At 62.2% G+C, this 115,343-nt stretch carries 91 protein-coding genes (2 of these 91 only partly in view); 44 read left to right on the top strand and 47 right to left on the bottom strand.

Going from position 1 to position 115,343, the window contains the following annotated elements; genetic code table 11:
- Together ACZYTC_RS11645 and ACZYTC_RS11640 are read left to right on the top strand one after the other, a co-directional pair.
- Positions 1-1,032, top strand: the 3' portion of a protein-coding gene (locus ACZYTC_RS11645) for a UxaA family hydrolase (RefSeq protein ID WP_488989659.1). It extends 498 nt beyond the left edge of the window; the window shows 1,032 of its 1,530 coding nt (coding positions 499-1,530); the start codon falls outside the window, past its left edge; the stop codon is at positions 1,030-1,032.
- A 155-nt stretch (positions 1,033-1,187) separates the two neighbouring features.
- Positions 1,188-1,931, top strand: a complete 744-nt coding sequence (locus ACZYTC_RS11640) for an alpha/beta fold hydrolase (RefSeq protein WP_488989658.1) — start codon at positions 1,188-1,190, stop codon at positions 1,929-1,931.
- A gap of 11 nt (positions 1,932-1,942) precedes the next feature.
- Here ACZYTC_RS11640 and ACZYTC_RS11635 read toward each other — a convergent pair whose 3' ends face one another.
- Positions 1,943-3,166 (bottom strand): TCR/Tet family MFS transporter, encoded by a 1,224-nt coding sequence (locus ACZYTC_RS11635; protein WP_454813549.1) that lies wholly within the window; start codon positions 3,164-3,166, stop codon positions 1,943-1,945.
- A 345-nt stretch (positions 3,167-3,511) separates the two neighbouring features.
- Here ACZYTC_RS11635 and aroA point away from each other — a divergent pair, with 345 nt between their 5' ends.
- The 4 genes from aroA to ACZYTC_RS11615 all read left to right on the top strand — a co-directional run bounded on the left by aroA (position 3,512) and on the right by ACZYTC_RS11615 (position 9,292).
- Positions 3,512-4,798: a 3-phosphoshikimate 1-carboxyvinyltransferase gene (aroA, locus tag ACZYTC_RS11630; protein ID WP_488989657.1), complete on the top strand. Its 1,287-nt coding sequence runs from the start codon at positions 3,512-3,514 to the stop codon at positions 4,796-4,798.
- 25 nt (positions 4,799-4,823) lie between these two features.
- Entirely contained in the window at positions 4,824-6,296 is a 1,473-nt protein-coding gene (locus tag ACZYTC_RS11625; protein ID WP_488989656.1) for a cryptochrome/photolyase family protein, read from the top strand.
- A gap of 378 nt (positions 6,297-6,674) precedes the next feature.
- Positions 6,675-8,072 carry an amidase gene (locus tag ACZYTC_RS11620; protein WP_488989655.1) on the top strand — a complete coding sequence of 466 codons (1,398 nt, stop codon included), beginning with the start codon at positions 6,675-6,677 and terminating at the stop codon, positions 8,070-8,072.
- A 44-nt stretch (positions 8,073-8,116) separates the two neighbouring features.
- On the top strand, positions 8,117-9,292 hold the full coding sequence (locus ACZYTC_RS11615) for a CaiB/BaiF CoA transferase family protein (protein WP_488989654.1): 1,176 nt from the start codon (positions 8,117-8,119) through the stop codon (positions 9,290-9,292).
- 236 nt (positions 9,293-9,528) lie between these two features.
- Here ACZYTC_RS11615 and ACZYTC_RS11610 read toward each other — a convergent pair whose 3' ends face one another.
- From ACZYTC_RS11610 to ACZYTC_RS11600, 3 genes are all read right to left on the bottom strand, one after another.
- Positions 9,529-10,128: a nitroreductase family protein gene (locus tag ACZYTC_RS11610; protein ID WP_434955931.1), complete on the bottom strand. Its 600-nt coding sequence runs from the start codon at positions 10,126-10,128 to the stop codon at positions 9,529-9,531.
- Positions 10,129-10,376: 248 nt separating this feature from the next.
- The gene (locus ACZYTC_RS11605) at positions 10,377-10,790 is read right to left on the bottom strand and encodes a DoxX family protein (RefSeq protein WP_434955932.1); all 414 of its coding nucleotides are present in this window, start codon (positions 10,788-10,790) and stop codon (positions 10,377-10,379) included.
- 41 nt (positions 10,791-10,831) lie between these two features.
- Entirely contained in the window at positions 10,832-11,011 is a 180-nt protein-coding gene (locus tag ACZYTC_RS11600) for a hypothetical protein (protein ID WP_488989653.1), read from the bottom strand.
- 95 nt (positions 11,012-11,106) lie between these two features.
- Here ACZYTC_RS11600 and ACZYTC_RS11595 point away from each other — a divergent pair, with 95 nt between their 5' ends.
- Both ACZYTC_RS11595 and ACZYTC_RS11590 read left to right on the top strand, forming a co-directional pair.
- Positions 11,107-12,042 (top strand): LysR family transcriptional regulator, encoded by a 936-nt coding sequence (locus ACZYTC_RS11595; RefSeq protein ID WP_434955934.1) that lies wholly within the window; start codon positions 11,107-11,109, stop codon positions 12,040-12,042.
- A 293-nt stretch (positions 12,043-12,335) separates the two neighbouring features.
- Positions 12,336-13,043 (top strand): outer membrane protein, encoded by a 708-nt coding sequence (locus ACZYTC_RS11590; protein ID WP_488989652.1) that lies wholly within the window; start codon positions 12,336-12,338, stop codon positions 13,041-13,043.
- A 407-nt stretch (positions 13,044-13,450) separates the two neighbouring features.
- Here ACZYTC_RS11590 and ACZYTC_RS11585 read toward each other — a convergent pair whose 3' ends face one another.
- Together ACZYTC_RS11585 and ACZYTC_RS11580 are read right to left on the bottom strand one after the other, a co-directional pair.
- The gene (locus tag ACZYTC_RS11585; RefSeq protein WP_488989651.1) at positions 13,451-14,272 is read right to left on the bottom strand and encodes a DeoR/GlpR family DNA-binding transcription regulator; all 822 of its coding nucleotides are present in this window, start codon (positions 14,270-14,272) and stop codon (positions 13,451-13,453) included.
- 290 nt (positions 14,273-14,562) lie between these two features.
- The gene (locus tag ACZYTC_RS11580) at positions 14,563-15,618 is read right to left on the bottom strand and encodes a hypothetical protein (RefSeq protein ID WP_488989650.1); all 1,056 of its coding nucleotides are present in this window, start codon (positions 15,616-15,618) and stop codon (positions 14,563-14,565) included.
- Between the two features lie 262 nt (positions 15,619-15,880).
- Between ACZYTC_RS11580 and ACZYTC_RS11575 the strand changes: the two genes are divergently transcribed.
- Positions 15,881-16,420: a GNAT family N-acetyltransferase gene (locus ACZYTC_RS11575; RefSeq protein WP_441772573.1), complete on the top strand. Its 540-nt coding sequence runs from the start codon at positions 15,881-15,883 to the stop codon at positions 16,418-16,420.
- Positions 16,421-16,504: 84 nt separating this feature from the next.
- Here the strand turns inward: ACZYTC_RS11575 and ACZYTC_RS11570 are convergent, their stop codons facing one another.
- Positions 16,505-17,032, bottom strand: coding sequence for a DUF1269 domain-containing protein (locus ACZYTC_RS11570; protein WP_434955938.1), 528 nt, complete (start codon positions 17,030-17,032; stop codon positions 16,505-16,507).
- 157 nt (positions 17,033-17,189) lie between these two features.
- Positions 17,190-17,618, bottom strand: coding sequence for a VOC family protein (locus ACZYTC_RS11565; protein WP_488989999.1), 429 nt, complete (start codon positions 17,616-17,618; stop codon positions 17,190-17,192).
- A gap of 68 nt (positions 17,619-17,686) precedes the next feature.
- Here ACZYTC_RS11565 and ACZYTC_RS11560 point away from each other — a divergent pair, with 68 nt between their 5' ends.
- The 4 genes from ACZYTC_RS11560 to ACZYTC_RS11545 all read left to right on the top strand — a co-directional run bounded on the left by ACZYTC_RS11560 (position 17,687) and on the right by ACZYTC_RS11545 (position 21,791).
- On the top strand, positions 17,687-18,283 hold the full coding sequence (locus ACZYTC_RS11560; protein ID WP_488989649.1) for a TetR/AcrR family transcriptional regulator: 597 nt from the start codon (positions 17,687-17,689) through the stop codon (positions 18,281-18,283).
- Positions 18,284-18,290: 7 nt separating this feature from the next.
- A complete protein-coding gene (locus ACZYTC_RS11555) occupies positions 18,291-19,307 on the top strand; it encodes a phosphotransferase family protein (RefSeq protein WP_488989648.1) in 1,017 nt (338 codons plus the stop codon).
- Positions 19,304-20,605: a phosphopyruvate hydratase gene (gene eno / locus ACZYTC_RS11550; RefSeq protein WP_488989647.1), complete on the top strand. Its 1,302-nt coding sequence runs from the start codon at positions 19,304-19,306 to the stop codon at positions 20,603-20,605. Before ACZYTC_RS11555 ends, eno begins: the two co-directional genes overlap by 4 nt.
- A 685-nt stretch (positions 20,606-21,290) precedes the next feature.
- Positions 21,291-21,791 (top strand): 2-thiouracil desulfurase family protein, encoded by a 501-nt coding sequence (locus ACZYTC_RS11545; RefSeq protein WP_488989998.1) that lies wholly within the window; start codon positions 21,291-21,293, stop codon positions 21,789-21,791.
- A gap of 17 nt (positions 21,792-21,808) precedes the next feature.
- Here ACZYTC_RS11545 and ACZYTC_RS11540 read toward each other — a convergent pair whose 3' ends face one another.
- Together ACZYTC_RS11540 and ACZYTC_RS11535 are read right to left on the bottom strand one after the other, a co-directional pair.
- On the bottom strand, positions 21,809-22,261 hold the full coding sequence (locus tag ACZYTC_RS11540) for a GNAT family N-acetyltransferase (protein ID WP_488989646.1): 453 nt from the start codon (positions 22,259-22,261) through the stop codon (positions 21,809-21,811).
- 71 nt (positions 22,262-22,332) lie between these two features.
- Positions 22,333-23,148, bottom strand: a complete 816-nt coding sequence (locus tag ACZYTC_RS11535; protein ID WP_441772570.1) for a phytanoyl-CoA dioxygenase family protein — start codon at positions 23,146-23,148, stop codon at positions 22,333-22,335.
- Between the two features lie 307 nt (positions 23,149-23,455).
- Between ACZYTC_RS11535 and ACZYTC_RS11530 the strand changes: the two genes are divergently transcribed.
- Positions 23,456-24,721, top strand: a complete 1,266-nt coding sequence (locus tag ACZYTC_RS11530; RefSeq protein ID WP_488989645.1) for an AGE family epimerase/isomerase — start codon at positions 23,456-23,458, stop codon at positions 24,719-24,721.
- A gap of 26 nt (positions 24,722-24,747) precedes the next feature.
- Here ACZYTC_RS11530 and maiA read toward each other — a convergent pair whose 3' ends face one another.
- From maiA to ACZYTC_RS11510, 4 genes are all read right to left on the bottom strand, one after another.
- Positions 24,748-25,383 (bottom strand): maleylacetoacetate isomerase, encoded by a 636-nt coding sequence (gene maiA / locus ACZYTC_RS11525; RefSeq protein ID WP_488989644.1) that lies wholly within the window; start codon positions 25,381-25,383, stop codon positions 24,748-24,750.
- 139 nt (positions 25,384-25,522) lie between these two features.
- Positions 25,523-26,830, bottom strand: coding sequence for a fumarylacetoacetase (gene fahA / locus ACZYTC_RS11520; RefSeq protein ID WP_488989643.1), 1,308 nt, complete (start codon positions 26,828-26,830; stop codon positions 25,523-25,525).
- The gene (hmgA, locus tag ACZYTC_RS11515) at positions 26,830-28,188 is read right to left on the bottom strand and encodes a homogentisate 1,2-dioxygenase (protein ID WP_488989642.1); all 1,359 of its coding nucleotides are present in this window, start codon (positions 28,186-28,188) and stop codon (positions 26,830-26,832) included. The genes fahA and hmgA overlap by 1 nt, the downstream gene beginning before the upstream one ends.
- 52 nt (positions 28,189-28,240) lie before the next feature.
- A complete protein-coding gene (locus tag ACZYTC_RS11510; RefSeq protein WP_488989641.1) occupies positions 28,241-29,584 on the bottom strand; it encodes an MFS transporter in 1,344 nt (447 codons plus the stop codon).
- 107 nt (positions 29,585-29,691) lie between these two features.
- Here ACZYTC_RS11510 and ACZYTC_RS11505 point away from each other — a divergent pair, with 107 nt between their 5' ends.
- Positions 29,692-30,126, top strand: coding sequence for a MarR family winged helix-turn-helix transcriptional regulator (locus tag ACZYTC_RS11505; protein ID WP_488989640.1), 435 nt, complete (start codon positions 29,692-29,694; stop codon positions 30,124-30,126).
- 28 nt (positions 30,127-30,154) lie between these two features.
- On the opposite strand, the gene ACZYTC_RS11500 is transcribed toward ACZYTC_RS11505, so the two are convergent.
- From ACZYTC_RS11500 to ACZYTC_RS11470, 7 genes are all read right to left on the bottom strand, one after another.
- A complete protein-coding gene (locus ACZYTC_RS11500; protein WP_488989639.1) occupies positions 30,155-33,328 on the bottom strand; it encodes an efflux RND transporter permease subunit in 3,174 nt (1,057 codons plus the stop codon).
- A complete protein-coding gene (locus tag ACZYTC_RS11495) occupies positions 33,325-34,764 on the bottom strand; it encodes an efflux RND transporter periplasmic adaptor subunit (RefSeq protein ID WP_434955952.1) in 1,440 nt (479 codons plus the stop codon). The genes ACZYTC_RS11500 and ACZYTC_RS11495 overlap by 4 nt, the downstream gene beginning before the upstream one ends.
- Complete coding sequence (locus tag ACZYTC_RS11490) at positions 34,761-35,165, bottom strand: FixH family protein (protein ID WP_434955953.1); 405 nt, start codon at positions 35,163-35,165, stop codon at positions 34,761-34,763. The genes ACZYTC_RS11495 and ACZYTC_RS11490 overlap by 4 nt, the downstream gene beginning before the upstream one ends.
- A gap of 222 nt (positions 35,166-35,387) precedes the next feature.
- Entirely contained in the window at positions 35,388-35,717 is a 330-nt protein-coding gene (locus tag ACZYTC_RS11485) for a hypothetical protein (protein ID WP_434955954.1), read from the bottom strand.
- A gap of 133 nt (positions 35,718-35,850) precedes the next feature.
- Complete coding sequence (locus ACZYTC_RS11480) at positions 35,851-36,594, bottom strand: ATP-binding cassette domain-containing protein (protein WP_434955955.1); 744 nt, start codon at positions 36,592-36,594, stop codon at positions 35,851-35,853.
- On the bottom strand, positions 36,591-37,628 hold the full coding sequence (locus ACZYTC_RS11475; protein WP_434955956.1) for an ABC transporter permease subunit: 1,038 nt from the start codon (positions 37,626-37,628) through the stop codon (positions 36,591-36,593). The genes ACZYTC_RS11480 and ACZYTC_RS11475 overlap by 4 nt, the downstream gene beginning before the upstream one ends.
- A 190-nt stretch (positions 37,629-37,818) precedes the next feature.
- A complete protein-coding gene (locus tag ACZYTC_RS11470) occupies positions 37,819-38,796 on the bottom strand; it encodes an ABC transporter substrate-binding protein (RefSeq protein WP_488989638.1) in 978 nt (325 codons plus the stop codon).
- Between the two features lie 463 nt (positions 38,797-39,259).
- Here ACZYTC_RS11470 and ACZYTC_RS11465 point away from each other — a divergent pair, with 463 nt between their 5' ends.
- The 4 genes from ACZYTC_RS11465 to ACZYTC_RS11450 all read left to right on the top strand — a co-directional run bounded on the left by ACZYTC_RS11465 (position 39,260) and on the right by ACZYTC_RS11450 (position 42,806).
- On the top strand, positions 39,260-40,264 hold the full coding sequence (locus ACZYTC_RS11465) for a LacI family DNA-binding transcriptional regulator (protein WP_434959621.1): 1,005 nt from the start codon (positions 39,260-39,262) through the stop codon (positions 40,262-40,264).
- A gap of 30 nt (positions 40,265-40,294) precedes the next feature.
- Positions 40,295-41,560 (top strand): D-tagatose-bisphosphate aldolase, class II, non-catalytic subunit, encoded by a 1,266-nt coding sequence (locus tag ACZYTC_RS11460; protein ID WP_488989637.1) that lies wholly within the window; start codon positions 40,295-40,297, stop codon positions 41,558-41,560.
- Positions 41,561-41,628: 68 nt separating this feature from the next.
- A complete protein-coding gene (locus ACZYTC_RS11455) occupies positions 41,629-42,174 on the top strand; it encodes a sigma-70 family RNA polymerase sigma factor (RefSeq protein ID WP_488989997.1) in 546 nt (181 codons plus the stop codon).
- On the top strand, positions 42,171-42,806 hold the full coding sequence (locus ACZYTC_RS11450) for an NrsF family protein (RefSeq protein ID WP_488989636.1): 636 nt from the start codon (positions 42,171-42,173) through the stop codon (positions 42,804-42,806). The genes ACZYTC_RS11455 and ACZYTC_RS11450 overlap by 4 nt, the downstream gene beginning before the upstream one ends.
- Positions 42,807-43,039: 233 nt before the next feature.
- Here ACZYTC_RS11450 and ACZYTC_RS11445 read toward each other — a convergent pair whose 3' ends face one another.
- From ACZYTC_RS11445 to ACZYTC_RS11400, 10 genes are all read right to left on the bottom strand, one after another.
- Positions 43,040-44,092 carry a helix-turn-helix transcriptional regulator gene (locus ACZYTC_RS11445; protein WP_488989635.1) on the bottom strand — a complete coding sequence of 351 codons (1,053 nt, stop codon included), beginning with the start codon at positions 44,090-44,092 and terminating at the stop codon, positions 43,040-43,042.
- Between the two features lie 235 nt (positions 44,093-44,327).
- Positions 44,328-45,152, bottom strand: a complete 825-nt coding sequence (locus ACZYTC_RS11440; RefSeq protein WP_488989634.1) for an SDR family NAD(P)-dependent oxidoreductase — start codon at positions 45,150-45,152, stop codon at positions 44,328-44,330.
- A gap of 9 nt (positions 45,153-45,161) precedes the next feature.
- Entirely contained in the window at positions 45,162-46,673 is a 1,512-nt protein-coding gene (gene betC / locus ACZYTC_RS11435; protein WP_488989633.1) for a choline-sulfatase, read from the bottom strand.
- Positions 46,670-47,176: an acetone carboxylase subunit gamma gene (locus ACZYTC_RS11430; protein WP_488989632.1), complete on the bottom strand. Its 507-nt coding sequence runs from the start codon at positions 47,174-47,176 to the stop codon at positions 46,670-46,672. The genes betC and ACZYTC_RS11430 overlap by 4 nt, the downstream gene beginning before the upstream one ends.
- 7 nt (positions 47,177-47,183) lie before the next feature.
- Positions 47,184-49,379 carry a hydantoinase B/oxoprolinase family protein gene (locus tag ACZYTC_RS11425; RefSeq protein WP_441772557.1) on the bottom strand — a complete coding sequence of 732 codons (2,196 nt, stop codon included), beginning with the start codon at positions 49,377-49,379 and terminating at the stop codon, positions 47,184-47,186.
- 18 nt (positions 49,380-49,397) lie between these two features.
- Positions 49,398-51,551, bottom strand: coding sequence for a hydantoinase/oxoprolinase family protein (locus ACZYTC_RS11420; RefSeq protein ID WP_488989631.1), 2,154 nt, complete (start codon positions 51,549-51,551; stop codon positions 49,398-49,400).
- A 134-nt stretch (positions 51,552-51,685) separates the two neighbouring features.
- The gene (gene panE / locus ACZYTC_RS11415; RefSeq protein ID WP_488989630.1) at positions 51,686-52,597 is read right to left on the bottom strand and encodes a 2-dehydropantoate 2-reductase; all 912 of its coding nucleotides are present in this window, start codon (positions 52,595-52,597) and stop codon (positions 51,686-51,688) included.
- Between the two features lie 82 nt (positions 52,598-52,679).
- Positions 52,680-53,153 carry a DUF2269 family protein gene (locus tag ACZYTC_RS11410; protein WP_434955967.1) on the bottom strand — a complete coding sequence of 158 codons (474 nt, stop codon included), beginning with the start codon at positions 53,151-53,153 and terminating at the stop codon, positions 52,680-52,682.
- Positions 53,150-54,442, bottom strand: coding sequence for an SDR family oxidoreductase (locus ACZYTC_RS11405; protein WP_488989629.1), 1,293 nt, complete (start codon positions 54,440-54,442; stop codon positions 53,150-53,152). Before ACZYTC_RS11405 ends, ACZYTC_RS11410 begins: the two co-directional genes overlap by 4 nt.
- A 66-nt stretch (positions 54,443-54,508) precedes the next feature.
- Positions 54,509-55,204 (bottom strand): helix-turn-helix transcriptional regulator, encoded by a 696-nt coding sequence (locus ACZYTC_RS11400; RefSeq protein WP_488989628.1) that lies wholly within the window; start codon positions 55,202-55,204, stop codon positions 54,509-54,511.
- 135 nt (positions 55,205-55,339) lie between these two features.
- On the opposite strand from ACZYTC_RS11400, the gene ACZYTC_RS11395 reads away from it, so the two are divergent.
- The 5 genes from ACZYTC_RS11395 to ACZYTC_RS11375 all read left to right on the top strand — a co-directional run bounded on the left by ACZYTC_RS11395 (position 55,340) and on the right by ACZYTC_RS11375 (position 59,755).
- Positions 55,340-55,795 carry a MarR family winged helix-turn-helix transcriptional regulator gene (locus ACZYTC_RS11395; protein WP_488989627.1) on the top strand — a complete coding sequence of 152 codons (456 nt, stop codon included), beginning with the start codon at positions 55,340-55,342 and terminating at the stop codon, positions 55,793-55,795.
- Positions 55,792-57,900, top strand: coding sequence for an FUSC family protein (locus tag ACZYTC_RS11390; RefSeq protein WP_488989626.1), 2,109 nt, complete (start codon positions 55,792-55,794; stop codon positions 57,898-57,900). The genes ACZYTC_RS11395 and ACZYTC_RS11390 overlap by 4 nt, the downstream gene beginning before the upstream one ends.
- The gene (locus ACZYTC_RS11385; protein WP_441772551.1) at positions 57,897-58,106 is read left to right on the top strand and encodes a DUF1656 domain-containing protein; all 210 of its coding nucleotides are present in this window, start codon (positions 57,897-57,899) and stop codon (positions 58,104-58,106) included. Before ACZYTC_RS11390 ends, ACZYTC_RS11385 begins: the two co-directional genes overlap by 4 nt.
- Complete coding sequence (locus ACZYTC_RS11380; RefSeq protein WP_434955972.1) at positions 58,103-59,017, top strand: efflux RND transporter periplasmic adaptor subunit; 915 nt, start codon at positions 58,103-58,105, stop codon at positions 59,015-59,017. The genes ACZYTC_RS11385 and ACZYTC_RS11380 overlap by 4 nt, the downstream gene beginning before the upstream one ends.
- Before the next feature lie 144 nt (positions 59,018-59,161).
- Positions 59,162-59,755 carry a hypothetical protein gene (locus tag ACZYTC_RS11375; protein ID WP_488989625.1) on the top strand — a complete coding sequence of 198 codons (594 nt, stop codon included), beginning with the start codon at positions 59,162-59,164 and terminating at the stop codon, positions 59,753-59,755.
- A gap of 60 nt (positions 59,756-59,815) precedes the next feature.
- Here the strand turns inward: ACZYTC_RS11375 and ACZYTC_RS11370 are convergent, their stop codons facing one another.
- From ACZYTC_RS11370 to ACZYTC_RS11355, 4 genes are all read right to left on the bottom strand, one after another.
- Positions 59,816-60,724, bottom strand: coding sequence for a homocysteine S-methyltransferase family protein (locus tag ACZYTC_RS11370; protein WP_488989624.1), 909 nt, complete (start codon positions 60,722-60,724; stop codon positions 59,816-59,818).
- A 176-nt stretch (positions 60,725-60,900) separates the two neighbouring features.
- Positions 60,901-61,575, bottom strand: coding sequence for a LuxR C-terminal-related transcriptional regulator (locus ACZYTC_RS11365; protein ID WP_434955974.1), 675 nt, complete (start codon positions 61,573-61,575; stop codon positions 60,901-60,903).
- Positions 61,576-61,606: 31 nt separating this feature from the next.
- Positions 61,607-61,921, bottom strand: a complete 315-nt coding sequence (locus ACZYTC_RS11360) for a hypothetical protein (RefSeq protein ID WP_441772548.1) — start codon at positions 61,919-61,921, stop codon at positions 61,607-61,609.
- A gap of 535 nt (positions 61,922-62,456) precedes the next feature.
- Positions 62,457-62,624, bottom strand: a complete 168-nt coding sequence (locus ACZYTC_RS11355; RefSeq protein WP_434955975.1) for a hypothetical protein — start codon at positions 62,622-62,624, stop codon at positions 62,457-62,459.
- A 346-nt stretch (positions 62,625-62,970) separates the two neighbouring features.
- On the opposite strand from ACZYTC_RS11355, the gene ACZYTC_RS11350 reads away from it, so the two are divergent.
- Together ACZYTC_RS11350 and ACZYTC_RS11345 are read left to right on the top strand one after the other, a co-directional pair.
- Positions 62,971-63,705: a LuxR family transcriptional regulator gene (locus ACZYTC_RS11350; protein ID WP_434955976.1), complete on the top strand. Its 735-nt coding sequence runs from the start codon at positions 62,971-62,973 to the stop codon at positions 63,703-63,705.
- A 76-nt stretch (positions 63,706-63,781) separates the two neighbouring features.
- On the top strand, positions 63,782-64,420 hold the full coding sequence (locus ACZYTC_RS11345; protein ID WP_434955977.1) for an acyl-homoserine-lactone synthase: 639 nt from the start codon (positions 63,782-63,784) through the stop codon (positions 64,418-64,420).
- A gap of 242 nt (positions 64,421-64,662) precedes the next feature.
- Here the strand turns inward: ACZYTC_RS11345 and ACZYTC_RS11340 are convergent, their stop codons facing one another.
- On the bottom strand, positions 64,663-65,373 hold the full coding sequence (locus ACZYTC_RS11340) for a 4'-phosphopantetheinyl transferase family protein (protein WP_441772546.1): 711 nt from the start codon (positions 65,371-65,373) through the stop codon (positions 64,663-64,665).
- Between the two features lie 809 nt (positions 65,374-66,182).
- On the opposite strand from ACZYTC_RS11340, the gene ACZYTC_RS11335 reads away from it, so the two are divergent.
- The 5 genes from ACZYTC_RS11335 to ACZYTC_RS11315 all read left to right on the top strand — a co-directional run bounded on the left by ACZYTC_RS11335 (position 66,183) and on the right by ACZYTC_RS11315 (position 81,286).
- Entirely contained in the window at positions 66,183-68,081 is a 1,899-nt protein-coding gene (locus ACZYTC_RS11335) for an amino acid adenylation domain-containing protein (protein WP_441772545.1), read from the top strand.
- On the top strand, positions 68,078-76,138 hold the full coding sequence (locus ACZYTC_RS11330; RefSeq protein WP_488989623.1) for an amino acid adenylation domain-containing protein: 8,061 nt from the start codon (positions 68,078-68,080) through the stop codon (positions 76,136-76,138). Before ACZYTC_RS11335 ends, ACZYTC_RS11330 begins: the two co-directional genes overlap by 4 nt.
- Positions 76,139-76,143: 5 nt before the next feature.
- Positions 76,144-78,600, top strand: a complete 2,457-nt coding sequence (locus ACZYTC_RS11325) for a condensation domain-containing protein (protein WP_488989622.1) — start codon at positions 76,144-76,146, stop codon at positions 78,598-78,600.
- A gap of 8 nt (positions 78,601-78,608) precedes the next feature.
- The gene (locus ACZYTC_RS11320; RefSeq protein WP_488989621.1) at positions 78,609-79,709 is read left to right on the top strand and encodes an alpha/beta hydrolase; all 1,101 of its coding nucleotides are present in this window, start codon (positions 78,609-78,611) and stop codon (positions 79,707-79,709) included.
- Positions 79,710-80,581: 872 nt separating this feature from the next.
- Positions 80,582-81,286 carry a LuxR C-terminal-related transcriptional regulator gene (locus ACZYTC_RS11315; protein WP_434955983.1) on the top strand — a complete coding sequence of 235 codons (705 nt, stop codon included), beginning with the start codon at positions 80,582-80,584 and terminating at the stop codon, positions 81,284-81,286.
- 375 nt (positions 81,287-81,661) lie between these two features.
- Here the strand turns inward: ACZYTC_RS11315 and ACZYTC_RS11310 are convergent, their stop codons facing one another.
- Both ACZYTC_RS11310 and ACZYTC_RS11305 read right to left on the bottom strand, forming a co-directional pair.
- On the bottom strand, positions 81,662-83,887 hold the full coding sequence (locus tag ACZYTC_RS11310; RefSeq protein ID WP_488989620.1) for an EAL domain-containing protein: 2,226 nt from the start codon (positions 83,885-83,887) through the stop codon (positions 81,662-81,664).
- 232 nt (positions 83,888-84,119) lie between these two features.
- Positions 84,120-84,908, bottom strand: coding sequence for a LuxR C-terminal-related transcriptional regulator (locus ACZYTC_RS11305; protein ID WP_488989619.1), 789 nt, complete (start codon positions 84,906-84,908; stop codon positions 84,120-84,122).
- Positions 84,909-85,504: 596 nt separating this feature from the next.
- Here ACZYTC_RS11305 and ACZYTC_RS11300 point away from each other — a divergent pair.
- Positions 85,505-86,662 (top strand): helix-turn-helix domain-containing protein, encoded by a 1,158-nt coding sequence (locus tag ACZYTC_RS11300; RefSeq protein WP_441772539.1) that lies wholly within the window; start codon positions 85,505-85,507, stop codon positions 86,660-86,662.
- Between the two features lie 168 nt (positions 86,663-86,830).
- Here ACZYTC_RS11300 and ACZYTC_RS11295 read toward each other — a convergent pair whose 3' ends face one another.
- On the bottom strand, positions 86,831-87,508 hold the full coding sequence (locus ACZYTC_RS11295; RefSeq protein ID WP_488989618.1) for a hypothetical protein: 678 nt from the start codon (positions 87,506-87,508) through the stop codon (positions 86,831-86,833).
- Between ACZYTC_RS11295 and ACZYTC_RS11290 the strand changes: the two genes are divergently transcribed.
- Both ACZYTC_RS11290 and ACZYTC_RS11285 read left to right on the top strand, forming a co-directional pair.
- Positions 87,452-92,017 (top strand): PAS domain S-box protein, encoded by a 4,566-nt coding sequence (locus tag ACZYTC_RS11290; protein ID WP_488989617.1) that lies wholly within the window; start codon positions 87,452-87,454, stop codon positions 92,015-92,017. The two genes, ACZYTC_RS11295 and ACZYTC_RS11290, sit on opposite strands and share 57 nt — an antisense overlap.
- On the top strand, positions 92,014-92,988 hold the full coding sequence (locus tag ACZYTC_RS11285) for a diguanylate cyclase domain-containing protein (protein ID WP_488989616.1): 975 nt from the start codon (positions 92,014-92,016) through the stop codon (positions 92,986-92,988). Before ACZYTC_RS11290 ends, ACZYTC_RS11285 begins: the two co-directional genes overlap by 4 nt.
- A 68-nt stretch (positions 92,989-93,056) precedes the next feature.
- Here ACZYTC_RS11285 and ACZYTC_RS11280 read toward each other — a convergent pair whose 3' ends face one another.
- From ACZYTC_RS11280 to ACZYTC_RS11265, 4 genes are all read right to left on the bottom strand, one after another.
- Positions 93,057-93,845, bottom strand: coding sequence for a LuxR C-terminal-related transcriptional regulator (locus tag ACZYTC_RS11280; RefSeq protein ID WP_441772535.1), 789 nt, complete (start codon positions 93,843-93,845; stop codon positions 93,057-93,059).
- A gap of 609 nt (positions 93,846-94,454) precedes the next feature.
- Positions 94,455-96,149, bottom strand: coding sequence for a CpsD/CapB family tyrosine-protein kinase (locus ACZYTC_RS11275; protein ID WP_488989615.1), 1,695 nt, complete (start codon positions 96,147-96,149; stop codon positions 94,455-94,457).
- Positions 96,150-96,425: 276 nt separating this feature from the next.
- Positions 96,426-97,583, bottom strand: coding sequence for a glycosyltransferase family 4 protein (locus ACZYTC_RS11270; RefSeq protein WP_488989614.1), 1,158 nt, complete (start codon positions 97,581-97,583; stop codon positions 96,426-96,428).
- A gap of 163 nt (positions 97,584-97,746) precedes the next feature.
- The gene (locus ACZYTC_RS11265) at positions 97,747-98,460 is read right to left on the bottom strand and encodes a sugar transferase (protein ID WP_434955993.1); all 714 of its coding nucleotides are present in this window, start codon (positions 98,458-98,460) and stop codon (positions 97,747-97,749) included.
- An 842-nt stretch (positions 98,461-99,302) separates the two neighbouring features.
- Between ACZYTC_RS11265 and ACZYTC_RS11260 the strand changes: the two genes are divergently transcribed.
- Complete coding sequence (locus ACZYTC_RS11260) at positions 99,303-100,406, top strand: glycosyltransferase (RefSeq protein ID WP_434959624.1); 1,104 nt, start codon at positions 99,303-99,305, stop codon at positions 100,404-100,406.
- A gap of 167 nt (positions 100,407-100,573) precedes the next feature.
- On the top strand, positions 100,574-101,842 hold the full coding sequence (locus tag ACZYTC_RS11255; RefSeq protein WP_434955994.1) for a polysaccharide biosynthesis/export family protein: 1,269 nt from the start codon (positions 100,574-100,576) through the stop codon (positions 101,840-101,842).
- A gap of 46 nt (positions 101,843-101,888) precedes the next feature.
- Here ACZYTC_RS11255 and ACZYTC_RS11250 read toward each other — a convergent pair whose 3' ends face one another.
- Both ACZYTC_RS11250 and ACZYTC_RS11245 read right to left on the bottom strand, forming a co-directional pair.
- Positions 101,889-102,644 carry a 2OG-Fe(II) oxygenase gene (locus tag ACZYTC_RS11250; protein WP_488989613.1) on the bottom strand — a complete coding sequence of 252 codons (756 nt, stop codon included), beginning with the start codon at positions 102,642-102,644 and terminating at the stop codon, positions 101,889-101,891.
- Positions 102,645-102,818: 174 nt separating this feature from the next.
- The gene (locus ACZYTC_RS11245; RefSeq protein WP_441772532.1) at positions 102,819-103,325 is read right to left on the bottom strand and encodes a hypothetical protein; all 507 of its coding nucleotides are present in this window, start codon (positions 103,323-103,325) and stop codon (positions 102,819-102,821) included.
- A gap of 319 nt (positions 103,326-103,644) precedes the next feature.
- Here ACZYTC_RS11245 and ACZYTC_RS11240 point away from each other — a divergent pair, with 319 nt between their 5' ends.
- Positions 103,645-104,481: an aldo/keto reductase gene (locus ACZYTC_RS11240; RefSeq protein WP_488989612.1), complete on the top strand. Its 837-nt coding sequence runs from the start codon at positions 103,645-103,647 to the stop codon at positions 104,479-104,481.
- Positions 104,482-104,559: 78 nt separating this feature from the next.
- Here the strand turns inward: ACZYTC_RS11240 and ACZYTC_RS11235 are convergent, their stop codons facing one another.
- Positions 104,560-105,477 carry a carbon-nitrogen hydrolase family protein gene (locus ACZYTC_RS11235; protein WP_488989611.1) on the bottom strand — a complete coding sequence of 306 codons (918 nt, stop codon included), beginning with the start codon at positions 105,475-105,477 and terminating at the stop codon, positions 104,560-104,562.
- Positions 105,478-105,498: 21 nt separating this feature from the next.
- Positions 105,499-106,056: an Lrp/AsnC family transcriptional regulator gene (locus ACZYTC_RS11230; RefSeq protein WP_434955999.1), complete on the bottom strand. Its 558-nt coding sequence runs from the start codon at positions 106,054-106,056 to the stop codon at positions 105,499-105,501.
- 261 nt (positions 106,057-106,317) lie between these two features.
- On the opposite strand from ACZYTC_RS11230, the gene ACZYTC_RS11225 reads away from it, so the two are divergent.
- The 7 genes from ACZYTC_RS11225 to ACZYTC_RS11195 form a co-directional block, all read left to right on the top strand.
- A complete protein-coding gene (locus ACZYTC_RS11225) occupies positions 106,318-107,814 on the top strand; it encodes an APC family permease (RefSeq protein ID WP_434956000.1) in 1,497 nt (498 codons plus the stop codon).
- Entirely contained in the window at positions 107,811-108,692 is an 882-nt protein-coding gene (locus tag ACZYTC_RS11220) for a universal stress protein (protein WP_481274299.1), read from the top strand. Before ACZYTC_RS11225 ends, ACZYTC_RS11220 begins: the two co-directional genes overlap by 4 nt.
- A 105-nt stretch (positions 108,693-108,797) precedes the next feature.
- The gene (gene speB / locus ACZYTC_RS11215) at positions 108,798-109,751 is read left to right on the top strand and encodes an agmatinase (RefSeq protein WP_434956002.1); all 954 of its coding nucleotides are present in this window, start codon (positions 108,798-108,800) and stop codon (positions 109,749-109,751) included.
- A gap of 21 nt (positions 109,752-109,772) precedes the next feature.
- Entirely contained in the window at positions 109,773-111,395 is a 1,623-nt protein-coding gene (locus ACZYTC_RS11210; RefSeq protein WP_441772527.1) for a 5-guanidino-2-oxopentanoate decarboxylase, read from the top strand.
- Between the two features lie 8 nt (positions 111,396-111,403).
- The gene (locus ACZYTC_RS11205; protein WP_434956004.1) at positions 111,404-112,849 is read left to right on the top strand and encodes an aldehyde dehydrogenase family protein; all 1,446 of its coding nucleotides are present in this window, start codon (positions 111,404-111,406) and stop codon (positions 112,847-112,849) included.
- A gap of 193 nt (positions 112,850-113,042) precedes the next feature.
- Entirely contained in the window at positions 113,043-114,497 is a 1,455-nt protein-coding gene (locus ACZYTC_RS11200) for a biotin carboxylase (RefSeq protein WP_434956005.1), read from the top strand.
- Between the two features lie 8 nt (positions 114,498-114,505).
- Positions 114,506-115,343 carry the 5' portion of a C45 family autoproteolytic acyltransferase/hydrolase gene (locus ACZYTC_RS11195; protein WP_441772526.1) on the top strand. The gene runs 179 nt beyond the window's last position, so the window shows 838 of its 1,017 coding nt (coding positions 1-838); it begins with the start codon at positions 114,506-114,508; its stop codon lies off the right edge, out of view.

The raw sequence follows: 115,343 nt of genomic DNA, 5'->3' as shown, positions 1-115,343 counted from the left end.
GTGCATGGCACCGGCTGCGGCATGGCCGACAGGGGCGAAGGCTTCGAGATCATGAAGCGCACGCAATGGGGCTACGCTTCCAATCCCAACATATCAGCCGTGCTGCTGGTGGGCCTGGGCTGCGAGGTGTTCCAGATCGGTCGCATGAAGACCGAGTATGGCATCGTCGAGGGCGACCATTTCCAGACGATGACGATCCAGGACACTGGCGGTACGCGCAAGACCATCGAGCAGGGCATGGAGCGCATCAAGGCGATGCTGCCGCTGGCCAACCAGGCCAGGCGCGAGACGATCCCGGCCTCCGAGCTGATCCTGGCGCTGCAATGCGGCGGCTCGGACGGCTATTCCGGCATCTCCGCCAATCCTGCCCTCGGTGCCGCCGCCGATATGCTGGTGCATCATGGCGGCACGGCCATCCTCTCCGAAACGCCGGAAATCTATGGCGCCGAGCACCTACTCACCCGCCGCGCCGCGAGCCGCGAGGTCGGCGAGAAGCTGGTCGAGCGCATCAAGTGGTGGGAAGAGTATACAGCCAAGAACAACGGCTCGATGGACAACAACCCATCGCCCGGCAACAAGGCCGGCGGCCTGACCACCATTCTGGAAAAGTCTCTCGGCGCCGCGGCCAAGGGTGGTACGACCACGCTCACCGCCGTCTATGAATATGCCGAACCGGTGAAAGAGAAGGGCTTCGTCTTCATGGACACCCCCGGCTATGATCCCGTCTCGGCCACCGGGCAGGTCGCAGGTGGCGCCAACGTCCTTTGCTTCACCACCGGCCGCGGCTCGGCCTATGGCTGCAAGCCGACGCCCTCGATCAAGCTCGCCACCAATTCCGACATCTATCGCCGCATGCAGGACGACATGGACATCAATTGCGGCGACGTGCTGGAGGGCGTCTCGATCGAGGAGAAGGGCAAGGAGATCTTCGACAAGATCCTGGCTGTCGCCTCGGGCGAGAAGTCGAAGTCGGAAGAACTCGGCTACGGTTCCAACGAGTTCGTGCCCTGGCAGGTCGGCGCGACGATGTAACTTTCCGGATCGGGTCGGATTGTACGTTGCTTGTCATTGCCGGGCTTGACCCGGCAATCCAGTGCCTCAGGCCGGCATCTGGCGGCCCCTGGATACCTGGGGCAAGCCCGGGTATGACAAATTCTGTGCCATTCTCTCCTTAAAGACCATCTGCCATGCCCTTTATCTCCCATAACGGTCATCGTACCCACTATCAGACAGTCGGCGCGGGACCGCCCGTCATTCTGTTGCATGGGCATTTGCTGAGCTCGCAATGCTGGCTCGAAGGCGGCTTCGCTGAAGCGTTCCTGACCGATCACACGGTGGTGCTGGTGGATGCGCTCGGCCATGGCCAGAGCGACGGGCCGGCGGATCCGGCCGTTTATCGCCTGGAGGACCAGGCCGGCAGGGTCGCGACCGTGATGGATGCCCTCGAAATCGAGAGCGCGGACGTCATCGGTCACTCGATGGGGGCGTGGACCGCGGCCGGCATGGCCAGGCACTGTCCCGATCGCCTGCAATCCCTGACGCTCGGCGGCTGGGACCCGGTGAAGGGCGTGTCGGCCGCCTTTCCTCCGGGCTTCGACGGACCGTTGCATTTCGAACAGGCCCTCGAACTGGCGCGGGCCTTCGTGCCGCATCTGGTCTCGTGGGTGACGCCTGCGGACGAGCCGGGCCTGCGCGCGAGCTGGAATGCGCTCGCCGAAATGGACGGCCTGGCGGAGGCCTTGCTGTCCGGCGGAGCGCCGGTGCTGATGTGGTGCGGCCGCGACGATATTCGAGGGCGCCATATGAAGGTCTTCGCCGAGCGCCACGGCCTCGAGATGATCTGGACCGCGGGAAACCACAACAGCGTCGTCTACGAACACGCGCCGGAAGGGGCGCGAGCCGTCAGGGCCTGGCTCAGGCCAGGTAGCTAGAGCGTTTTGCTCTAGGACGCCCGCCGCTTCTCCGGCACGGCGAGAAAGGCTAGCAACGCGAGCGCCGCGATGATGGCGGCAGCAAAAAAGGGCGCGCCGGGCAATTCGATCACCGCCTGCTTGCCGGCGAACAGGCCGAAAAGCTGGGTCGCCATGGCCGGGCTCAGAATGGCGGTGATGCCCATCAGGCCGGAGATCGCGCCCTGCAATTCGCCCTGTGCATCGTCGTCGACCTGATGGGACATCATGGCGTTGATGGCGGGCATGGCGATGCCGGCAAGGCTCGAGAAGCCCAGCAGCGCGTAGATCATCCAGCCCTTGCTGGCCAGGCCGTAGGCGACCAGCACGACCGCCTCGAGCGCCAGACAGATCGCGGCGGTGTGCCATTCACCGAGGCGCCGGATGATGACGCCGACTAGACCACCCTGCACGATGCCGGTGATCACGCCGAAGGCCGCCAGCGACAGGCCGACATCGAACTCGCTCCAGCCATAGCGATAGATCGTGTAATAGGCCCAGATGGCCGGGTAGACGTTGTTGGCCAGGAAATGCAGGAACAGCACCAGGCCGGCGCCGAGCAGGAAGGGGTGGTGGCGAAAGGCGATCAGGGTGCCGAGCGGGTTGGCGCGGGAAAGCGCGAAGGGGCGGCGCTTTTCGGGCGCCAACGTCTCCGGCAGCACGAAATAGCCATAGACGAGGTTGGCGAGCGACAGGGCCGCCGCGGCGAAGAAAGGCGCGCGCGGGCCGAACCCGGCGAGCAGGCCGCCCAGTGCCGGGCCCAGCGCGAAACCGACGCCGAAGGCGGCACCGACCATGCCGAAGGCCTTGGCGCGCTCCTCCGGCCTGGTGATGTCGGCGATGAAGGCATTCGCTGCGCTGTAGGAGGCGCCACAGATGCCGGCGATCAGCCGCCCGAGGAAGAGCCAGGCGATGGTCGGGGCGAAGGCGGTCAGCAGATAGTCGATGCCGAGGCCCCCGATGGAAAGCAGCAGCACCGGCCGCCGCCCATGTGCATCGGAGAGATTGCCGAGGATCGGGCCGAACAGGAACTGCATGGCCGAATAGGCCACGAACAACCAGCCGCCAATCACCGAAGCCTCCGCGATGTCGACATGCGCGACCCCCTCGATCAGGCGTGGCAGCACGGGAATGATGATGCCAAGGCCGATCATGTCGATCAGCACGGTGATAAGCACGAAGGTGAGGGCGTGGGGGCTGGTCTTCGATTCCGTCATGGGGCACCCTATCTGAAAAACCAGATCCTCCGCAGGTTGCTCTTCCAAGCAAATTCCTGCTGATCGAGCCACGGGAACTATCAGCAGGAATTCTGCTTAGCTGGCCGCAGCCGCGGCGTGCAATCCACGAGGCCGGAGACGGCGGGATTGGTTCTCACTTGGCGCAACCGCGCAACAATCGTAGAGAGGGCGCGATTGCGTCATTCTGCCCGCTGCGGCGGGGCCAGAGCGTTTTGTGATTTGGCGGAATCGCCAAGAATCGCAAAGACGCGTTGAAACAAAGATTTAGAGCAAAAAGACGTTTCCGTTTAAACGCGCTTTGCTCTTGGAATGAAGGAATAGAGGATGTCGACGGATTGGAGCGGAGATCTGACCACGGTGATCCCGCCGGATCACCCGCTGCGCGGACGCGTGGTGCCGCCGGGCTCCAAGTCGATCACCAACCGGGCCTTGCTGGTGGCGGCGCTGGCCAAGGGAACCAGCCGCCTGACCGGCGCGCTCAAGAGCGACGACACCCGTTACATGGCGCTGGCGCTACAGGCCATGGGCGTCACCATCGAGGAGCCCGATGCGACCAGCTTCACCGTCACCAGTTCGGGCCGGCTGATGAAGCCGGCTGCGCCCCTCTTCCTCGGCAATGCCGGCACGGCCACCCGCTTCCTGGCCGCCGCGGCGGCCCTGGTCGAGGGCGATGTCGTGGTTGACGGCGATGCCCATATGCGCAAGCGCCCAATCGCGCCGTTGGTTGCTGCACTCGGCACCCTCGGTATCGCGGCCGAGGCGCCGACCGGCTGCCCGCCCGTCACCGTGCACGGCAAGGGCAGCTTCGGGGCAGGGCGGGTCGAGATCGATGCGGGGCTATCAAGCCAATATGTCTCCGCTTTGCTGATGGTGGCCGCCTGCGGCCAGGACCCTGTCGATATCGTGTTGGCAGGTGGGCGGGAAGGCGAGGGGATCGGTGCGCGCGGCTATATCGACCTGACCCTCGCCACCATGCGTGCTTTTGGTGCCGAGATCGATCGGCCCGACGCCCGGACCTGGCGGGTGTCGCCGACGGGCTATCGGGCCACCGACTATCTGATCGAGCCGGATGCCTCCGCCGCGACCTATCTATGGGCCGCCGAGGTGCTGACATCGGGCGCCATCGATCTTGGCGTGCCGGCTGAAGCCTTCACCCAGCCGGACGCCAAGGCCCATGCGCTGATCGCGGCCTTTCCGCATCTGCCGCCGGTGATCGATGGCTCTCAGATGCAGGACGCGGTGCCGACGCTTGCTGTGCTCGCCGCCTTCAACCAGACGCCCGTGCGCTTCACCGGCATCGCCAATCTGCGCGTCAAGGAATGCGACCGGGTGGCCGCGCTCGCCGACGGCCTGACCCGCATTCGTCCCGATCTCGCCAGAGAGGAGGGCGATGACCTCATCGTTGCTTCCGATCCCGGGCTTATAGGCCAGACCCTGCCGGCTTCGATTGACAGCTACGCCGATCATCGCATCGCCATGAGTTTCGCGCTGGCAGGGCTGAAGATCCACGGCATCTCCATCCAGGATCCAGGTTGCGTCGCCAAGACCTATCCCGGCTACTGGCAGGCGTTGGCCTCGCTCGGGGTAAAGCTGGAGGAAAGCCACGCGTGAAGGCGCGCTGACCGGGGGCAGAGGCATGGCGACAACGGTTTCCCCCGCGGCCAAGCCCGGTATCGTCTGGTTTCGCGATGATTTGCGCCTGCGCGACAATCCCGCCTTGCATGCCGCCTGCCAGAGTGGGGCGCCGATCCTCTGCCTCTATATCCACGAACCCGCAGGGACGGGCCGGCGCCGGCCGGAGGGCGCGGCGCTCTGGTGGCTGCACGGGTCGCTCGTGGCGCTCGATGCGGCCCTGCGCGAAAAAGGCGGGCGATTGCATGTCCTCGCCGGCGCAGCCGAGGAGATCCTGAATACAATTGTAGACAAGGTCTCTGCCGGCGCCGTCTACTGGAACAGGCGCTATGATCCGGCTGGCCGGGATATCGATACGGGCATCAAGGCGGGGCTGCGGTCTCGCAGTGTCGAAGCCCACAGCTTCAACGGCTCCCTCTTGCGGGAGCCCTGGACGATCTCCTCCCAATCGGGTGGACCCTATCGCGTCTTCGGGGCCTTCTGGCGGGCCTTCCGACAGGGCACCGTCGAGCCGCCCTTGCCGGCACCGGCCGAGCCCACCTTTGCGCCGCTTGCCGAAGAAGTGGTTCAACGCTTCGGCTACCCAACCGCCCTCGAGCCCGATCCCCAGCGTCCCGATTGGGCCGTAGCGATGCGTGCGGACTGGACGCGCGGGGAAGCGGCAGGGCTCAGCTGCCTGCAGGACTTCCTCGACGAGGATCTCGCCGGTTATGCCAACGATCGTGATCGTCTCGACGACAGGACGACGTCGCGGCTTTCGCCCTTTCTGCGCTTCGGCAATGTATCCGCGCGGCAACTTTGGCATGCGCTCTCGGCGCGCCAGCATGGCGGCATGACGGCCGGCGATCGCGACGTCGACAAGTTCAGGTCGGAACTCGGCTGGCGCGAGTTTTCCTATTCTCTGCTCTATCATTGCCCGTCCTTGCATGAGCGCAATCTTCAGCCGGATTTCGATGCGATGCCCTGGCGCCAGGACAGCGGAGATCTCGCCGCCTGGAAGCAGGGCATGACCGGCTATCCCGTCGTTGACGCGGCCATGCGCCAGCTGTGGGCGACCGGGTGGATGCACAATCGCGCCCGCATGATCGTCGCCTCCTTCCTGGTCAAGCATCTGCTGATCGATTGGCGGGAAGGGGAGCGCCGGTTCTGGGAGACCTTGGTCGACGCCGATCCGGCCAATAATCCGGCGAGCTGGCAATGGGTGGCCGGATCGGGCGCTGACGCCGCACCCTATTTCCGTATCTTCAATCCGGTGACCCAGGGCGAGAAGTTCGATCCGGATGGAGTTTTCGTGAAGAGGTGGTTGCCGGAACTCGAGCGCCTGCCCGCTCCCTTCGTTCATCGGCCCTGGACCGCCTCGTCCGCGCAACTCGATGCGGCTGGCATCCGCCTCGGTAGGACCTATCCTCTTCCGATCGTCGATCACAAGGTTGCTCGCGAAAGGGCATTGGCGGCTTGGCGCTCGCTACGTGGATGATGTGCTGCGACGAAGAATAGGTGTTTTGTTTGATAGGCGGCACTGCCCCTCACCCTTACCCTCTTCCCGTAAAAACGGGGCGAGGGGGACTTCGATGGCACGTTTGAATGGAAATGGTCTTATCTCGCCCAGCCGAAGAGCCAGATGAGATCCTTGGTGATAAAATCGCAACGCTTGTGCCCCCCTCGCCCCGTTTTTACGGGAAGAGGGTAAGGGTGAGGGGCTGCGCTGTGATATCGAAGGAATCATTCAATCCGCGGCCATCTTTGAGATGTCATGGCGAAGGCCGGAACCGCGGCCTGCAGTGACGTCGCAGCCCCTACCGCGATAGCGTTCTTGCCGCTAGGTTGAGGCCCGCTGAGTCTGAAGGGGGGATCCATGGCGGAGTTCAACAGCGCGGTCGCACTGGCCGAAGCGATCAGGAACGGCCGGGCATCCGCCCTCGAAGCGACCGAGGCCAGCCTTGCCCGATCGACTCTGGCGCAGCCAAGGATCAATTGCTTCACCGAGATCTATGCCGAAGAAGCACGCGAGCAGGCCGCCCGCATCGATGCCTTGCCTCTTGCCGAGCGCGCAGGCCAGGCCCTGTGCGGCGTGCCTGTTGGCATCAAGGATTTCACGCCTATCGCAGGCAAGCTGACGACCTTCGGCTCCAAGGTCTTCCGCGATCATGTCGCCGAGCATGATCCGGTGATCGTGCGTCGCCTGAAGGAGGCTGGTGCCGTCATCGTCGGTCACACCACCACACCCGAATTCGCCTATTCCGGCAACACCCAGAGCCCCCTCTGGGGCATCACCCGCAATCCGTGGAATACCGAGCTCAGCGCGGGCGGCTCTTCCGGCGGCTCGGGGGCAGCGGTCGCGGCAGGCTGCGTGATGCTGGCCGAAGGCACCGACATGGGTGGTTCGGTGCGCATTCCCGCTTCGCTCTGCGGGGTAGTCGGATTGAAGCCGAGTTTCGGCCGCATCCCGATGGACATCCTGCGCACGCAATATGACACGCTCGCCCATTTCGGGCCGCTGGCGCGCTGCGTCGACGACGCGGCCCTGTTCCTGGCTGTCAGTGAGGGGCCTGACGATGCGGATGCCCTGTCGCTGCCGGCCTTGCCGCCGGCTTTTCCCGTCGCATCGTCGCCGACCCGGCCGCGCCTCGCCGTCTCGCTCGATCTCGACACCCATGCGATCTCGGACGAAGTCGCCGAGTTGTTCCATCGCCTGATCGACGATCTCGCTCGGTCCGGTGCCGAGATCACCTGGGTGAAGACACCGTTCAGCGTGCAGTCGGTGCTCGATTGGGAGGATCTGTGGGCCTACTGCTTTGCGGGCGATGTCGGCCATCTCCTGGAAGGGCATCGCGGCGATCTCGATCCGAACGTGGTCGCGCTGATCGAGGCGGGCCGCAAGCTCGATGCCGTCAAGCTGCGCGCCATCGAGCATCGGCGCACCGCTCTGTGGCGAGCCTTTGCCGAAGTGCTCAAGGGCTACGATGCCCTTCTGTGCCCGACGACCTGCACGACTGCGCCCTTCGCCGATCCTGCCCGGCGCGAGCGCGACGAGATCCTGCCCGACGGTCGCTTCAAATCGGTCGACATGACCGGCCATTTCAACCTGACCAGTTCCTGCCCCGTCATTTCCGTGCCGATGGGCCTCGGGGCCAGCGGCATGCCGGCCGGCGTGCAGATCGTTGGCCATCGGCATGATGATCGCGGCGTGCTGGCCTTGGCCAAATGGATCGAAGGCCTGCGGCCTCCCGCCTTCCCCCCGGCCGCCGTCTGACGCATCTCCGAAACGTTTTTCCTAAGAAAGCCCTTGAAGCCATCATGTGGACACCTCTGCCGGACCTTCCCACCCACAATCCGCCTAAGCCGCTGCATGGCGTGCGCGTGCTCGAACTCGCCCGCATCCTGGCGGGGCCCTGGGCCGGGCAGTTGCTTGCCGATCTTGGCGCCGAGGTCATCAAGGTGGAGCGGCCGGGGCAGGGCGACGACACCCGCACCTGGGGACCGCCCTTCATCACCACGGAGGATGGCGAGAATCTCGGCGCGGCCTATTTCCACTCCTGCAATCGTGGCAAGCGCTCGGTCGCCCTCAATTTCGAGACCGCCGAGGGGGCAGAGCAGGTCCGCGCCCTCGTGCGCGAGGCCGATGTCGTGCTCGAGAATTTCAAGGTCGGCGGGCTGAAGAAATATGGCCTCGACCATGAAAGCCTGAAGGCGATCAACCCACGCGTGGTCACTTGCTCGGTCACGGGATTTGGACAAGATGGTCCATATGCCTCCAGGGCAGGTTACGACTTCATGATCCAGGGCATGGGTGGCATCATGGACCTGACCGGCGATCCGAACGGCGAGCCGCAGAAGATCGGCGTCGCCTTCGCGGATGTCTTCACCGGGGTCTATGCCGTGGTCGGTGTGCAGGCAGCCCTGCGCCGGCGCGAGATGACGGGTCTCGGAGGGCATGTCGACATGTCGCTGTTCGACGTCCAGCTCTCGGTACTCGCCAACCAGGCGATGAATTATCTGGCCTCCGGCAAGAGCCCCACCCGCATGGGCAATGCCCATCCCAACATCGTGCCCTATCAGGTATTTCCGGCCAGCGACGGCCACCTCATCATCGCCTGTGGCAATGACAGCCAGTTCGTCAAGCTTTGCGGCGTGCTCAACATCCAGGATATCGCGGCCCATCCCGATTATCTCACCAACAAGGACCGGGTGCGTAACCGCGATACGCTGGCGGCCCTGATCGCCGGATTGACCGGGCGGCGGACCAGGGCGGACCTGTTGGCGTCTCTGGAAAAGGTCGGCGTGCCCGCCGGGCCGATCAATTCGGTCGCCGACGCTCTGCACGATGTGCAGGCCACCCATCGCGGCATGATCGTCGACCTGCCGCATGCCAGGGTGAAGGGGGGCTCCATTCCCTCCGTGCGCACGCCCATCCTGATCGACGGCGAGCCGATGGTGGCGCGGACCGCGAGCCCGGACCTACCGAAGGTGTAAGGGGCGCTTGCGGGGGGCAAAACACGGAGGGTCGATCTCCAGATCGACCGTCTTCACTCGCTATCATACCCGGTGTTTCCAAATTGGTCGATCTGGAGATCGACCCTCCGATTTCGCGCCTACCCCGTCACGATAGTACTCACGAACGAGATGGCGGCTATCCCGAAAAAAGGCCGCCATGCGGCGGCCTCGTTCATGTCATCGACCGGAATTACCTCCGGTACGCGCCGATGTCTTCAGGCGTAGACCTTGAAGCGGTCATTGTCGTTCATGAAGCTCTTCTCGGGCAGGGGCTGCTCGTTGGAGCCGAACGGCATCTGGGCGCGCAGCTTCCAGGACGTCGGCACATGCCATTCCTTCTGCACGGCCTCGTCGACCAGCGGTGCATAGTGCTGCAGGCTGGCGCCGATGCCATGCTCGGCCAGCGCCGTCCACACGGCGAACTGGGCCATGCCGCCCGACTGCTCGGACCAGACCGGGAAGTTGTCGGCGTAAAGCGGGAACTTCTCCTGCAGGCTCTTCACCACATCCTGGTCTTCGAAGAACAGCACGGTGCCGGCGCCGGCGCCGAAGGCATCCATCTTGCCCTCGGTCGAGGCGAAGCTGTCAGCCGGCACGATCTTGCGCAGGATCTCCTTGGTCAGGTGCCAGAACTTGTCGCTCTGCTTGCCGAACAGGATCACGGCGCGTGAGCTCTGCGAATTGAACGAGGAGGGCACATGCTTGATCACGTCCTGGATCAGCAGCGAGATCTCTTCCTGGCTCTTGGGCAATGTCTTGCCCAGGGCATATTGCGTGCGGCGGGTCTTGATATGGTCGATGAAGGTCTTGGACATGGGGAGTCTTCTCTATCTTCTCGACGGCGAGGAGGAGCCGTCATTTGCGGCAGGTTCTATCGCAGCTTTCCATGTCTCGAAAGAGACGCCGTGGAAATCACGATAATCTCGATGGTTAGATCCGAAAAAGTTGAGATGTCGTAGCGCTTGCATCGGAGGGCTGGTCGATTTTGCCAAAAGGCCAGACGGATCGCTTCGATCCGTCTGGCAGTTGGCGACGCAAGGCCGGGCTGGCCCGGCCTTCCTCCTCAGGCGGTCGCAACGGTTTTCCGGTTGTTGAGGACGGCGTCGACGCTGAGACTGCCGGCACCGAAGGCGACGACCTGCAGCAGGCCGCCAGCCATGGCGATGTTCTTGAAGAAGTGGATGAACTGGTTCATGTCGCCCAGATTGTTGTGGAAGAATGCGGCGGCGGCGACCGAGAACGCCGCCATGACGAGGGCGACAAGGCGGGTCTGGTAGCCGACGATCAGCAGCAGGCCGCCGATGAGCTCGACCACGATGGCGATAGCCACGCCGAGATAGGGCAGCGGCAGGCCGACGGTGGCGATGTAGCCGGCGGTGGCAGCAGGGGCCGTGAGTTTGCCGAAGCCGCTGAGAAGGAAGATGGCGGCGATCAGCACGCGGCCAAGGAGCGGGGTGTAACGAACGTCTGAGGACATGGGGGTTTCTCTTTTTTTAAGGAGGGGAGCGGAGGGGCCGCTCAGGCTTTGGTGTCGGTGAAGTGCGCGGTTTCCAGCGCCCTGGCCAGCGCATCCGTGGCACCCGAGGGGGCAAGGGACACGACATGGATCTTCGGCGGTGGCAGGACCTGCTCCTTGACTGGAGCGGAGAGACCGGCTTTGCGTCCGAACAGGCAATCCAACAGGCTGGTGATGAACATGGCGAGCACCTCATCTGAACTTGGCGCTGTTATCTCAGAGATTGATGTTCAAGAAAATCTGGATAATATAGACAATTAGGTTCGAGAAAATTGATATGTCTGATCCGCGCCCCACGCTTGACCAGCTTCAGGTCTTCCTTGCCATCGTCGAGGCCGGCAGCTTCGCTGGCGCGGCCCGCCAGCTCGGGCGTGCAACCTCGGTGGTCAGCTACACCATCGCCAATCTGGAAGCCCAGCTCGGTCTGGAGCTTTTCGATCGCGATTCCACCCGCAAGCCCCAATTGACCGAGGCGGGCAAGGCCATGCTGGCCGAAGCGCGCGTGGTGGCGCGGGGCGTGGGCAGCCTGATCGCCAAGGCCAAGGGCCTGACCTCGGGGTTGGAGGCGGAAGTCACGCTGACGGTCGACGTCATGCTGCCGCCCTGCGCCCTGGTGCGGGTACTGAACGCCTTCCAGGCGGAATTTCCCACCGTATCACTGCGCCTGCATGTCGAGGCGCTCGGCGCCGTCACCCAGCATGTGCTCGACGGCATCGCCGATCTCGGCGTGGGCGGGCCCCTGTCGCGCGACATCATCGGCATCGAGAGGCGGGGCATCGGCTCGATCCGCCTGATCCCCGTGGCTGCTCCTTCCCATCCTCTGGCCAGCCTCGGTAGCGAGGAGGCCGATGTCCGGGCGCAGGAGCATGTACAACTCGTGCTGACGGACCGCTCCAAATTCACCGAAGGGCAGGAATTCGGCGTACTCAGCTCGAAGACGTGGCGCATCGCCGATCTCGGCGCCAAATTCATGCTGCTCCGCTCCGGCATCGGCTGGGGCAGCATGCCCGAGGACATGGTGAATGACGACATCGCCGCGGGCCGGCTCGTTCGTCTCGCCATGACGGGTTGGGATCGCAATCTCTATCCCCTGCAGAGCATCCGGCGCACGGATACGGCCCTCGGTCCTGCGGCGAGCTGGCTGCTTGCCAAGCTCAAGGCGGCGCTGGACGAGACCGGCGAGGCGCTCGCGGCTGCGCGCAGCGCAGCGTAAGCCGAGTGATCGGCAGGTCGGTGAGTTCTTAGGGACAATTGGGGCAAAACTAGCCTCAATGGATCAAGGTGACAACGAATATACTTTAGGATTTGGGTATATAATTTAAAAATATTATATTTTTATTGAATTTATACATGAATTCTTTTGGTCATCTGCGAGAGGGTGTGTGTCTGTTCTATTTTTTATACAGGAGTGCGTGTACAAGAATCCCCAAGGTGATGTAAAATTGCTACAGCCTGCCTCCAATTCCTATGCTAGATCTCAGCTAAGGCTTTCTCTCGGGGGTAGTTATGAAGCGTCTTCTTATTGCTGTTTCCGCATTGGCAGTTGTTTCAAGTGGGGCGTTCGCTGCTGATTTGGCTCCTCAGGTTGTGGAGCCGACCGCGCCGATCGTAATGCCATTTACCTGGACGGGATTTTACGTCGGTGCCCATGCAGGATATGGGTGGGGCGACACCAAGGCCCGCTTCAATGGTCCGGTCCCGCATGGCGACTTCACCCCGGATGGATTTATCGGCGGCGTGCATGCCGGATATAATTATCAGTTTGAAACCCCGGTGGTGGTTGGCCTTGAAGCTGATATCGACGGTTCAGATGTAAAGGGCGATTTCGACAATCCTTTCGGCGGCTTTAGCGGTGGCAGCGCCAAGCTGCGCTGGCAGGGGTCTGTCCGGGCTCGCTTCGGTTATGCGTTCGATAGATTTCTGCCCTATATCACGGGCGGTGTTTCGTTCGGTGACTTTCGCTTTGCTGGCGGCCCCGGTGTCGGATCGGGGCTAAGCCCCGCTCTTGTGCCTTGGTCCAAGACGCTGACTGGGTGGACGATAGGTGCGGGCCTAGAATACGCCTTCACGGACAATTGGAGTGCCCGTCTCGAATATCGCTACACCGATTATGGTAATACCTCCCGTTCCCTCGCCCCCGCCTATCCGGGTGTGATTGAGCGCATGGACGTTAAGTTGCACACGGTGCAAGCAGGTATTAGCTATAAGTTCTGATTGGTAGAGATTTTAGTAGGCCCGGCAACTTTGCCGGGCCTTTTTTATTTAAAAGCCTGTATTAACAGTGCAACTCGGTCGCCTGCCGCAAGCAGTGGGGCGACGAAGAAATAAAAAATGAGGGAGGCAAAAGGGATAGGAGGCACTGCATATCCATTGTCCCTCCTTTCGACCTGCATCAACGGAGGCGACAGAACGATAACGTGATTGCATTGGAGATGAGGCGAAATGTTGAGGTCCGAATGCTGGAGGTTAGTTTCAGCCACTGCAAGTAGCGGATGCGTCTTCATCAAGGCCGGTGTATCGAAAGGCGTTGCAGGACTCAAAGCCGTTGAGACGGGGCTTTTAGCCAATTTCGCAGTAGTCCGTGTGTCATGGCGAGGTATTGGTGGCTCCGCCTACAACGGTCAGCGGGAGATGGTCCCCTTCATCGGCACCACGGTGACCTTGGTGCCGTAGCTATGAAGCGCTTCCAGATGTTCGGGCCTGATGCCGTCATCGGTGATCAATTCGTCGATGGCGGATAGCTCGCAGAAGGTCGAGAACGAAGGCGCCGAGAATTTCGAACTGTCGACCACCACGATGGTGCGCCGGGAGGACTGGATCATCTTGCGCTTGAGCGAAGCGACCTCGAGGGCGGCATCGGTGAGGACATTGCCGCTTACGGCATAGGCGCCGGTGACGCAGACATCGGCATGCACGGTGTTGAAAAAGCTCTCGCCCGGCTCGCCCCAGAGCGAGCGCCAGCCGCCCGGCCGGATGGTGCCGCCGGGCATGATCACGCGCCAGCTCGGCACGTCGGAACTCACCTGGGCAATCTCCAGGCTGTTGGTGACGACGGTGAGGGAGAGGTCGCGCAGGGCGGCCGCCCGCACCACTTCCATCACGGTGGAACTGGCTTCGAAGATCACGCTCTCGCGGTTGTTGATGCGCAAGGCCGCTTCGACGCCGATGGCGATCTTCTGGGCGCGTTGCATATGCGCATTGATCTGCGATTCACGTTCGAAGGTCGCCTGCAGCGGCGGCACGAGCAGGGCGCCGCCGTGGGTGCGTTCGAGATAGCCGCCTTCCATCAAATGTTCGAGGTCGCGGCGAATGGTCGACTGCGAACCGCCGATCGAGTCGGCCAGTTCCTGGATGGAGGCGGCCCCATTGATGCGCAGATGCTCCAAGATGAGCGCCCGCCTTTTGGCGGGGATGATCTCGACGCGTTTGGTGGCGGCTTCCATATAAAGCGGACTCCTTGGGGCGGACTGACCATCGAAAGGACCGCGACAGGTACGGGCCGCCTCGACGCAGTCAGACGATATTGCCCAGACTTACGCACAATCTTGCAGATTCTGCCATTAAAGTGCGCTCTTTCCCAGATGGACAAAAGGCGGATCACAGCGACCCGCCTTGCCTGGAGCAAGGTCTGTTCATGACTGAACGCTTGTTTGCCCGAGCTCCATGTTTTCAGCCAGTCCAATGGATTGGCTAGAGCAGCCTTGCTCCAGCCAAAGGGCTGGGACCGTTTCGGTCAGGCGACCTTCTTCAGGGCCGCCGGCTTGAGCACATCCTCGGTGATCGCCAGATCATCGTCCAGGCTGCGCTTGGCCTTGAGGCCATTCTTGGCAAGTTCGCCATGATAGGCCTTGACCGCCTCGTCGGGAGCGACGGTGCCGTCGGCGACCTGACGCATCAGCCCCAGTAGCGCGAGCGGATCCTCAGCCAGGTTGATCTTGCGGCCGAATAGAGCGACACGACCGCCATATTTTTCGGCTTGGTGCAGCAGCTCGAAGGTGTCGCGGGTGGTGCCGGCGCCGCCGCCGAGCACGCCGACCACCAGATCGGGATCGAAGCTCGCCAATTCCTCCAGCGCCTTGGGACCGTTATAGACGATCTTGAGGAATTGCGGCCGGTCCGCCTTGGTCACGCCGGCCAGGCAGCGCAGGATGCTGTCATTGATGTATTCGCCGATCTGGGCCCGATCGAGGCCGCAATCGACATTCGGATTGAAGACTTCGAAGAAGTACTTGAAATTGTTGTCGGCGGCCTCTTCGCGGAAAGCAGCGAAGGCATCGAGCGCCTCGTAATCGTGATCGATGTCGTTGAGGAAGGTCACCGAATAAAGGCCGAGATCGGTGCCGATCACGGGTGCACCGATCGCAGGCTCGTTGGTGCCGTACATGACGCGCGAAAGGTTGGCGGTCCGGAAATGGCGGGAGGGATGCTTGGTATAGGCCTGGTGACGCACGCCACCCCAGCAATCGGTGGTGTCATTGGCGCGAATGGAGGGTTTCACCGCCGAATTGCGGAAGACGCCGCGCTCGTGCAGCAGTTCGAGATTGGAGGCCGACACCAGCATGATGTCGACGATATCCTGTTCGACGATGGTCTGGATCTGATCGAGAAATTCGGCACGCGTGCGTATACGGCCCTGGCCGCCATCATCGCTGCGGGCAAAGCCGGTCGCGGCAAGGCCAGAGCCCATGTCGCCATCCTTAGCATCGGCGATGATGAAATCGGATCGCTTGTAATTGCCCGCTCGGATATTGCGCAGTTTCTGGTCGAGACGGGTTTGGGGATAGGCCATCGCATAGGCTCCTTGGACTGGCGATGAATGCCGCCGCTTCCTCGCTGCGGCGAGTCGCATTCATTTCAATGACACTCATATACGATCAAAATCTTTCAAACCAGTGCAAAGTTTTCCTTTTGCTGGAATTGTCGCCACACCCGGCATGGACTGGAAACCTTGCGGATCGCGATGCAAATTTGCATGGATGAGGTGTGTTGTTCGCTCCCGCATTGCGGGGCTAAGGCACCTGCCGATCGCGCCGGGTTGAAGGAGGGATGCCGTGCTGCCGAGTTTCGAAACGCAGCGCCTGCTGGTCCGGCCGCGTACCATGGTCGACTTCGAGGCCTGTCTCGTCATGGATCGCGATGTGGAAGTCACGAAGCATATTCCTGGCCCGTGGCACGATCCGGAGCAGCACGAAGCCTTCGTCAGGCGGCGCATGCAGGCCGATTACGGGCCGGGACTGGGCTATGGGACTGTTGTCGAAAAGCATCAGCCCAATCGCTTCCTGGGCTGGATCCTGCTCATTCCGGCGGACGGCATCGGGCCCGAGATCGAGATCGGCTGGCGGCTGGTGCGGGAGGCCTGGGGCAGGGGATATGCGACCGAGGCGGCGATGCCGGTGATTCGACACGCCTTTACCACGCTGAAGGCTGACAGGATCATGGCAGAGATCGCTCCCCGCAATACCGCTTCGCTGCGCGTCGCGCAGAAGCTGGGCCTGAGCGACGCCGGCGTGCGCGATGATCAAGGTGCGATCTGGAGACGCTACCAGATGACGCAAAGCGATTTCGCCTCGCTCGAAGAGACCGGGCGTTGAGGCATTCCGCTTCCGGACGCAGAACCCAGGCGAGGACATGCAGCGGCGTGCCGCTGGGTTGGCCGCTGCATGTGAGCACAGGACTTAGCCGTTGGTCGTAGCGGGCGCTGCCGACAGGGCCTCCTGCAGCTTCTGCTCCTGTTCCGGCGACAGCGAGGTCTTGATCACCCGCCCCTTGAGGCCGCTGAATTCGGCAAGAACCTTCTCGGGCTGGACCTTGCGGACCAACACGAACAGGGCCGATGAATTGTTGGGAATGGTCTGGCCGAGCGACTTGATGAAGTCGTCGTCGATGCCGTAATCAGCCAAGGAGCCGGAGAGGGCGCCGACGCCCGCGCCGACGGCGCCGCCGATGGCGAAGCCGGCCAGCGGATTGAGGAAGAGCAGGCCGACAAGCCCGCCCCACAGCGCCCCGGAGAGCAGGCCCGAACTTGCGCCGATGCCGGTCAGGTTGATGCTCTGCTTGAGATGAACCTTGCCCTCGGCATTGCGGGTGACCACTACCGCATCTTCGAGATCGACCAGATATTCCTTCTTGAGCGCGTCCAGCTTGAGCAGAACCTTGTCTGCCTCATCGATGGAATCAAAGCCGACGACAATAAGATCGGACATCAAGAGCTCCTGTGTTCACCTGTCATGGCGCGCATTGCGCCATGAAGGACATTTATCCCGCAAGCCTATTGAATCCATGTGACCATTGTCGGGCACGGATCGGGCATTCTCCTCGGCGCACGAGGGCACCCATTTGAATGTCCTTCCGAGCTGGGTTTCACGGCGATGCCGCGTCGATGGCATAATTGCCGGCGAATTCCTGCGTAGGAGGGATGGGCTTGATCACGTCGATCAGTACGCCATTGGGATCGGCCGTGATGAAATGGCGCTGCCCGAATGCCTCGTCGCGCAATTCGAGCAGGATCGGTAAACCTGCCTGCTTGAGCCTTGCATATTCGGCATCGACGTCGGTGACTTCGAAATTGAGCAGAAGGCCGCCGACCTGCCCGCCGCGCCCCTGTTCGGGAATGGTATGGTGATCGCTGTCGAGCACGGCGAGATTGATGGTCTCGTCGGCCGCCGATTGCAAATGCACATACCAGTCGGCCTCGAACAGGATCCGGAAGCCCAGATGCTCGACATAGAAGGCCGCGGTGGCGGCCACCTGCCTTGTCATGATCACGGGATAATAGCTGGTGATCTTCATGGACATTCCTGCGCCTCCCTTTTAAACATACAGTCTGAATGTTTTTCAGTAACATACAGGCTGTATGTATGCAAGAAGATAGCCGACGCTCCAATCAGGATCGGACGCTGAGAACCCGGGCGGCCTTGATCGCGGCTGCACGGCGCCTGTTCGTGTCCAAGGGCTATGCCGATACGGGAACGCCCGAATTGGTAGCGGAAGCGGGGGTGACCCGTGGTGCGCTCTATCATCATTTCGCCGACAAGCAGGCGCTGTTCCGGGCTGTCGTCGAGGCAGAGAATGCCGCGCTGGCCGACGAGATCGAGCGGGCGGCACCGGAAGAACCCGGCGCGATGGAGGCACTGATCGCCGGCGGCGAGGCTTTTCTGGTCGCCATGTCCGAACCCGGACGTACCCGGCTCTTGCTGATCGAGGCGCCGGCCGTGCTGGGCCGTGAGACGGTGGATGCCATCGATGCCGCCCATGGCGGACGCACGTTGCGCGAAGGCGTCGCCGCCGCTATCGCAAGCGGGTGGTTGCGGCCTGTGCCCGTCGAAGAGGCGGCGCTGCTCCTGTCGGCTGTCTATGACAGGGCGGCGCTGTCCATTGCAGCGGGGGCGAATGGGGAAGTATGGCGGACGCTCATCCGGGCCGTGCTCGGCGGCCTTCGTCCTGCGGCCAGATGAGGATCCGATGGCGCAATCCGATCACCAATCCGATGATGCCTGGCTGACGCTCCCCGCCGCGTTGCGCCGGATGGGGCTGCTCGGGCAGAAAGAGACGGCGCGCTTTACAGCGTTGACGGGCGGGGTTTCCTCCGACATCCACCTGGTCGAAACCTCGAACCGGCGCTTTTGCGTCAAGCGGGCGCTGGCTCGCCTCAAGGTGGCAGCCGTCTGGGAGGCGCCGACGAACCGCAATGCGGCGGAGGCGGCCTGGATCCGCCAGGTCGGCCGTTGGTTGCCCGACGGTGTACCCACTTTGCTTGGCGAGGACGAGCAACTTGGCCTGTTTGCCATGGCCTTTTTGTCCCCCAAGCTTAATCCGGTCTGGAAGGCGCAGTTGCTGGACCAGCAGATCGATACGGCATTTGCGGGGCGCGTCGGCGCCGATCTCGGCCTCATTCATGCCGCCAGCGCGCAGGAAGCCGGGCTTGCGGTGCGCTTTGCCAATGACGCGACCTTCGGGCCGATCCGCATCGAGCCCTATCTCATCGCCACAGCCCGCGCCCATCCCGATCTGTCGGCCAAGATTGAGGCCGTCGCCGCCCGCACGCTCGCCACCAGGAAGGCTCTGATCCATGGCGATGTCAGCCCGAAGAACATCCTGTGCGGGCAGACGGGCCCCGTTTTCCTCGATGCCGAATGTGCTTGCTTTGGCGATCCGGCTTTCGATCTCGCCTTCTGCCTCAATCATCTCATGTTGAAGGGGGCTCGGCAGGGCGTGCCCCGCGCGGCCTATCGTGATGCCTTCGAGGCTTTGGTCAACGCATATTTCGCTAGGATCGACTGGGAGGACCGCGCCGCTTTCGAGGCCAGGGCCGCCGCCCTACTGCCTGTGCTGTTTCTGGCGCGCGTGGATGGCAAGTCGCCCGTCGAATATCTGACGTTGGAGGAGGAACGGAAAGCCGTGCGCCGCTTCGCCAGGCCTCTGATCGCCGATCCCGTTGAAGACCTGATCGCCATCGCCAATGCCTGGACCCGCCAATGATCGATATAGCCATCCGTAGACTTGCTGCCCGCCGTATCTGGGACTCCCGTGGTCGCCCCACCGTCGAAGCCGAAGTTGAGCTCAGCGACGGCACGATCGCGCGGGGGATCGCGCCGGCCGGTGCGTCCCGCGGCAGCCGCGAGGCGCTCGAGCGCCGCGATGGCGGCGAAAAGCTGGGGGGCCTCGATGTCCAAGGGGCAATTGCCAGCGTGCGCGGGGAGATCGCGCCGCTACTGATCGGCCGCGACCCGTTCGACCAGGCGGGGTTGGACGAGGCGCTGATCGCGCTGGACGGCACGCCGACCAAACAAAGACTCGGCGGCAATGCCACCGTCGCCGTCTCGCTCGCTGTGCTGCACGCCGCCGCCGCCAGCCGAGGCTTGCCGCTATGGCGATATCTGGCAGGGGAGGAGGCGGTCACGCTTCCCCTGCCGGAAATCCAGATCTTCGGCGGAGGGGCCCATGCCGGCCGCCGCACCGACATCCAGGATTTCATGGTGATGGCGCCGAAGGCGGCGAGCTTCGGCGAGGCGCTCGAAACCACGGCCGAGGTCTATCTTGCGGCCGGCAGGATCATGGCCGAGCGCGGCCTGCTGCAGGGCGTCGCGGATGAAGGAGGCTGGTGGCCGGCCTTCAGCTCCAATGAAGAGGCGCTTGATACCCTGGTCCTGGCCATCGAGCGCGCCGGTTTCACGCCGGGCGACGAGGTGGTGATCTCGCTCGATGTCGCCGCCTCCGAATTTGGCCGCGGCGGGCGCTATCGGCTCGGCCTGGAAGGGCGCGAGCTCGATCGGGACGGCATGGCGGATTATCTCCTCGGCTGGTGTGAGCGCTATCCCATTCTTTCGATCGAAGATCCCTTTGCCGAGGATGATGCCGAGGGGCTCGCACGCTTTACCGCGGCCGTGGGTCATCGCATTCAGGTGATCGGCGATGATTTCCTGGTTACCAATGCCGGGTTGGTCGAAGAGGCGGTGAGGAACCAAACCGTCAATGCCGTGCTGGTGAAGGTCAACCAGGCCGGCACGGTCAGCGAGGCGAGGGCTGCCTGCGAGGCGGGACGGCGTGCCGGTTTTGGCACGATCGTATCGGCACGCTCCGGCGAGACCGAGGATGTCGCCATCGTACACCTCGCCATTGGCTGGCACGCCGGCCAGCTCAAGGTCGGATCCTTCGCTCGCTCCGAACGCATGGCGAAATGGAACGAAGCCCTGCGCATCGAGGAGGCCCTGGGACCCAAGGCACGCTTTGCGGGTATCGAAGCCTTACCCTTCAACCGCCGACAGGGCGCCGCCTGAGAGACTGCGCCAAGGTGTCTTGTCGGTCCGGTTTGACAGGGAGCTGAAAAGGCTGCTTGCCCGCTGGGGTGATGGGGCGCCGGGGCAGCAAGCAAAAAAAGCCGGAGGAGGGAGCGCCTGTCTTCCTCCTCCGGCTGGCATTTACTTGCATGACGTTAAGTTTTCGCAATCGAAATCTGCGCTTGAATGCTAAAGTTAAGCATCTCCCGGCAAATAAGGCGTCTGCAGCTCCATAACTTCATCACAAGCTTGCGCCATCCCGTAACAAAGCTGGCTACACTCGGCAATACAAAAAAGTGCCATGCACGGTGCCGTCATCGGATAAATCGATTAATTGCTTGAATGGTCGAAAATTGTCTGACATGAACTCCGGCGATATGTAGGAATCCTAAGACAATTCGTGATATTTGAGGCCTGGTCACATCCTCGAATCCCGTCATGGGCTTCTGAGAATAGAACCAGAGTATGACTGGACTGATACCAGAGAGGTACCAAAGCGGTGCCGTTTGGCTGCAGCAATACTCGGTAGCGCCTGTTTGCAGGCCGTGTCATTCGGACATCCTGAGGGCCGGGGAACGTGAACGATCTGAGAGCCCGCAGCCGGATCGAACGCGAGCTCAAGGTTGTGGCGGCGTGTGCATGGCCCTATCACAGCGACGATACGCAGGAACGATGCGGAGTGGCGATGACGGCCAAGATCCTGGTGAGCGCCTGTCTCGTAGGGCGACCGGTACGCTATGACGGGGCGGCGAAGACGCTGGATCATCCGGCCCTCGCGCGCTGGCGCGACGAAGGACGCCTCGTCGTCGTCTGCCCCGAGCTTGCCGGAGGGTTCAGCGTGCCCCGGCCGCCGGCCGAGATCGCCGAGGGGCTGTCGGGCCGCGATGTCCTGGCGGGCACCGCGCGCGTGGTCGACCGTAACGGCGCCGATGTGACCGCGCTCTATCTCGATGGGGCGCGGAGCGCTCTGGCCTTGGCGCGGGCGGAGGGCTGTCGCTTCGCGCTCTTGATCGACGGTAGCCCGTCCTGCGGCAGTGCCTATATTTACGACGGCGCGTTCGCCGGGCGAAAACATGCCGGTGCCGGCGTCACGGCCGCACTCCTGCGGGCGGAAGGCCTGGAAGTTTTCACCCCGTCGGAAATCGCTGCTCTCGAGGCCAGGCTGGAAAGCGTCGACGCAGGCTGAAGGAGGGGCCGCCCGCATCAGGCCAGATCTTTCTCCATATAGACCCTGCGCAAGCCCTTTTCCTCGACGCGATGGGTTTCGACATAGCCGCTACGGGCGTAGAGCGCGATATTCTCCGTCATCGCCTCATTGGTGTAGAGCCTGATCTGCCGATAGGCCGCTTCGCGGGCGAGGTTTTCGGCAGCCTGGAGCAGGCGGCGGCCCAATCCTCGGCCCTGCGCTGCGGGAGCGACGGCGATATTGTCCAGAAGCATCACATCCTCTTGGGGGATCAGGACGAGGATGCCCAGGACATTGCCGTCGAGAGGGCTCACGCGCACACGCCCTGCGCGCACCAGCGCGGCATAATCATCGAGCATCGGTCCGGGCTTGCGACCGATGCGTGCGATATAGGGCGTGTATGCCGCCTCGACGATATGTTCGATGGCCGGAAGGTCGGCGGTGGTGGCCAGGCGCAGGGCTTGGACCATGATGTCCTCCTGAAGAACGGCGGGCGACATCCCCGCTCTCTCCGGTCGCCGGCCGGAGAGAGCGGCCGTCGTCAGGTTTGCACACGCTCCAAGAGGGCGCGCCGGATGGCAATCTCCACGGGTGAATAGTCGCCGTCCTCGCGCTGCAGCCGGAAAGGCTCCTTTGGCATCAGGGGAGGTTGGGCCAGAAAGCGCGGCGCCGAGCCCCGATGTTTCTGGGCAGCGTGTACCAGGAACGGATGGCAGAGATAGACCGTGCCGGCCTCACCCGTGGCCAGCGTCTGCTGCCGCCGGGCGCCCATCTGTTCCAGATCCATGTGCGAGCGGCCGGCCTCGCCTGCCGGTGCGAGATAACGAGCCATGTCCAGATGCGAGCCGACACGGATGCGGGTCGGTGCATCCTCGGGCCCGATATCGGAGAACAGGAACAGCATGAGCAGAGCCCGCCCGCGCGAGGTGATGTTCACGCGCCAGGCCGAGAAGTCGGTGCGCTCATTGGGATCGCAGTCCTCGCCTGGAAAGGAGAGGTCGACATGCCAGCCGGCGTCACCCGGATCGTCCGGATGGGGAAAGCGCACCGGGAAACTGCCGAGCCCGTCGCGCGGATACCAGCGCCCGCTGCCGACGAGCTGGTCGAAGGCGGATCTGAGGACGGGCGTATTGGCTGCCTCCTGGAACGGGCCGCCGCCATAGCCGCCGAGCCGGATCACGGGGCTCGTCCAGGTGGCGGGATCGTCGGGATCGCAGGGGATGTCCCGCCATAGGATGGCGCGGACCTGGTCTGCCAGTTCGCGGGAAAAGGCCCCGTCGATCCGGACGAAGCCGTCTTCGATGAATCGTTCGATCTGCGCAGCATCGAGCGCGCATCCTTCCGGGTGTTTGGGCATGACAATCTCAATCATCGCGCCGTTCTGCCGACAGGGGCGAACGACGACAGCCGTGTGGTTCACGGCGACAGGTCCGGCGGAGCGGACCGGCGTCCAGTCTTCTGTCAGCCGCTAGCCGACGAGGAAGAAGACGGTGGCGACGTTGAATGTTTGCGTCATCATGGCCGCTCCAGCATAGGCATGCACGTGCGTGGGTCAACCACATCGCCGCTGTTTCTTCATACCAATCAGTGGCGCGGGCGTCCGAGCTGTTCTAAGCAGGGGCGGGCTCGACGCCCCAATCCATGCCGTATCGAGGAGACTTCAGATGACGTCCGCCGCTTCCGCTTCTGCCACGCCGAAATGGGTGACGTTATCAAGCCACCGAGCCTGGCTCTTGCAGCAGGCGGATACGCTGTTCTCCGTATTCGAACAGAACAGTCTCAATCCCCTCGGTGGCTTTTACGACCTCGACATGGCCTGCAAGCCGTTCGCGCCGGGACAGCCGCCCGGCAGCCGGCCGACTCGCCAGATCCATGCGACCACGCGCATGGTGCATTGCTTTGCCATCGCCCATCTGATGGGGCGCCCCGGCGCCGACGTGATGATCGATCACGGCATGGACTTCATCTGGAACGGCCATCGCGACAAGGACAAGGGCGGCTATTTCTGGGGCGTCGGCTATGAAGGGCCGACCGATGATACCAAGCAGGCCTATGGCCATGCCTTCGTGCTGCTCGCAGCCTCCAGCGCCAAGGTCGCCGGACACCCCGACGCCGACCGGCTGCTGGCAGACATCTCCACCATACTGGATGAGCATTTCTGGGAGGCAGGCCCCGGCGCCACCGCGGAGGAGTTCACGCGGGACTGGCAGCCCTTCGACAATTATCGCGGCCAGAACTCGAACATGCACCTGACCGAAGCCCTGATGGCAGCCTTCGAGGCAACCGGCGACAACACCTATCTCAATAAGGCCGAGCGCATCGCCGACCTGATCGTGCGGCGCCACGCCGCCGAGAATGGCTGGCATCTGCCCGAGCATTTCAGCCAGGATTGGCAACTCAACAAGGACTATTCCGGCAGCCCGGTCTTCCGTCCCTACGGCACCACGCCAGGGCACTGGCTGGAATGGGCCCGTCTTTTGCTGCAGCTCTGGGAACTGGGCGGGCGCAAGTTGACCTGGCTGCCCGACGCTGCTGCCAACCTGTTCCGCCAGGCCGTCAAGGACGGCTGGGACCACGAGAAGGGCGGCTTCTACTATACGCTCGACTGGACCGGCGCGGCGCGCATTCGCGATCGCTATTGGTGGCCCTGCTGCGAGGGTATCGGCGCGGCGGCTTTCCTCAACGCCACTGATGGCGACGGTTACTACGAAGAATGGTACCGTACTATCTGGAACTTCAGCGCCGCCCGCTTCATCGACAAGGTACATGGCGGCTGGTTCCCCCAGCTCGGCGACGACCTCAAGCCCAACACCGGCCCGTTCTACGGCAAGGTCGACATCTATCACGCTCTCCAGGCCTGCCTCATTCCGCTGCTGCCTACCACAGGCAGCATCACGCGCGGGCTGATCACCGAGGGGGTGAAGATCTAGGGCGGCGCGCCACTCGTTTCCTCACCTCACTCGCTGTCGGACTGGTTCACCGGATGTGCCTTGACGAAGGCGGGATGTCCTTCGGCCTCGGCCTCGACGCGGCGGATGCGAGGATAGGCGTCGAGCGGCACGCCGAAGCGGCGGGCGGCGTAGAGCTGCGGGATGAGATAGACATCGGCCAGCCCCGGTGTTTCGCCGAAGCAATAGGGGCCGTCGCCGATCAACGCCTCGACTGCCTTCAGCCCCGAGCCGGCCCAGGTCGCGATCCAGGCGTCGACCTCCGGCTCGGCCTGGCCGAGCGTCCGGCGCAGATAGGTCAGCGGGCCGAGATTGTGCAAAGGCTGGATGTCGCAGCCAATGATGGCGGCGACGGCGCGCACCTTGGCTCTCCGCGTGGGGTCGGAAGGCAGCAGTGGCGGTACCGGATAGGTTTCTTCGAGATATTCGATGATGGCAGGGGATTGGGTCAAAGCATTGCCGTCATCGAGCACCAGCGTGGGCACGCGCTCCTGCGGATTGAGAGCCCGATAGGCCTCGCCATGCTGTTCGCCGCCACTGCGCACGAGATGAATGAAGGCCTGTTCCGTTTCCAGGCCCTTGAGGGCAAGGGCGATCCGGACCCGATAGGACGAGGTGGAACGCCAATAGGTGTAGAGTTTCATGGTCGCGTTGCCTTCCTGTCATGGCGATGCGCAGAGCCAATACGCAAGAAATCCGGTGTGCCAATCTCCTCAGTTCCATCACGTGACGGAGCGAGATCGGCACACCAAACCCGCGCCAGCCTCCATCCTTATGGCGAGACTATAGCGCTGGCCGGATCATCGCACGGCATTCCCCGAAGCCGATGGAGGCAAAGCCTTCGCGCCGGCAGCGGCCCTTGAGGATCACCTCGTCGCCATCCTCGAGGAAGCGCCGCTCCTCGCCCGTTTCGAGGCGGATGGGGTTCTTGCCGCTCTGACTGGCCTCGAGCAGGCTGCCGCAGGCGTCCTGTCCAGGCCCCGAAATGGTGCCCGTACCGATGAGATCGCCCGGGCGCAGATTGCAGCCATTGGAGCTGTGATGGGCTAGCATCTGCGCTACGGTCCAATACATGTGCCTGGCATTGGAGCGAGCCAGGCAATGGGCTGCGAGCTCCTGGCTGCGCAATTCGGCAGTCGTCAGCAGGACCTCCAATTCGATATCGAAAGCGCCCAGGGCCTGGTCGCCTGCATCGTTGAGATAGGCAAGCGGCGCCGGATCGCCCGCGGGGCGGGGCGCCTGCGCGATGCGGAAGGGGGCAAGCGCTTCGGCCGTGACGATCCAGGGCGAGATGGTGGTGGCGAAACTTTTGGCGAGGAAGGGGCCGAGAGGCTGATATTCCCAGGCCTGGATGTCGCGGGCCGACCAGTCGTTGAGCAGGCAGAGGCCTGCGATCTGGTCGCCTGCGGCCGATATCCCGATCGGGGCGCCGAGGTCGTTGCCGGGTCCGACCCACACGCCGAGTTCGAGCTCATAGTCGAGCCGTGCACTCGGGCCGAAGACGGGAATCTCGGCCTCCGGCCGTTTCGACTGGCCGCGCGGGCGCTGGATCGTCGTTCCCGACGCAAGGACGGAGGAGGCACGGCCGTGATAGCCGATCGGCACATATTTGTAGTTGGGCAGGAGCGGATTGTCGGGGCGGAACAGCTTGCCCACCGCGGTGGCGTGGTGGATGCCGACATAGAAGTCGGTGTAGTCGCCGATCCGGGCCGGCAGCTGGAGCAAGCAGTCGGATGCCTTGTACAGCAAAGGCTCTACCCTGGGACGCAGCGAGCTGGCTTCGGCCAGGAGGCTGGAGAGCGCCTGGCGCAGGGCACGCCGTGGGCCAGGGCCTAGGGCCAGCAAGCCGTTGAGGTCGTTGCCCCGGCTGGCTTCGGCGGCCCGTTCGGCGGCGCCGCTGAGCAGGCCGCCATCGAGGACGGCGCGCAGGTCGAGGATGGCATCGCCGATGGCGACGCCAGCGCGCGGCGTCGCGCCTCCGGGGCTGAAGATGCCGAGCGGCAGGTTCTGGATCGGGAAATCGGCATGGCCGTTCGCGGAGGCGACCCAACTGGTCAAAGCGGGGTCATGGGTCTGATCGAGCTGTGACATCAGGGCCTGTTGGGGTCGAAGTGCTTGGTCATCTTGTGGCCGTAGCCGCCATAGTCCTTCTGCAGGGCGTCGGAGCCGGCGGCATAGGCGGACACGCGCTGCGGAAAGCGGCATTCGAACATGAAGGCCAGCGTATTTTCCAGCCGGTGCGGCTTGAGTTCGACACAGCTCGCTTTCTCGAAGGCGTCCAGATCAGGGCCATGGGGTAGCATCATGTTGTGCAACGAGGCGCCGCCCGGCACGAAGCCGCCGCCAGTCTTGGCATCGTACTGGCCATAGACCAGGCCCATGAATTCGCTCATCACGTTCATATGATACCAGGGCGGCCGGAAGGTGTTCTCGGCCACCAGCCAGCGATCCGGGAAGATCACGAAATCGATATTGGCGGTGCCGGGCGTTTCCGAGGGCGAGGTCAGCACGGTGAAGATGGACGGGTCGGCGTGGTCGTAGAGCACCGGCCCGATCGGTGAATAGCGCCTGAGATCATATTTGTAGGGCGCATAATTGCCGTGCCAGGCCACCACGTCGAGCGGCGACTGGTTGATCGCGGCGGACCAGAGAATGCCGCCCCATTTGACATAGAGGCGAGAGGGCACCTCCCGGTCCTCATAGGCGGCGACAGGGGTGAGGAAGTCGCGCGGGTTGGCGAGGCAATTTGCCCCGATCGGGCCGCGTTCGGGCAGCGTGAGGGCGCCCCCGTAATTCTCGCACAGATAGCCGCGGGCCGGGCCATCCCGGAGCTCGACCCGGATCTTCACGCCACGCGGGATGACGGCGATCTCGCCCGGCTCGATATCGATGATGCCGAACTCCGTCGCGAGGCGCAGCGAACCCTGCTGCGGCACGAAGAGCAACTCGCCATCGGCATTGTAGAAATAGTCGTCCACCATCGAGCGGGTGATCAGATAGACGTGAGCACCCATGCCGGAATGGGTGGCGGCGTCGCCGGCCGTGGTCAAGGTGTGCACGCCGTTGAGGAAGGAAACCGGTTCGGCCGGGATGGGGAGCGGATCCCAGCGTAGCGGCGCGATCGGAACCTCGACCTCGGGGGCGGGCGCGGTGCGCCAGAAACCGATATCGGCCTTGGTGAACGCGCCCCAATGGCTCACCGTTGGCCGGATGCGGTAGAGCCAGGAGCGCTCATTGGTGGTGCGCGGTGCCGTGAAAGGCGAGCCGCTGAGCTGCTCGGCATAAAGCCCATAGGCGCAGCGCTGGGGGGAGTTGCGGCCGAGGGGCAGGGCGCCCGGGAGTGCCTCGGTTTCGAAGCCGTTGCCGAAGCCCGACATGTAGCCGGCCTGGATAGCGCTGACGGCCTCGCCTTTTCGATCGCTGTCTGGTCGGGGAGACTGGAGATCCATGATCGCCTCCTGAATTCGAACGTTCCTGATATAATCGTTGCGTTTGTAACCATCAAAGGTGCGTCCGGTGCTGCAGATCCTCCTGCCCGAAGGGACTGGCGCTGGGCTGCTTGGAGGCGTCGCCATCTGCGGCTCTACCACGGGTCTCCGGCGTCAATATGAGCACCAGCAGGGCCGGCACGACCATCAAGGCCGCATAGATGGCGACTGACATCGGCGTACCCGTGCGCCCGATCAGGAGAGCACCAATCAGCGGCGCGACCGAACCGCCGAGCACGGATGCGGCCTGATAGGAGGCGGAGAGGGCCGTGTAGCGCACGCGCGTCGGGAACATCTCGGTGACATAGGGGGCAAGGCCGCCCAGCAGGAACCCGTGGGCGCACAGGGCCGGGATGGCGCGAAGGTAGAGAGCCGATGGCGCCTCACCCTTCGCGAGGGTGAACAGGGCAAAGGCGGCGGCCGTGGCCCCGACGAAGCCTGCGATCATCACGGGCCGGCGCCCGATGCGGTCGCTAAGCCAGCCCGAACCGAGGATGACGGGCAGGGAGGCGAGCGAAGCGACGAGGACGACATCGATGGCCTGGGCACGGCTGAGCCCGAGCCGGGTGGTCGCCAGCAGCAGGACGAAGGTCGAGAACAGATAGAGCAGGGTGTTCTCGGCTGCCTTGACGAAGAAGACCTTGGCCATCGACAGTTTCTGGGTGGCAAAGGCTTCGGCCAGCGGCGCATGGGCGATTTCGGTTTCCGACTTGATCTCGAGGAAGGCCGGCGATTCATCCACCTGCCGGCGGGCCCAGAACCCGAGGGCGATCAGCACGATCGAAAGCAGGAAGGGAATGCGCCAGCCCCAGGCCAGGAAGGCCTCCTCGCCGAGCCAGAGCTGCACGAGGCCGAGGATGCCGAGGGCGAGGACATTGGCGGCCGGGCCGCTCGCCATCGGAAAGCTGGTCCAGAAACCGCGATGCCGGGCCGGCATAGATTCGGCCACGATCGTCAGTGCGCCGGTTGCCTCGCCGCCGACCGCAACGCCTTGGAAGATGCGGATGAGCAGGAGCAGGAGAGGAGCGGCGACGCCGAGGGTGTCATAGGTCGGCAGGAGGCCGATGGCGACGGTGGCCACGCCCATCATCAACAGGCTGACGATCAGCGTGTTCTTGCGGCCGAGCCGGTCACCGATCACGCCGAAGACGATACCGCCGAAGGGGCGGGCGAGGAAGCCGGCCGCAAAGGTGCCGAGGCCGAGTAGGGTACCCACGAAAGGATCGTCGGCAGGAAAGAACACCTTGTTGAAGACGAGCACGGTGCTCGCGGCGAAGATGAAGAAATCATACCATTCCAGTGTCGAGCCCAATGTGGCGGCAAGCATCACCTTCAGGCGGGACGCCATCGAAGCCATCTTCATCCTCCCGGTCGCGGATCTTTGGTTATGCGACCTCCCGAAGAGAAGCGGCCGCTCATTTATGAAGTTGCAGTTGTAACTGTCGATAATGTAACTATCAAAGCATGGCCAAGCTCACCCTCGAGAACTTTCTGCCCTATCGGCTCAACCGTATAGGAGCGGCGGTATCGCGCGACTTTCGGGCGGTCTATGGCCCGGAACACGACCTGACGGTGCCCGAATGGCGGGTGCTGGCGACATTGGGCGAATTCGACGAGATGGGCGCGAAGGCGATCGGTGCCCATTCCTCCATGCACAAGACCAAGGTCAGCCGCGCCGTGCGAGCGCTGGAGGAACGCCGCTGGCTCAAACGCCGCGAGAGCATGGAAGACAGGCGCGAGGAGATCCTCAGCCTCACGCCGCTGGGGCGGCGGGTCTATGCCGAGATCGTGCCGCGGGCGCTAGCGTTCGAAGCCGCCTTGCTGGCGGCCCTTGGCCCGGAGGCCAAGGCGCTGTTGTGGGGCCTCGACAAGCTCGAAGCCAGCATGGACCTGCGCTGAGCCTGCCGGGTTTGGAGCGGATGGAATCTCATGCAGGCCGATGTTGGGCTGTCCGGGCTGGCATCCCTCCATCCGCCTCCTGCTGCCGATCGGCGGGAAGGCGCCATCCCTTGACGATGCCATAGATGGCGGGAATTACCACCAGGGTCAGCAGGGTCGAGGAAACCATGCCGCCGATCATGGGAACCGCGATGCGCTGCATCACCTCCGATCCGGCGCCCGTACTCCACACGATGGGGATGAGCCCGGCCATGATGGCGATGACCGTCATCATCTTGGGGCGAACCCGTTCCACGGCACCCAGCATGATCGCCTCGCGAAGATCCGCCCTGGTAAAGGGCTGCTCCTTGCCGGATCGCTCCGCCTTCACCTCGGCCAGGGCCTGCTGCAGGTAGATCAGCATGACGACGCCGGTCTCCGCCGCGACGCCGGCCAGCGCGATGAAGCCGACGGCAACCGCAACGGACATGTTGAAGCCAAGCCACCACATCAGCCAGATGCCGCCGACCAGGGCAAAGGGCAGCGACAGCATGACGATCAGCGTCTCCGTCAGGCGGCGGAAGTTGAGGTAGAGCAGCAGGAAGATGATGAGCAGCGTGACAGGCACGACGATCTTCATCCGGGCCTCGGCGCGCCGGAGATATTCATATTGGCCGCTCCAGCCGATTGAATAGCCCGGAGGCAGCACGATTTTCGCGGCCACGGCCTTCTGCGCCTCGGCGACATAGCCGCCGAGATCGCGCCCGTCGATATCCACGAAGATATAGGTTGCGAGCTGGCCGTTCTCCGTGCGGATGGAGGTCGCACCCCGCGTGAGTTCAACCTTCGCCACCTCGCCCAACGGGATCGTGCCGCCGCCCGGGAGGGGAACTTGCACGTCGGCGGCAATGGCCTGGCGGTTGGAGCGCAGATCGCGTGGATAGCGGATGTTCACGCCATAGCGTTCCCGCCCTTCCACCGTTGTCGTCACGGTCTCGCCGCCGAGGGCCGTGGCGATGACGTCCTGGACGTCGCCTACGGCGAGCCCGTAGCGGCCGAGTGCGTCCCGGTCGGGCACGATGTCGAGATAATAGCCGCCGATGACCCGCTCGGCATAGGCGCTGGAGGTGCCCGGCACGGTTTTGAGAATGGCCTCGATCTGGCGGGCGATCTTTTCCATCTCGGCAAGATCAGTGCCGAAGACCTTGACGCCGACGGGTGTTCGAATGCCGGTCGAGAGCATGTCGATACGGGCGCGAATCGGCATGGTCCAGGCGTTCGATACGCCCGGAAATTGCAGGGCCTTGTCCATCTCGGACTTGAGGCTGTCGAGGGTGATGCCCGGCCGCCATTGCTCCTTGGGCTTGAGATTGATGATGGTCTCGAACATTTCGGTGGGGGCGGGGTCGGTCGCCGTCGCGGCGCGTCCCGCCTTGCCGTAGACCGAAGCAACCTCGGGGAAAGACTTGATGATGCGGTCCTGCATCTGCAGCAATTCGCCGGCCTTGGTGATCGAGATGCCGGGCAGGGTGGTCGGCATATACATCAGGGTGCCCTCGTCCAGCGACGGCATGAATTCGGAGCCGAGCTGACGCGCGGGCCAGATGCTGAGGGCCAGCGCCGCCACGGCGAGAATGATGGTGAGGGTCTTGGCTTTAAGGACTCCGCGAATGACCGGCCGGTAGAGCCAGATCAGGAGGCGGTTGATCGGATTCCTGTGCTCGGGAATGATCCTGCCGCGCACGAAGATCACCATCAGTGCCGGTACCAGCGTGATCGACAGGAGGGCGGCGGCGGCCATCGCGAAGGTCTTGGTGAAGGCGAGCGGCCCGAACAGGCGTCCCTCCTGCGATTCCAGCGTGAAGATGGGCAGGAAGGAGACGGTGATGATCAGCAGGCTGAAGAACAGGGCCGGGCCGACTTCACTTGCCGCATTGACGAGGATCTGAATACGGGACTGGCCAGGCGCAGCGCGTTCGAGATGCTTATGCGCGTTCTCGATCATGACGATGGCGGCATCGATCATTGCGCCGACGGCAATGGCGATCCCGCCGAGACTCATGATGTTGGAGCCAAGGCCGATCAGCTTCATGGCACCGAACGCCATGAGGATGCCGACGGGGAGCATGAGGATGGCGACCAGGGCGCTACGCAGATGAAGAAGGAACACGACACAGACGAGGGCGACGATCACGCTCTCCTCGAACAGTGTTCTCTTGAGCGTTTCAATCGCCGCTTCGATCAGGTGGGAGCGATCATAGACCGGGACGATCTCGGTTCCCTTGGGCAGGCTTGCGGCGATGTCGGCGAGGCGTTGCTTGGCATTGTCGATGACGGTCAGGGCATTGGCGCCGAAGCGCTGCAAGACGATGCCGCCAGCCACTTCTCCCTCGCCGTTGAGTTCGGTGATGCCGCGGCGCTCGTCCGGCCCGATTTCGACGCGGGCGACGTCCTTGAGACGCAGCGGTACGCCGGCGCTGGTCCTGAGCACGATGTTCTCGAGGTCGGCCGGTGATTTGACGTAGCCGCGGCCGCGCACCATGAATTCGAATTCGGAAAGTTCCAGCGTGCGACCGCCCACGTCGCGATTGCTGGCCCGCACGGCGTCGCGCACCATCGACAGGGAGATGCCCTGGGCCTGCAGCCGCAGCGGATCCACCACGATGCTGTATTGCTTGACGAAGCCGCCGACGCTCGCGACCTCGGCCACGCCTTCCGCCTTCGAGGCGGCATAGCGCAGCTTCCAATCCTGCAGCGAGCGCAGTTCGGCGAGCGACATGACCTTGGAGGTGACGGCATATTGATAGACCCAGCCGACCCCGGTGGCATCAGGGCCGAGGCGCGGGGTGACACCGGCTGGCAGGCGCTGCGCCGCAGCGTTGAGATATTCGAGAACCCGGCTGCGAGCCCAGTAGGGATCGGTGCCATCTTCGAAGATCACATAGACGAAGGAGACGCCGAAGAAGGAGAAGCCGCGCACCACCTTCGACTTCGGGACCGTCAGCATCGCTGTCGTCAGCGGATAGGTGACCTGGTCTTCGACGACCTGTGGCGCCTGGCCGGCATAGTCGGTGTAGACGATGACCTGGACGTCGGAGAGATCGGGAATGGCATCGAGGGGCAGCGTCTTCAAAGCATAGAGCCCGGATGCGACGGCAAAGGCGGTGCCGACGAGGATCAGCACGAGGTTGCGTGCGGACCAGGCGATCAGCCGGGCGATCATGGCGTGGCCTCCGGACTGGTCATGCCGTTCAGCGCGGCCTTGAGGTTGCTTTCGGCGTCGATGAGGAAGGTTGCGGCCGTCACCACGCGGTCACCCGCCGCAACGCCGTCGCGGATTTCGACGAAGCCGCCGCCCTGGGCGCCGACTTTGACTACTCGCGGCTCGAAACGCCCGTCTCCCTTGGCAAGGATGACCGTTTGGCGCGTGCCGGTGTCGATCACGGCGCTGTCGGAGACGGTCACCGCCTCCTTCGCGTTACCGGTCGCGATCTCCACATCGGCATACATGTCGGGCAGCAGAAGGCCTCCCGGGTTCGCGAGCTCGATCCGCACCTTGGCGGTGCGGGTTTCCTTGGCCACTTCCGGATAGATCAACGCGATCCGTCCGTCGAAGACGCGGCTCGGCAGGCTGCGGATCCGAACGGTCACGAGGGCTCCGGGCCTGATGGCGCCGAGCTGATATTCGGGCACATCGGCCAGCACCCATACGGTCGAGATGTCGGCGAGGCGGAAGAGAATGTCGCCGGGCGCCGCTTTCATGCCTTCGGTGACGTTGCGCTGGAGCACGATGCCGTCTCGCTGGGCGCGCCATGTCATTGCTGGCGGCACCTTCCGGTTTCGTTCGAGTTCGGCGATGGCTTCGGGAGGGACACCGAGATTTTCCAGCCGCTGCCGTGCGCCGCCGCCCGTTCCTCCACGCCCGCCATTGCCAAGCTCGGTGAGGAACTGGGCGCCGGCAGCGGCGATTTCGGGCGAGTAGAGCTGAAGGAGCGGTTCGCCCCTGGCGATCCGATCGCCCGTCGTCACATCCGAGACCTTGGTGATGAAGGCATCCGAACGCGTGGCGACCACGCTGATGCGACGCTCGTCGAGCTGCACGCTACCCGGGACGCGCACGGGCCGGACGAGCGCGCGCATTGCCGCAATCTCCGTGCGGACGCCCGTCTGCTGCTGCCTGCCTGCTGCGACCCGGACGGTTCCCGTTTCCGGTTCTTCCCCGGCACGGACGGGGATGTAGTCCATGCCCATGGAATCCTTCTTCGGAACCGGCGACGTGTCCGCGAGGCCCATGGGGTTGCGGTAATAAAGGATGGGACGGGGGGCTACGATGGCGGGTGCCGGGCGCGCGTCGGTAGGCTTCTCGTCGAAGCTTACCTCCTCGCTGGCGTGGACGGCAACGAAGTCTCGGCCATCCGCTGTCCTGGCCGGCGTTGCCGAATAGGCGGGAGATCCATCGGGCGCGCGATAATAGATTACCGGCCCGGTAGGCCCTGCTGCCGCACTCGCCATGGGCGACGAAGGCCCGCCGGTCAGTGCGAGCATTTGCTGCCAGGCCGTCGCGGAAAGGGCCGGGCCATGCCGGCCTGCCCAATAGCCGCCGGCTCCTGCCGCGATGATCGCGATGAGGACTAGGCTTGTTCGACCGACGCGGCTCATGGCACGGCCTTGAAGACGAGCTTGCTTTCGAGTGTTCCGGTTTCGCCCTGGAGCTTGGCGGCGAGCGACAGCCGCCATCCGCCCTCCATGCTCAGCCTTGCCTTGAATCGATAGATGCCGGGTTCATCGGATGTGATGGCTTCGATCGGGGCCTTCATCGCCGCCATGCCGTCCGGCGCCATGTCGACGCGCTGGGTGAAAATCACCGCGTTGGGGGCAGGCTTGCCAGAGCGCCTGTCGACGAGGCGTACGGCGATTTCCGATGTCTCGTTCAGCTTGACCTCGGGCTGGACGAGTTGAAATTCGTAGTCTGCGATATCGGCTCGCGCGGGGGAGGCGGTTGCGCAGGCAAGGCCGATCACTGCCGCAAGGGCGATGCGGTTGGTGCCAAATGACATCATGTCTGAAATATTCCGGGTTCACTCCTGGCCGACGAACGTCTCCCAAGCCTTTGCGATCCGCCGTAATCGACGAAAAACGCAAGAATGCGTCGGAGCGAAAGCCGGGATCGACAGGCGTTTACGCCAGGACCCGCTTTGCTCTGGAGGAGGTTCGATGGCCGCTACTGCTGTCCGGCCCCGAAGGCGCCGGACAGACTGCCCCAGTACGGGGCGCGGATGAATTCAGGCGCGGGGAGGACGGTCCGGCGGCGCCGTGATGAAGGGCGTCCTGTCCAGGTCGTTGCCGGGCGGGGCGAGGCGGCGGGTCTCGAAGAGAGGTGCCTGGGCCATTACCGCGATCGGATCACCGGGGGCGCATTTGGCCATGCAGACGATCGCCACCGGGCAGGACTTCTGCCCTCCGGGCAGCGAGGGGTTCTGTTCGGGGCAGCACGGCATGTCGGCAGCCATGGCAGCCTGGCTCGCCGCGTGCGACGGCACGGCCGCTATGGCAGCCGAGAAGGGCGCCATCGGAGCGCTCAGCAGGCTTGCGATCATGACGATCGAGAGCATGCGGGAAAGGAGATGCCAGCAGGTCACGGCAGAGTGATGTCACGTACTGGGGGAAATGAGAAGTCCTGCCGTATTCACATTCTCGTCGGTGCCCCAAGGCGGGAGAGCGGGCAGGGCGCCCGCTCTGCGCTTCTCAGCCGCCCACCATCAGCTTGACGATCTCGTCATGATTGGTCTCGGCGATCAGGCGCTCGCCCGCCAGGGTGCCGCGGCGTAGCACCACGATCCTGTCGGAGACCGCGAAGATGTCCTGCAGATTGTGCGAGATGAAGATGATGCCGCGCCCCTGGGCCTTGAGGGTCTTGATCAGGGAGACGACCTTGCGCTGCTCGGGCACGCCGAGAGCGGCGGTCGGTTCGTCCATGATCAGCACCTGCGCGTTCCAGTAGACGGCACGACCGATGGCGACCGCCTGCCGCTGGCCGCCGGAGAAATTGCCGACGGGGGCATCGAGGCGAGTCACGTGGAAATCAAGCTGCGCCATGGTCTCCTGCGCCGCCTTGGCCATCTTCTTGCGGTCGAGCACGGGCAGGAAGCCGAAGGCCTTCGTCATCGGCTCGCGTCCCAGGAAGATGTTGGCGCCGATGGAGAGATTGTCGGCGAGTGCGAGGTCCTGGTAGATCGTCTCGATGCCATGGCCACGCGCGGCCTCGGGGGTCGCGAATTTCACGACTTCGCCCTTCAGCCGGATCTCGCCACCATCGGCCTGGTAGACGCCGGAGATGGTCTTGATCAGGGTCGACTTGCCGGCGCCGTTGTCGCCAGCGAGAGCCACGACCTCGCCGGCATTGAGCTGGAGCGAGACGCCGTTGAGCGCGGTGACGCCGCCGAAATGCTTGGAGACGTCGCGTATGTCGAGGAGAGGCTGGGTGCTCATGAGCGGCGGCCTCCGGCAATGCTGCGCTGGGCCTGGTCGACCAGCACGGAAACGATGATGACGACGCCCACCGAGACGAATTGCCAGAAGGGCTCGACATTGATGTAGACGAGGCCGAACTGGATGACGGCGATGACGAGCGCTCCGGCCAGCGTGCCGGAGATCGAGCCCGAGCCGCCGAACAGGCTAGCGCCGCCGATCACCACGGCGGCGATCGAGTCGAGCAGGAGCGGTTCGCCGGCTTGGGCCGCACCAGCGGTGAAGCGGGCGGCATAGAGCACGCCGCCGATGCCGGCGCAGACAGCCGACAGCACGTAGAGCTTGCGGGTATGCCTGGAGACATTGATACCGGCCCGCAGCGCGGCCTGCTCGCTGGCGCCGATGGCATAGGTGTGCTGGCCGAAGCGCGTCTGCGAAAGCAGATAGTGCATCAGGATGAGGAAGAGGGCGGCCACGATCACCACGACGGGCACCCCGTAGAGGCGGCCATTGCCAAGCGCTGCGAACCAGGCATTCGAAACCGGGACGGTGGTGCCGCCGGCGAGCAGATAGGCGATGCCGCGAGCCACGCCATACATGCCGAGCGTGCCGATGAAGGGAGGGACCCTGAGTTTCGAAATCAGCAGGCCGTTGATATAGCCGGGGACGGTGGCCACGGCGACGCCGGCCACAATGCCGATCAGCATGGCCGGGAAGGGCGGCATGGAGGCGCCCGCGAGATTGGCGGTATGGGCCGCCACCACGGCCGACAGCCCCATGATGAAGCCGATCGAGAGGTCGATGCCGCCCGAAATGATCACGAAGGTCGAGCCGAGCGCCAGCAGAAGCGGGGCGACGGCATAGATCGAGATCGATTGCAGCGTGGGAACCGAGAATACGAAGGTCGAGCCATAGGCGATCCGGGCCCAGCACTCGAAGAAGACCAGGAGCAGGACCAGGAAAAGCCAGGCCCTGAGCTCCGCGATGCGCAGAAGGATGGGATGAGGTCCTGCCGCGGGCTGCGCCCGACTGAGGGAGGATTGGGCTGCCGACATCAGGCGCTCCGTTGAGAGGTCATGAAGAGGCCGCCGGGCCAGAGCGTTTTCCAGAAAAGTTGACAGACTTTTCGATTAAGAAAACGCGTCAAAACAAAAAGTTAGAGAAAAATGGCAATTCGGAGAAAAGTCATTTTCCTCTAGAGCGTCCTGCTCCAAAGGCTCCGGCGGCGCAGATGCGAGGAAGGCCTCATTCCTTGTAGATGAAGGCGGCAACTTCCGGCTTGTCGACGTTGGACTTGTCCATCACGGTGAAGCCCGTGCCGATCGAGGCAGGGATCGATTGGCCAGTCAGATGGGCATAGGCGGAAAGCACGCCGAAATAGCCGATCTCCGCCGGATGCTGGGCGATGGCGATGTCGACCAGGCCGGACTTGATGTTGTCGACGATCGTGGCCGGAGCGTCGAAGGCGGCGACACGGATCTTGCCACTCTGGCCAGCCTGCTGCACGCCATTGGCGGCACCCAGAGCGGAGAACAGATTGGCGCCGAACACACCGGCAAGATCGGGATTGCGGGCGAAGACCGACTGCATCTGCGAAGCGGCCTTGTTGGCATCATTGTCGTTGAATTGCGTTTCAAGAACAGAGATATTGGGATAATTCTTCATCTCGTTCTTGAAGCCTTCCTCGCGCTGATCCGTGGTCGAGATGCCCGGCTTCACATTGGATACATAGACCTTACCCTTCTCGCCGATAGCCTTGGCGAGGGCACGGGCCGCGATGCGCCCGCCCAGAATATTGTCCGAGGCGACATAGGAGAGCGGGAAGTCGGCGTCACCCGCGCCGGTCTGATATTTGCCGGTGCCGATGAAGGTATCGACGGTGATCACCGGAATGCCGGCATCGATGGCCTTCTTCAGCGGCTGGACGAGCTGAACCTTGTCGGTCGGCGCAATCAGGATGGCGTCGGGCTTGCGCGCGATGACGGCATCGAGCACGGGCGTCTGCGTCACCGGGTTGAAGTCGGGCGCGCCCTGGAACACCAGTTCGGCTCCCACCACCTTGGCGGCGGCCTCTGCGCCCTTGCGCATGGAGATGTAGAAGGCGTCGGTGGTCAGGCCCGGGATGAGGGCGATGGTGTATTTCTTATCCTGGGCCTGCGCCGGAGCGGCGAGCACGCTGGCCCCGATGGCAAGAGCCGCGAGGGCCGTAAGCAGTTTCCTCATGTCGTTTCCTCGGTTTGACGTAAGTCGGATCGATCCCTCCGGCACGGATCCTCTTCTGACGGGAGGTAGCCGGCCGGTCATGGCGGGAAAGGCCGCCGATCAAGGTGAGGAAAGAGATTTTGATTGCGGCCAACGCGAGTAAATTCGCGTCGCGCGCGCTCGTCTTCTCCCTCCCTGAATTTGTTTTTGTCTTTTATTAATTGTCAGACTATGGTTTTGCGTGATGAGCGTCAATTAAAGATATTGCTCATGGAAAAATTGACAAAATGCGCCTTGTTCGGAGGAAGGGTTTTGGCATTATCGCATTGAACTAAAACATTATATTTTTTGAGAGCAATGATCGGATCAAATTTCCGGGTTGCCAATTTTATGGCATGTAAAAAATAAAATTGTTTGCCTGTGTAAAAATTCAAAGCGAGCTGAACACGACAGGGAGCGGCGGTTGGTGCGAAAGATCAGGAACATGGCCGAGTTCGCCGAGCTCAGTGGCATTTCGCGGCCAACCGTGTCGAAATATTTCAACGACCCTGGCAGTGTGCGCAAATCGATCCGCACTCGCATCGAGCGGGCCCTGGCCAAGTATGACTATCGGCCGAACCTGTTTGCAGTGAACCTTAACCGAAAGCGGCCCAAGATCATCGGCGTGATCGTGCCCGATACCTCGGACATGTTCTATTCGGAGATGGTGCGTCACATCGAGCGACGCTGCGCGCAGGATGGTTACTTCGTGCTGGTGCTCTCCTCGCGAGGAGATGCCCTGCATGAGGCGCGTTCGGTGGAGACGCTGCTGTCGCTCAAGATTGCCGGAGCGATCATCGCCCCCCTCGGCGCCTATACCGATGCGACACGGATGGAGACCCTGCGTGCCCATATTCCCGTGGTCTATCTTGATTCCTCCCTGCAGGACGGCTCGCCCTTCGTCGGCACCGACAATGAGCAGAGCATCGGTCTGATCACCGATTATCTGTGCCGCACGGGGACGCCTCCCTGCTTCTTTGAAATGCCTGCGGTCAATCACAATGCCGCCGAGCGCAGCAATGCCTATGTCCAGGCAATGGAGCGGCTCGGCTTCCAGCCGGAGATCATCACTGTTGCAGGCAAGCCGGACTGGCGTTTCGAGGAAATCGCCTATGCCGAGGCCCTGCAGGTGATCGACGGCGCGGGGTTTCCGACCTCGACGGTGCTGTGCGCCAATGACCGTATCGCCGTAGGGGTGATGGCCGCCGCCTTCCAGCGCGGCCTGAAGGTCGGACGTGAAGCCGATTGCCGATTGCGCGTCGCCGGCCATGACGACCAGCCCTATAGCCGTTTCGGCTGTCCGCCCTTGACCACGGTGGCGCAGGACTTTTTCCGCCTCGGCAATCTCGGCGTCGAGTTGCTGCTCGCCCAGGTCGAGGGCGAGGAACCTGCACAAGGACAGCAGCAATTGCGGCTCGAGGCACAATTGATGATGCGGGCTTCGGCCTGATTGCGATCCACATTTTACGGAGAACCCTACATGACTAAGCTTCTCGACCTGGCCCTTGCGCGCCGTGCCGGAAGGCCGTGGGGCATCGCCTCGATCTGCTCGGCTCATCCGGACGTGATCGAGACGACGCTGGCACATGGCCGCGAGCGCGGGCGTGAGGTGCTGATCGAGGCGACCTGCAACCAGGTGAACCAGGAGGGAGGCTATACCGGCATGACGCCGGCCGATTTCAGGCGTTTCGTGCTCGGGAAGGCGAAGGCAGTCGGCTATGACACTGCCGGTCTGCTCCTTGGCGGCGATCATCTCGGTCCCAATCCCTGGCGCCATCTCGAGGCGGAAGAGGCGATGGCCAAGGCCGAGGCGATGATGGCGGCCTATGTCGCGGCGGGGTTCGGCAAGATCCATCTCGATGCCAGCATGGGCTGCAAGGGCGAACCCGAGGCGCTCGACGACGAAACCACGGCCAGGCGTGCCGCCCGCCTGACCTGGGTGGCGGAGCAGACAGCCCGCGACAATGGGTTGCCTCTGCCGGTCTACATCATCGGCACAGAGGTGCCGGTGCCGGGGGGCGCCTGGCATGCGCTCGACAGCCTGCAGCCGACCGCGGCGGGAGCGGCACGCCAGACCATCGAGACCCATCGGACCATCTTTCGCCAGCAAGGCGTCGAGGCGGCGCTGGAGCGCGTGATTGGTCTCGTGGTGCAGCCCGGCGTCGAATTTGGCCATGAGGATGTGGTGGTCTACCGACCCGAGAAGGCCCGGGATCTCATCGGCGTGCTGGGCAACGAGCCCTCCCTCGTGTTCGAGGCCCATTCCACCGACTACCAACCACGGGAAAAGCTGGCGCAACTGGTGGCCGATGGCTTTGCCATCCTGAAAGTCGGGCCCGGCCTGACCTTTGCCTGGCGCGAGGCGCTCTACGGCCTCGATCTCATCGCCGGGGAACTCGATGCCTCCTATGGCGAACGCTCGCTGGCCAGGGCGATGGAGGCCCTGATGCTGGCCGAACCCGGCTACTGGCAGCGCTATTATCAAGGCGATGCCGCCGGCCAGCACGTGCTGCGCCATTATAGCTACAGTGACCGCATCCGCTATTACTGGCCGCATCCGGTCGCGGCCCGCGCCGTGGCGCGCTTGTCGAAGGCGCTGGCAGGGCGCACCTTGCCACCCACTTTGGTGCATCAGTTCGTGCCTGTAGCGGCGGGGCATGATGGACCGCTGGACATGGCCGTTTGCCTCTCTCTGGCCATACGCGCGGTGCTGGACGATTATGCCGCGGCGACGGCGGTGCAGTGAGTCGGCACCGGCATTTGGTAACAAAGCCGTGAGACCGGCCGTAGAGAGGAAGGCTCGTGCATAATCCCATGCGCGAAGAGGAGTGGGCGGCATGGTTGCGGCAGTCGATCGCTGGAGATGCGCCGGCTTATCGGCAGTTCCTGCAGTCGGTGACGCCCTATCTGCGCGGCACGGCGCGCCGCTATTGCGAGCGTTTCGGTGCCCCGCCGGCGGAGGTCGAGGACGTCGTGCAGGAAGTGCTGCTCGCCATTCATCTCAAGCGTGGAACCTGGGACCAGTCGCGCCCGCTCGGTCCCTGGCTTTCGACGATCGTGCGCAACAAGATGATCGATACCATGCGCCGTCGGGGACGGCAGGTGATGGTGCCGATCGAGGACGTGATCGAGATTCTCGAAGCGCAGGAGCCGGCAACCGTGCTGTCCCAGCATGAGGCCGAGAAAATGCTGGCGCATCTGAAACCGCCGCAGCGGGACATCGTGGAAGCCATCTCCCTAGGGGGCGTCAGCATCCGGGAGACGGCTGCAAAGTTGAAGATGACGGAAGTGGCCGTGCGCGTTGCTTTGCATCGGGGCCTCAAGAAGCTCGCAGCGCTCTATCGGAGTGACCAGTCGTGAAGACCGACGATCTCATCAATGCCATTTCGGAAGATGCGCCGGTCAGATGGTCCCTCGGCAGGGCTTTCGGACTGGCGGTGATCGTCGGGACGGCTTTTTCGGCCATGCTTTTCTTCGTCGGCTTCCGTCCTCGTCCCGATATCGCCACGGCGGCCGAGACATGGCGCTTCCTGTTCAAGTTCGCGGTGACGGCATCACTGGCCGTGTCGGCCTGTGGCCTGATCCTGCGCTTGGTCAGGCCGGGTGCACAATCGGAGGGATGGCGCCTTGCTTTGGTCGTCGCACCCTTGCTCTTGATTGGCGCAGTCGCCGTGGAAATGATGGTCATGCCGCCCGCCAGTTGGGGAACACGCTGGATGGGTGTCAATGCCCGCTATTGCCTGATGCTGATACCCTTGCTGGCGCTCGGGCCGTTGGCCTGCATTCTCTATGCCCTGCGCCAGGGCGCTCCCGAGAACCCCGGCAGGGCCGGGGCGGTGGCAGGCCTGGCCGCCAGCGGCATCGCGGCAACCCTTTATGCCAGCCACTGCGTGGACGACAGCCCGCTTTTCGTCGCCACCTGGTATAGCCTGGCGACAGGTATCGTCACCGTCTTGGGATATATCGCCGGCCGTCGTTTGCTGCGCTGGTGAGCACGGCATGGCCTCGTGGCCATCGACATGCTCTGCAATGAAGCGGGTATTTTGAATATCCCTGCAATATGTTGTTATTGTTATTTGTTCTTTGAATTTGAATCTGACTTCCAGGGCGGTGGCTATTTTCCGATAGCCATCACCAAGCCGCTTTGCTTTTTTGCGCGGAACCGAATGATTTGGTTTGGGCCCTATGGTTATCATTCTGTAAAGACTGGTTTTTTGGGGAGAGTCTAGCCGTTCGATCGATGCCTCTGCAGCGCCTGGATATAGGTGAGGAAAAGTTCGCGCTCCGACGTGATGTCCAGCTTTTCATAGATGCGAAGCCGGTGGTTCTTCACCGTCCCACGCTGGAGCTTGAGGCGCTGGGCAATGGTGGCGGTAGGGTGGCCTTCGAGCACCAGCTTGACGATGTCGATCTCCCGGGGCGTGAGGGTCGGATTGAGCTTGGAGATGATCGTCTGGTCGTAATCCGTTGAAGAGGATGCCGATTTCTCTACCGTGAACAGCCAACCTTCCGGTGCGGAGCCATGGGTTGGTGAGATACGGGTCCTGTGCAGAACGGTGGCGTCGTCCAGTATGGCTTCCCCGGCATTCTCGGCCGTCAGCCGTTCGACGGCACGCGGCAGGCCGGCATCCCTGCTTTCCAATTCCCGCCAGGCCTCCGATGCGTGGATGACGCAGCCTTCGAGGTCGCGCAGCATGATGGCCAGCGGCAGGGAGACGCCGCCTGCGCCGCGCCCGATCGCCGCGGCCAGGACCGCATTGACATGCGCGCTCTCCAGCCCGGCAAACAGGGGATAGAAATCTTCCATGGCCGTGCGTTCACTGTCGAGGAAGCGGCCGATGCGACGTTCCAGGAACAAGGCAACGCTGGCCCGTCCCATGGCGGGAAGGAAGTAACCAAGTTCGTCGGTGATGCTGGATTCCTGCAGGAATTCGCGGACATAGCGGCTCTGCCGGGTGGCCGTGGCCGGAAACATGTCGAGGCTGACGACGCCGGGCCGTTCCGTCTGCGCCCAATAGCGATGGAACGGGTCGAAGACATGGAAGGTCGTCTCATATTGGCGGGCCAGGGCATCCGAGAAACCGTGATGCATGAGGAAGCTCGGCCGGCCGACCGCCGAATAGCGCACCATGGTGGCGATGTCGTGCGAGACCAGGGAACGGAAGGCCGCGAGCAGGGCGACATAGAAGTCGGATGTTCCTACCAGCCGGGCGGCCTCTCCGATGGCAGCATTGACGGTGGCGAGCGGAAGGCCGGAAGCGATCAGGGAAGATTTCATCCGTACATTCCACGCCGAAGTCGCATTCGGCCACAGGTGCTGTCTGACATAAGTGAGACGCTGCCTTTGTCATGCCCGGACCCTGGTCCGGGCATCCAGCGGCCCCGACTCCGATAACCGGAAGGGAGCTGGTTTCCGGGTCAAGCCCGGCAATGACAAAGGTCGAGCTAATTTAATCCGTCTATTGACCCGCAAACCCTTAGCATAGAGGGAGGGTAGCGTTCCCTGAAGCTTTCTACCAGAGCGCCCCCCCGGTGATCTGGATGTTTTCGGCCGTGATGCCTTTGGCGGCCTGGCTGCAGAGAAAGACAGCGAGACCAGCCACTTCGTCGGGTTGGATGATGCGCTGCTGCGGATTCTGAGACGCAATCCGGGCCATGGCGCTTTCCAGGCTTTCCCCCTTGCCGTCGCGCTCGGCGACCTGGGCGACGTTGCGGCGCATCAGCTCGGTCTCCACCCAGGTCGGTGAGATCATCACGGCCGTGACGCCATGCGGCGCTCCTTCCAACGCCACGCAGCGCGTCAAGCCCAGCAAGCCGGATTTGGAAGCGCAATAGGCCGGGTTGTCCTTCCAGCCGACACTGGCGGCCGTCGAGCCGATATTGATGACGCGGCCCCAGCCCCGCGCGATCATGCCGGGCAGGAGGCTGCGCGTGGTGCGAAAAGCCCCGGTGAGATTGGTGTCGAGGATCTTGTCCCAGAGTGCATCGGAATGGCCGCTGACCGGCTGTTCGGCCGTGGTACCGGCGGCGTTCACCAGGATGTCGATGGGGCCGCAGGCTGTTTCGGCCGCCTCGATGAAGGCCTCGATGATCTCGCTGGAGCGCACGTCGAGATGGCCGGCATGCACCTCGACATCCTCAGCCTCGAGCATGGCGCGCACGCGCTGCAGTTCAGCCCGCTCGGGATAGGCGGCGGCATCGCCCAGGCGCGCGCCTTCGCCGATATAGGAGCCGACCGCGACATTGGCGCCGACGCTCGCCAGAGCCTGTGCGATGGCGAGGCCCTGGCCGGTGAGGCCGCCGGTGATAAGCGCGGTACGGCCTTTCAAGCTGGTCATGGTCTTCCCTTATGGCCGGATGAATTCACGAGCCTCGGCCTCGTGATACGACTTCGTCCCGCGATAATATTGCAACGAAGCATCGCTCCAGGGCTGATAATCCCAGGGCGTGATCTTGCCGGTGCTCAACGCCTTGTAGACGAGGCGGCGCCGACGTTGGCTGGCGATGATTTCCCGCTTGAGCCTGGACATGTCCCACCGGCGCTCGACCTCGCCGAGCATGTCCCGCACCACGCCCGCATGGCCCGGATCTCCTGCGAGGTCATGCACCTCGTCCGGATCGGCTTCCATGTCGAAGAGCTGCGGCGGGTCGTGCTCGACATAGGTGAATTTGTAGCGGCCCTTGCGCAGCATCACATAAGGGGCCGCCACGCCCTCCGACATCAACTCGCTGACCGCGATACGATCGTCGGCGTCCTGTCTCAGGAGGGAGAGCAGGCTGCGCCCGTCGGGACCTTCGGGGTAATCGTTCCATTCCGGGCCAGCGGCAATCTCGACCAGGGTCGGCAGGATATCGACGAGGGAAGCATTCGCCTTGATGCGGGCGCCTGCCGGCACGTTGGGGCCGGTCATGAGCAGGGGCACGCGCGACGACCAGTCATAGAAGCTCATCTTGTACCAGAGGCCGCGCTCGCCAAGCATGTCGCCATGATCGGCGAGGAAGATCACGATGGTGTCCTTGCCATGCCCGGAGCGCTCGAGCGCATCGAGAACCTCGCCAACTCGCTCGTCGAGATAGGACACGCTGCCGTAATAGGCGTGGCGGGCAGCGCGCACATGCTCATCGCCGACCCCGAACTCTCCGCGATCATATTGTTCCCACAGCCGCCGTGAATGCGCGTCCCGTTCGGCTGGAGGAATGAAAGGCACGCGGGGCATGTCGATCTTGTCGTGATCGTAGAGATCCCAGAACCGTTGCGGCGTCACATAGGGATCGTGCGGATGGGTGAAGGAGGCAACGAGCAGGAAGGGGCGATCGTCGCTGTCGCGCGCCTGGTCGAACAGCCAGCGCCGGGCGTTGTGGGCGACCTCCTCATCATAGTCCTGCTGCAGGGCCCGTTCGGCTATGCCGGCGTCGCTGACGTTCTTCATGTTGTGGAACCAGTCCATGGTCCGCCACGGATCGTCCCAGTCGGCCGTCCAGTTGAAATCGGAGGGACAGATGTCGGTCGTTACCCGTTCTTCGAAACCATGCAACTGATCGGGCCCGATGAAGTGCATCTTGCCCGACAGGCAGGTCCGGTAGCCGAGCACGCGCAGATAATGGGCGAAGGTGGGAACATCAGACGGGATCTGCGCGGCATTGTCCCAGGCCTGGATGTTCGAACACAGCCGCCCAGTCATCAACGCCAGCCGCGCGGGAGCGCAGAGGGGAAAGTTGGAGTAGAAATTGTCGAAGACCGCACCGGTTTTGGCGATGCGGTCGAGGTTGGGGGTCTTCACAACAGGATGGCCGTAGACGCCGAGCGCCGGGGCACCCAACTGATCGGCCATCAGAATGAGGATGTTGGGGGGACTCATCGAGCATCTCCCTCGGGTTCAAGAGGCCGCTTGAGCCATTCGCGATAGAAGCCCTCCAGATCCGGCTCGAAATCATGCACGATCGGATAACCGGGAGCGGCTGCCTCGACCTCATGAAGGGTGCCGCAAGACTGGCAGAGGAATTCCCGGATTTCCATCCATTCCGGGTCGGGGATATCGGAATTGGGATAGATCTCGCGCAGGGCCTCCTTGGTCCGGCGCACGCGGATATGGGCACCGAGTTTCCAGTTCTTCCTGTAATGCCCGAACTCCTGGCCGCATTCGCATTTGGTAACGCGGCCATTCGGCGTGTCGGCGATGAAGAGATGATCGCCGACCGGCAGCAGGATCGGGTCCTTCCAGGCCATCCGCTCCTGCAGGACCTGGATATAGGTCTGGAAACGGTCGTCGTCCTTATAGGCGCTCATGATCTGCCGGGTCTGGTGCCAGGGCAGGTCGCCTGCAACGAGTTCGCGAATGGTTTCCTTGGGATAGCTGGACATGCTGACCTCAGTAGTGAACCGTGAAGGAGGCGTCGAGGCCCCAGAACTTGCGGAAGTCGGCGGCAAAGCGCGGCGAGAGCTTCATCGCATTGGCGTGCATCTTGGCGACCTCGGGCGCGAAGTCGCTGGCGGCGACGCGCTTGGCCTCCTCGGCGATCCAGGCCGAGACAGGCACGGACGTCGCGATGCGTTCAGCCCGCATCTTCTCGCGCAAGGCGGCGGTGGCTGCGAGATCGGCCTCCAGCCGATCCGTCTGCGGGACTTCTCGGATGACGATGCCGAACACCTGCTCGGATGCTTCCGGGGTGAGGTAGCCGTTTTCCACATCCTGCGCGGTCTTGATCGGATCGCGCTCCAGCACGTCGCCGTAACCGCCGCCGCCATTATAGGAATGGGTGAAGATGTCGCCGGACTTGTGCGGCGCGGTGATATAGGGGCCTTCCTCGGTGATGTGCCGGCCTTCGACCAGTTTCTCCAAGTCCGAATGAGCCGGGTCAGTGCCGATGGTGTGGGGGAGAGGCCGCCTGTCGGCGATGATCTCGGCAAGATTGGTATCGCGCACGGCCCGGTGCATCTGGCAGGTCGGCGCAGGATAGCCGCCGCACATCCCGCCATTGTCGAAGACTCGCGAGGAATGCTCCGAGGTCATCAGGCGTAGATGCCGCGTCTTGTTGATCAGCCAGGTCGAGATGAAGGCACAGCCGCCGCGATACTTGCCCGACCCGCCGGAGTTGGGCAGGATCGAGCGGCCGATATAGAGCATCGGCATGTTCTGTTCCCATATCTCGATATTGCCCATGTCGGATTCCGGGTTCCAGCCGACATAGGCGGTGTCGAGCCCGTCCTTGATGGCGAGGGCACCGGAGCCGGCAGCCGCGCATTCGAAATGGGCCATGCCGAACAGGGTGCCGTATTGGCTCTCGCCGCCCATCTCGATCATCGGCGAGTTGACTTGGCCGACGAAGACCTCCTCGACGAAGCCGCGGGCGAGAAAACCGCGGGAGAGCAGGCGCTGGAACACGCCATAGGCCGGCAGCAGCAGGGCCCAGGAGGTCGCCGTCGCGACCATCTCGTTGTCGGGGTTGGTCCAGGTGCCCTTGGGCAGTTTCAGTTCCGTGGCGAGCCAGGCGCCATCATTCACCAGGCCTTCGAAGTTCATGTGTTGGGTCAGGGTGACGAACATCCCGCCATCCATGCCGGCCGGTGTGCAGTTCATCGAATGATAGCCCCAGGGCTGGGTGCCCTCGAAGTCGAGTGTGATCTTGCCGTCGGTGGTGATCTCCATCTCGACGGGTATGTTGTAGAGCCAGTTCGGATCGCCCAGGGGCTGGAAGCCCGGCTTGCCCTCGGTGACATGGCCATAGAAGGTGTGGCCGCGATAAAGGCCGGGCACGGTAAGCTGGCGCGTGCGGGCGAGTTGGCTGATGCGGCCTTCCTCGATGAATTCCTTGGAGATCTGCTTCCAGTAATCCAGGCCGATCTCGTCGACGAGGGCGATCAGGTTTTCCCGGATGTCGATGCACGAGGCGACCTTGGCCTTTTCGTCGAGCACCCAGTAGATCGGCATGCGCAGATTGCGCTCGCAACGGATGACGTAATCGCGGCGGATCTCGTCATTCGTGCCGATCTTCTCGGCACAGACGAACAGGCCTTCGGTAAAGCGCTCCTGGGCCAGGCAGACGTCGCCACCTGGCGTGATGCCGCCGGCCTCGAGTTCGTGGCACACGGCGCCGGCCCAGCCGATCAGTTCACCCGAATGGAAGATCGGCACCACGTCCATCACGTCGGGCACCTGTACGGTGCCGATGAAGGCGTCGTTGTTGGCGAAGATGTCGCCGGGATTGATGCCCGGATCGGCTTCATAGCCTTCGCGGATCATCCATTTGATGAAGCGGCTCATGGTGTGGACATGCACCATGATGCCGTTGGAGAGCGCGATGGCGTCGCCCTCCGGGGTGTAGAGGGCGACGACCATCTCGCCGACCTCGCGCACGCCGGGTGAGGCGGAGATGCGGCGGGCCATTTCGCGCGCCGAGACGCAATAGGCGCGCAGCTTGGTATGCAGCGTCTCGAATTTCAGAGGATCCTGCTTGCGCAGCTTCAGCGAGGTGATGCCGTCATAGCAGCCGGTTTCTTCCATCAGCCGCTCGGATTCCAACATCCGTTCGCGAAGCGGCATGCGTGCTTTCACGTGGTCCAGCATGGGTTTAATCCTCTTCGCTCAAGCGTGGCGGTAATGCAGCAGCGTCCACTCGTCGATGAAGACGCTGTCGCCGGGATGGACCACCAGCGTGGTGGCGGGATGTTCGATGATGGCGGGACCCTTGACCTCGTGGCCGGGCTGAAGATCGTCCATCTCGTAGAGGTCGGCCTTGTGCCAGCGCCCGCCCATATAGGCTTCACGCGTACCCTTATGGGCCGGGGCCGGATTGGTCGCGCCCAGCGGACGCCTGAGCAGGGTCGGCTTCACCTTGTCGGCCGTGGCGATCAGGCCGAGTTCCATCACCGAATAGCCGGCCGAACCGTAGCGTGAGACGCGGTGGTTGATCTTGCCATAGACCTCTTCGAAGGCGGTGATGATGGTGCGCATGTCATCCGCCGTTGCCGCCTGATGGAGCGGCGCGAGCACCTCCACGTCTTCGAGTTGGCCCGTGTAGCGCATCATCAGGAAGGGCTCGGTCCGGATCTTGTCGAGAGCGTGCCCGTCGGCGGCCATTTCCTTGACGGCGGCGTCGCGCAATTCTTCCCACACGCCCGAGATCCGGGCCGCTGTCGCTGCCAGGCTGTCATCGCCGGCCGAGCTCGAAATGTCGATCTGCGTCGAGATCGAGTGGCGGCGCATATAGTCGGCCGTGGTACAGCCGAAGGCCGAGAAGGCGGCGGCGAACTGGAAGGTGATGATGTCGCGGAAGCCGATGCCGCGGCTACAGCCGGCCAGATGCAGTGGCCCGGAACCGCCATAGGAGAGCAAGGTGAATTCGGAAGGATGAATGCCCTGGCCCGAGATCACGCGTCGCAGAGCATTGTTGGCGTCGGCCTCCAGCATCTCGATCATGCCTTCGGCCGCCTCGTGCAGAGGCACGCCGAGGATGTCGGCGCATTGATCCTTGAAGGCCAGTGTCGCCTTCTCCACGTCGAGCTTCACCTTGCCGCCGAGGAAATAGTCGGGGTTGAGGCGTCCGAGAATGGCGTCGCAATCGGCGATGGTCGGCCGGGTGCCACCCCGGTTGAAGCAGATCGGTCCGGGATCGGAGCCGGCGCTCTCCGGGCCGAGGCTGATCTTCCGGGTCAACGGGTCGACCTTGAGGATCATGCCGGCGCCGGCACCGATGGTGTCGAGATGCAGCGTCGGCACGTTGAGTTTGAACCGGTCCATGATCGGTTCGTTCTCGATGCGGGTCTGGCCGCGGGTGATCACGCCCATGTCGAAGGAGGTGCCGCCCATGTCCGAGCAGATCAGCGAGTCGTTGCCGATCAGCTTGCCGACATAGGCTGCGCCGAGAATGCCGCCAATCGGACCGGAGATCATGGTTTCGTGCAGGCGGGGATGGTCGATCGAGGTGAGGCCGCCGAAGGAGAGCAGCGTCTGCACGCGATAGCGGTAACCGTGTTTTTTCGAAATGTCCTCGATGCCCTTGAGCTGCCTGCGACCGCGCGAGGTGGCATAGGCTTCGATCAGCACCGAGTTGAGGCGGGACTGCTCGCGGATGACGGGGCGGACCTCATGGCTGGTATAGACCAGGATCTCGGTGCCCGCCGCGGCGATCTCCTCCCGGGCGATCTCGGCGATCCGCTTCTCGTGCGCCGGATTGACGTGGGAGAACACCGTCATGATGCAGATGGCGTCGACCTTGTCGGCAATCAGCTTGCGTACCGCCGCGACGACTTCATGCTCATAAAGCGGGATGATCACATCGCCGAACTGGTCGACGCGCTCGGTGACCCCATGCGTGCGGCGCCGCGGCACCAGGGGATCCGGATGGTGATGGGTGATGGCGTGCAGGCGATCGGCATAGGAATAGTCGGCCCAGGCCTGCAGGCCACGGCCCATCAGGATCATATCCTCCAGGCCCTTGGTGGTGATCAAGCCGAGCTTGCGTCCCGTACGCGAGAGCAGGGTGTTGAGCATGCCGGTGCCGGAGTAGAGCACCACGTCGATGCCGGAGAACAGATCGTCCAGCGAGATGCCCCAGGCATCGGCTGCATCGGCGGCCGAGATGATGAAGCCTTCCGATTCATCGCGCGGCGTGGTCGCTGCCTTGCCGATCTTGAAGTGGCCGTTGCCGTCGACCAGGATCGTGTCGGTCATGGTGCCGCCGGCATCGATGCCGATGACGATGGGGTTGCCGATTGTCTCTGCGCCTGCCGTTGTCATCGCGGTTCCCGTCCCAGATGAGGTTGGGGAACAAGCTAGGCGGGGGGCGGCGCGATCCGCCATGTGCCTGCGGTCACTATCGGGGAGCGTGGACATCGCGACATGCAAGCATGTCGCGATGTCCACGCTCCAGATCATCTTGCCTGATAGATCGCCAGATTTGTGTAAGCCGCTGACAGCAGGGGTGCTTCCATTCCTGCCTCCTGAGCTCGCGCCAGCAGGTCCCCGATGATCTGATCCGCCTCGATCGGCGCGCGTTTCTGCAGGTCCCGATACATCGAGGACGCCATGGCCGAATCCTTCTGGGTCAGCATCGAGAGCGCCATGTTCAGGATGGGCTCGCCCGGCAGCTTGCCCACGGCTTTCACCACGCCGACCACCTCCTCGAAGAAGCGTTGCACGAAGGCGCGGCCGCCTGGTGCCGCTTCGATCTCGCCAACCGAGCCGCGCATCAGGCAGCAGATGCCGCCAAGACTGGCAAGCGTGATCCATTTGCCCCACATGTCGCGCTCGATGTCATCGGAAAGCTTGGCGTTGAAGCCAGCCCCCTGCATGGTCGCATCGACTGCCTCGACGCGCTCGGACCGCTCGCCACTCATCTCGCCATAGATGAGGTTATGCATGGGCGTGAGCTGCACGATGCGATCCTCGTCGTCGATGGTGGCGGCGATCAGGCAGACGCCGCCGAGCAGGGCCTTCTCGCCGAAGCGGGCCTTGATGAGATCGACATGGTGCATGCCGTTAAGCACAGGCAGGATCATCGTCTCGGAAGCGACGGCGGGTGCGATGTCATCAAGGGCAGCTTCGAGCCCATAGGCCTTCACGGTGAGCAGCACAAGGTCGTAGGGAGCGGAGATGCTGCCGGTGGTGACCAGCTTCGGAGCAAGGTCGGCATTGCCGAACGGGCTGACGATCCTGAGGCCTTCCTTCCGCAGCTTTTCCGCTCGCGCGGGCCGAACCAGGAAGGTGACGTCACGGCCCGCCTGCATCAGGCGGCCGCCAAAATAGCCGCCTGTCGCGCCAGCACCGACAACCAGAATGCGCATGGTCCCTCCGCCATTGGTTGGCTGTATTCGAGCCTGAGGTATAGGTCTCCGTGAATTCGCGGACAAGCAAGCCAGGCCTGCACTATCCGAATTGCGGCTTCATCAGCATCAGCCAGAGAATGGCGAGCACGGCGAAGAAAGCCGGAAAACCGCAGGCAAACCAGATGCGGAAAAGCCTGTAATAGTCTGAAGGAAGAGCCGAATTTTCTTGCACGGCCTTCCTGGCGAGATCACGCATTTTGACCTGGATGACGACGACGGGCAGCCAGAACAGGCCGGTGAAGACGTAGAGTCCCAGGGACAGCGCGATCCAGGGCGAGCTCAGCGGCCAGCCTATCTCCAGGGCCAGGAGGGCGCCGGTGAGAGGCTGCAGCACCACGGCGGTGGCGGTGAACAGAAGGTCCGCCGTAACCACGGTGCCGGCGACATGCGCGATCAGCCGGGCATCGTCGGTGCGGTGGGCGACGAGCATGAAGAAGGCGATGCCCGCCCCGGTGCCCAACAGCACGGTCGCCCCGATCACATGGAGCCAGAGCAGCAGGTCGGCATAGGTCATCGCGCGTCCTTGATGGCAAGCGCCACCAGAGCGAGGACGGCCGCTGGTAGCGTCTTGAGGAAGGGACCGAGCGGGTCAAGCCAGAGGTCGGGCGTGAACGCGCTGCCGGCAAGCAAATAGGCGAGGGTGATGCCGATCATGCCGATCGCTGCGGCCGGCATCGTCCGTCGCCAAAGCATGGCTGCGCCGAGCAGGATGTCGACGATGGCACCGCCATGGACGAAGAGGGCCGCGGTAATCGGCGCAAAGCCTCGCGCTGTCAGCACGGCCTCGGCTTGGTCCGCCGCGATGAGACCAATCAGTCCCGAGAGCAGCCAGAACAGGCCCAATGCCGTGACGATAATCGGCTTGAGCAGGAAGAAGCGCGCGAACCAGCGTTCGCGCACTGTGCCGCCGATGGCTTCGAGGATCTCCGGCAGGGCTTTGAGCGAGCGGCCGTTTGCTGCCCCGAGCGGCGCCGGATCGCCATCAATGCCGGCCAGTATCTGGTCGAGCGAGGTCGTGCGCATCGGCGGGCGCCAGCCGAGCAGGCCCGCTACATCGCCGAAGCGAAAGCCAAGCCGGAAGATCCACAGGGGCCAGCGGACGAAACGGGCGGGCGGCAGGCCGAGCCTTGCCCGCAGCGTGGCGACGATCTCCTGAAGGCTATGCGCTTTGTCCTCGACGAGATCATAGATGCGCCGATGCGGCAGCCGTCCTTCCACTACGGCCAGGGCGGTTGCGGCGACGTCGTCGAGCGCCACGCTGCGGATCGATGGCGCGGGCGGCAGCGGAATGAAGCCCGGCAGGCTAGCGAGGGCGTGCAGCAGGGCACTGCCGCCATAGGCCGAGGAGCCCAGCACCAGGCCGGGACGCAAGATGGTCCAGTCGAGCGACGAGCCCTCCAGCGCCTCGTCGGCATTGCCCTTGCTGCGCATGAACACGGTGGCTGCGTCAGCCGAGGCGCCAACGGCGGAGATCTGGACGACATGCCTGACTCCGGCCTGCTCGCAGGCCTCGAAAAGGGCGACGATGGCGAGGGACTGGGTCACCATCACATCGTCGCCAGGGCCGCTCTGCAGCACGCCGGCGGCATTGATCACGGCATCGATATCGTTCAGGAGCGGGCGCCACGCCTCGGCGCTTATGAGATCCTTGAGGTCGTGCTGAAGCCAGCGCGCACGGGGTTCGAGCAACCGCGCCTGGCCGACGGAACGACCGAGACCCGTGACCTCGTGGCCGGCCGCGAGCAAAGCCGTAACGATGGCCGAGCCGATCAAGCCGTAACCGCCGGGAACGAGAATATGCATGGAGGCCGTTTGCCCGGTTTGCCATGACGAGGCAAGCAAGAAGAAGAGCTGGTGCGCAGTAGGGGGCTAGCGCTTGGCGATTTCGTCCATCACGGCACGCCAGGTCTTCACCAGTTGGCTGCGCCGTCCGGGATAGCGCTCGCCGATCTCGCTGGCGGCCGCGATGCGATCGGTGCGGAAATGGCGGAAGTCTGCACGCAACTCGCACCAAGCGGCGAGCATGCGCGCCTCGTTCATGAAGCCGATGGCAATCGGCCAGATCACGCGGGTGGTCGCCTGGCCATTGAGGTCGCCATAGTCGATGCGCAATTTAGTTTGGGCACGGATGGCGCTGCGAAACACCTCGATCGCGACCCTGTTGTCGGGGAAGCTCTTGTTGCTGGGTCCGGGCAGGGCGATCGGATTGCGGGCGATTTCCTGCGCTGCAGGCGGCAGCACCGCCTCGATCTTGGCGAGAGCCTCCCGGGCCGCGCCGCCCAGCGTGTCGTCGCCGCGCTGCTCGACATAGCGCAGGCCAAGCACGATGGCCTCGGTCTCGTCCTCCGAGAGCATCAGAGGGGGCAGGAACAAGCCGGGCCGCAGGATATAGCCGATGCCGGCTTCGCCCTGGATGGGAGCGCCCTGGGCGACCAGTTCGGCGATGTCGCGATAGAGCGTGCGTTCGGAGACGGCGAGTTCCTCAGCCAGGGCAGCCGCCGTCACCGGCCGGCGCTTGCCGCGCAGGATCTGCAGGAGCGAGAGGAGGCGGCTCGTTCGGGCCATGGCGTCTCATCCGACGTGGAACCGTTATTCTATACGCCCGACTGACAGATGATGTCAGGAGGCTTTCTCTCGTTCGGCGTTACCGGGCGCAATAAATAATTTGCATGCTTTTAATTAGGATGCTAATTATTAGGCATGGAAAAGATTGACGCCTTGCGCTTTGCATTGACCGGGAAAACCCAGCAGATCGGCCGCCATTGGCGCCGTCTGGTGCATGACATCGTCGCGGCCCACGGCGTCTCCGACGCCGCCGCGGTGCCGCTCATCCAGATCGAGCGCATGGGCGGCGGCGTCAATCAGACCGAAGTCGCCGATGCGATCGGCATCGAAGGAGCCTCCCTGGTGCGGCTGCTCGACCAGCTTTGTTTCAGCGGCCTGATCGAGAGGCGCGAGGGCGCAGATCGCCGGGCCAAGACGCTCTGGCTGACGGCCGAGGGCGAAAGGGTGACAAGCGTGATCGAGCAGGAGCTCGTCGCCTTGCGCGCCCGCATTCTTGGCCATGTGTCGCAGGAGGACATCGAGGCAACGCTGCGGGTGTTCCGCGCCATCGAGGAGGCGTCGGCCCGCCAGCAGGCGGAGGCGGCGACATGACCGCCGGCTTTCCCCTGCCGACCGTTCGGGACTGGGTCTTCTCGCTCAAAGCTTTCTCGGCCTCGATGGTGGCGCTCTATATCGCGCTGGCCGCCGGGCTGGAGCGGCCCTATTGGGCGATGGCGGCTGTTTATGTCGTCGCCAATCCCCTTGCTGGGGCCACGACGTCGAAAGCGCTCTATCGGGCACTCGGCACCTTCATCGGCGCGGCCGGGTCGATCCTGCTACTGCCCATTTTCTCGTCCGCGCCCGAATTGTTCATCATCGTCGTCGGCCTGTGGACCGGCGTCTTCCTGTTCGTCTCCCTGCTGGACCGCACGCCGCGCAGCTATGTCTTCATGCTGGCGGGCTACACGCTCCCCCTTATTGCATTGCCCACCGTCAATGCGCCGGACACGATCTTTGACGTCGCCATTTCCCGCGCCGAAGAGATCACGCTCGGCATCGTCTGTGCCGCCTTGGTGAACTCCCTGTTCTTTCCGGCCCGGATCGGGCCCGTGCTTGCGCAGCAGATCAAGGGCTGGCTGCGTGATGCGGGAGCCTGGGCGAGCGCCGTGCTCACGGATGGTGCCGGAACAGGCGCCACGCCCGAACGCCAGCGCCTGGCCAGCGACATCCGGGCGATGGACATGTTGATCAGCCAGCTAAGCTATGACACGGCGAACCAGGCGACCGTGCGCGTCGCCAACGAGCTGCGAGGGCGCATGGCCTTGCTCCTGCCGCTGCTGTCGTCCCTGGACGACCGTCTCGCCGCCTTGCATGAGACGAGCGGGGAGGTCGCCGGAATCGAAGCCCTGCGTGCGCGCCTGCTTGATTGGATGCGCTCGGGAGAGGGCAATGAGCGCGGCGCGGCCGACCGACTGCTTGCCGATATTTCCGCGTTGGAGCCCAAAAGCGATCCAGGCAGCGACCAGCAGGCGCAATGGCCTGCCTTGGTGCTTTCGAGCACCTTGGAACGCATGAAGGAACTGGTCGATCTGTGGGAGGATTGCCGCCAACTGCAGCGGCAGATCGAACTCGGAGACCGCATCAGCCGCTGGCGACCGACCTTCCGCATGCGCCGGACCGTCGGCAAGGTTAGCCACTACGACTATGCGCTTCTGACCTTCCAGGTCGGCTCGGTAGTGCTCGCCACCATCCTGTCCGGCCTGATGTGGATATGGACCGGCTGGAGCGAGGGATCGGGCTGTGTGATCATGACGGCGGTCGGCTGCTCCTTCTTTGCCGCCATCGACAACCCGGTCAACCAGATCCGCAGCTTCACGGTGTGGATGACCATCAGCGTCGGCTTGTCGGCGGTGTATCTCTTCGCCCTTCTGCCGCTTGCCCATGACTATGTCGGGCTGGTGGTGATGTTCGCCGTACCGTTCATTCTCGTCGGGACGCTGGTGTCGCGCCCGCAGTTCAACATGATCGCCATGCTGCTGGCGGTGAACACGGCGTCCTTCGTCGGGTTGCAGGCCAATTACAGCGCCGAATTCGCGGCCTTCATGAACTCGTCAGTTGCCTCGATCCTCGGCGGTGGCTTTGCCCTGGTCTGGACCCTGGCTACCAGGCCCTTCGGTGCAGCGCTGGTCGCCAAGCGCCTGGTCAGGGCCGGCTGGGCGGACATTGCCGCAACCTCTCGCGGCGGGCGCAACGCAGACGCCAATGCTTTCGCCGGTCGTGTCTTCGATCGGCTTGGCCAGTTGGTGCCGCGGCTGGCCCAGGGTGTCAGCGAGGATGTGGCGGCGGCCGATCTCCTGGTGGAACTGCGGGTCGGCATCAACGTGCTCGATCTGCAGAGGCTCCGGGGCAAGCTGTCGTCCACACAGGGCCGGCGCCTACAGCAATTGCTTGACACCATCGCCCGATTCTACGGCACGCGGGCGGCGACGGGCAGGGCGGTCGATCCTCCGGCTTCGCTGCTGGGCGCCATCGACGAGGCTCTGTCGGATTTTGCGCAAGGCGTGGAGCCGAGCGTGCGCCGGAATGCCGTACAGGCGCTCGTCGGCTTGCGGCGCGCCCTCTTTCCCGCTTCGCCGGCACCCGTGAACCTGGCCGCACCCGCAGCCATGCCCGCCCTTGCCGAACTGGGGCTCGCCAAAATGGAGTTGGCATCGTGAACGCCGACATCGATATCTTTGGCGTCTATGTGCCGAGCCTGATGATCCTCGCGCTCGTCGCCATCATCGCCAGTCTCCTGATCCGCTCTGCATTGGCCAGGGCTGGCGTCTATCGCCTGGTCTGGCACCGCTCCCTGTTCGATCTCGCATTGTTCGTCATCGTGCTGAGCGGCTTGTTTTCCATCTTTCAACGGTTCGTATCGTGAAACGCTTTTTTGCCTCGCTGGGGCGAGTCCTCATTACCCTCATCGTCGTCGTCATCGCTGCCGGTTTCGGCTGGCGGCTGTGGGACTATTATATGAACGACCCATGGACCCGGGATGGCCATGTCCGGGCCGATATCGTCGGCATCACGCCGGACGTGTCCGGGCTGGTCAGCGAGGTGCTGGTCCGCGACAACCAGGAAGTCCATCGCGGCGACGTTCTCATCCGCATCGATCCCAAGCGCTTCGAGCTCGCCTTGCAGCAGTCCGATGCGGCCGTCTCCGGCACCAAGGCCACGCTCGAGCAGGCGCGGCGCGACTATGTGCGCTACAGCGAACTGGGCAAGGACGTGGCATCCGCCCAGAAGATCGAGCAATCCTTGGCAAGCCAGGACGTTGCGAGCGCCAATTACCAGCAGGCTCTCGCCAACCAGGCGGTGGCCAGGCTCAATCTTGAACGCTCCGAGATCAAGGCGCCGGTCAATGGGGTGATCACCAACTTCCACCTCAATCCCGGCGACTATGTCGCGGCGGGTAAGGCGGTGACCGCGCTCATCGATACCGACTCCCTGCGCGTCGAGGGCTATTTCGAGGAAACCAAGCTGCCTCGGATCGCGGTGGGAGACCCCGTCGACATCCATCTGATGGGTCAGCCGGCCGTCATCAGCGGCCATGTCGAGAGCATCGCCGGTGGCATCGAGGATCGCGAGCGCAGCGACGGCTCGAATCTCCTGGCCAACATCAACCCGACCTTCTCCTGGGTGCGTCTGGCCCAGCGCGTGCCGATCCGCGTGGCGCTCGACAAGCTGCCGGAGGGCTTCCGCCTGGTGGCGGGCCAGACGGCGACAGTCACCGTCAAGTCGAAGCCGCCACAGGTCGGCACCGGTGGTTCGGGGGGGACGAGTAAATCCTGAGAAGAATATCGAGGCGCGTCTGCGGGCGTGCGGTGTCGCCTCGATCTTTCGAGCTCCCAAAGTTGGAGCAGATGAGCGTTCAATCGTGAACGCGCTTGGCTCCCGGTCTATAGAGTAGCGTTCCTTTGCCGCTGAGGACTCTTCATGACCGCGCTGATGACCGCCGAACTTGCCTGGTACGCCACCGGACGCTTCTACCGTGCCAATGACGGCTCGTTGGCGGATTACGGCTACTTCCTGCATTTGCCGTTCCCGGACGCGCTGCTGTTCGACGGCACTCCTGCCGAAACCAGCGCTCACTTCACCTTTGCCGCCACGCCGTTCAAGGCGGATGGGATCGACAATGGCGCATTGTCGCTTGGGCTCGACCCGGTTGGTGAATTCTCCCTGTATCTGCAGCGGCGGCCAGGGGCGACCTTTGCCGATCCGGCCTCCTTCGCACAGGGCGAATGTATCGCCACCTTTCGCCGCACCAGCCTGGTGGTCGGCGCCACGGTTGCAGCTTCGCTCACTGCGGCGAGCGTGGCCATCGTGGGTACCAATGTGTTTTCGGCCCGTCTGACCGCGAGTAATCCGTTCGACTTCGGTGGAAGGCGCTACGATCTCGCACAGGCCGTCGGGGCGGGTATCACTCAATTTGGTACCGCGGCAACCACGCCGATCGCGCCGCCGCCGACAGGTTACGATCTCGTCTTGCCTTTCACCGGATCGGCCATTGCCCTGGGCAGAGCCGGCTAGGGCGATTATTGCGCCGGAGACTGCCTGGGGTGGGCGTGAGGCGCCGATCCGAGGCAGTCTTCAGTGCCTCAAGGCCGCCGCGAGATCATGAATGTGCCGGGCACCGATGCCGCAGCATCCGCCGATCAGGGTGGCGCCCGCATCGGCCCATTCGCAGGCAAAGCGCGAATAGGTGGTAGCCGTCAGGTCCTCGCGCGTGCCATGCAGGGTCTCGTTGGCGGCGCCATCTCCTTCCTGTTCTTCGAAGGCATTGGCATAGACACCGATTTCGAGGTCGGATCGCCGTTCGTTCAGCAAATGGCGGGCCACGCGTACGGCCTTGCCCATCACCTCGGGGCGGCTGCAATTGAAGAGCAGCGCTCCAGCCCCCGACCCGGCCGCCCAGGCAGCGGCATCGGCCACGCTTTCGCTGGAGCGCAGCCGTGGCTCATCGTCCTCGGCTCCCATCTCGTCGGCCAGGGTGAAGGAGACCCAGAAGGGCTTGCCGGTAGCGGCAACGGCCTGACGCACGGCTTCGCCCTCGGCGATCAGGCTGAGAGTTTCGCCAAGCCAGACATCGACATGAGGCGCGAGGCCAGCGACCAGAACGCTGAGATATTCCTGGGCACGGGAGGGATCGAAGCGCTGCGGTTCATAGGAGCCGAAGATCGGCGGCAGCGATCCCGCGACTAATACCTTGCGGCCGGAACTGTTCTCGGCGGCCTGCCTTGCGAGCCGGCCGGCGAGGTCGATCAGGGCAGGCCCTTGCTCGCGGAAGCGCTGCTCACCGATGTGGAAGGGGACCAGGGCATAGCTGTTGGTGGTGATCACCTCGGCGCCGGCTTCGATAAACTCGGCATGAACTCGGCGGACGGTATCGGGGGTTTCCATCAATGCGAGGGCCGACCATTCGGGCTGGCGCAATTCTGCTCCGAGGCGAAGCAGTTCCCGGCTCATGCCGCCATCGAGAATCCGGATCGTTCCAGGCATGTAGCGCACTCCATCCATGATGCAAAAGCCACTAGCTGTCCTCACGTCGGAGAACAAGGTGTTGCTGGAGGAGGCAAGGGCAGAAGAGGTGCGCTCGCGATGCCGGGTGGCGGGCATGACCGCGAACCGGCCTCCGCCATATAGTCCATTGCACATCGTCGATGAGGGCGCGCGCCTCAGTCGTTCGAGGTTTCGCTGGGAAGCAGCAGCTCATTGGTCAGGAACGCAACCTCGGTGCGGTTCTTGGCCTTGATCTTGCGCATGATATTGCGAATGTGAACCTTGACCGTGCTTTCGGTCATATTGAGCTTATGGGCGATGATCTTGTTCGGTTCGCCCTTGCGGACGCAGGCAATGATCGCCAATTGGCGCTCGGTGAAATGGGGGCGCCCTTCGATGGCCGGCAACTGGCCGTTGGTCGGTGCCGCGAAGCCCTGGCGTGCGGACAACAGGCCGCTGGCCGGAACGAAGGTACCACCGACATTCACGATACGGATTGCTTCGATGGCCACTTCCAGGCTCAGGCTCATGGTCACGAAGCCGCGTGCTCCACGCTCCAAGGAGGAGACCATCGTAGACGGATTGTCGATATCGGATAGGATGACCACGCGTGCGCCCGGTACGCTGGAGAGGATACGATCCAGCCCGGACTGAATGGCGCGGGCCGTACCTTCCTCACCGGTGGCACATAGCAGGATGATCGATGAAGGGGCGTGCGTGGAGGCTGTCAGCCAATCGTCGATGGTGTCATAGCCGACGGCAGCAAGATTTGCAGAAGAGGCCGTCAAGCACATCGTCAGACAATCGCGCCAGAAGGCACGCTTGTCGATTACACAAACGGGGATCTTCAAGTAACGCTCTCCCTCGTGTGTGAGGCCACTCTCACCGATCGATCTCACCTGCTTCCCCTCCCTCAGTTGCGAAATAGGCAAGGACTTTCAGCGAAATGTCAAACTTCCATGTTATCGCAACCCAGGAAGAAAATAGTTTCTTTTTTGGAGAAATATTGAACATGCCGTGACCGTGGGCCGAGAACTTGGCCCAGCGTAGCCTGGATTCGACGTCTTCCTTGATAACGCCTGTGGATGCCACCCTTGAGGTGAGAAACACCATGGCGCGGGACTGCGATGTGCGATTTTGCACAACGCGGTCTGGCCGTGCCGGCCAAGTGACGATCGGCAAGACGGCACCAGTCATGGAGGGAAGCGGCGGGCATCTCCGAGAGCCAGGCCATTTCTTAGACAGTGCGGGCATGCTGCTGCCATATCGCAATGGGGATGCCATGAGGCTTTATCACCTCTGATCACAGAATCGTACCTCGCGCAAATATGTGACAATGGCCGGGTGGGCACGATCGGAGAGGCGCGGCGCGGATCTGGACTCAGTGCCCAGTTCCAAGATGGGATAGGACACAGCGCAAAGGCGATATGATCGGATAGCGGCCATTGATATGTCGCCGCGGGGTGGTGGCAGCTTTCACGCGCCCGCGCAGGTGATCTTGCCATATGATCTGGCCATGTGATGTGGCTTGGGGCTGAAGAAGATGGAGCGCACGGAGCGTGCGTCATCGCGGCGGCTGGAAAATGGCCATGCAAATGAGGCCCGTGGCGGCATAACCACCCGGGCTTCATGTCATTCAGCGGATCTGGATCCGCCCGAGAACCAAGTGTCCGGCAACGATCGTCCAGTCCAACGATCGTCAGCTCCCTTGAATGTCAGGCTCGCTTCTGTGTCAGGCCCGCTTGGGGAACTCGTTGCCGAAACTCGTCCAGTGAGCCGTATTCAAGATACTACGACCCTCGACTTCGATATCGCCATCGGCCGTCATCACGATTCGCACCGGTCCATAAGCCACCAGATCGATGGTGATCGTGCCGGTGTCGTCATCGATGGTGACCATCGATTGACCTTGTTGAACTTCAGGCATTACGTCGTGACCCTTATTAATCATCGGTTCGACCCCACCGTTCGTGAGAATGGCGAAACATCGTCATATCGGAGGTTCAATCGATTGCTGTTTCTTGACGAATATTCAACCGATCAACCTTTGTTGGTTAGCTACTAACTGGCATCAGACTGGAATGAACTCAGATTTCTGCCATTTTTCTTTCGAGGTCTAAAGAGACATTGAAGTATATAATTCAAGTCTTCATCCCATCCCAGCAAGCGTCTGCGAAGTAATCTAGGAACTAGCATCCCGCTAGGTTTTGCATTATCATACCGCCCCGTGGTTTAGGGGGCGGCATATGAGAGCGCTCGACAAGATATATTATGATATTGTCGATGAAATTGGCAGTGTACCGACGTCCCGAGACGTAAAAGGGATGTTGAATCGAGTTGTTCAGAGTTACGGGCTGCGTACGGCTGCCTATTTTGCTGTAAATATTCCAAGCTCTACCAGCGACGATCCCTATCTAGCCGTTACCTACTCCGATGACTGGGTTGAGCACTATAAGAGCGAAAACTACGTTAGAATAGATCCCGTTCTAAGGGAGGGGTTCTCGGCTGTCCTGCCCATTGACTGGCGCAAATTCGACCTGAAAGGGTCAAAACTCCGTGCCTTTTTCGGCGAAGCTGCCGAATTTGGGCTGGGGCGCCAAGGCCTGACTTTTCCTATCCGCGGTCGCCATGGCGAGCGCGCTCTCTTCACCATCACCAGCGACGTCCCCGATCAGGAATGGGATCAGACGTTGGGGGCTTTCCAGCGCGACTTCCAGGTTTTGGCCTACCACATCCACAATGCCATCCTGCGAACAGAGGCGGTTGAAGAAGAGGAAGTCCATCTTTCTCCGCGTGAGATCGAATGCCTGAAGTGGGTTGCCCGCGGCAAGACGGTCTCGGAAACTGCGACGATACTCTCCCTTTCGGATCGAACGGTGCGGTTTTACCTCGACCTGGCTCGAGCAAAACTGAATGCAACCAATGTTACTCATGCCGTCGCCAAGGCAATGAATATGAGCATTTTTTTCGGAACGAGGTAACCCGTCAAATACGCCGTATTTCTAAGGGAATAAGTGACTAATAAATTCGAGCAGATTCCGACGGAGGGTCTGTTCGATGATTGAAGTCATTCAAAGTTACGAGCGTCATTTACATACTGAAACCCTTGATGCACTTTACGAGATGCGTGCGAGGGTCTTTAAAGACAGGCTGGATTGGGACGTTAATGTTTCCAACGGCCGCGAAATTGATTATTTCGACGATTGCGACCCTGTTTACTTGATATCGCGAAATCAATACACGGGGCGTGTGGAAGGTGGTCTGCGCTTGTTGCCGACGACTGGCCCGAATATGCTGCGCGATGTGTTCTCTGTACTGTTGCCGGACGGCGAAATTGTAGAAAGCCCGCTCATCTGGGAAAGCTCCCGGTTTGCGATCGATCCCGATCTTGCCACTGACGGCAACCGTCGCCTGCATTCGGTGACGACGGAGCTGCTGTGCGGCATTGTCGAGGTCGGCATGCTGGCCGGTATCGATTTCGTGGTGTCAGTCTACGATGCACGCATGGCCCGCATCTTCAAACTCGCCAATTGTCCGGCTGACGTGATCGGCGTGCCCACCAGAATCGGCCGCGTGATGACCTATGCTGGTCTTTTCGAGATCAGTGAGGAGATGCGTGCCGGGATTGCCGCTGCTGGCCAGATCACCGGTTCGGTTCTGCGTTCCGAGACGCAAGTCCACGCCGTTGCGGCTTAAGCCGCAACCGCGGTTGGACATTCGTTCAATCAGCTACTGCGCGGAAGGCTGTGGTGGCATCAATCCATGAGCCCGAGACCGGTTGAAGGTCCCGGGTTCATCTTGATCGTCTCCGTAGGTGCGGGCCGGAAGCCGTCGCCAGGATCCGGTATCGCCCTCTGAGGCGTTACATAGACGCCAGGGTTCGAAGAACTCTGTGCGTTGTCTGTTGCGCGTATCGGCAGCGCGGCCGATGCTGTCCGTCAGTTCATTTCGACGATCGACCAATCGAGGCGCCGTGCCGCCACCGAGCCGGCGCGGTTCAATTCGGATCGCAGAGCGCGAATGCGCCAACATTTCGCTTCTTCGGAGTCGCCGCCGACGAAGCGAGGTGCCGTGTCGCCTCCGATGGCAAGATCGAATTCGAAATGAGTTGGCGGATGAGCAAAGCCGGTGCCGAGCGCCTTCAGGCAGGCCTCTTTACGGGCCCAACTCTCGAAGAAAGCGCTTTGCTGCGCCCCGGACGGCAATGCGTTGAATTGCGCGCGTTCGCCAGGTGAGAACACCTGCAGTGCGACGCCGTCTTCGATCGGGCGGATATGCTCGATGTCGATGCCGATTTCGAAACCGTTTGCGACGGCAAGTGCGGCCGCGTTCTCGCTATGGCTCAGATTGAAGCAGATCCGCCATCCCACAGGCTGGGTCGTGCAGAAGGGTTTGCCTTCGGCGCCATAGCCGAATCCGACCTCCTGCGGCGGTGTCGCGAGATAATTGCCGAGAATCCGCCTGAGTTCTCCCCGCGCTGCCACGAAGCGGCGCCGATGCCGTTCGAAGCGGAATTTGTCAGCGCGACCGCGCTCCTCCCCCGATAGGACTTTCCAGTTCCGATCGAAGCCGCTCTCGCTGGCGTCGAGATCCCATTGCCAGACATGAACGTCCTGAGGGGCGGGCGGTGTGGGCGGAGGAAGCGGCATCGAAAGCTTGGATTCAACTGGCGTGGTGATTGACTGATTCTACAGGATCAGCATCGAGGCCGGCGCGCAAGCTCTCCCGGGGCAATCCGCGGCGGCGGGGCTTTGACCGGTACCTCCACTTTTAATCTCGCGCCGTAAGGCTATCGGAGTATGGGCGCTAGGCTCCGGGGGTGATGAAACCTACTCCTTTTGGTCCGACTTTGCCTATCGGGTGGGGGGAGGGCATTCAATTTCCCGAATTGAGACTGTGATCTTCGAACTCTACAATAATCGCAGTGTTTCGTTGGATGGGTTCTTTGAGTCTGCATCGAGCTTCGCCGGTTTTCTTGATTGCCGCAAAGGTCATTTTGTTTTGCTGGGGTCATGAAAGCGAAAGAAGCCTACCACTCTAATAATTCCTTCGTCGAATGTAATGTACCTCGTAAGTTTTTAGGTTTTCTTGCGAAGATTTTGCCATTTCACGGTAAATTCACGCATGGTTTCGAAACATAAGATCGCGTCGATATTAAAGTATTGCTCACGCATATCTGGAGTGAGGAAGGCAAAAGCTGGTCTAGGAATGTTCGACACGATTGTGGGGTTTGTTTGCTGGGGAGTGTGTGAAAGCACACACGAGGCATCCGAGAGCCGGGGTATTCCGGCTTGCGGTCAGCCGTGAGTTCAGCACCTCTCGCCGCCCCGATGGGTCGAAGGAAAGCAATGGGTATTACATCGGTGCTGGAGGGCGTCGGCAACGACGGCTCGGCGGCACGGCCTGCGGCAGAACGATCTTCCGGGGCGACTATCACACGATTTTGCATGGGGGCTGCGTGAGCACGTTTCAAACCAACTTGTCTGTCCATCAACTGATCAGCGAGCAGGCCGCGCTTCGCCCCGACAGCCTTGCCGTAACCTGCGACGGCGTTTCGATCACCTTCGGCGAATTGAACGCCCGCGCCAACCAGCTCGCCCATCGCCTGCTCAAGATGGGCGTGAAGCCCAATACATTGGTCGCCATCGGCCTGGAGCGATCGATCGATATGGTCGTGGGCATGCTGGGCATCATGAAATCGGGCGCCGCCTATCTGCCGCTCGATCCGAGCTATCCGCGCGAGCGACTGACCTTCACGCTGGAGGATGCCCGGCCTCTGGCATTCGTGACCACGACCAGTGGCCGCCCGACGCTGCCGCCGAGCGATCTGCCGATGATTTTGCTGGATCAGGACGCCAATAGCCTTAGCGCCGAACCGGTCACGAATCCGGATATTGCCATCGATCCGCAGTCGCTCATTTATGTCATCTATACCTCTGGTTCCACTGGCCGGCCGAAGGGATGCAAGCTGTCGCACCACAATGTCGTGCGGCTGTTCCACGCAACCGATCACTGGTTCGGTTTCGGGCCTGAGGATGTTTGGACCTTCTTCCATTCGCACGCCTTCGACTTCTCCGTGTGGGAGATCTGGGGAGCACTGGTCTATGGGGGCCGTGTGGTGGTGGTGCCTCATCGCATCAGCCGTTCGCCCGAGGATTTCCTGGACCTACTCGTCCATGAAAAAGTGACCGTGCTCAACCAGACACCGTCCGCTTTCCGCACCTTGATCGAGGTCGACAGGCGCCGTGCGGAGGCTTCTGCCCTGGCCCTGCGCTACGTGATCCTAGGTGGCGAAGCCCTCGAGTTCCAGATGCTGCGGCCCTGGTTCAATCGTTATGGCGATGCCAAGCCACGCATCATCAATATGTACGGCATCACCGAAACCACCGTCTTCGTGACCTATCGCCCCGTGTCTGCGGCCGAACTCGACGGCAACCGGGCAAGCCTGATCGGCGTGCCCATCCCCGATCTGACCATCCATGTGCTCGACGAGAACCGCAAGCCTGTCCCGGTGGGCGAGGAAGGTGAAATCTATGTCGGCGGGCAGGGGGTCTGCCTCGGCTATCTGAACCGTCCCGAGCTGACGGCGGAGCGTTTCATCGACTGGCAGCCCTCGGAAGATCAGGTTGCCGAGAAGCTGTACAAGACCGGCGACCTCGTCCGGCGTACGGCGGATGGCGATCTCGAATATCTTGGGCGCAGCGATCACCAGGTGAAGATCCGCGGCTTCCGCATCGAGACGGGAGAAATCGAAAACCAGCTTATGCGCCATCCGGCTGTCACGGCTTGCGCCGTGATTGCTCGCACGGACGGGCCCGGTGAAGCGAAGCTGGTCGCCTACATCGTGCCTTCGGCAACTCCGGCCGATGCCGGCAACCTGAAGGCGCATCTGTCGCAGACCCTGCCGGACTACATGCTTCCCTTCGCCTTCGTCGATCTGAGCGAATTGCCGATGACGGAGAACGGCAAGCTCGACCGCAAGGCGCTGCCGATCCCGACTTTCACCGCCAGCCCGATCGTGCCGGAGGCGCGCGATGAGCTCGAACAGAAGATCGCGGCCATCTGGGCGCGTGTTCTGTCCGTGCCCGACGTCAGTACCAAGATCAATTTCTTCGATCAGGGCGGGAGTTCGCTGCAGATTCTCACCGTTCTCGGTGAAATCCAGGAAAGCATCCATCCTCAGCTTCGCCTGAGCGACGTGTTCGAGCGCCCCACCATCACGGCGCTGGCCAATTTCATCCGTTCGAGCGCCGCACCTGCTACGGCGCCCGCCGCTCGGCCCGAGAATCTCCGGGCCCGCCAGCAGGCCGAGGCGCTCCAGCGCCTGCGCCAGCGCCAGATGGGAGCGGGCAGGTGAGCTCCATCTCCGACCTTCCGCTCAACGCCATCGCGGTGATCGGCATGGCGGGCCGCTTTCCCGGCGCCCGCTCTGTCGGCGAGTTCTGGCAGAACCTGCGCAATGGCGTTGAATCGATCACGCGTTTCGAGGACAGCGAGCTCGAAGATACGTTTGGCCCCGAAGTCCGGCGCGCGCCCAATTTCGTACGGGCCCGGCCGATCCTGCCCGATGTCGAGTTTTTCGATGCTGAGTTCTTCGGCATGTATCCGCGCGAGGCGGAACTGACCGACCCGCAGCATCGCATCTTTCTCGAGTGTGCCTGGGAAGCCCTGGAAGACGGTGGCTATGATCCGGCCACGTTCCCAGGCAGCATCGGCGTCATCGCCGGCTGTAGCATGAACACCTATTTCCTCCACCACGTCGTCGGCAATCGTAACGTGTCGGAGGATTTCACCAATGCCTTCCAGGTCGCACAATACCCGATGCTGCTCGGCGCCAGCCGGGAATTCCTGGCGACGCGGGTGTCCTACAAGTTCAACCTGACCGGGCCGAGCTTCAGCGTGAACACGGCCTGCTCGACCTCGTTGATGGCGATCGCGCAGGCCTGCCAGCAATTGCTGCTGTTCCAATGCGACATGGTCGTTGCTGGCGGCGTTTCCATCACTTTCCCGCAGAAGCGAGGCTATCTGACCCAGGAAGGCGGCATGGTATCGGAGGATGGGCACTGCCGCAGCTTCGACGCCGATGCCAAGGGCACCGTGTTCGGTAGCGGCGCTGGTGCCGTGCTGCTGAAGCGACTGGAAGACGCGCTCGCCGACGGCGATCATATCTATGCCGTGGTTCGGGGTAGCGGCGTCAACAATGACGGTGCGGCCAAGGTCGGCTATACCGCGCCGAGCTCCGATGGCCAGGCGGCCGCCATCATGATGGCGCATGCCAATGCCGGCATCGATCCTACGTCGATCAGCTATGTCGAATGCCACGGCACCGCGACGCCGCTCGGCGACCCGATCGAGCTCGCGGGCCTGACCAAGGCATTCCGGGCGACCGGAGATGAGGGCCGCCAATATTGCGCCATCGGCTCGGTAAAGAGCAATGTCGGCCATCTCGATGCGGCGGCCGGCGTGGTCGGCTTCATCAAGACGGCGCTCAGCCTCGAGAACCGCCAACTGCCGGCGACGCTGCACTTCAAGAAACCCAATCCGCGTCTCGACATCGAGAACAGCCCGTTCTTCGTCAATGCGGCGCTGACGGAATGGCAGGAGGGGCCTGAGCCGCGCCGTGCGGGCGTCAGCGCCTTCGGCGTCGGTGGCACCAACGTGCACGTCGTGCTCGAAGAGGCCCCCTCGCTGGAGCCGCGTGCGGCCGGCAGGACTGTCGAAATCCTCACGCTGTCGGCGCGGAGCGAGACAGCTCTGGCCAAGGCTCGTGCCGCCCTGGCCGGCCGGTTGAGTGCCAATCCGACGCTGGAGCTTGCGGATGTCGCCCATACGCTGCAGGTGGGGCGCAAGGCATTCGACCATCGCTGGTCGGCGGCCTGCAATGATATCCCCGCCGCTGTCGCAGCCCTGAACGATCCGGCAGCACGCGCCTTCAAGGCCGCCGGTGATCCGGGCGTCGTGTTCATGTTCCCGGGGCAGGGGTCGCAATATCCCGACATGGGGCGCGGCCTCTATGAAGCCGAGGCAGGTTTCCGGGCCGACATCGACCGTTGCGCGGCGATCCTGCGCCCTCATCTGGAGCGCGATCTCAAGGAACTGCTTTATCCGGCCAAGCGCGAGGCCGATGATCACAAGCGCTTGGCCGCCACCTGCTATGCCCAGCCCGCGATCTTTGCGGTCGAATATGCATTGGCCCGATTGTGGATCAGCCGGGGAATCGTGCCACGCGCGATGATCGGGCATAGCGTTGGCGAATTCGTCGCAGCCTGCCTTGCCGGGGTCTTTACGCTCGAAGAGGTGTTGCCGCTCGTAGCCGCCCGCGGACGCCTGATGCAGAACCTTCCGTCGGGGGGCATGCTGGCGGTAAGGCTTCCCGAGGCGGAGCTTGCGCCTTTGCTCGGCGCTAATCTTGCCATCGCAGCGATCAATGGTCCTGCACTGTGTGTCGCGTCCGGGCCGGACGCCGCCATCGATGCGCTGGAAGCGCAGTTGAAGGCGCGTGGCGTCGTCAGCCGCCGGCTTCACACCTCGCACGCCTTCCACTCCCCCATGATGGATCCAATCATCGCGCCCTTTACCGAGGAAGTGCGTAGGATCGGCCTGAAGCCGCCGGCCATTCCCTACGTCTCCGGCGTCACGGGTCAATGGATCACGGGCGAAGCTGCGACATCGCCCGACTACTGGGCCCGCCATTTCCGTGAGCCGGTTCGCTTTGCCGACGGCTTGGGCCTCCTGCTCGGCGATGCGGCGACGGTCCTGCTCGAAGTCGGCGCCGGCAACACACTGACCACGCTGTCACTGCAAGGCGCAGCGAGGGGCAGGGCCGTGGTTTCCTGCCTGCCCGACGCCGCGCGCGAGCGGCCCGACCAGGACACCATGGCCGAGGCCATGGGTCGCTTGTGGACTGCCGGCGTGGCCGTCGACTGGGCGTTGCAGCCGACCGAGGCGACGCGTCGCAGGGTGCCTTTGCCGACCTATCCTTTCGAACGCACGCGCCACTGGGTCGAGTCACCCATGCGCCAGAGCACTCCCGTGGCCGCGGCCAACCCGCACGCCGCCCCACGATCCGAACCGGCATCTGCGGAAATTGCACCGCCTGCCGAAATCCTCGCAATGCCGCTCCTCGAGCAAACCGTGATGTCCGACATGACCGCCCGCACAGATACCATCAAGGCCGCCATCATCTCGATCTTCGCCGACCTTTCCGGCGAGGACGTGGCTTCCGCCGAACCCGGCACGACCTTCCTGGAGATGGGCTTCGACTCCCTGTTCCTGACCCAGGCTGCTCAGGAGCTCCTGAACAAGTTCGGCCTCAAGATCACCTTCCGTGCGCTCCTGGGAGATCTCGGCAGCATCGAGGCCCTGACGGAGCATGTCGCAGCGGCGTTGCCGCCCGAAAAATTCGCACCTGCTCCAGCCGAACCAACGCCGGTCCCGATGGCCGCGGTATCTGCCGTCGCGACGGTTCCGGGGGGCGTTTCGACGATCAGCCAGCCCGCGCCGCTTCTTTCGGCGGTGTTGCCGCTTGCCGGCACAGGGGCTGGCGTCGAGGGCTTGATGCGTGACCAGTTGCAGGTCATGGGCCAGTTAATGCAGCAGCAGCTCGAGGTGCTGCGCGGCGGGGCCGTATTGCAGGCTCCTGCCGTCCAGGCCGTGATGGCTGCCCCTCCCGCCGTGCCGGCTACATCGCAGGGCCAGGCTCCCGTCGCCTCACAGCCTGCCGCGGCTGCCCCGGCCGATGGCGCGCCGGTGAGGGAATTGCCGTCGCGCTTCGCCGTCTCCAAGAACACCCAGAAATCGCAGGATCAGGGGCTCGATGCCCGCCAGCGTGGTCATATCGAAGCGCTCGTGGCGCGTTGGAATGCCCATAGCCCCGGCTCCAAGCAGTTGACGCAGGATTATCGCAACGTCCTGGCCGATCCGCGCGCTGCCTCGGGCTTCAATCCCGATTGGAAGGAGATGGTCTATCCCGTGATCGCGGCCCGCTCGAAGGGCTCGCGCATTTGGGATGTCGACGGCAACGAATATATCGACCTGGTAAACGGCTACGGTCAGACCATGTTCGGCCATGCGCCTGATTTCGTGGTCGAGGCGGTCGACAGGCAGTTGCACGAAGGTTTCGCCATCGGCCCGCAATCTGCTAGGGCGGGCAAGGTTGCGGCTCTCTTCTGCGAGATGACCGGTAATGAGCGCGCCACCTTCTGCAACACCGGTTCGGAAGCCGTGATGGCGGCCATGCGGGTGGCGCGTACGGTCACCGGCCGCAAGCGCGTCGTCACCTTCGCCGGTGACTATCACGGCCAGTTCGACGAGGTGTTGGTCAAGGGGCAGGTCCGGCAGGGCGAGCATCGCACACTGCCGGTGGCGCCGGGAATTCCGCCGCAGTCGGTCGAGAACGTCACGGTGCTTGAATATGGCTCGGACGACGCGCTCGCTTGGATCCGCGAGCATGCCGGTGAGCTTGCCGCTGTCGTGGTCGAGCCTGTACAGAGCCGGCGCCCGGACCTGCGTCCCGTCGAGTTTCTCAAGCAGGTTCGCGCTGTTACCGAAACCTCCGGCACCGCGCTGGTGTTCGACGAAGTGGTGACCGGCTTCCGCATGCATCCAGGGGGCATGCAGCATCTGTTCGACATCAAGGCGGATCTGGCCTGCTACGGCAAGGTGGTTGGCGGTGGGCTGCCGGTGGGAGTTCTTGCCGGCAAGGCCAGCTTCATGGATGCGCTTGACGGCGGCGACTGGCGCTATGGCGACGATTCCTACCCGGAGGTCGGTGTCACCTTTTTTGCCGGCACCTTCGTTCGCCATCCGCTGGTCCTGGCCGCGCTCGAGGCTGTACTCGAGCATCTGAAATCCAGGGGGCCGGCCTTGCAGGAGGAGGTCTCGGCCCGCATGGCGCGCCTGGTCGAGCAGTTGTCGGCCTGTTTCGCCGAATGTGGCTTGTCACTGCCGGTCCCGACCTATGGCAGCCTGTTCTATATCAATCCGAGCCATGACTACCGCTTTGGCAGCCTGCTTTACTATCATCTGCGTGCCCGCGGCATCTATGTGCATGAGGGCTTCCCCTGCTTCCTGACCACGGAGCATACGGACGAGGACGTCACCCGCATCGTTCAGGCTTTCCGCGACAGCATCGAGGCGATGCAGGCCGACGGCATGCTGCCCGGTGGTCCTCCGGTTGCGGGCGGTGACAGCAAGACCGGGGCGGCGCCGAAAGCGGCCACTCCGACGGGGCCGATTGCGCCGACTGCCTCCCAGACCGAAGTTTGGCTCTCCGCGCAGCTTGGCGACGAGGCTTCCTGTGCCTTCAACGAGTCCATCAGCCTGAGTTTTGATGGCGCTCTCAATGCGGCGGCCCTGCGCGATTCCCTCAACGACGTGATCGCGCGTCACGATGCGCTGCGCATCCACTTCGACACGACCGGGACCCGCATGAGCTTCGCACCCGAGCTCCGCCTGGACCTGCCACTCGTGGATGTTTCAGGAGAAGCCTCGCCGCAACAGGCTCTGAAGGCGCGGATCGAGCTGGATGCCAGGACTGCCTTCGATCTCGTGGGTGGCCCGTTGGTGCGCGGCGAACTAGTCCGGCTGGCGCCGGATCGGCACGTCCTCGTCTTTACCGCTCATCACATCGTCTGCGACGGCTGGTCGGTCAATGTGCTGATTGGCGAACTCTCGGAGTTCTATCGGGCCAGGGTCGAGAACAGCAAGCCCGTGCTGGCCGATCCGCTCCCCTTCAGCCGCTATGCGCAGACCTTGCGGGAAGTGGCTGATGACGAAACCTATTGGGTCGGCCAGTTCCGTACAGCGCCACCGCCTCTCGAGCTGCCCTGCGACCGCGCGCGGCCGCCGATCAAGACTTTCAACGGCGGTTCGACCCAGTTTGCCATCGAAAGGCCGCTCTATGAAGCGGTCCGCAAGGCCGGGGCCAAACGCGGCAGCACCTTGTTCGCCACGCTGCTCGCTGCCTTCGAGATCCTGATGGGCCGCCTTGCTGGCCAGAACGAAGTGGTGGTCGGTATTCCAGCCGCCGGTCAATCCCTGGTCGAGGACGACAGGGCTCTGGTCGGCCATTGCGTCAACCTGCTGCCGCTGCATGCGTCCTGGCAGGATGGCATGAGCTTTGCTGATTTTCTGGCCGCCACCAAGCAGAGCGTGCTGGAGGCCTATGACCATCGCAGCTGCACGCTCGGCACCATCCTGCGCAAGCTGACTCTCCCGCGCGATGCCAGCCGGCTGCCGCTTGCCGAAGTCCAGTTCAATCTGGAGCGCCTGGGTGGGGATCTGGCCTTTCCCGGGCTGACGACCGAAGTCGTCCCCAACCCGAAGAGCTTCTCGACCTTCGATCTCTTTGCGAATGTGACGGAATCCGCCAACGGCTTGCGCATCGATTGCGACTATAATGCCGATCTCTTCGACGAGGAGACGATCCGCCGTTGGCTGGGGCATTACCGCACCTTGCTGCAGGCGATCGCCGACGACATCACGACGCCGATCGAGCGTTTGCCGTTACTGGCTGCCGGTGATTTGACTGCCACTCTGGCCGGACCGTCCATGCCCGCGCCTTCCGACCCGAGCCTGCTCACCATTCACGGACTGATCGAGGCCCAGGCCTCTGCCAATCCGCAGGCCGTGGCTGCACTCTTCGAGGATCAACAGCTCACCTACGGCGAGCTCGACCGTCGAGCTGGCCAGCTTGCAGCGCATTTGCGCGATCGGGGCCTCGGCAAGGGCGCGCGTGTTGCCGTGCTGGTCGATCGTTCGCTCGACATGCTCGTTTCCCTGCTGGCCGTGCTGAAGGCGGGCTGTGCCTATGTTCCTCTTGCCACCAATCACCCGGCATCCCGGCTCAATGGCATTCTGGCGGAGGCCGAGGTCGCGGCCGTGTTGAGCCAGGCGGCCTATGACGACATTGCTTCGGCTGCCGCCGTGACGATCCTGGTCGATCGCGACCGCGACGCGATCGCCGCATGTCAGCCCTTGCCGACGCCGGGCATCAAGGCGAGCAGCGAGGATCTTGCTTATGTCATCTTCACCTCTGGCTCGACGGGCAAGCCCAAAGGGGTCGAAGTGACCCATGGCTGCGTCGCCAATTTCCTCGCATCGATGCGTCAGGTACCGGGCTTCACCGCCGAGGACCGGCTGCTGGCTGTCACCACGATCTCCTTCGACATTGCGGCGCTCGAACTCTATCTGCCGCTGGCTTGTGGGGGCAGCGTGGTCATCGCGCCCCAAAGCGAGACGGCGGATGGCCATGCCTTGCTCAAGCGTCTGGAGAACTGCGGTGCCACCGTCATGCAGGCGACCCCGATCACCTGGGTGATCCTGCTCGAATCCGGTTTCAAGCCATCGCCGAAGCTGAAGATGCTCTGCGGCGGGGAAGCACTGCCGCGCAGCCTTGCGGATCAATTGGTCCAGAATGGCGGGCAGCTTTGGAACATGTATGGCCCGACCGAGACCACGATCTGGTCGTCGGTCGCCCATATCCGTCCAGGGCCGGAGCCGATCACGGTCGGCCACCCCATCGCCAATACTCAGTTCCACGTGCTCGACAAGTTCGATCGCGTGCAGCCGCTCGGCGTGGTGGGCGAGCTCCATATCGGTGGCGATGGCGTCGCCCGCGGTTATTTCCGCCGCCCGGATCTGACGGCCGAGAAGTTCATTGCGGACAGTGTTTCCGGCACGCCCGGTGCGCGGCTCTATCGTACGGGTGATCTTGCCCGCCTCATGCCGGGTGGCCGTCTCCAGCTCCTTGGGCGCAATGATCACCAGGTGAAGCTGCGTGGCTTCCGCATCGAGCTCGGCGAGATCGAGGCGGCGATCGCCAAGGCGGGCCTCGACGTCAATGCAGTGATCCTGCGCGAGGACATTCCGGGTGATCCCAGGCTCGTGGCCTATTACGAAGCTCCCGCTTCCACCGCGCCGAGCATAGAGGCTCTTCGCAATGCCCTCGGCCGGGACCTGCCCGACTATATGATACCCGGCCAGTGGGTCCGCTTGGACGCCATGCCGCGCGGTTCGAGCGGCAAGCTCGACCGCCGCTCCCTGCCCAAGCCGAGCGAGTCGGCCGCCAACGAGCTGTCGGCCACCTATGTCGCGCCGGGAAACCAGGCCGAGACGGTCCTGGCTGAAATCTGCGCCGAGGTTCTCGGCCAGCCGAGGATCAGCGTGGCGGACGACCTGCTCACGCTCGGTGCGGACTCGATCCATATCTTCCAGATCGTGGCACGGGCAAACCAGGCGGGGCTGAGCCTGTCGGCCAAAACCCTGCTGCAGCAACGCAGCATCACCAAGGCGGCGGCCACGCTTGCTGGGGTAGCACCCGTCACGGAACCTTCCGAGCTCCCGCAACTCGTTCGCGTTGCCAGGAGCAGCCGTCGAGTCGCCGCCAGCGCCCTGCAATCTCCGGAACGGTGAAGTCGATGGCTGGCTCTGAAACAGACAACGATGTCGGCATCGGCTCGCAAGAAGCCGATACGGACCTTTATGCCTTTCCCTGTTCATTGGCCCAGGCCCGCTTCTGGATCCTGGACCAGATCACGCCGGAAGACCCCGCGCTGAACGTTGCGGTGCGGTGGCGCCTGCGCGGTCGGCTCGATGCCGGTGTGCTCCAGCAAGCGCTGAACGCGGTGATCGACCGTCACGAGATCCTGCGCACCAGCTATCGCGACGTCGATGGCGAGCCCGAGCAACTCGTTCATCCCGCGGCGCCGATCCAGCTCCCGGTCATCGACCTGACATTGCTGCCGGAAGCGGGGCGCCATGAGGAAAGGGACCGCATCAGCCAGATCGAGGCTCGCAAGCCTTTCGACCTGACGCAGGTGCCCAATCTCCGCGCGACCCTGCTCAAAGTCGAGGCCGAAGAGCACATCGTCCTGGTCACTGTTCACCACATCGCCAGCGACGGTTGGTCGATGGGGATCATCGCGCGTGACATGATGGAATTCTACCAGGCCCGGCTGCGCGCCCGGACGCCGAAACTGGCCGACCTTCCTTTGCAATATGCCGACTTTGCGGTGTGGCAGAGCGAATGGATGAAGGCGGACGCGCTGAAGAACGAACGGGTTTACTGGACTTCGCAATTGGCCGGGTTCAAGCGCTTCGATCTTCCTGCAGACAAGGTGCTTGAGGGGACTGGCACCGCGCCGGCCTTCATCCTGGGGCGTCAGTTGCCCCGTACCTTGACTGATGCTGTGTCGGCGCTGGCCACGGCGGAAGGCTGCACCTTCTTCATGGTCGGAGCCGCGGCGCTGATGTGTCTCCTGCATCGCCGCAGCGGATGTGAGGATATTACGGTCGGTACGCAGATCGCCGGGCGGGATCGCGTCGAACTCAACGACATCGTCGGTCCCTTCATCAATACCGTGCCGTTGCGCGCCAGGATCACAGGCAATCCGAGCTTCCGGCAATTGCTAGCCCAGATGCATGACGTCATCGAGGGGGCGTTGCTCAATCAGCGTATGCCGATCGAGGACATCATCGCAATCGCCAAGCCTGTGCGCGAGCCCGGCCGCAATCCGCTGTTCTCCGTCAATCTGATCTGCCAGCGCTCGTTCATCTCCACCGATGAACGCCCGGAGCTCAGCCTGATCGACATGCCGTCCGTCTCGCCGGGGGCGCTCTACGACCTGAACTTTTTCTTCGTCGAGCGTCCCGACGGCTGGCGCATATCCTGCGAATACGACACCTCGCTCTACAACAAGGCGACGGTGGAAGGATATCTGGCGCAGCTGCAGGACCTGCTTGGCGGCTTCGTTGCCGATCTGGATCGACCGGTTGGTGATGTCGGCAGCCAGGCACCGCTTCCCGCACCTGCGCAGCAGTCCCTATCCGTGCGTGCATCCGAAGCCCTCGACAGTCGTGTTCGGGTGGAGGCCGAGCTTGCGGAGATCTGGGTCAATATCCTCAAGGTGCCGATCCTGAGCGTGAAGGACAATTTCTTCGCGCTCGGTGGGCATTCTCTCTCGGCGTTCCGGATGCTCTCACGCCTTGAGAAAGTCTTCGGCAAGCGCATTTCCTTTGACGATCTGCAGAGCCATCCTACTATCGGCGAGTTGGCAAAACTCCTGGGCGGACCGGTGGCCCCCGAGGCGAAGGCCGCGGTGGTCATGCAGCCGCACGGCGCGAGCACACCCATCTTCGCCTTGCACGACACCTTCATCTTTCAGGAGTTGGTCAATCATTTAGGGCAGGAACAGCCCTTCATTTCGGTCCCGTTGCCGACCTTCGTCGAGGGAGAGGCGGAAATCAGCCAGGCGGAGATGGTGGAGCACTGCGTGCGCATCATCGAGGAAGAGCGCCCGAACGGGCCCTACATCCTGCTCGGCTTTTGTGCTGCGGCCCGGCTCAATGTCGCGATCGCACGCCGTCTTATCGAGAGGGGACACGCAATCGAGCTGTTCGTGACGCTCGATGCCTGGGCTCCCGGTTACTCGAAGCGTCAGTCACGGCTGAAGGGGAGGCTGGGACGATTCTCCTATCAAATTCAATCGGGGCTCTATTATGCCCGCTGTCTTCTCGGCGGCGCGGAACAGCGCCGACATGCCCTCAGGCGCATCCGTCTCTTCCTGCAGGCCGTATTCGGCCGCACGTCGTTCGGAGGGGGACCGGACGAGGATGCGCGGATAGGTCATTGGGTGTCCGAAGCTGGTCGGAATGAAGACGGCAGGCCCTTGCCCATGCCAATCCTCACCTTCCACAACGAGAACATGCCGCTCGGCTACTTCCTCGACAGAACCATGGGCTGGAGCTCCCTTACCTCGAAGGGCGTCACTATGGTTTCAGTGGCCGCGACCCATGAGGAACTCATCCGCCGTAATGCCTCCAGGATGATCGGTGACGTCATCAGGGCAACACTTAAACAGCAATCCGGCCATTGAGGATCTTCATGTCAGCCTCTCAGATCCGATCGCCGATGTGGTCGAGCAAAAAAAAGGGGCTCGTGGGGGTGCTTTGCCTGGGAGCGGCATTGCTGGGGGCGGGTCTCGGTGTCGCCGGCCTGGCGCGGGCTGGAGATCCCGAGGTTGCAGTTACGGCTGTGCCGCTATCAGGGCTGTGCGGTGACAATTCCGCCACGCTGCCTCGCGATGTCGCTGGGCGCCTTGCGGTCAAAGCCTGGTATACCAAGCAGGCGGATGGCATCGGCGCCTTGGCTCGGTCGCCCGTCATATTCTTCAATGCCGGATGGGGCGGCAGCGTCGAAGGCCATATGAACCAGATCGATGCCCTGGTTCAGCGCGGCTATGTGGTGATCGGAATCGATCAGAAAGGTCCCGATGCCTACAGGGAGTTCGTCGACTTCTCGGGCGAGGCGGCGTTCGCGCGTACCCGGGCGGCCGTCGACCTCAAGGCAGGCGAGTTTGCCAAGGACAATATCGCTGTCTTCGATCTCCTACGGGCAGCCGTTCCCTGCGCTGACGATCGCGATGTCGCCTCAGTGCTGAAGAGGCTCGATTTCGAGCGGGTCGGAATCGTGGGTTATTCATTTGGTGGTGCGGTTGCCGCCGAAACCAGCAGGCAGGACCCGCGTTTCAAGGCTGCCATCAACCTCGATGGCTGGTTGTTCGGAGATGTCGGCAGGCTTGGCTTGAAACGCCCATTTCTTGAGATCAGCGACGATAGCGAGCTGCCGACGACGGCCGACCTCAATTCGAACGACACAGTACATCGCCTGACGTCCAGATTGACGGACGGAGATTACAAGCAGGTTCTGGTCAATATGGACCGATATGGCGGATATTTCCTAGTCATGGTCGGGAGCCGGCATCAGAGCTTCGTTGATATCTCCCAACGATCGCTCCTGGCGCGGATGGCCTCCCTGTTGCCAAGCAGCAGACGCACGATCGAGGCGGTGAACATCTATGCCGGCGCTTTTCTCGACCGATATGTTGCTGGCGGAAGTTCCGATCTCAGTAAGCTCATCGCTTCGCCCGATGATGGCGTCAGGGTGGTATTCGCCAAGTCGCCTTCGATGGAGGCGACTCAATGAGAGAGCTTCACCGCGGGTTGCAGGGTTCACGATCGACGCGCGAATGTGATTCGCCATCAGTGTTCGGAAGTCACGAAATCGCCACGAAGCGGCATATTCCGATTCGAGAGCATCTTCTTTGTCGATGTCAAGCTCGCCGACGGCTGGGATGGAGGGCAAGCTTCTTCCAAAGATCTCCGGCCAATGTGTGCAATTAAACGAGCAAAGAAGGGAAGCTGTCGCAGCGCTTTCACGCGATGTTCTTTCTAAACTGTTGAAATGAAAGGGTGTTTCTCGAGAATTGGTGAGGCCGGCCTGTAACTTCAGGTTGTTCCGGTAGGAGTTCATATGCCTCGGATAAGTAAGAATCTTTTGTGACCGATGCGTGCAGCTTCATCCGTTCGATAGGTAACACAGTGCTTCCCCAACGGCATAAAGCGAGCTAATACGTCGGCGCCGTACTTTGGACCGATTGACCGCCTAAAAGTATCACGTCGGTGTCACGGGGGCTGGGGTCTAACGTAACGCATCATACAAAACTCCATGTGCTACTTCATATTCTTATGGAGTTTACAAAGAGGCTGATACGTAGTAGTAAAGTAGCTTGATAAATTATGCTTGGCTGTTGCTGCATTGAGATGCGGTATATGGTTATTATAACCCAAGCATAGAATAAAAATGCTCGGAATTGAGCATGTTGGTTGCCAGAATTTTGACTGCCACGGAGCTGCTGTCCCAAGCACGCGTGTGGTATTTGTCGGACGACTTGTTTGGAGATTGAGACTGTGACTGATTATTCCGCGAGTAGCCAAGCTTTGATGCCATTTGCGGTAGGTTCAGTGCTGCCGCTGAAGTCATCTTCCTCTGTCGTTGAGCTTAAGCGGGAGCGCCGTATGGATGACAGTCCTCAAGATGACCCCACTTCTGGCAAGCTCGACCAGGATTTGCAGACACGGATCGTCATCGTCGATGAGAATGCTCTTTCGCGCAGCTGCCTGATGCGTTGTCTTGCTGCGAGTGAAGGAAATTTCGTTGCGGAGGGCTATTCGCGTATCGCCGATTGGGAGGCCGCTGGGCCGACTACGACGATGCCTATCGTGCTTTTGTGTGCGACAGGGCGGAAGGCGACGGAAACCGCGATACGACGCGATTTGGATCTTGTTATCCAGGCGGCGCCGGACGCGAGGGTTATCCTCGTCTCCGATAATGAGGAGCCGGCGGAGATCGTTGCAGCTTTGGAACGGGGGGCAAGAGGCTACATCGCCATGAGCTCCAATCTCGACGTCGCGATTGCCGCTATTCGCCTAGTGCGTGCCGGCGGCACTTTTGTGCCAGCCAGTGGCCTGCTTTCGTCGCGTTCTCAAGGCGCCCAGGCGATCGAGGAAGGTGAAACCAACGGCAGGTCCCGGCAGACTGTCTTTACGCAGAGGCAGCTCGAGGTGATCGACCGCTTGCGGCAGGGCGAGTCGAACAAGCTCATCGCCTACAAGCTCAATATGGGCGAATGCACCGTCAAGGTGCATGTCCGTAACATTATGCGCAAGATCAAGGCGCGGAACCGCACCGAGATCGCTTTCCTGACCAATGAGCTGTTCTGAGACGCTACACCTAGCCGTCGGCGCCGATCCACCGCCCCGATACCACCTGGTATTGGGGCGGTTTTGTTTTAGCGGGCAGGTTGCCGGTTGTAATGGAACTATGAGCACGGGGCCCTACGGCGCCAAGCCCAATTCCAACATCAGGTCCGGTGCTCTGGAGCAAAACGCTTTCATGACTGAACGCTTGTTTGCTCTAAGTCCTTGTTTCGACGCGTCTTTGCGATTCTAAGTGACTCCGTCAAATCGCAAAACGCTCTCGCGATGATTGGGGGCGGAAGTTGCACATGACCGGGCGGCGGCGATCCCATCTGGATGCCCGAGTGCGCTGCTGGCTTTTCGTCGACTTGAAATTCCACCTCCCGGAGCGGAGATGGGTCAGGCAGTCAAAATCTCTGCCTTCATCTTTCGAGAAGCAGGCGAGCGGTTACCATCTTGCCTCTCCCGTAGCCAAAGTTCGAGATCGGCTGCATTCAAGGGGCGGCTCAGCAGATATCCCTGCACGATCTCGCAACCCAGTTCCCGCAGCATTTGTTGCTGCGTTTCGGTTTCCACGCCTTCCGCGACGACCGCGATGTTGAGGCTCTGACCGATGCTGTTGATTGCCGTCACCACGGCAAGCGCGCTGGGGTCGGTTACCATCCCCTCGATGAAGCTGCGATCGATCTTCAGCTCCGAGAAAGGAACATGGGTCAGGCGGCTCAAGCTCGAATAGCCGGTGCCGAAATCATCCATGGACAGTCCGACGCCGAGAGCCTGGATGGCGGCGATGGTGGCTAGGGTGGTCGGATGATCGTCCATCATCACGCCTTCGGTGATCTCCAGCATCAAGGTGTGCTTGGGAATGTCGTATTGGCGCAGCAGATGAGCCACGACATCGGGCAGATTGCGGTTACGGAAATGCAGGGGTGAAAGATTCACTGAAATCGCCGGAATGTGCTTGCCAGCCGCTCGCCAGACGGCCATCTGGCGGCAGGCCTCGCTGAGCGCCCAGATGCCGATTTCATCGATCAGGCCGATCTGCTCGGCGATCATGATGAAGCGGCTGGTGGAAATATCGCCCAAAACGGGATGAGCCCAACGGATGAGGGCCTCGACACCGTGCAGGGTACCGTCCGCGAGGTTGACTTGCGGCTGATAGAGTAATCGCAACTGCCCCTGCGAGACGGCTTCACGCAGGGCTGCGCCCAAGATCACCCGCTCCTGCGCGCCGTCGACAACCTCATGTTCATACAGGCAAACGGCTTCCTGTCCGGCTGCCTTGGCTTTGCAGGCGGCGGAATCGGCCCGTTTCAACAGGGTTTCGACATCGGTGCCATTATCTGGATAAAGGCTGATGCCGATGCTGATCGAGATCGGCAGCAACAGATCCGCGATCGCAAAAGGTTTGGCGACGGCGTCCACCAGCTTTCTGGCAACCATGCTGGCATAGGCACTGTCGGCCTCCGGCAGCATGATCACGAAGACATCGCCGCCGAAGCGCCCGACAATGTCGGTGGGTCGAAGCTGGTTCTGCAAGCGGGTGGCGACCTGGCCGAGGATCTGATCGGCTGTGGAATGGCCGAATGTATCGTTGATGTCCTTGAAGCGTTTGACGTCGAGGCGCAGCAGCGCCATCGTGCCTTGCTTCTCACTGGCTTCCACGATCGCCTGGCCGGCCTTTTGATAAATCTGGCGGCGATTGGGCAGGCCGGTCAGCATATCGAAATAGGCAAGCCGGTTGATATGCTCCTTGGCCTCGTGCTGCTCGATCGCCAGGGCGCACAGATGAACGCAGGCTGTGACGATTTCCTCATGCAGATAGCTGGGGCCGCGTTTTTCGCGGAAATAGAAGGCGAAGGTGCCGGCAACCCGGCCATCCCGCAGCTTGATGGGGACGGACCAGCAGGCCCGCAGACCCAGCGGCAAGGCCAGCCCCTTGTAGGGAGTCCAAAGCGGATTGGTCTCGATATCGTCGACGAGCACGGGCTCACCGAAATAGGCTGCCGTCCCGCAGGAGCCGACGCTGGGACCGATCGCGATCCCATCCAAGGCGTCCGAATAATATTGCGGCAGGCTTGGGGCGGCGAGGGGGTGGAGCAGGCCGTTCTGGTCTACCCTCAGAATCGTCGAGATGACGTCTCGCGTGATGAACTCCGCCTTCTTGCAGATGAATTCCGATACGCTCTCCAGCGAGGCGCCGGATACCAACTCCTCCAGCACATTGTTCTGGAGCGTCTGGATCATTCGCGCAGGGGTATTGCTATGGATGGTGACAATCGTCTCGGTGACGTTCTCGTCAATGTCACGAATATGATCGGTATAGATCAGCAGCGTGATTTCATTGCCGAATTTGTCGCGGCCATTGATCTCTTCCAGGCCGCCGCGCTTGGCGTTGACGAGACGCTCGAGGCTGAGGCGGGCCGCCGAAGGGGTGGTCTTGCTGATGAGCACCGAAACGAGCGGGCGACCGATCACGTCCTCGGACTGATATCCGAGCATCTTGGTGAAGCTGGGGTTGATCCAGACTATTTCGCGCCGGGCGTTGAGGACCGCAACTGCCTTGTCGCTCTCCTGAACCGAACGGCCGAGGAGCTGAATGCCTCTGTCACGCGTAAGTGGCATGCTTCTTTCCAATGTATCCTTGTCGTGCCTGACGATCATTGGCGCGCCTCGGCGAAGCAGACATCGCAATTGAGATCGCCAACGATGCTACAGCACTCCAGTGGTCTTGTTAAGATTTCATCGGGGTCGATATTGGACGCATCAGAATCCGAGGTCGGAGCAACGTTTGTCAGGCTATTCGATACTTCTCGCACCGGTGGTCATTTGGTTTCAACAGCCTTTTGGTGTGCTATTATGACTGAAAGAGTTCGCTGGTCATGCAGACGAGTTCGGTTCTGTTGCGAGCCTGAATCTTCTTCATCATGTTCCGCACGTGGACCTTCACGGTGCATTCGCTCATGTTGAGCTTGTGAGCGATGACCTTGTTCGGATCACCCTTGCGAAGATTTTCAAGCACGGTCAACTGCCGTTCAGTCAGCAAGGCGGAAGCGCGCCTCTGCGGCTTGACTTCGGCGGCAGGCGAACTGGCGCCGCGCACGGAAAGCAGGCTGCTGGCAGGAATGAACGTGCCGCCGACATTCACCAGATTGACGGCACCGATGGTCACGTCGAGATCCAGGCTCATCGGCACATAACCCTTGGCGCCGCGCTCCAGCGCGGCGACCATGCCGGCAGGGTCCTCGACGTCGGAGATTACGATGACCCTCGCGTCGGCCGTCGTCTGCAGAATGGCATCCAAACCCTGGTGGAGGGCGGTTTCGGTCGCCTGGCGCCCGGTTGCGCACAGGAGAATGATTGGCATGGCGGACTTCGTTGCCGCATCCTGCCATTCCCGGATGCTTTCATAAGCGCGGATTTCGAACTCGCTGACAGCGTCACCAAGGCAACGGCTCAGGCAGTCACGCGTGAAGGTGTTGTCGTTGATGATGCTGATCGTGGCTTTTTCTGCCACGCTGTCCTTGTCCTTGCGGACGGGCGAGGCCTCATCGCTGACCTCGTCGAAGGCCCGTCTGTCGCGCTGGTACTGCAAGGGCCGCCGCCTGTCGAGGATGGTGGAAGCGTCTGGGAAGGCGATGTTCATGATCAATCCGCAACGTGTTGGTACTATGCTGACTAAGGGGCAAGTTATGCGAGATCGATGATTTGGTCGTTAGCTTGGAGTCCGCAGACATAGCAATGAGTACAAATTCCGAGGCAATCTGGTCCGGACGTGGTAGCTAAATGTCTCCAAGGGCGTATGGCCTCATACGCCTTGCCCTCGCGGGAGCTGTGCCAGGGGCGGGGATTTGAGCTCTTTTGCCGTATATATTGTTACTGCCTGAGTACGCACGCGTGAGGGGACGGCGGCGAAGGGCGGAATTTGCGATGGAGATATGCCTCTGTATAATTGGTAATAACCTCTACGATATATCCGTTGAACGGTATGATTTTATGAAATATCCCCTTGGGCATGGCGCAACCTTACCGTGCGACACGTTGGTTTGCGCAACAGGCACGAATCGGCAATCCACTTGTGCATAAGGTAAAGGAGGAGGGGCTGGACGCGTTGAAAAGTCTCTTTTGAAGATTTCCTTTGTTGTTCATAATAACAGGTGCGGTCGCCACCTCGAGGTGCCGTCGGCAAGATATATGAGCTCCCGATTTGCGTGAGCCTGCCGCGAAAGCGAGGAAAACAGAATGGACGATGGCGCGTCCCGCAACGATCAGAAGCCGGTCTCCGGTGCCCCGGCCCAGCGCCCTGGCAAGGAGCGCCGCCGTTGGTCGCGACAATCCGGTTCTCAGCAAAACGACAATCCACCTCCACCTCCAGCTCTGGCGCCTCTGGTTTTTTCGACAGAAACATTCCCGCCGCGCGAGCAGTTCGAGGCCTGGCAAGCGCTCAATGCGCCGCTTGCCGATCTGACGCTTCCCGATGGCGTGACGGCGGAGCAAGGATTTGCAGCGCGTCAGATCGCGTGGAATCTCGGCGGCATGCTGGTCGTGCAGCAGAAGGCGTCTGCCCACAGTTATCATCGTTCCGCCGCTAAGCTTCGCTCCAGTCTCATCGATCATTGGGTGGTCATTCTCAGGCGCGAGGGAAAGGCATGGACAGAGGTTGGCGGACGTGTCGTCGAGAGCCAGCCGGGAACGGTCGAGATCCGCTCTCTCGGCCACGCTTTCCGCGGCAGAATGCTCGAATCGCAGAGCCTGACGCTTTATTTGCCGCGCGATCTCTTTGCCGATTCGACTGCGATTCTCGATGCCGACAACAATCGGATTCTGTCGCGTAACCTTGCCGGCCTGCTGGTCAGCCACGTCGACACCGTGGAGGCACGGCTGAGCGAGTTCAGCAAGGATGATCTACCCGGTGTGGTCAATGCCACCAGGGATATGGTCCTGGCCTGTGTGGCGTCCACCGAAGAGCGGGTGGTGGCGGCCAGCAAGCACGGAACGGTGGCGCCCATGGAACGTGCCCGGCGCTTCATCCGCAATAATCTACAAACAACCGCCATTACGCCCGACCTGTTATGCCGGGAACTCGGCATATCGCGGACTCATCTCTACCAGTTGTTCGAGCCGAGCGGCGGTGTGGTTCACTACATCCAGAAACAACGGCTGCTCGCCGCTCACGCCGCGCTCAGCGATCCCTCGGACCGCCGCTTGATCGCCGATATTGCCGAGAGTTTCGGCTTCGCATCGGCGGCTGATTTCAGCCGCGCTTTCAGCCGGGAGTTCGGCTACAGTCCACGGCAGGCGCGCAGCGCCCCCGCGCCGAGCCGTCTGGTGAAAGACAGTGCTCAGGATGCGGATGGCCTGCCCTCGTTCGAGCGCTGGCTCAGGGCTTTGGGAAGCTAAAGTGTTTTTGCGATTTGAAGGAGTGGCCTAGAATCGCAAGGGCCCTTTCCAGACAAGAAGCTAGAGCAAAGCGCGTTCAGGCTTGAACGCGCTTTGCTCTAGGTGACGATGGCACGGTGTCATGATCGCTTGGCAATGATACCGTTCCCGCGTGATGGGCAGCTTTCTCTACGCCGTGCGTTTCAGAGGGAAGCAGGCATGTCTTCGAATGTGCGAAGTAGCGGTCAGCAAGAGGATGGCGCGGGCAACATCAAGCCCGTCATTCCCGCCGCTGTGCTCGATGGATGGGCCGCTGCGGCCGATACCTTGGCAGGGCTTTTGGAGAATGCAGTCGCACTTGTCACGCGAGGGGCCGGCCAAGACGGTGAGATCGTCGTCGTCAGCCAAGGGGCGGTCAATGCCTATCGTCCCGGCCCAATGCCAGGCCAGACCACCCTGCAGCACTTCAGCGAGGCGGTTATACGCGATGCCGGCAAACAAGCGCTCAGCATCGCCGGCGAGGGAGATCGGCAAGCAGGCATCACTATCGACACCGCGGCGGGGCAGGTCCTCCTCGGGACGCCGATCTATGGATCGAAGGGTGAAATCTTCGGCGTGCTGATGGTTCAAAAGGAGGGTGGGGCCGAGTTCTCGCCTGCCTACCAGAGCTTGGTCATCCGTTTTCGGAACGAGATCGAGCATGATGTGAGGCTGCTGTTCCTGAGTGGCAGCGACGTGCAGCGCGACGGCAAACGGATCGAAACCGAAAAACGACTTGGCGACAATCGTTTCAGCTTGCTCCTGGAACATGTGGCCGACGATTTCTTCGTCCATGACGATCAGGGCAGATTCCTGGACGTCAACCATCACGTGACCCTCAGCACCGGTTTCACAAGGGAAGAACTCCTGCAGATGTCGGTGCCCGACATCGTCGAGGATTTCGACCTGGAATGGGCCAAGCAGGTGTGGGCGGCGGCCGAACCCGGCGTTACGAAGACGCTCTACGCCAAGCATCGCCGCAAGGATGGCTCGATCTTTCCGGTCGAGGTCCGCCTCTCCTGTCATCTCTATCAGGCCAGGAAGACGTTCTTTGCGACCGTGCGCAACATCAGCGAGCGCGTGGAGGCCGAGAATGCCATTCGCCGGCTCAACGCCGGGCTCGAGATCAGGGTCGCCGAGCGCACGGCCGAACTGCGCAAGACCACCAATTTGCTGCAGACGGTTTTCGATGGCACCACGGATGCCATTTTTCTGAAGGACCTCGACGGCCGCTTCGTAATGCTCAATCAGGCGACGGCCCGGTTCCTGGGCCGGCCCGCGCCCGAGATTCTGGATCGGGATCTAACGGCAGTGGTCGATCCGGAAAATGCGGCCCGAATCCTGCGGACGGATCGGGAGATCATGGCGGGCGGCAAAGCCGTGACCATGGAGGAGACCTTCATCGTCAATGGCACCAGGCGCTATTTCTTCGTCACCAAGGTTCCAAGGCGCGATGAAAATGGCGACGTGATCGGCCTGATCGGCGTTTCACGCGACGTGACGGAGATCCGCGCCACGGAGGCAGCCTTGCGTCACAGCGAGGCGCGTTGGGAATTTGCGCTCAATGGCGCGGGCGATGGATTGTGGGACTGGGACCTGCGCACCGGGCATGTCTTCTACTCCCGGCAGTGGAAGGCGATGCTGGGGCATGCCGAGAACGAGATTGGGCCGACACTCCAAGAGTTCGTCGATCGCATCCATCCGGACGACCTGCAGGCGGGTTGGGAGGCGGTGGAACGGCATATACGCGGCGAGGCTCCGGATTTCGTCATTGAGCTGCGCATGCGGGCCAAGGACGGATCCTGGCGCATGATTCTCGATCGCGGTAAAGCCATCGAGCGCGATGAGGATGGTTCGCCCCTGCGCGTCATCGGAACCCATACTGACATCACCGCGCGCAAGCAGGTCGAAATGGAATTGTCGGCGCGCGTTCGGTGGTTGTCCGAAATGATGGAAAACCTGCCGATTGGTGCGGTTTTCGTGACGGACGATGGCATCCTGGTCAACCGGGCAGCCGAGGAACTCACCGGCTACGGGCGGGAAGAGTTGTCGAAGCCCGATGCATGGTCCAGGCATTTTGGCGGCGATCTGTTTGACGCTCTCACCTCGGGTTCGTCCGGCGCTCAGGTGGATAGGACCTATCGCACTGGACAGCATAGTTTCTTTCGCAGGGACGGGGCGTTACGCCTCGCCGAAGTGGCTGCAGCCCAAGTCGGAGATCACGCAATCTGGCTCATGCGTGACATCACCGAGAACAAGGAACTGGAAGCCCAACTCAGCTCGCTTGTCGACAACCTGCCCCATGGCGCTGTCTATCGCCTGGTGCAGACGCCGGACGGCAAATTGTCGTTGCCCTATGTGAGTGCCGGCATCCTGGCTCTGACCGGCGTACCAGCCAGCGAGATCATGGAACGGCGAGAAGCCTTCATTCAGACGATCCATGAAGACGATTTGCCCGGCTACAACGCGATGCTCGAAGATTCGCTCTCGCGTGGCAGCGTATTCGATTGCCAGTTCAGATCCCGCATGCGCGATGGCCGCATTCTCTGGCTCCATTGCCGCTCCGCTCCCCGCTATCAGGGCGATGGGACGGTGATCTGGGATGGTGTCATGCAGGACATCACCGCCCGCAAACAAGCGGAGGATCTCATCGTCGCCCTCAAGGAGCGCATGGAGCTTGCGATCAAAGTCGGTGGCGTCGGCATATGGGACATGAATGCTCGGGAGCAGAAATATATCTGGGACGAGCAGATGTATACCCTCTACGGTTTGGAGCACGATGCTTTCGACGGCAGCCTCGAGCGCTGGCTTTCCTTGCTTCATCCCGACGACGTCGACCGCGTGCTGAAGCAATGGCAGGAAGCCATCGGCAAGACGGGGACATTCGAAAGCGAATTCAGAATTGTGCATCCCGATGGCGCTATCCGGCACATTCGAGGTCAGGCCGAAGTTTTTCGTGCCGAGAATGGGTCGGTCTTGCGCGCTCTGGGCATCAACCAGGATGTCACCGAGGAAAGGCGTACGGCCCAGGCCCTGATCCAGGCGCGCAAGGCCGCGGAAGCCGCGCAAGCGGCCAAGGGCGAATTCCTGGCCGTGATGAGTCATGAGATCCGCACGCCGATGAACACGGTACTCGGCATGACCCGGCTGGCGCTTCAGGCGGAGCGAAATCCCAGGCAGCGCAATTATCTCGACAAGATCAGTGCATCGGCACAGACGCTGACCTCCATCCTCAATGACATTCTCGACTATTCCAAGATCGAGGCCGGCAAGCTGGAAATGGAGGAAAGCGAATTCAGGTTGGAGGCGGTCCTGGAATCGGTCTCCGCCGTGACGGCCATGAAGGCCGAGGAGAAGGGTATCGAGATCATCTATGCCGTGGCGCCGCATGTGCCCTCGCGCCTCGTCGGCGACTCGCTCCGCCTCGGACAGGTGCTGATCAATCTGGTGAATAATGCCGTCAAGTTCACCCATAAGGGCGAGATCGTGGTGTCGGTCGACGCCAAGCAGGTCGGAGTTTCCAATGCCGTCCGGCTGCAGTTCGCCGTGCAGGATACGGGGATCGGCCTCGATGCCGATCAGGTCGCCGGCCTGTTCCAAGCCTTCGCCCAGGCCGAGAAGCATGTCTCGCGCAAATATGGCGGCACAGGCCTCGGTCTGGCCATCTGCAAACGACTCGTCGAGGGCATGAATGGGCAGATCTGGGTTTCGAGCACGCTGGGCAAGGGCAGCACCTTCTATTTCACCGTCGAACTCAGGTCACCCCAGCGCTCCGCTTCGCATGATGGAGCTCTGCGCAGCGGGGAGTTGAAGGGAAAAAGGGTCCTGATCGTCGATGACAATGCCAGCGCGCGTGAGACATTGGCGGGGATGGTGCGGGATTTCGGTATGGAGAGCCATGCCGTCGGTTCCGGCAAGGCTGCGCTGGTGGCACTGAATCAGGCCTGCGAGCAGGAGCGGCCCTTCGAAGTCGTTCTGATGGACTGGCGCATGCCCGGAATGGACGGCCTGGAAACCGCTGGGCGGATCAGAACGGATGCGAAGCTGAAGAGCACGCCGGCCGTGCTGATGGTGACGGCCTACGGCCGCGAGGAAGTGCTCCGGCGTGCGGAGCAGCTCGGTCTGCATGGCGTGCTCATCAAGCCAGTCACCGTGTCGGTGATGTTCAACACCATCGTCGGGGTCTTTCATGACGCGGCAAGCACGGCCTCTGCCGCAACGAGCGGGGGAACGCCCGAGATCGCGCTCCCCCAGGCCCAGGACGAGATCTTGGCAACACTCTCCGGCCGGCACATTCTGGTGGTTGATGACAATGCTTTAAATCGGGAAGTCGTTGGCGATTTCCTGCAGTTGGCAGGTATGCAGGTGGACACGGCAGTGAATGGCAGCGATGCCCTGGCCAAGCTGGAAACAGCCACCTACGACGCCGTCTTGATGGATGTCCACATGCCGGAGATGGACGGCCTGACCGCGACGCGCAGGATACGCGCGCAAGAGCGCTGGGCGTCGCTGCCCCTGATTGCGCTCACGGCACAGGCCCTTACCAAGGATCGCGAGGCCAGCCTTGCGGCGGGCATGAACGCGCATTTGACCAAGCCGATCGATGAGATCGCCCTGTATCAAACGTTGATGGAATTGCTCTCACCCGCATCCATAGCGCAAGGGGTTGACGAGGGGACGCCGACCAGGATTGCGGAGGGGGGCGATATAGAGGACGTTTTCGCTGGGTTGAGTGGTGTGGATCTATCCGCAGCCCAGAAACGTCTCGGTGGTAGCCGTGAGCGGTTGCAACGCCTCCTTCAGGGTTTCGTTCGCGACTTCAGACAAGCACCCGCACAGCTTGATCAATACATGTCGCGGCGGGACGCCGGAGCCATCGCGGCGCTCGCCCACGCCGTCAGAGGCGCGGCCTCTTATCTGGACGCTCATGATTTATGTGCGGCCGCAGCCGACATCGAGGAGATTTCCCGTCGCGGTGACCTCGACGAACTCCAGGTTCTCTTACCCCCGTTTCGTGACGGCTTGGCAATGCTGCTTAGTCAGCTCGACCGTCCTGCCGTAATATCCGTGGAGCAGAGGGGAGAGACGGGACGCGACGATCTGCATAAGGTTCTGGAACTCATCGCGGCAACCGAACCCCTGTTGCAAAGCGGCGACTATGCCGCTTATGCCATATTGGATCAGATCATCGCCGAGCTCTCCGGAACTGTCGAAGTCGAAAGAGCAAGAGCGATCCTGAGCCATTTCGAGGAACTTGAGCTGGCCGAAGCAACAACCCTATTGCAGCAGTTGAACGCCGATTTGGATCAACGGGTGTTTGAAAGATCTCCAGAGTGAGTGATGCTCTTCTGCAGACGGTGCTGATCGTCGACGATGACCGGATCAATCGGAGCGTGCTGGCTGAGCTGCTGCAACGAGAATGCAGGATTCTCCTGGCGAAGGATGGGGAAACTGCCCTCCAGCGTGCACGGGATGAAAGAAGCATCGACTTAATTCTGCTCGATGTCTCGATGCCGGGCATGGACGGCTACGAAGTGCTGCGTCGGCTTCGCTCCGACCCCCAGACTGCAAATATCGCCGTGATCTTCATCACCTCTCTCACGGATGAACAGGACGAGGAGCGTGGGCTGTCGCTGGGTGCTGCCGACTATGTCTTCAAGCCGATCAGCCCCGCGATCGTGAGGGCGCGCGTGCGCAACCATCTCAAATTGGTGGCGCAACGCAATGAGCTGGAGCGCCTGTCCGAAAGGGATGGCCTGACAGGAATCGCGAACCGGCGCTATTTCGACAAGGCATTCGATCTGGCCTGGCGGCATGCCATTCGCTCCGGCGATCCGCTTAGCGTCGCCATGATCGATGTCGACCACTTCAAGGAATACAACGACCATTACGGTCATGGCGCTGGCGACGAGGCCCTGCGGCAAGTCGCCCAGGCCCTCACACTTGGGGCCGGGCGCCCCTACGATGTTTCAGCTCGTTATGGCGGCGAGGAATTCGTCCTGCTGTTGCCGGGCCTGTACGAGCTGGAGCCGCTGCTGGAGAGATTGAGGTTGGCCGTGCTCGACCTTAATCTACCGCACGCCCGTTCACGCACCGCCGAGGCGGTGACCATCAGCTGCGGCGGGGTGGTGGCTTTCATATCGCAGACGGATAAGCCTTCTGCCTTGCTGGGCTGGGCCGATAAATTGCTGTACCGGGCCAAGCAGCAGGGACGAAACCGGGTGCTGGTTTGGCAGGGGCAAAAGGAGGGACTGTTCCTTCCTGTCGGGCAGAACGGAGCCGGCAAGCCGCCGGTAAAGCCGGCGTGATCGCCGGGCTCGGCGAACGAAGCCACCTGTAAGACAGCCGGGAATGAAAGGGGGCAAGTACCTTCTTGTCAGGAGGTCCTGGCGATATCCAATGTGAGGCGCTGCATATCCGAGGCGCTATGAAGCTCATAGCCCTCGGCGCGCAGGATGTCGCGGGACTTATGGGCAATTGCCGTCCGGCTTTTCACCTTCAGTTTCTTCATGATGTTGCGAATATGGACCTTCACCGTGCTCTCGCGCAGGTTGAGTTCCGTCGCAATGGCGGCATTGGACTTGCCGCGGCTGACGGCCGCGATGATCGACAATTGTCGGGGAGAAATGCGCGGATAGTGTCGGTCAGTCTGCTCCTGGCGGCCAAGGGAAGGCTCGGCCGTGGCCCGGATCAAACTGGCAGCAGGCACAAAGACACCCCCGGCAATGACGAGCCGCGTCGCCTCGATTGCCACCTCGGCGCCGAGCGTGCTGGGAATATAGCCTTTCACGCCGAGGTCGAGAGCTCTGAAAATGCTGGCTGGATCCTCGGAGTCCGACAGGATGATGACCGCTGCGGAGGGGGTATGTGCGGCCGCCGCGGCCAGAGAGGTCAAATCACTCGGATCCTCGCCTTCACAGATGATGACGAGCGAAACATCCTCATGCACATCGGCAGCAGCATTCCATTCCTCCAGTCGAGCGAATGGCAAGATTTTTCGATCAGGAAACTCTACTTCCAGGACACGGCCGATGCAGTCTCTCTGTAATGTCCTGGGATTGACGAGAGCGATTTGTCCTGATGGACTGTTTACTACCATGGTGGTGCCATATGATTGACCAAGCTGCCTCAAGGGCATCGAGGAGGATATATCTGCAGGATTCAATTCAAACACTTCACATAACGTTAAACGGACAAGGTAAGACTGAATTCTGGTCAAGAGACAAACAGCTACTCTTGCGCGTGACAGAATGAACAATCTGTCCCCTGGATCATGAATTCGACCGATGTCCGTTGGTCATGCCTGGCAAGAGTAGGATGTTCCGCGAAGGAAAGACTTGTGAATTGCCGCCACCTCGACGATTCAGTCTGGTATTTCCTTGGTCTAGAGCACTGCAATGCCATCATGAGCCCCTGCAGAATGTTGCAAGGCCTGCTCTAATTCAATCTAGCAATGTTGATAGGAAGCAAGCGGAAGCCGGAACCGATTTAGGTACTATCTAACTCAAAGGCGGTACCCTAAATTGGACGAGAGAGAACGTTGGGTAGACGGAATGCCAATTGGCCTCGTTACGTGGCCAAACGGCACTACCGACGGCATCCGCGGGCTTTGCCCGGAGGTCGGCACAGTCTTCACCGACCTCGTCGGAGCGGGCACGGATTCCCTCCAAGGGGTAATTCGGCCCGAATCGAAGGAGGCACCGAGGCACGCGGCCGGGTTCTGCGGAAGGTGCTATATTGAAGGGGGGGGCGCCGATAAGCGATGCGTGCCGGCTTAGTGGCGAGGGCGGCGCAGAAGTACCGGCCAGTCACGCCGGGGTACTTTGTTGAGCACTGCACCCATGACCTTGCCATTGGCTTGCTGCAAGGTATCGAGCGCCTCGGTCACATCGTCACTGGTGGTTCGGCCTGCTTCGATGACAAAGATCATCGTATCGAGGAGTGGTGCCACTGCCTTGACATCGGAGGACAGGCTCATCGCTGGCAGATCGACGATGACGCAATCATAGGCGTTCAGCGCGTTGAATTGTTCTTGCATGGTGGACGAACCGATGAAGAGATCGATATCGGCCGAACTCCCAGCCCTGTTCGCAGGAATGAAATCGAGACGAGGAGCCAGATTGATCGCGGAAGCGGTGATCTGCTTGCCGCGCTGTTGCAGGACCTCGCTCAGGCCGTAACGGGCGTCCGGGGCGTAGTGACGGCTTAGCGCGTCGTCGCGCAGGTCGCAGTCGATCAACATGGTGTGGTGGCCACTCGCGGCAAACAGATGGGCCAGATTGGCGGCGATGGTGGACTTGCCTTCATGGGGCAGGCACGATGCGATGCCGATGACGCGCGCGCCGGAATTCTGTTCCTTGCCCATGATTGCCGTGCGCACGGCCCTCAGGCTTTCGGCGAAGGGCGAGAGCATGCCCGCTTGAGAGGTGCTGTAGGCGAAGTAGCTCTCGCCCGACTTGGCTTGGCGCCGCTTGAACAGCCGTAGCGATTTGATCGCTTCCATCAGCGTTTTCGGCAGCTTGACCAGATCCCGGCGGAGATCAGCGAGGTTGTGTGGCAGGCCGGAGCCGCGATCGTCGGTCGCAAAGGGGATGATGCCGATGCAATTGAGACCGAGCTCACGCTGCACATGCCGCTTGGCGCGCAGCGTGCGGTTGAGCGTGTGAAAAATACTGACCGCACCAAGGCCAGTCAGCAGGGAGAAGGAAGCAGCCAGCAGCAGAATCAGTTTCGTTTGCGGATAGCTTTTCGAAAGCGGCTCCGTCGCGGAACTGATGATGCGGGCGTCGGAGGCGGAGAACTGGCGGTCAGGCAGGACACCCCTGCGTACCGCGTCCTCAATGGCCAGCTGCTGCCCCTTGATTTCGTCGATACGCCCTTGCAGCCATTCGTTGTTGCGCTGCATGGACAGCGATCTGGCATCGATCTGGTCGCGGATGAAGGCGGCGGTGACCGAGTTGGCAATCGAGGCGGCCTTGGTAGCGGATTTCGAGCGATAGCCGATCTCCAGCACCAGGGATTGCCCGATTCGGCGTACCGAGACGCGGTCGCTGAAGGTGGTGAAAGCGGCTGCGTCATGGCGTTTGACCAGGTCCGGCGTCACATTCTGCGAGGGCAGCGGGCCAACGAATTCGGGATCGTTCTGCAGATTCAGCGTCTGGAACACCAAACGCAGAACCCGCTCCGACTTCACGATCTGAATCTGACTCTCGATCTGCGAATTATCGAGATTGGTCTGCAGAAGGCCAGGGTCTACCCCCTGGGAACTCGAGAACGAACTTCTGGGCTCCAGAATTACGAAGGAGGCCGCATAATATTCCGGCGGTGTGCTGACGATATAGATGATCGCGGCGACGACGCAGAGGATGAACCACAGCACCAGGCCGCGGGCATAGCGCATGATCTCGACAAGAATGTCGCGCAAGCCGAAACTCGTGGGCTGATCATTCAGCGGCCTGAGATAAAGCATGTCAGCGGCCTCGAACCTTCAACAAAATCCATGAACAGGGCGACATTGGAAAGCCAGGAGACAAGGCGCTGCCACGCGGCCTGTTCCGCCCAGGCAATGCAGAATTCAGATCGAATATCGGGCTTATAGAGTTAGGGAAGGCAAGTCGCAATGCTTGGCTCGCAATACTATTGGCAATAATGGCGGAAGGTTTGGCTCATGTCGGTTCGCGACGCGCCAAGCTCAAATCAGGGGCTGAAAACAGGTTACGATGAAGGCATGACTTCCAAGAACGCGTCATGCATTTCCGGCGTGCCTCTCGCGAATGATGTCGAGATAGCCTTGGGCCGATTTCCGCCATGAATAGGCTCCGACACGCTTGCGCCCTCGTTCGGCGAAGGTGTCGCGCAATGCGTCCGATGCGGCCAGGCTCTCGATATGGCGGAGCCAGATGGTAGGCTGGTCGGGTGGGGCCAGCATCGCCGCATCGCCGCATACTTCCGGCATGCTGGCCTGATCGGACGAGATCACGGGACAGCCAAGTGCCATCGCCTCGATGATCGGCAGGCCGAAGCCTTCGGTGAGGGAAGGAAACAGCAGGCACAACGCGCCTTGCAGCAGGGCTGCCAGGTCGTCATCGTCGACAAAGCCCATGAAGCGCACGTTCGGGGCGGGCGTCCCGTGTTCTTCCGCGGCAAAAATGCTGGATTGGCCCCCGGTGACGACAATGTCGATGCCGCGTTCATCCAGGGCCTTGGCGAGACCGAGCACCATGGCGACGTTCTTATGGCGGGCGCGGCTGCCGATAATGAAGACGTAAGGCCGTTCCAAGCGATGCTTGGCGCGAATCGAGGAGCGGGACGCATTCCAGCGAAAGACGTGTTCATGGCCGTTGGGCAGAACGACGATGTCTTCGCGGGCGATCGGCAAATGGCGGGCAAGCTCTCCCGCCGAGAAATGCGAGACGGTGGTGATCGCGGCGGCGCGTCGGACCAGCAGGGGAATGAGCGTTCCGTAAACGGCGCGAAAGGCGAGGCTGTAGCTCGCCGGCATATTGGCGACATTGGCATCATGGATGCAGACGATCTGCCTGCTTCGAGCAACCGGTCCCAGATTACACAGATTCAAGAGGAAGCGCCGATCGAGGGTGGGCAGCGTCATCTGCTCCCAAAGATGCCCGCGCAGGCGTTGGGACCGCCTGGTCTGAATGGCGCGATATGCCGGAACGTCGCTGCTATCAGGCAAATAGAGGCTGGCCTGGCCTCCTTGCTCGTGCAGAAGCTCATCGAGATGGGCGGTGATCTCCCGTGCGTAGCGCTGCACGCCGGTGACTGGTTGAGTGAAGAAGCGCCCATTGATCGCAAAGGAAAGCGGCTCGGTCATCGTAGACGAAGGGGCTTGTGGGGCAGGAGCCAGGGCAATCGCGCTCGATTGCGGCAATGTGTCGACGTTCATCGCAGGCATTCCCTTTCGATGCAAGCGACCTGAGGGCCGGCGCGCGCGGTTCGCTGAGACAAGCCACCGCGGTCAAAAAAGAGCGCCCGAAGTCGGTGGTACTTCGGGCGCAAGGCTGACATTTGCTCGATCGCTTGAACTGCGACCGACTCTTGAACCGAACTCAATAAGACCCAGAGGGACGCAGCACAGCGGGGATCGTCTTCAGGATGATGACGATATCGCTCCACAGGCTCCATTCACGCACATAGCGGACATCGAGACTGACACGGTGCTGATAGGATACGTCGCTGCGGCCGCTGACCTGCCACAACCCGGTGAGACCGGGCCGCACCTTGAGATAGTCATCGATATGGGCGCCGTAGCGCACCATTTCGTCGCGGACGATCGGCCGGGGCCCGACGAGGCTCATGTCGCCGCGGATCACGTTGAGGAGCTGGGGCAGTTCATCGACGCTGGACTTGCGCAGGAATTGGCCGAGCGGCGTGATGCGCGGGTCGTTCTTGAGCTTGTGAGTTTCTTCCCATTCCTCACGAGCGACATTGTTGCTGGCCAGGTGCTCACGCAGCACCTCGTCCGAGTTCGTCACCATCGAGCGGAACTTCAGGCAGGGGAAGAGCGCGCCGCCACGTCCGACGCGGTTGTGCCGGATGAAGATCGGTCGGCCCTGAAGGACGAGCAGCGCGCCCAGCAGCAGCAGGAAAAGTGGGAGCAGGAAAACGAGTGCGGCCGAAGCCGTGACGATATCCAGCACGCGCTTGCTCCCCCTTGCCAATTCTAGGGACAAGCCGCTTCTTTGCTTATTCGATTTGAACAAGGAAGCATCGTCCTTGCCGGATATACGGCTAAGACTGTTCGAGCTAGCCAAGTTTTCCATCTCTCGCCTCGGTCAGAGTGCTATATTACGTTATGTCATTCATCTCGGGTGGAGCTGCCGTCCAGCATGTTGCGCTGCAGCAGCCAAAACAAACTCGGACTTGGTGCGGCGTTTGGAAGTTTTTGCCGACGTTCGTAAACACAAGCCGATACGTGTTTTGATTTGGATGAACTTATTGACCCTGAATTGCTGAATTTTGTGTTGGAAATCAAGGATTAGAGCTATTGGAATTTGGGGGGGTTGGTACCTACCGTTGCGTCGAGTTGGAGGCATACCCCTATCCAAAAAGGATAGAATTTGAATGGTTGCATACCGTTTAGGAGGTAGGGATGGGGTGCGCTGCATCATAGAAAGGCGTTGGATCTATCTCTTTGGAAGGCTGGATGAGGTAATGCTCTGCATCTTCGCCATATTTTCCCCTATCCCGGAGGGGGGCATCGATACTCTAACCTAGACTCTCGAATAGGAACGCCATGCTTTCGGCATCGCCGGGAGGCTGCCAATTAGCCCGTGGTGCGTCTTCAAAGGGAGGGAAGGGATAGTACCGAAAGCGGAATCCTGGCGGGACTCACTAGGAATTTGGCGGGTTTCAGGCCAAAAATGGCCGAATATCCCACCCTGGGGGGATGTGTGCTAGAACGCACATCGTGGCCAGCCGGCACCTGCTAATCTGCGAGGCTTGCGGTCATCCCGTCGCAGTTTGCCGGCGTTTCGTGCATTGGTGGGATGGGGCGAATTACCCCCTTCGTCGTACGCCCGAATGCTTCGGCGCGGGTGGCGAAAACTGTATGTGTGCTTTGAATTGGGCGATCGACTTGGGGCCCGCAGGAAGAATTGGTGCAATGCGAGTTGCAATCGTACATTACTGGTTCGTCGGCATGCGTGGCGGCGAAAAGGTTATCGAGGCGCTCTGCGAGCTTTTTCCGCAGGCCGACATCTTTACCCATGTCTATCGGGCCGACGCCGTGTCCCCGGTGATCCGCCGGCATAAGGTGTCGACCTCCTTTATCGACCGGCTGCCCGCCGCCCATCGTTTCTACAAGTCCTATTTGCCCTTGATGCCGATGGCCCTCGAGAACCTCGACCTTCGCGGTTACGACTTGGTGATCAGCAGCGAGTCCGGACCGGCCAAGGGAATCGTGCCACCCGCGGATGCGACCCATATCTGCTATTGCCACTCGCCGATGCGCTACATCTGGAACATGTTCCATGATTATCGGGAGCGTAGCGGCTTCGTGACTCGCATGATGATGCCCCCGATTGCGCATTATATTCGCAATTGGGATGCGGCCTCTGCGTCACGCGTCGATCATTTCGTGTCGAACTCAAAGACGGTGGCCCGACGCGTCCAGTCTTATTATCGACGCGATTCAGATGTCATATTCCCGCCCGTCGATACAACAGCATTTCGTCCTGTAGAGGCGTCCGAACTCGAGGATTACTATCTGATGGTGGGAGAGCTGGTCCGCTACAAGCGGCCAGATCTGGCGGTGGAGGCCTTCAACCGAACCGGCAAGAAACTCGTCATCATTGGCGGCGGAGAGATGTTCGCCAAAGTCAAAGCCATGGCTGGGCCGACCGTTTCGGTCCTGGGACCGCAACCTTTCAGCGTGTTGCAGCACAATTATGCCCGCTGCCGCGCTTTGGTGTTCCCTGGAGAGGAGGATTTCGGCATCGTACCGGTGGAAGCGATGGCCAGCGGACGTCCCGTGATCGCCTATGGGCGGGGAGGGGCAACGGAAACCGTGGTCGCTGACAGGACCGGGGTGTTCTTCCAGACCCAGAGCGTGGAAGCCATCATCGATGCTATCGAGCGTCTGGAGAAGATGGAGATCGACCCGTCGGCCATCTCGGCCCATGCGGCGGGCTTCGGCAAGGAAGTCTTCACCGAGAAAATGCGTGCCTATGTCGAACGGCGCGTGCATGAAAAGAGCGCTCAGGCATAGTCGATGAAGCGGCAGCGCTACGTTATTTCAAGCAGACCGGATCCGGCCTTCACGCAAGGCCCGTTCATTGAAGGACGGTATTGAGCCTCATGAGTTTCGAAGCATTTCACAGGGCCCCATTTTCCCGCAAACCACGGCGCGCAGGCCTTCGTCGCTTGATGACAGGCTTGCTGACCGCGGTTGTTGCCACGATGGGTGTTGCGACGACGGCGCTGGCCGAGCCCTACCTGCTCGGTCCGGAGGACAAGCTCAAGATCAGGGTCTATGACTGGCGTGCTTCCTCGAGCGAGGTGCATGAATGGGGTGCGCTGACCGGCGAATTCGTGGTGGGTGCATCCGGCAACGTATCCCTGCCGCTCATTGGCGAGGTGCCGGCGGCAGGCAGGAGCACGGGCGACCTGTCGGTCCTGATCGGCGAGAAGCTGCAGGCCAGCATCGGCCTTTCCAATCGGCCCGATGCCTCGGTGGAAGTGTCGACCTACCGGCCTTTCTATATATTGGGCATGGTGACCACGCCCGGCCAGTATCCCTACAAGCCCGGCCTTACCGTGCTCCAGGCCGTCAGTACAGCGGGCGGCGTGCTGAGGGTGTCCGATTTCGGGCTTCTCAGCTTCCAGCGCGAGAGCCTGGTCAATCGCGGCGATCTGCGGACCCTGGGGGTGGAACGGCTGGGGCTGTTGGCGCGCGAGGCACGCCTCGACGCCGAGTTGCAGGGCAACGACACCATTACCTTCCCCAAGGAGCTGATGAGCCAGGCTGACACGCCGCAGATCGCTCAGATGATGAAGGAGGAGCAACTCCTGTTCGAAGCGCGCAAGCAGGCATTGCGCTCGCAGGAGGATGCGATCAACCAGACCAAGAAGCTGCTTGGCTCGGAAATCGAATCCCTCAAGGCCAAGAGCCAATCCCTGCAGCGCCAGCTCGAATTGGCCAAGCAGGAATTGGACAATGTCAACAGCCTGGTATCCAAGGGGCTAGCCGTCGCCTCGCGCAAGTTGGCGCTTGACCAGAACGTCTCGCAGTTCGAAAGCAACCGCCTGGATATCGATCTGCTGAGCTTGCGTGCCCAACAGGATGTCTCCAAGGCGGAACGCGATATCGTTGACCTGCACAACAAGCGCCGCAACGACATTCTGACCGAGATCTCGGATGTCCGGGGCAAGATCTCCATGAATGCCGAGAAGACGACCACGACGCAGGGGCTCATCTACAACGCCGAAGTGCAGGCGCCGCAGGCGGTCGTCTCCCAGATCGGCAATATCAACAGCAAGCTCACCTTTGCCATTATCCGGCGGGTCGGTGACAAGACGCAGACCATCGAGGCGGCGGAAGCCGACCCGGTCTATCCCGGCGATGTCGTGAGAGTGGATCGAGTCGGGGCATCACCCAATGGCCAGGAAATCGTGCCGCGCTCTTCTGCTTCGGCACAACCCTGACGGCAGTCTGCGGGAAGGCGTAGCAGTCTGCCTTTCCTTTGGTGCCCTATCGGGCGTCGTGGAAGATGAGACCCAATGTGTGTCTCTGTCCCGAGCGGACCCGGCTGACGCCGTGGCGCAGATTGACGCGATAGGATCCTCTGCTGCCCCTGACCGGCCGGTTGTGCACGGCGAAGGCGACGGCATCGCCCTGGCGCAGGGGCACGACCTCCACGCGGCTCTGCATGCGGGGCCGCTGTTCGGCAAGGACGAACTCGCCGCCGGCGAAATCGCGGCCAGGCTGCGAGAGGAGAATGGCCACCTGGATCGGAAAGGCCAGGTCGCCATAGAGATCCTGGTGGAGACAGTTGAAATCTCCCGGCCCATATTGCAGCAGCAACGGGGTCGGCCGGTTCTGGCCGGCTGAGTGGCATGCCTTTAGAAAATCGACATGGTTGGCCGGATAAGCCGCCTCGATTCCCATGCGCTGGTTCCAGGCATTGGCAGTGGCGGCAAGGCGGGGATAGAGCGCCGTTCTGAGATCGCTGATCAGCGCTGGCAGGGGATAGGCGAAGTAGCGATATTCACCGCGGCCGAAGCCGTGTCTCGCCATATGGATATGACTGCGGAAATGCCGTTCCTGGCCGTAGAGATCGGCAATGCCCCGGCATTCGTCCGGCGAGAGCAGGCCCTCCAATACGGCACAGCCATGATCATCGAGTTCCTGCGTCAGCCCTTGCCAGGGATAGGCGGCGATCCGGTCCGCGCCGGAAGAGGCGGGAACAGGCAAGGAAACAGGTTGGGGGCGCGGCTGGCCGGGCATGGGCTCGTCCTTTCGTCATCATGATTGGCTCACGATGAGTCTAGGCCCGCTCGGCCCTCCCGGCATTCCGATCTCTGCTGCCTGTCCTGCAGCACAGTCACGGATCACCAAACATGACAACACCGCGGGCGAGGCGCGCGCGGTGCGTTCAGAGACGGATCTGCAATACTGCGATCAGTGCTTCGTCTGGGTCTTGGCGAAGCGGCACTCGGCGGCCATGGCGGCTGCATCCAGACGCACCATGGCATCGGTGATGATCCGGCGGGCCTCGATCGGAATCTTGCCGCGCATGGCCAGGAAATCGCCGGCGCGGCGATGATCGGAATCGGGCAGGGCTTCAAGTTGCAGCAGGGCGTCGGCCCAGCGAAGGCAGGCCTGGACCTTCGCCGGGGATCGGCGGTCCCTGAGATTGGCTATCGCGTCATGCGTCGCGAACTCATATTCGAGTGCCGCTGCGATGGCCGGGTCTTTCGGCTCTTTCATGGATGCCTGACTCACTGGGGTCGTTCGAATGGAAGACAGTTTGTTCCCAGACAACTTAATGAAATCGATCTCAAAATGCAGACCGGCAAATTTGCGGGGTATTTTTGGGGTGGTGCGGCAAAAACGGTTTCCGCCTCGGCCGAAAGTAGCAATGCATTCCGCCATGCGGATAAAGGCGGCGCCTGTCATGCCGCTCATACACTCTCGGATGACGTAAGGAGAGGCATTGAGCGGCCTGGATGCTGCCGGCACCTGTCGGCAACGGTTACCGACATGGCCTTTCCTTCGACCTTTTTTCCTCCTCATCTACCGCAAAGAGGTAGGGGGAAAAGCGAGGCCGGTGCCGGAATTGGCGCACATTACCGGGTAATCGCCATCTTTCGCCTCGATTTCCTGTCTCCAGGTCGTTGGCAGCCTGTGATCTGCTGGCAAGGGTCGAACTTGGGCGAGACGGACGATAGGATTGTTACAGCGATGGGGACTTTGCTTTCCCTAATGCCGATTCGAGGGATAGGCCATGACGACGATTTCCACCACCACGCTGCCTGATGGCTCGTCCATGCCCGTATTCGGGCTCGGCACCTGGGGCATGGGGGAGGCGAGGCGGGAGGCCGGAGCAGAGGTCGCCGCCTTGCGTACCGGACTCGATCTTGGCATCCGCTTGATCGATACGGCCGAGATGTATGGTAGCGGCGGTGCCGAACAGGTGGTCGGGCGGGCGATCTCGGGGCGGCGCGATCAGGTCTATCTCGTATCCAAGGTGCTGCCTTCGAATGCCGGCCGCCGTCAGGCAATGCGCTCCTGCGAAGAAAGCCTCAAGCGGTTGGGCACCGATCGCCTCGATCTCTATCTCCTGCATTGGCGAAGCTCGGTACCGCTCGAAGAGACGATTGCGGCCTTCGACGAATTAAAACGGGCCGGCAAGATCCTGCGCTGGGGCGTTTCCAATTTCGACGTGGACGACATGGAGGAGGTCGAGGCGATCAGTCCCGACTGCCAGGCCAACCAGGTGCTCTATAATCTGACGCGCCGCGGGATCGAATACGATCTGGTCGGCCATTGTCGCGAACATTCCATGCCGATCATGGCCTATTCCCCCATCGAACAGGGGGCGCTGGCCAGGAACCGGGTGCTGGACGCGATGGCGCGGGACCATCGGGCGACGCCCGCGCAGATTGCGCTCGCCTGGGTCCTCGACAAGCCCGGCATCGTCGCCATTCCCAAGAGCCGCCATCCCGAACGCGTGAAGGAGAATCTGGGCTCGCTGGCGATCAGGCTCAGCGATGCCGATCGTGCCGGCCTCGACGCCGCCTTCCAGCCGCCACGTCGCAAACAGTCTCTCGAGATGCTCTGAACGAGGGCAGGGAGCGCCGCTTTTGGAGCGTGCCGTGCCTGCTGCCCGGCGGATGCCAGCCTCGACCGTCGGCCGTGGTCAGGACCAGTCGCGCTTGCGCATCGGAACCAGCGGACCAAGGCTGTCGAGATAGGCCGAGCCGCCATTATCGGCATAGGTAGACAGCACGACATTCTTGTCGCGGAACGATTTCAGGACCTGTCCGAGGCCGTTTGCTCCTTCGGTACGGACCTGCCTGACCAGGCCGAGATCGATGTTGATCGGGAAGATCTCGGTGGCCTGGCCGCATTGATGCAGCACCACGCCGGTCGGATCGACGACGAGCGAACGGCCGACGCCGCCGCCGTCCAGGCCGTTCACGTCGAAAACATAGCAGGAGAACATCACCGCAGTGGCCTGGACGATGGCAAGCTCGGCCTGGCGATCGGTGGTGCCTGTGAGCACCGGGTGGATCAGCACCTCGACGCCCGCCGAGGTCAGGGTGCGGGTGGTTTCCGGGAACCAGATGTCGTAGCAGATCGACAGGCCGAAACGACCGACCTCCGGCACGTCGAAGATCAGGAACTCGCTGCCCCCCGTGACGCCCGCCTCGAACGGCATGAAGGGGAACATCTTGTCGTAGCGTCCGACGATTTCGCCGGCGGGATTGATCACCACGGCGTGGTTGTAGGTCTTGCCGTCGCGCTCGACGAAGACGCTGCCCGGAATGATCCAGATGCGATGCTTGGCCGCCAAGGCCTGGAAGATGGCCTCGTCGGCCGAGGGATCGGGGGAAGCGCAGGCGTGCAGCGGGCCGTGCGCGGCCAGTTCGCTGAACACCACCATGTCGACGCCGGGATAGAGCGCGACCGCTTTTTCCAACTGCGCCGCCATCGCCGCGATGTTCTGGCCGGTGACCGGCACGGGCATCTGGATACCGGCAATCAGGAAGCGGGAATTGTCCCGCCGTGGAGGCGGGGCCGATGTGTCGTTCACCTCGGGGTGAATGCCTGACATGTTTTTCCAGTTCTCACGGACTCACTCCACTTGCCGGGTAGCGGTTTTCGCGGTGGAATCCAAGCGGAGCATGGAGCGAGGTTGTGGAGCGACGAGATCGTCGAGGGCCACGCCTTTGAAAGGCTTGGTCGATTTCAACACGATATAGCTCGACAGATTGCCGATCTTGGGGCCGAGCTTCAGCAACTCGTCGGACAGCATCTGGTAGGAACCGATATCGGGGCAGACGAAGCGCACCAGATAGTCGATCGGGCCGCTCACCTTGGTGCACTCCACCACATAGCGCATACCCATCACCATCTTCTCGAAAGTGAGGAAATCGTCGAGACCGTGGCTGTTCAAGGTCACCGCGGCGATGACGTCGACATGTCGGCAGACCTTGGCGATGTCGATACTGGCATGATAGCTCGAAATCACGCCGGCCTTCTCGAGACGTTTGACGCGCTGCAGGCAGGGGCTGGGCGACAGGCCCACGGCGTCGGCAAGTTCCTGGTTGGTGGCCCGGGCATCGGACTGCAGGCGTGCCAGGATACGCAGATCGACCTGATCGAGCCGGATCGAGCCATCATCGTCTTTCATTCGCTTCGCTCCCTGCCGCTCGACCTCCCGCTGCGACTCCAGTGGGGCCAGCCTTTTCAAGGCGGCATGAGGATACCTTGCGCGTGTTCTCGTCAAGACGGAGCCGCAATGGCCCGCGGCACAAACTTGCGTGCAGCCATGTTCCGGCAGCAGCAAGTGTTGGAATGTGACGGAAATTTGGCAGCACTTTTGCTAGGCCCGACGCTACACTGGCGCACAATAAGAAGGCACCCGAAAGGGCAATCCAGGGGAAGTGAAACCATGGCGTCATCCCTCATCGAGCGGCTCACCCGCAAGAAGCCGGTCAATCGACTGGTTGCCGATACCGCCGATAGTGGTGATGGCCACGGCCATCTTGGTCGCTCCATCACCTTGTTCCAGCTCACCATGTTCGGCGTTGGCGCCACCATCGGTACCGGTATCTTCTTCGTGCTCAGCGAGCAGGTGCCCGTGGCCGGCCCGGCCGTGGTGATCTCCTTCATCATCGCCGCCGTTGCGGCGGGGCTGGCGGCGCTATGCTACGCCGAGATGAGCTCGATGATCCCGGTCTCCGGCTCCTCCTATTCCTACGCCTACGCCACCCTGGGCGAGGGCGTCGCCTTCTTCGTGGCGGCCTGCCTGGTGCTTGAATATGGCATCTCCGCCGCCGCGGTGGCGGTCGGCTGGGCCGAATATGTCGAGAAACTCCTGAGCAACATGACGGGCATCGTGCTGCCCAGCTGGATGATCAAGGGACCGATTACGCTTCCCGATAGCGACAACCCTTTTGCCATGGCCTTCTTCGCGGAGGGCTCCGGCCTGATCAACCTGCCGGCCGTGATCCTGGTGGCGCTGTGCTGCATGCTGCTGCTGCGCGGTTCCAAGGAATCGGCACGCACCAATGCCATCATGGTGCTGATCAAGCTGGCGGTGCTGACGCTGTTCATCGTGATTGCCGGCAGTGCCTTCAACGCCACTAATTTCACGCCCTTCTTCGGCGAGAAGGGATTCAACGGAGTGCAGGCGGCGGCCGCCTCGATCTTCTTCACCTTCGTCGGCCTCGATGCGGTGTCGACGGCGGGTGAGGAAGTGGTCAATCCCAAGCGCAATCTGCCGCTCGCCATCATTTCAGCCCTGATCATCGTCACCACCTTCTATGTGCTGGTGGCCATCGCCGCCCTTGGCGTCCAGCCTGCCAACCAGTTCAACGGGCAGGAAGCGGGCCTCGCCACCATCCTGCAGAACATCACCGGTGCCGCCTGGCCCGCCAATCTCCTGGCCGCCGGCGCGGTGATCTCGATCTTCTCGGTGACTCTGATCGTGCTCTACGGCCAGTCGCGCATCCTGTTCGCGGTTTCCCGTGACGGCATGCTGCCGGCTATCTTCCACGACGTGAACCCGCGTACGATGACCCCGGTCGCCTGCACCATCATCGTTTCGGTCTTCGTGGCTGTCATCGCTGCCTTCGTGCCATCAGGCCTGCTGTGGGATCTCACCAGCATGGGCACGCTGGTGGCCTTTACCGTGGTCTCGGCCGGCGTGCTCATTCTGCGCTACACCCAGCCCGACATGGTGCGTGGCTATCGCGTCCCGTTCGGCCCGGTTCTGCCGGTGCTCTCCATTATCGCCTGCATCTATCTCATCCTGCGGCTGAGCGGCATCGTTTTCGCCATCACCGGCGTGTGGATCGCCATCGCGGCTCTGCTCTACTTCAGCTATTCTGCTCGCCATTCGCGGCTGGAAACCCCCGACAACGCTGTTGGCGAGGCGGCCCAATGAAATATCTCGTTGGTCTTTCCGCCGATCAAGGCGGGCGCGAGGCTCTCGCCCTTGGCGCGGTGCTGTCGCGCTCCTGCAACGCCTCGCTCGTGGTCTGTACCGTCACGCCCGATACCTGGGGCCCGCCGTCGCCAGCCCGTGTCGACGGTGAATATGGTGATTTCCTGCGCCAGCATGCCATGAAGGCGCAGGAGAAAGCCAAGGCGAGCCTGCCTCCCGACGTCCAGGCCGAGTTCGTCATCGTCTCCGCCTCGTCCGCGCGTGAAGGGCTGTTGCAGGTTGCTTCCGATATCGGCGCCGATTGCCTGGTGCTGGGGTCGACCCGTGCCGCCCCGCTCGGGCGCTTCGGGGAGGGGCACGTCACCACGGATGTGCTGCGCTCGGCCCATCTGCCTGTCGCCGTGGCGCCGAGGGGCTATTCGGCCGATGGGAGGACGCAGGTGCGGCGGCTGAGCTGCGCCTTTGCCGGCAGCGCCACTTCGCCGGGGCTGGCCCGGCGCAGTGCTGATCTTGCCCAGTTGCTCGGTGTGCCGCTTCGGCTGGTGACACTGGTGGTGCGCGACAAGCAGATGTATCCGACCGGGGCGGGCTACGATGCCGAGAACATCGTCTCCAACACTTTGCGCGAACAGGCGAGCGCCGCACAGGCCGCCGTCCTCGATCATTGGGACGGGCCGGTCGCGATCTCGGCGGAGATCGGCGACGGCAAGAACTGGAAGGCCGCCTTCGATTCGCTGCTGTGGGCGAATGCCGAATTGCTGGTGGTGGGATCGAGCAGTCTTGGACCGCTGATGCGGGTGTTCCTCGGCTCCAATTCCAGCAAGATCGCGCATAATTCGCCGGTGCCCTGCCTCATCCTGCCGCGCGTGGACGAGTAGGGCATTACCGGCTACCAGAAACTGGGGCCTCGGGCTCCAGTTACTCGAAGTTCAGGAAGCGGGCGATCGCAGGAGTGGCGGCCGCCGGCTCCATCGGAGGAAGTCATGACAGCCAGATCCTTCAACCAGCCGCTCGGTGGAAACGAGATGCCGCGTTTCGGCGGCCCCGCCACCATGATGCGGCTGCCGACGCAGCCGACCACGGATGGGCTGGACGCCTGTTTCGTCGGCATTCCCATGGATATCGGCACCTCGAATCGGCCGGGCACGCGTTTCGGGCCGCGGCAGATCCGCACCGAATCCTGCATGATCCGCCCCTATAACATGGCGACCCGTGCCGCCCCGTTCGACAGCCTGCAGGTCGCCGATATTGGCGACGTCGCCATCGACACCTTCAACCTGCCCAAATGCGTCGACATCATCACCAACGCCTATCGCGAGATCATCAAGAATGGCTGCCGTCCGCTGACGCTGGGCGGTGACCATACGCTGAGCTACCCGATCCTGCGGGCCATGGCCGAGAAATACGGCCCCGTCGGCCTGATCCATATCGATGCCCATGCCGACATCAACGAGCACATGTTCGGCGAGCCGATCGCCCACGGCACGCCCTTCCGCCGCGCTGTGGAAGCAGGTGTGCTCGATACCAAGCGCTGTGTGCAGATCGGCGTGCGCGGAACCGGCTATGCTGCCGACGACTTCGACTGGCCGCGCGAACAGGGTTTCCGTGTGGTGCAGGCCGAGGAGTGCTGGCACAAGTCGCTGACGCCGTTGATGGAGGAAGTCCGCGCCCAGGTCGGAAACGGGCCTGTTTATCTGACCTACGATATCGACAGCCTCGATCCCAGCATCGCCCCCGGCACCGGCACGCCGGAAATCGGCGGGCTCACCACCATCCAGGCGCTCGAAATCATCCGTGGCTGCTGGGGACTGAACCTGGTCGGCTGCGATCTCGTCGAAGTGTCGCCGCCCTATGATCCGGCCGGCAATACCGCGATCACGGCGGCCAATCTCCTGTTCGAAATGCTCTGCGTGCTTCCCGGCGTGCAGAGGCGATAATCCCAACAATCGGTGCATCACATGTCAGGCCCGTCCCTCACCACCGGCGAATATCTTGTTAGGCTGCTGGAGTCCTATGGCGTCGATCTGATCTTCGGCATACCCGGCGTGCACACGGTGGAGCTCTATCGCGGCCTGCCGGCCACGAAGATCCGCCATGTCACCCCGCGCCACGAACAGGGCGCCGGCTTCATGGCGGATGGTTATGCCCGGGTGACGGGCAAGCCTGGCGTGTGTTTCATCGTGACAGGTCCTGGCATGACCAATATCGCCACCGCCATGGGCCAGGCCTATGCGGATTCGGTGCCGATGCTGGTCATCTCCGCGGTGAACGCCCGGGATCAGTTGGCAATGGGGCAGGGGCGGCTGCATGAGCTGCCCTCCCAACGCAATCTGGTAGCCGGCGTAAGCGCCTTCAGCCATACGCTACTCGATCCCAACCAGCTTCCTGAGGTGATGGCGCGCGCCTTCACCGTGTTCAACTCGCAGCGTCCCCGGCCCGTGCATATCGAGATCCCTCTCGACATCATCGTCGCGCCGGCCGACCACCTGTCGACGCAGGCTTGGCCCTTGCCGGCCAAGGCCTCCGCCGGTGTGGCTGATATCGAGAAGGCCGCAGCAATTCTCAAGGGCGCCAGGCGTCCGCTCATCGTGGCAGGCGGCGGCGCCGCCGATGCGGCGGCTGAGATCACCGCCATAGCCGGCAAGCTCGATGCGCCTGTTTTTACCACCATCAATGGCCGAGGCATTCTCGAGCCCGGTCATCCGCTCGCCCTCAACGGCAATCTCGGCATGGCACCCCTGCTGGCGGAACTGGCGGCGAGCGATGCGATCCTCGCCATCGGTACCGAGTTCGGCGAGACGGAAATGTATCCCGAACCCCAGACGCTCAAATTCGGCGGGCCGCTGATCCGGATCGACATCGATCCGCTCCAGCTAGCGGCCGGCCTGCGCTGCGACCTGCCGATCGCCGCCGATGCCAAATTGGCCGCCGCAGCGCTTTTGGCAGCTCTTGGCGAAGGACGCCCGATAGGCGATGGCGAGGCGCGCGCCAAAGCGGTGCGCGCCAAGGTCGAGGAAGGACTGTGGCCGGCCTGTCGTACGCATGCCAGGCTGATGGAGATCGTAACCAAGGCGCTGCCGGAGGCGGTGGTCGCCGGCGATCAGACTGAACCGGTCTATGCCGTCAACCAGTTCTACCAGGCGCCCCAGCCCCGGTCCTATTTCAATTCCTCCACCGGATACGGCACGCTTGGCTATGGCCTTCCGGCGGCCTTCGGGGCCAAGCTGGGTGCGCCCAACCGGCCCTCCGTCTGCCTGATCGGCGATGGCGGCCTGCAATTCTCCCTGCAGGAACTGGCCAGCGCGGTCGAAGCCAAGATCGCGGCGGTGGTGATCATCTGGAACAATACCTCCTATGGCGAGATCAAGGCCTTCATGGCCGAACGCGACATTCCACAGATCGGCGTCGACATCTTCACACCGGATTTCGTTGGCCTGTCGCGCGCGCTGGGATGCGCGGCGGCGTTGCCCGCCTCCATCGAGGAACTGACGCAGGAACTTGCTGCCTCCACGACACGCGACGTGCCCACCGTGATCGAGATCCGGGCGGGCTCGGCGCTGGCTTCGGCACTGGCGCAGTGAGGCTGGGCATGCAGCACCAGCTCTTCATCGACGGTCGCTGGCAGGATCCGGTCGAGCCCGGGCAGATCCCGGTCTTCGATCCCTATCGGGGCATTGCCTATCATCAGGTCGCGGCGGCCGGTCCGGCCGACGTCGCCAAGGCCGTCGAGGCGGCCAAGGCGGCTTTCCCGGCCTGGCGCGCCGCCGGCGGGCGCGAGCGCGGGCGCCATCTCAAGGCCATCGCCGACAGACTGACCGAGCGGGCGGAAGAACTGGCCCGCATCTCCTCGCGCAATAATGGCAAGCCGCTCGGTGAGGCGCGCATCGATATGGCGGATGCGGCCGCGTCCTTTGCCTATTATGCCGAGCTGGCCGCCGACCTCGAAGCCAATCAGAACCGCAACGTCCCCGTGCCGGATGCGACCTTCGGCGCGCGCCTGCGCCGCGAGCCTGCTGGGATCGCCAGCCTGATCGTGCCCTGGAATTTCCCGCTGGTGACGACCTCCTGGAAGGTGGCGCCCGCGCTGGCCGCCGGCTGTACCGTAGTGCTGAAGCCGTCCGAGATCACGCCGGTGGTCGAGCTTGAGCTGGGCCTGATCGCCGGCGAAATCGGCCTGCCGCCCGGCGTGCTCAACATCGTCACCGGCACCGGCGAGCGGGTGGGCGCGCCGATGACGGTGCATCCCGATGTTGCGAAGATTTCTTTCACCGGTTCCAACGCCGTGGGTGCCCGGGTGATGGCAGCCGGGGCGCCCGGTACCAAATCGGTCAGCCTGGAACTCGGCGGCAAGTCGCCGATCGTCGTCTTCGACGATGCCGATTTCGACCAGGCGGTGGAATGCGTGCTGGGCGGTATCTTCTTCAATGCCGGCCAGATGTGCTCGGCGACCTCGCGCCTTCTGGTCGAACGCTCGATCGCCCCCAGGCTGATCGAAGCAGTCGTGGCGGCCGCGCGTGCTCTCAAGCCCGGCGATCCGCTCGACGAGGGAACTGAGATAGGCCCGATCACCATGAAGGCCCAGCACGACAAGGTGCTGTCCTATATCGAGCGCGGCAGGGCGGACGGATTGAAGCTGTTGACCGGCGGCGGCAAGCCGGCAGGATTGGATCAGGGCTGGTTCGTCGAGCCGACCATCTTTGGCGACGTTCCCGTCGACAGCCCGCTCTGGCGGGAGGAGATCTTCGGCCCGGTCTTGTGCATGCGCAGCTTCGACAGCGAGGTCGAAGCCGTGCAACTCGCCAATGACAGCGATTTTGGCTTGGTGGCCACCGTCGTCAGCTCCGATGAGGACAAGGCCAATCGCGTCGCCGATGCGCTGGAATCAGGCCATGTCTGGATCAACAGCCCGCAGGCGATCTTCGTCCAGACGTCATGGGGCGGCTTCAAGGCCAGCGGCATCGGGCGCGAGCTCGGTCCCTGGGGGATGTCGTCCTATCTGGACGTGAAGCACGTCACGACGCGCTTGACACGCTAGAGCATCGTGCCGAAAAGTGGATGCCGGTTTTCGGGAAAAAACGATGCAACAACAAAGACCTACGGCACCATACCCGATTTCGGAATCGGATATGGTGTTGTAGCGAGCGAGTTTGCTAGGTTCTGACCGTATGCCAAAGAAAAAGCATAAGAAAAAGCACAAGATAAGATCAGGAAAGCATAAGGGGTTCGCAATGAAGACCATTCGTAATGTTGCCGATCTGCGCGTTGTCATGCATCGCAACGAGCAGCCGATCTATTTCATATCGGCGACGAATTTCAACCTGATCGGTATTGATGAATGGGTCAGGAATTTCAAGTTCATCAGCTATATCGATTGCTTTGATGGGCGCCACCCCAACGTCTTCGTTCCCAGCGAGATCCCTCATGCTGAATTCGAGAGCATCGAGGACATCAACAACTATCTTCTCCAGCACAAGGAAGTGATCGACTACATCAAGCGCCGCGGCGGCCGCGCCGTTGCGACCTTCCTGATGTTCGACGAGACGACCGAGGAGATCTGCAACGATCTCGGCATCGAGGTCTGGTTCCCCAAGGCGTCGCTGCGCCAGCGCTGCGACAACAAGATGGAAACGGTGCGCATCGGCAACAAGGCCAATGTGCCTTCCGTGCCGAACACGCTGGCCGGCGCCAAGAGCTATGAAGAATTGCTGGCTGCCGCCAAGAAGGCCGGCATCGGCACCGACCTGGTGATCCAGACCGCCTTCGGCGACAGCGGCCACACCACCTTCTTCATTTCCAATGAGGAAGAATACAACAAGCATGCCAAGGAGATCTCGGCCGAGGACGAGGTCAAGATCATGAAGCGGATCAAGTGCCGTGGCGCGACCATGGAGGCTTGCGCCACCAAGTCTGGCACGCTGGTCGGCCCGCTGCTCACGGAAGTCGTCGGCCAGCCCGAGCTGACGCCCTATAAGGGCGGCTGGTGCGGCAACGAGATCTTCCCCGGCGCCTTCTCCGAGACCATCCGCGCCAAGGCGCGCGACATGGCCTATCGCTTCGGCAACCAGCTGGTGAAGGAAGGCTATCGCGGTTATTTCGACCTCGACTTCCTGATCGACGTCAAGGACAACGAGGTCTATCTGGGCGAGCTCAATCCGCGCATCTGCGGCGCCAGTTCGATGACCAACCACGCCGCCTTCGCCTATGCCGACGCGCCGCTGTTCATGTTCCATCTGATGGAGTTCTCCGGCATCAAATACAAGATCGATGTCGAAGAGCTGAACAATCGCTGGGCGCAAAAGGAGTTCATCGATAGCTGGTCGCAGGTGGTGATCAAGGCGACCGACAATATCGTCGACATCGTCACCCATGCGCCCTCGTCGGGCATTTATCGCATGGCGCCCGATGGGAGCGTGTCCTACGACCGCTTCGACTATCACCGCCAGGCCATCGAGAACGAGCAGGAGGCCTTCTTCCTGCGTATCACGGGTCCCGGTGACTATCGCTATGAAGGCGCTGATCTCGGCATCCTGATCACGCGAGGCCGGGTGATGAACGATGAGTTCGACCTGAACGAGCGGGCGCTGAACTGGATCAAGGGCATCAAGCGGCTCTACGCCACCAAGCCTCTGACGGAGGTCCAGCGTGACGACACGCCGTCGGCCGGCTCCTTCAAGATCCTGTAAGTGCCATCATGGATCTCCTGTTCGAAGCCGTGGAAGAGGACCAGCCCGGCGCCAAGTGGCGCCAGCTGTTCGACCGGCACTGGCATGCCTATAGCCGCTGGTTCATGCGCGACGGCATCAGGGCTCGCCCGACCTACCTGGCAAGCCTGAAGGCGCTGCGCGCCCATATGCCGGAACTGCTTCCGGCCTATGAGGCGATCGTCTCAGCGGCGGGCGACGGCGACCTGGAGGCGCGCTTCCTGTCGATGTGGTGCCCGCCGGTCTATGTCGGCGGCTGCTCCCAGGCGATCATTACCGATCCCGAGCCGGCGCTCATCCGCAATTACGACTATAGCCCGCGCCTCCTGGAGGGCTCGTGGCTCGCCACCCGCCTCAACGGCAAGCGGGTGGTGGCAGTGGTCGATTGCCTGTGGGGCGTGCTCGACGGCATCAACGAGGATGGCCTTGCCGTCTCGCTCTCGTTCGGCGGGCGGACCGCGGCGGGGGCCGGCTTCGGCATTCCGATCGTGCTGCGCTATGTGCTGGAATTCGCCTCCAACACGGCCGAGGCGATCGAGATGCTGCGGCGCATCCCCGTGCACATGTCCTATTCGGTGGCGCTGATCGATCGCGAGGGCCACCACGCCACCGTCTATGTCAATCCCGACCGTCCAGCCGAGGTGGTGGCAAAGCTCGTCAGCACCAACCACCAGCATGGCGTGGAATGGGCTCGCCATGCCCAGACCACCAAATCGGTGGAACGGGAGGCGGCGCTCGAGAAGGCGCTGGCGGTACGTCAGAGCACCGAGAACGTTCTGGCGGGCTTCCTGCGCCCGCCCGTCTACCAGACCTCGTATGGCAGGGGGT

The sequence above is a fragment of the Labrys sp. F242 genome (assembly GCF_057813875.1).
This window is presented reverse-complemented; position numbering and strand designations above follow the sequence as displayed.

Excerpts from the sequence above, each read along its gene's own strand:
- ACZYTC_RS11540 (WP_488989646.1), bottom strand. The coding sequence starts at position 22,261 with ATGGTCCAAGCCCTGCGCCTGGCCACCACCGCCGACCTTCCGGCCATC.
- ACZYTC_RS11225 (WP_434956000.1), top strand. The coding sequence starts at position 106,318 with ATGGCGTCATCCCTCATCGAGCGGCTCACCCGCAAGAAGCCGGTCAAT.
- ACZYTC_RS11465 (WP_434959621.1), top strand. The coding sequence starts at position 39,260 with ATGGCCGAGTTCGCCGAGCTCAGTGGCATTTCGCGGCCAACCGTGTCG.
- ACZYTC_RS11475 (WP_434955956.1), bottom strand. The coding sequence starts at position 37,628 with ATGTCGGCAGCCCAATCCTCCCTCAGTCGGGCGCAGCCCGCGGCAGGA.
- ACZYTC_RS11420 (WP_488989631.1), bottom strand. The coding sequence starts at position 51,551 with ATGACAACGGCAGGCGCAGAGACAATCGGCAACCCCATCGTCATCGGC.
- ACZYTC_RS11455 (WP_488989997.1), top strand. The coding sequence starts at position 41,629 with ATGCGCGAAGAGGAGTGGGCGGCATGGTTGCGGCAGTCGATCGCTGGA.
- ACZYTC_RS11345 (WP_434955977.1), top strand. The coding sequence starts at position 63,782 with ATGATTGAAGTCATTCAAAGTTACGAGCGTCATTTACATACTGAAACC.
- ACZYTC_RS11625 (WP_488989656.1), top strand. The coding sequence starts at position 4,824 with ATGGCGACAACGGTTTCCCCCGCGGCCAAGCCCGGTATCGTCTGGTTT.
- ACZYTC_RS11600 (WP_488989653.1), bottom strand. The coding sequence starts at position 11,011 with ATGTTCATCACCAGCCTGTTGGATTGCCTGTTCGGACGCAAAGCCGGT.
- ACZYTC_RS11425 (WP_441772557.1), bottom strand. The coding sequence starts at position 49,379 with ATGCTGGACCACGTGAAAGCACGCATGCCGCTTCGCGAACGGATGTTG.
- ACZYTC_RS11640 (WP_488989658.1), top strand. The coding sequence starts at position 1,188 with ATGCCCTTTATCTCCCATAACGGTCATCGTACCCACTATCAGACAGTC.
- ACZYTC_RS11590 (WP_488989652.1), top strand. The coding sequence starts at position 12,336 with ATGAAGCGTCTTCTTATTGCTGTTTCCGCATTGGCAGTTGTTTCAAGT.
- ACZYTC_RS11315 (WP_434955983.1), top strand. The coding sequence starts at position 80,582 with ATGGATGACAGTCCTCAAGATGACCCCACTTCTGGCAAGCTCGACCAG.
- hmgA (WP_488989642.1), bottom strand. The coding sequence starts at position 28,188 with ATGGATCTCCAGTCTCCCCGACCAGACAGCGATCGAAAAGGCGAGGCC.
- ACZYTC_RS11545 (WP_488989998.1), top strand. The coding sequence starts at position 21,291 with ATGACGGCCAAGATCCTGGTGAGCGCCTGTCTCGTAGGGCGACCGGTA.
- ACZYTC_RS11295 (WP_488989618.1), bottom strand. The coding sequence starts at position 87,508 with ATGGTTGACGTCCAGGAATCTGCCCTGATCGTCATGGACGAAGAAATC.
- ACZYTC_RS11495 (WP_434955952.1), bottom strand. The coding sequence starts at position 34,764 with ATGAGCCGCGTCGGTCGAACAAGCCTAGTCCTCATCGCGATCATCGCG.
- ACZYTC_RS11265 (WP_434955993.1), bottom strand. The coding sequence starts at position 98,460 with ATGGAAAACTTGGCTAGCTCGAACAGTCTTAGCCGTATATCCGGCAAG.
- ACZYTC_RS11395 (WP_488989627.1), top strand. The coding sequence starts at position 55,340 with ATGGAAAAGATTGACGCCTTGCGCTTTGCATTGACCGGGAAAACCCAG.
- ACZYTC_RS11555 (WP_488989648.1), top strand. The coding sequence starts at position 18,291 with ATGGCGCAATCCGATCACCAATCCGATGATGCCTGGCTGACGCTCCCC.
- ACZYTC_RS11355 (WP_434955975.1), bottom strand. The coding sequence starts at position 62,624 with ATGGTCACCATCGATGACGACACCGGCACGATCACCATCGATCTGGTG.
- ACZYTC_RS11480 (WP_434955955.1), bottom strand. The coding sequence starts at position 36,594 with ATGAGCACCCAGCCTCTCCTCGACATACGCGACGTCTCCAAGCATTTC.
- ACZYTC_RS11570 (WP_434955938.1), bottom strand. The coding sequence starts at position 17,032 with ATGTCCGATCTTATTGTCGTCGGCTTTGATTCCATCGATGAGGCAGAC.
- ACZYTC_RS11370 (WP_488989624.1), bottom strand. The coding sequence starts at position 60,724 with ATGCCTGGAACGATCCGGATTCTCGATGGCGGCATGAGCCGGGAACTG.
- ACZYTC_RS11535 (WP_441772570.1), bottom strand. The coding sequence starts at position 23,148 with ATGCCCAAACACCCGGAAGGATGCGCGCTCGATGCTGCGCAGATCGAA.
- ACZYTC_RS11275 (WP_488989615.1), bottom strand. The coding sequence starts at position 96,149 with ATGCTTTATCTCAGGCCGCTGAATGATCAGCCCACGAGTTTCGGCTTG.
- ACZYTC_RS11200 (WP_434956005.1), top strand. The coding sequence starts at position 113,043 with ATGAAGACCATTCGTAATGTTGCCGATCTGCGCGTTGTCATGCATCGC.
- aroA (WP_488989657.1), top strand. The coding sequence starts at position 3,512 with ATGTCGACGGATTGGAGCGGAGATCTGACCACGGTGATCCCGCCGGAT.
- ACZYTC_RS11460 (WP_488989637.1), top strand. The coding sequence starts at position 40,295 with ATGACTAAGCTTCTCGACCTGGCCCTTGCGCGCCGTGCCGGAAGGCCG.
- ACZYTC_RS11635 (WP_454813549.1), bottom strand. The coding sequence starts at position 3,166 with ATGACGGAATCGAAGACCAGCCCCCACGCCCTCACCTTCGTGCTTATC.
- ACZYTC_RS11205 (WP_434956004.1), top strand. The coding sequence starts at position 111,404 with ATGCAGCACCAGCTCTTCATCGACGGTCGCTGGCAGGATCCGGTCGAG.
- ACZYTC_RS11360 (WP_441772548.1), bottom strand. The coding sequence starts at position 61,921 with ATGACTGGTGCCGTCTTGCCGATCGTCACTTGGCCGGCACGGCCAGAC.
- ACZYTC_RS11610 (WP_434955931.1), bottom strand. The coding sequence starts at position 10,128 with ATGTCCAAGACCTTCATCGACCATATCAAGACCCGCCGCACGCAATAT.
- panE (WP_488989630.1), bottom strand. The coding sequence starts at position 52,597 with ATGCGCATTCTGGTTGTCGGTGCTGGCGCGACAGGCGGCTATTTTGGC.
- ACZYTC_RS11305 (WP_488989619.1), bottom strand. The coding sequence starts at position 84,908 with ATGAACATCGCCTTCCCAGACGCTTCCACCATCCTCGACAGGCGGCGG.
- ACZYTC_RS11405 (WP_488989629.1), bottom strand. The coding sequence starts at position 54,442 with ATGCATATTCTCGTTCCCGGCGGTTACGGCTTGATCGGCTCGGCCATC.
- ACZYTC_RS11585 (WP_488989651.1), bottom strand. The coding sequence starts at position 14,272 with ATGGAAGCCGCCACCAAACGCGTCGAGATCATCCCCGCCAAAAGGCGG.
- ACZYTC_RS11445 (WP_488989635.1), bottom strand. The coding sequence starts at position 44,092 with ATGAAATCTTCCCTGATCGCTTCCGGCCTTCCGCTCGCCACCGTCAAT.
- ACZYTC_RS11485 (WP_434955954.1), bottom strand. The coding sequence starts at position 35,717 with ATGCTCTCGATCGTCATGATCGCAAGCCTGCTGAGCGCTCCGATGGCG.
- ACZYTC_RS11560 (WP_488989649.1), top strand. The coding sequence starts at position 17,687 with ATGCAAGAAGATAGCCGACGCTCCAATCAGGATCGGACGCTGAGAACC.
- ACZYTC_RS11235 (WP_488989611.1), bottom strand. The coding sequence starts at position 105,477 with ATGTCAGGCATTCACCCCGAGGTGAACGACACATCGGCCCCGCCTCCA.
- ACZYTC_RS11410 (WP_434955967.1), bottom strand. The coding sequence starts at position 53,153 with ATGACCTATGCCGACCTGCTGCTCTGGCTCCATGTGATCGGGGCGACC.
- ACZYTC_RS11310 (WP_488989620.1), bottom strand. The coding sequence starts at position 83,887 with ATGCCACTTACGCGTGACAGAGGCATTCAGCTCCTCGGCCGTTCGGTT.
- ACZYTC_RS11210 (WP_441772527.1), top strand. The coding sequence starts at position 109,773 with ATGTCAGGCCCGTCCCTCACCACCGGCGAATATCTTGTTAGGCTGCTG.
- ACZYTC_RS11595 (WP_434955934.1), top strand. The coding sequence starts at position 11,107 with ATGTCTGATCCGCGCCCCACGCTTGACCAGCTTCAGGTCTTCCTTGCC.
- ACZYTC_RS11615 (WP_488989654.1), top strand. The coding sequence starts at position 8,117 with ATGTGGACACCTCTGCCGGACCTTCCCACCCACAATCCGCCTAAGCCG.
- ACZYTC_RS11240 (WP_488989612.1), top strand. The coding sequence starts at position 103,645 with ATGACGACGATTTCCACCACCACGCTGCCTGATGGCTCGTCCATGCCC.
- ACZYTC_RS11300 (WP_441772539.1), top strand. The coding sequence starts at position 85,505 with ATGGACGATGGCGCGTCCCGCAACGATCAGAAGCCGGTCTCCGGTGCC.
- ACZYTC_RS11430 (WP_488989632.1), bottom strand. The coding sequence starts at position 47,176 with ATGTCCAGCTATCCCAAGGAAACCATTCGCGAACTCGTTGCAGGCGAC.
- ACZYTC_RS11220 (WP_481274299.1), top strand. The coding sequence starts at position 107,811 with ATGAAATATCTCGTTGGTCTTTCCGCCGATCAAGGCGGGCGCGAGGCT.
- ACZYTC_RS11470 (WP_488989638.1), bottom strand. The coding sequence starts at position 38,796 with ATGAGGAAACTGCTTACGGCCCTCGCGGCTCTTGCCATCGGGGCCAGC.
- eno (WP_488989647.1), top strand. The coding sequence starts at position 19,304 with ATGATCGATATAGCCATCCGTAGACTTGCTGCCCGCCGTATCTGGGAC.
- ACZYTC_RS11245 (WP_441772532.1), bottom strand. The coding sequence starts at position 103,325 with ATGAGCGGCATGACAGGCGCCGCCTTTATCCGCATGGCGGAATGCATT.
- ACZYTC_RS11325 (WP_488989622.1), top strand. The coding sequence starts at position 76,144 with ATGGCTGGCTCTGAAACAGACAACGATGTCGGCATCGGCTCGCAAGAA.
- ACZYTC_RS11490 (WP_434955953.1), bottom strand. The coding sequence starts at position 35,165 with ATGATGTCATTTGGCACCAACCGCATCGCCCTTGCGGCAGTGATCGGC.
- betC (WP_488989633.1), bottom strand. The coding sequence starts at position 46,673 with ATGAGTCCCCCCAACATCCTCATTCTGATGGCCGATCAGTTGGGTGCC.
- ACZYTC_RS11580 (WP_488989650.1), bottom strand. The coding sequence starts at position 15,618 with ATGGCCTATCCCCAAACCCGTCTCGACCAGAAACTGCGCAATATCCGA.
- ACZYTC_RS11260 (WP_434959624.1), top strand. The coding sequence starts at position 99,303 with ATGCGAGTTGCAATCGTACATTACTGGTTCGTCGGCATGCGTGGCGGC.
- ACZYTC_RS11505 (WP_488989640.1), top strand. The coding sequence starts at position 29,692 with ATGGCCAAGCTCACCCTCGAGAACTTTCTGCCCTATCGGCTCAACCGT.
- ACZYTC_RS11320 (WP_488989621.1), top strand. The coding sequence starts at position 78,609 with ATGTCAGCCTCTCAGATCCGATCGCCGATGTGGTCGAGCAAAAAAAAG.
- ACZYTC_RS11375 (WP_488989625.1), top strand. The coding sequence starts at position 59,162 with ATGACCGCGCTGATGACCGCCGAACTTGCCTGGTACGCCACCGGACGC.
- ACZYTC_RS11565 (WP_488989999.1), bottom strand. The coding sequence starts at position 17,618 with ATGAAGATCACCAGCTATTATCCCGTGATCATGACAAGGCAGGTGGCC.
- ACZYTC_RS11510 (WP_488989641.1), bottom strand. The coding sequence starts at position 29,584 with ATGGCTTCGATGGCGTCCCGCCTGAAGGTGATGCTTGCCGCCACATTG.
- ACZYTC_RS11270 (WP_488989614.1), bottom strand. The coding sequence starts at position 97,583 with ATGAACGTCGACACATTGCCGCAATCGAGCGCGATTGCCCTGGCTCCT.
- ACZYTC_RS11350 (WP_434955976.1), top strand. The coding sequence starts at position 62,971 with ATGAGAGCGCTCGACAAGATATATTATGATATTGTCGATGAAATTGGC.
- ACZYTC_RS11390 (WP_488989626.1), top strand. The coding sequence starts at position 55,792 with ATGACCGCCGGCTTTCCCCTGCCGACCGTTCGGGACTGGGTCTTCTCG.
- speB (WP_434956002.1), top strand. The coding sequence starts at position 108,798 with ATGACAGCCAGATCCTTCAACCAGCCGCTCGGTGGAAACGAGATGCCG.
- maiA (WP_488989644.1), bottom strand. The coding sequence starts at position 25,383 with ATGAAACTCTACACCTATTGGCGTTCCACCTCGTCCTATCGGGTCCGG.
- ACZYTC_RS11500 (WP_488989639.1), bottom strand. The coding sequence starts at position 33,328 with ATGATCGCCCGGCTGATCGCCTGGTCCGCACGCAACCTCGTGCTGATC.
- ACZYTC_RS11400 (WP_488989628.1), bottom strand. The coding sequence starts at position 55,204 with ATGGCCCGAACGAGCCGCCTCCTCTCGCTCCTGCAGATCCTGCGCGGC.
- ACZYTC_RS11620 (WP_488989655.1), top strand. The coding sequence starts at position 6,675 with ATGGCGGAGTTCAACAGCGCGGTCGCACTGGCCGAAGCGATCAGGAAC.
- ACZYTC_RS11230 (WP_434955999.1), bottom strand. The coding sequence starts at position 106,056 with ATGAAAGACGATGATGGCTCGATCCGGCTCGATCAGGTCGATCTGCGT.
- ACZYTC_RS11340 (WP_441772546.1), bottom strand. The coding sequence starts at position 65,373 with ATGCCGCTTCCTCCGCCCACACCGCCCGCCCCTCAGGACGTTCATGTC.
- ACZYTC_RS11440 (WP_488989634.1), bottom strand. The coding sequence starts at position 45,152 with ATGACCAGCTTGAAAGGCCGTACCGCGCTTATCACCGGCGGCCTCACC.
- ACZYTC_RS11530 (WP_488989645.1), top strand. The coding sequence starts at position 23,456 with ATGACGTCCGCCGCTTCCGCTTCTGCCACGCCGAAATGGGTGACGTTA.
- fahA (WP_488989643.1), bottom strand. The coding sequence starts at position 26,830 with ATGTCACAGCTCGATCAGACCCATGACCCCGCTTTGACCAGTTGGGTC.
- ACZYTC_RS11250 (WP_488989613.1), bottom strand. The coding sequence starts at position 102,644 with ATGCCCGGCCAGCCGCGCCCCCAACCTGTTTCCTTGCCTGTTCCCGCC.
- ACZYTC_RS11605 (WP_434955932.1), bottom strand. The coding sequence starts at position 10,790 with ATGTCCTCAGACGTTCGTTACACCCCGCTCCTTGGCCGCGTGCTGATC.